Raw genomic sequence first — 88,754 nt, 5'->3', positions numbered from 1 at the left:
GGGCTGGGCCGAGGAGCGCAGCCGAAAGCGGATCAGGGCGAGCGATTGTCTGAGCGCAGCGAGTTCGAGCTCGACCCCGCTTTCGGCGAGCACCGCAGGTTGCCCGTAGCGAAGCGAAGGGACCCAGACCATCGGGTCGCCTTCTCTTTGCTTACTTTCTCTTGGCGAAGCAAGAGAAAGTGAGTCGCCCGCCGGGGCGAGACCCGGCTTGCGCGAAGACCCACGGAGACGCAAGCTTGCACAGGCTTCAACAGGCTCAGCCCGAACGGAGAAGGGCAGCGTCCGGGGCAGACCCACTGGCAAGCCAACAAGATTCAACATAGCGCCAATGCCTCCAGACATTGCCGCTTGTGCACCTCCCCACTGCCAGGCTTGATCTCCAGCCCCGGCAGTCGCAGGCCGTAACGCAAGCCCTGCTTGTCGGCCTGCAGGATCCAGGCGCATAGCCGTGACAACCGTGCTTCGGTGCCCAGCGAGCCGGCTTGCAGAAAATCGAGCCAGAGTTCGTGGCGCTGGGCTTGTTGTGTGTCGCGTACCACCAGGCCATTGCCCTGGTCGTCGGCCTTGGCCGCCTTTTTCCACATGATAAGTTTGAGCGGGTCACCGCGCCGGTAGCCGCGTATGCCGTCGAATTCGCCGGCGCTTTGCCAGCGGGCGGAGGCGTCGGCTCCGCCTGAACGCGGCTCGCCCGGTGGCAGGGGCGGTGCGTGCAGTTCCGGGGCCGGGTAGACCAGCATCTGCGCGGCGGGGCGCCAGATGGTCCAGACGCGAAAAGTGCCGAGCGGAAAGCGTGTTTCCGCCGTCAGCGTGGGCAGGCTGTGCAGGCCGCGGTGTTTGGGGGTGAAGGCTATCTGCACGGTGGCACTGCCCTGCGCCGGCACATCGGTCCAGGCCCAGTGCGGCTGGCCCGGCCCGTCCGGCGAGGCCAGCACGCTGACGCCTATGCCATACCGCACGGAACGCCGGTCGTTCGTGAGTTTGACGTCAAATATGGCCGCAGCCCCCGTGAAATGGGCGGGAGGTGCTATCAAATTCATTGCAAGGCCGCGCAGGGTGCCGTGGCACACGTGCATGCCGGTGACGGCGCTGCCGGCCAGCAAAAAGGTCAGCAGGTAACCCAGGTTGAGCTGGTAGTTGATGGATGCGACCAGCAGCACCATCAGCGTAAGCGCCAGCATCAGCCCGGGCCGCGTCGGCAGGATGTAGACATTGCGCTGGGTCAGCAGCACGCTGTCGGTCAGCGGCAGGCGGCTTTGCCACCAGTGGCGGAAGCGGCCGCGAACAAAGGTGAGGGGATTCAGGGCAGCCGGGTTCATGGTCCGCCATGTGGTTGTTGCAGCGCCATCCAGGCGGGTGCGGGCGTGGATTGCAGACCGGCTCCGCAATGACCAGGCGTTCTCATGGCAGAGGCACAGCCTCGACCATGGCACGCACCTGCTCGACCGCGCCGCGTCCGGCGTCGCTGACCGGAATCAGCCGGTGCGCCACGGTTTGCGGCAGCACCGCCACGATGTCATCCGGCGCCACATAGTCGCGCCCGCTCAGGAAAGCCTGGGCACGCGCGGCACGCACCAGGGCAATGCCGGCGCGCGGGCTCAGGCCCTGCAGGAACCAGCGGCCCGAACGGGTGGCCGCCACCAGGTCCTGCAGGTAATTGAGCAAGGGCTCGGAGGCGTGAACCTGCAGCACCTGCTGCTGCAGCTCCAGCAAATCATGGGGCGTCATCACGGTGACGAGCTTTTCCACCATTTCGCGGCGGTCACCGCCGCCCAGCAGTTCGCGTTCGGCTGCGCGGTCGGGATAACCCAGCGAGATCCGCATGTGGAAGCGGTCCAGCTGCGACTCGGGCAGCGCATAGGTGCCCAGCTGGTCGTGCGGGTTTTGCGTGGCGATCACAAAAAACGGTACCGGCAAGGGCCTTGTTTCTCCCTCGACCGTGACCTGCTTTTCCTCCATGGCTTCCAGCAGGGCACTTTGCGTGCGCGGGCTGGCGCGGTTGATTTCGTCGGCTAGCAGCACCTGGGCAAAAATCGGCCCCGGATGGAAGATGAAGCTTTCCTTCTGGCGTTCGTAGATCGACACCCCCGACAGATCGCTGGGCATCAGGTCGGCGGTGAACTGCACCCGGGAAAACTGCAGCCCGAAGGAGCGAGACAATGCGTGCGCCAGCGTGGTTTTGCCGACGCCGGGCACGTCTTCGATCAGCAAATGGCCACCTGCCAGCAGGCAGGCGACACAGTCCTGGACCTGGGCCGGCTTGCCCACAATGACCGTGTTAAGCTGATTTAAAAGCGTTTGAATTTTTTGTTTCGCGTTCATGCCATCAACCTTACCGCAAAATTTCCGTTATGCCTGCCACTGCCTATTTCACCCATCCGGATTGCCGCAAACATGAAATGGGTCCGGGGCATCCCGAGTGCCCGGAGCGGCTCGACGCCATTGAAGACTGGCTGCTGACGACGGGTGTGGGCGATGCGCTGGACCGGCGCGAGGCGCCGCTGGCGTCGCTGGGCGACCTGGAACTGGGCCACGACCGCATGATGATCGCCGCCATCCGCGGCCTGGGCGACCAGCTTGCCGACGATGTGGAAGCGGGCGGGCCCCGGTATGCCCAGCTGGACCCGGATACCGCGATGAATGTGCATACCTGGAACGCAGTCTTGCGCGGCGCCGGCGCGGTACTTGCCGCCACCGATGCCGTGATGGCCGGCGAAATCGAAAACGCCTTTTGCGCGGTGCGGCCGCCCGGCCACCACGCCTGCCATGACCGGGCCATGGGTTTTTGCTTCTTCAACAATGTGGCCATCGCGGCCAAGTACGCGCTGGAGCGCCACGGCCTGAAACGGGTTGCGATCATCGACTTTGATGTGCACCACGGCAACGGTACGGAAGACATCATTCGCGGCGATGAACGCATCCTGATGGCCAGTTTCTTCCAGCACCCGTTTTACCCGCACAGCGGCACCGAAGGCCGGGCACAGAACATGGTGAACATTCCGGTGCCGGCCTACACCAAGGGCGCCGTCGTGCGCGAGCTGATCGAGTCGCTGTGGATTCCGCGGCTTGAGGAGTTCAGGCCCGAGATGATTTTCATCAGTGCCGGTTTTGACGCGCACCGCGACGATGACCTGGGCCAGCTGGGCCTGGTGGAGCAGGACTATGCGTGGATCACCCAGCGCATCAAGGATGTGGCCAAACGCCACGCCCACGGCCGCATCGTGTCATCGCTCGAAGGCGGCTACAACCTCAGTGCACTGGCCCGCAGCGTGGAAGCGCACATTCGCGTGCTGGCCGATCTGTAAACCTGTCGACGCTCCAGGCTCCGCCATGAATGATGTTTCAGCTCCGGTGCTGCACACCCGCGATGAGCGGGGGGTGAACTGGTTGACCCTGAATCGCCCCGCCGCGTTCAACACCCTGAGTGAAGAGGTGCTGGCCGCGCTGCAGGCTGCACTGGATACCGTAGCGGGCGATCCGCATGCACGCATGGTCGTGCTGGCCGCGCAGGGCAGGGCTTTTTGTGCCGGACACAACCTCAAGGAAATGCGCGCGCAACCCGAACTGGCCTATTACCAGAAGCTGTTTGCGCAATGCACACGCATGATGCTCAGCATCCAGAACCTGCCGGTGCCTGTGCTGGCGCGGGTGCAGGGCCTGGCCACGGCCGCCGGCTGCCAGCTGGTGGCGCAATGCGACCTGGCGGTGGCCAGCACCGAGGCGAGTTTTGGTGTCAACGGCATCGATGTCGGCTTGTTTTGCGCCACGCCCGGCGTGCCGCTGGTGCGCAACATTCCCGCCAAACAGGCCATGGAAATGCTGCTGACCGGCAGTTTTATCAGTGCCGAAGTAGCGCTTGCGCGGGGGCTGGTCAACCGGGTGACGGCACCCGAAGCCCTGGATGCCTGCGTCGAGCAGATGCTGCAGGCCATCCTGGCCAAACCCCGCGAAGCCATAGCCATGGGCAAAGCCCTGTTCTACCAGCAGCGGGAAACCGGCATCGCCGCCGCTTACCAACTGGCGGGCCAGACCATGGCCTGCAACATGGTTCACCCGGTGACCCAGGAGGGGGTGCAGGCCTTCATCGATAAAAGGAAACCCCGATGGCCCGTGCCGTGAGTTCCCGCGCCCCCGCGCCTACCCGCATTGACAGCCTGGAAAACTGGTTTGAGGCGATGGCCCAACCAACGGCCCTGACCGAGCTGGTGGCGCTGATCGGTTGTATCTTGTTGGCCTGGCTTCTGGTGCGCGTGGCCAGCCGTGCGCAACTGGTGAGTGATGGCAACTCGATCCTGTTCGGCCGGCGCCAGGTCGATGGTGTGCTGTTTCCGGTGCTGCTGCTGCTGTTTGCCTACGCCGTCCAGGCCCTGCTGTCGAGGCTGTATCCGATGGCGGTGTTCAAGGTGGCGATTCCGGTGCTGCTGTCCCTGGCGTTGATTCGCCTGGGCGTCAAGGTGCTGCAGGTGGCATTCAAGGACGCACCGCTGGTGCGGGCGCTGGAACGCACATTCTCCTGGCTGGCCTGGATCGCCGTGGTGCTCTGGGTCAGTGGGTTGCTGCCCCTGATCCTGGAGGAACTGGACGGCATCAAGTGGAAGGTGGGCAATGCGACCCTGTCGGTGCGCACCATGCTCGAGGGCGCGGTGACGGCCGGTGTGGTGTTGCTGATCACCCTGTGGATATCCTCGGCGATTGAAACGCGCCTGCTGCGGGCGGCGACGGGCAATGAGCTCTCGCTGCGCAAGGCCGTGAGCAATGCCACCCGCGCGGTGCTGATGTTTGTGGGCCTGCTGATGGCGCTATCGGCGGTGGGCATCGACCTGACCGCGCTGTCGGTGCTGGGCGGGGCGATCGGCGTCGGCATCGGTTTTGGCCTGCAGAAACTGGCCGCCAACTACGTCAGCGGTTTTGTGATGCTGGCCGAACGCAGCGTGCGCATCGGTGACAACGTGCGCGTCGACAACTTCGAGGGCCGCATCACTGACATCAATGCCCGCTACACCGTGGTGCGTGCGACGAACGGCCGCGAGTCCATCGTGCCCAACGAGATGTTCATCAGCAACCGCATTGAAAACCTCTCGCTGGCGGATCCCCGCGTTTTGCAGTCCACCGTGGTGTCGGTGGCCTATGACAGCGATGCTGATCTGGTGATACGCCTGCTGATCGAGGCGGCACTCAAGCAGGACAGGGTGCTGCACGACCCCAGTCCGGGCGTGAACCTGACCAATTTCGGCGCCGACGGCCTGGAATTCACGCTCAATTACTGGATGGCGGACCCGGAGAATGGCCAACAGAACCTGCGCTCGCTCATCAACCTGGCCATCCTCCAGTCCCTGCGCGAGAACGGCATCGAAATTCCCTATCCGCAGCGGGTCATCCATATCCGGCCCCAGGCCGTGCAGGAAAACAGGCCTTCCTGATCTCCCCGCGCCGCCTTACTTCATGAAGGAAGGCAGCCAGAGGCTGAGCGACGGAAAGGCCAGCAAGATTCCGAGGGCCACCACCTGCATGAAGACAAAAGGCCAGGTGCCGCGGAAGATGTTGCCCAGGCCCACTTTGGGCAGCAGGGTGTTCAGCACAAACAGGTTCATGCCCACCGGCGGCGAGATCAGGCCGATCTGGATCACCATGACGATCAGTACGCCGAACCAGACCGGATCGAACCCCAGCGACACCACAACCGGGAAAAACAGCGGGATGGTCAGCAGCACCATGGTGAGCTCTTCCATCACTGTGCCCAGCAGCACGTAAATCATCATCATGGCGGCCACAATCATCACCGGCGACAGCCCCAGGTGGGTAATCCACTCTTTCAGTTCGCCGGGCATGCTGGTGAAGTTCACGAAGTTGGCAAAAATGGTCGCCGCAATCAGCAGCGTGAAGAGCATGGCTGTGGTGCGGGCTGACTCCACCAGCACCTCGAGCGTGGCCTTCACGGTCAGACGGCGCCGCGCCAGGGCGAACAGGAAAGCGCCCGCGGCACCTATGCCCGCGCCTTCGGTGGCGGTGAACACGCCGCCATAGATGCCGCCCAGCACCAGCACCACCAGCAGCAGCACGCCCCAGATGCCGCGCAGGGCCTTCCAGCGTTCGGCCCAGCTCGTTTTTTCGCCGGCCGGTGCATGCTCCGGGTCCATGAAGGTCATGAAGACAACGGCCACCATCAGCAACAGGGCGATCAGGATGCCGGGAATCACGCCGGCCGCAAACAGCTTGCCGATGTTGGTTTCGGTCACGATGCCGTAAATCACCATGATGGTTGACGGCGGAATCATGATGCCCAGCGTGCCGCCCGCTGCAATCACGCCGGTGGAGAGCGAGTCGCTGTAGCCCAGCCGTTTCATCGAGGGGTAGGCGACCTTGCTCATGGTTGCGGCTGTTGCAATCGACGAGCCGCAGATGGCGCCGAAACCGGCGCAGGCCGCAATGGTGGCGTGCGCCAGGCCGCCGCGCAGATGGCCGATGAAGGCGTAGGCCGCATGGAAGAGCTCATGCGCCAGCCCGGCACGCGCGACAAAGTTGCCCATCAGGATGAAGAGCGGAATGACCGACAGCGTGTAGGCGAAGCCGGTTTCATGGACGACTTGCGCCGTGCTGGCCAAGGCGGGGTACCAGCCGCGCGTCAGGCCCATGCCGACGATGCCGACCAGGCCCATGGCAAAAGCCAGCGGCAGGCGCATCAGCGCCAGCACGAAAATGGCGGCAAAACCAAGCAGGGCTTCGGTCACAGCGTGACTCCTTCACCGCTGTCGGTGCCGGAGGCCGGCCGCAATGCCATGCCCAGATGAATCAGCCCGGCCAGGCCGCACATCACGGCCATGCCGTAGATGAACGGCGCTTTCAGGATCTGCAGCTGGGCGGTGGTTTCGCGGGTTTCCAGGTACTGGCCGCCGGTCTGCCACATCAGCCAGGCCAGCGCCAGCAGGACCAGCCCGCACACCAACTGCATCAAGGCGCGCTGCACCTTGCGGATCGACTCGGGCAGGTAGTGGTCCAGCGAGTCGAATACCACATGTTCGCCGCGCAGCGAGACCAGCGGCAAGGCCGCAAAAATAACCACCACCATGAGCAGCTCCGTGAGCTCCAGCGAGCCGGTGATGGAGTTGGAGAGCAGCTTGCGGCCGCCGACGTCAAAAAAAGTCAGCGCCATGATGGCAAACAGGGCAAGGGCGGCCAGCAGGCCGCATACCTTCTCGATCAGTGTGTTCAATCCGTGTGCCTCAATCCATAAAAAAGCGCGGCCCTCATTGTCCATGAGGCCGCGCTACGAGGGCGCTGTGTGCCGGGGGGCTTACTTTTCCTGCTTGGCGATTTCCGCGCGGAACTCAGCCAGCACCTTGGCCGCGTCCTTCAGGCCCTTGGCTTCGGCATCCTTGATCCACTTCTGCTCCAGGGGAGCGGTCTTTGCTTTGACATCCGCTACAAACTTGGCATCTGCCTTGACGATCTGCACGTTGTTGGCCTGCATCAGTGCCATGGCGCGGCGATCGACGCGGTCCCAGCCGCGTCCGAACATGCGCGCGGCCACTTCGCCGGAGATCGCGTCCACAGCTTTCTTTTCGTCGGCGCTGAGCTTGTCGTACTTGCCCTGGTTCATCATGAAGACAAAACTGGTGTTGTACAGGCCGCCGGGGAACACGGTGGCATGTTTGATCAGCTTGTCGATCTTGAAGGATTCGGTGGACTCCGCGGGGAACAGCGTGCCGTCCATGACGCCGCCGGAGAGCAGCTCATACGAATCCGGTGCGGGTTTGAGCGTGACATTCATGCCCAGCGTTTTCGCGATCTCATTGACCATGCCGCCGCCGACGCGCCATTTCAGGCCGCCCAGCTCTTCCACGTTGGTGACAGGCCGCTTGGTGTTGAACACCATGCCGGGGCCGTGGGTAAAGAAAGAAATGACCTTCACGCCCTGGTGTTCGCCCTGGAACTGCGGATTTTTCATGGCCACCTTGTTGAAGGCCACGGAAATCGGCTCGGAGGTGTTGCCCAGGAAAGGCAGCTCGGCCATCTGGGTGTAGAGAAAACGGCCCGGCGTGTAGCCGTGCACAGTGTAGGAAACGTCGGCCAAGCCATTTTTGACCGCATCCAGTGTGCCGGGCGCCGCCGTGACGCCGCGCGGCAGGATGTTGCATTTCATCTTGCCGGCGGTGTTTTTCTCCAGCAGGTCGCACCATTCTTTCTGGGCGGTGCTCAGCGTGTGGCTGGGCGGCAGCCAGCTGGAAACGGTCAGCACAGTCTGGGCGGACGCAAAGCCGCTACAAACAGTGAGCAGGGCGGCGGCAATCGGTTTGATGTTCATAAACACTCCGGGGACGGTCAAAAGCTGACCTGATGGCTTCATTGAGGGCTGAATCAGTGGCGGCAAGCCCCGATTCATTCGGGAATACTGACTTTAAGTCAGCGATGGCAGCCGGTCTGTCCTTACTTACCCCAATTAACCGACCCAACGGTCTGTTAATTAGCCGGCCCAATTGTCGCCCGGGTAACAGTGCATTGGGCCGGCATCCCTAATTCGGGTGCCGCAGGTCTTTATAATAAAAAATAGTACGATCGTTCTTTTTTCGTTTTTGCCGGTGCGGTTTATTCCCGAAAACCTGCTTTGCGGGGAAGGCCGGTAGCCACAGCATAGAATCAAAAGCTTTACGTGAACGTCAACTCAATCAACTCTGGAGCCCTGCAATGAAGGTCTTGGTACCCGTCAAACGCGTTGTGGATTACAACGTCAAAGTCCGCGTCAAATCCGATGGCACCGGTGTCGATATCGCCAACGTCAAAATGAGCATGAACCCGTTTGACGAGATTGCCGTCGAGGAGGCCACGCGGCTGAAGGAAAAGGGTGTCGTGACCGAAGTGATTGCCGTGAGCTGCGGCGTCGCGCAATGCCAGGAAACCCTGCGTACGGCCATGGCCATCGGCGCTGACCGTGCCATCCTGGTGGAAACCGCCGAAGAGCTGCAGCCGCTGGCAGTGGCCAAGCTGCTCAAGGCCCTGGTCGACAAGGAGCAGCCGCAGCTGGTGATCCTGGGCAAGCAGGCGATCGATGACGATTGCAACCAGACCGGTCAGATGCTGGCAGCCCTGCTGGGCTGGCCGCAGGCGACCTTCGCCTCCAAGGTCGATGTGGCCGACGGCAAGGCGGTTGTCATGCGCGAAGTTGACGGCGGCATGGAAACCCTGAGCCTGAGCCTGCCCGCCATCATCACGACCGACCTGCGCCTGAACGAGCCGCGCTACGTGACCCTGCCCAACATCATGAAGGCCAAGAAAAAGCAGCTCGACAACGTCAAGCCCGAAGACCTCGGTGTCGATGTCAAGCCGCGCATCAAGACGCTCAAGGTCAGCGAGCCGCCCAAGCGTAGCGCCGGCATCAAGGTGCCCGACGTCGCCACGCTGGTCGACAAGCTCCGCAACGAAGCCAAGGTAATTTAAGGAATCGACATGACCGCACTTGTTATTGCAGAACACGACAACACCAGCATCCGCCCCGCGACCCTCAATACCGTGACAGCCGCCGCCCAGTGCGGCGGCGAGGTGCATGTGCTGGTGGCAGGCCTGAACGCCGGTGCCGCCGCCCAGGCCGCCAGCCAGATCGCTGGCGTGGCCAAGGTGATCCATGCCGATGCCGCACATTTTGAGCACGGCCTGGCCGAAAACATGGCGGCCCAGGTGATGGCGCTGGCCAGCAGCTATTCGCATATCCTGTTTCCGGCCACCGCCTCCGGCAAGAACATCGCACCGCGCGTCGCAGCCCTGCTCGACGTCGGCCAGATCTCCGACATCACCAAGGTGGATGCGGTAGATACTTTCGAGCGACCCATTTACGCCGGCAACGCGATTGCCATCGTGCAGAGCCTGGATGCAACCAAAGTCATTACTGTGCGCACGACCGGCTTTGATGCAGCGGCGGCCACGGGTGGTTCTGCCGCCGTGGACACCGTGACCGGCGTGGCCGACAGCGGCAAGTCCACTTTTGTCGGCAGCGAAATCGCCAAGAGCGACCGGCCCGAACTGACGGCGGCGAAGATCATCGTCAGCGGTGGCCGCGCGCTGGGCAGTGCCGAGAAGTTCAATGAAGTCATGACGCCGCTGGCCGACAAGCTCGGTGCGGCACTCGGCGCTTCGCGCGCCGCGGTCGATGCCGGTTACGCGCCCAACGACTGGCAGGTCGGCCAGACCGGCAAGATCGTCGCGCCCCAGCTCTACATTGCAGCCGGCATCAGCGGCGCGATCCAGCACTTGGCCGGCATGAAGGACAGCAAGGTGATCGTCGCGATCAACAAGGACCCGGAAGCGCCAATCTTCAGCGTGGCTGACTACGGGCTGGAGGCCGACCTGTTTACTGCTGTGCCTGAACTGGTTGCAGCGCTGTAAGGTTTAGTTCAATAACAAGGGAGGAGAAAAAATGCTTTTTTTTAGCAATAGAAGACTCTTGGGGGCGATGTTTGTTGCCTTGTGTCTGGTGCTATCGGGTTGTGCGAACCTGGACCGAAAGATCACCGGCGTCACCCTCAAGCCTGGAGCCAAACCAGAACCTGTGACTTCGCTGGCGCTTGTTTTCATAAGTCCTGAGTTGAACGGCAAAGACCCGGGATTGGTTCGCGGGTACGCCATGGCTGGCATCCTGAACCCAGCGACGATGAAGCGTACGAGTGATCGTGCTGCTGAATTCCTTACCCTGAACGGCCTGCAGACGCAATACCTTGGTTCTTTTGATAAGAACTACCCGCTGAACAACCTTTTGAAGGATTGGGCGGCCAAAGGGTACAGCACATTGGTGTTTGTTCCGATGGGTTCCTCGATTACTACTCAAAATGGATCGCCTGTCTGGGCTTCAGCCCGGTATCGCGTCACGCTTTATGACCGGCAATTGAAGCCCTCTCTGGAACTGTTTGATGACTACAACGGAAGTGTCTTCACCTCCAATCAGGCCGATACGGTCGCAGCGGGTTGGATGAATGCGCTAATTGCGAACGGATACGCGGTTAAAAAATCGGACAAACTGGTTCAACCGCCATATCGCGATTTTGTGAAGGAAGACCGCGAAGCTAAAGTTCCCGGCAAATAGTTGCAGGCAGCTCGGATCACAATGCCTGGCCTCAATCCTTCGGTGATCTCCAGTAGTCACGCGATCAATCATGGCAAGTATGCAAAGACTATGAGTCATGGGGTTGATTCCATGATGACGTCCTTTTCTTGAGCGTTGCGACACCGATTGGGTAACTAACAAATTTCGGGTGGAAAATTTTCAGTCAGGAGGAAATATGCGGATCTTGAGACTGCTTTGTGTATCAGTTTTGACAATACTTGTAAGCGTTGGCGCGATTGCAGCGACCGTGGGGAAGTTATCCCAATACAAGGTTAGTCCAGAGGTGGGCGACAAGATTGGCTCGTTGGGTATTATTTTCGTGAATCCGGTGGTTGGGGCGAATAGCGATCCGGAGCGAGCTCAGGCGTATATGCTTTCTGGCGTTCAGGATCAGGTCAAGGTATCCAGGGCTGCCGAACGCTACGCTGAATTGTTTACCTTCAATGGTGTACCGACTTTTTTTGTGGGTGCCTTTGACAAGACCCCCGAACTCAGGGCAACGTTGACGCAATCATTGAGCAAATACACCCATGTCCTTTTTTTTGAACCTACCGGCGCTGTTCTCACAACGTTGAGTACGCGTGCTCAGCCGATTGGCTCTGTCAAGTATCGAATGACGTTGCTAAATAGTCAAAGCCGACGCCTTATGGAAATGTCCGATGAGTTTGGTGTCAATTTTGTGAAGTCCATCCTGAGCCCGGATACCCACCTATTTGATATCGCAGCAGCCCGTTGGTACAACACGCTTGCGACAGAGAAACTGGTAGACGTTTTGCCGGAAGATCCGAAACGCCCCCCACCAAAGAGTTATCCAACTGACGGCCAAGAGAGTAAATAAGTCATGACATACAAAGCCCCCCTCAAGGACATGCTGTTTGACATCAAACACCTGGCCAACATCGATGCGGTGGCGCAGATCCCGGGCTTCGAGGAAGCCGGCTTTGACACCGCGCAGGCCGTGCTCGAAGAATGTGCCAAGTTCAACGAGGGCGTGTTGTCTCCGCTGAACTGGGAGGGCGACAAAAACCCGTCGAGCTGGAAAGATGGCGTGGTCACGACGACGCCTGGCTTCAAGGAGGCCTACAAACAATACGCAGAAGGCGGCTGGCAGGGCCTGCAGCATCCGCTGGACTTCGGCGGCCAGGGCCTGCCCAAAACCATAGGCGCGGCCTGCGGCGAAATGCTCAACTCGGCCAACATGAGTTTTGCACTGTGCCCGCTGCTCAGCGACGGCGCGATCGAAGCCCTACTGACGGCCGGCTCGGACGAGCTCAAGGCGGTCTACCTGGAAAAGCTGGTGAGCGGGAAGTGGACCGGCACCATGAACCTGACCGAGCCGCAGGCCGGCTCCGACCTGGCCATGGTGCGCAGCCGGGCCGAGCCGCAGCCCGACGGCACCTACAAGGTCTTCGGCACCAAAATTTTCATCACTTACGGTGAACACGACATGGCCGAAAACATCGTGCACCTGGTGCTGGCACGTGTCACCGGCGCGCCCGAAGGCGTCAAGGGCATCAGCCTGTTCGTCGTGCCCAAGTTCATGGTTGGCAAGGACGGCACGCTGGGTGCGCGCAACGATGTGCACTGCGTGAGCATCGAACACAAGATGGGCATCAAGGCCTCGCCCACCGCTGTTCTCCAATACGGCGACCACGGTGGCGCAGTGGGTTACATCGTCGGCCAGGAAAACCGCGGCCTCGAGTACATGTTCATCATGATGAACTCGGCGCGTTACGCCGTGGGCATGCAGGGCATCGCGATTGCCGAGCGCGCTTACCAGAAGGCTGTTACTTTCGCGAAAGACCGCGTGCAAAGCCGGCCTGTCGATGGTTCCATCGCTGCGAGCGCGCCCATCATCCACCACCCCGACGTCAAGCGCATGCTGATGACCATGCGCGCCTACACCGAAGGCTGCCGTGCGATGGCTTCGGTGGCGGCCGCCGCCTATGACGCGTCGCATCACCACCCCGACGCAGAGGTGCGCAAGCAGAACCAGGCCTTCTACGAATACATGGTGCCTCTCGTCAAGGGCTACAGCACCGAGATGAGCCTCGAAGTCACTTCGCTGGGTGTGCAGGTGCACGGTGGCATGGGCTTCATCGAGGAAACTGGTGCGGCGCAGTATTACCGCGATGCAAAAATCCTGACGATTTACGAAGGCACCACCGCCATCCAGGCCAACGACCTGGTGGGCCGCAAGACCTCGCGTGATGGCGGCCAGACGGCCAAGGGCATTGCGGCGCAGATTGAAACCACCGAGGCCGAACTCGCGAAGCAGGGCGGTGCGGCGGCGAAAACCGTCGCCAAACGACTCAAGGCCGCACGGGAAGCCTTTGTGGATGTGGTCAACTTTGTCGCCGGTAACACCAAGGCGTCGCCCAATGCGGTGTTTGCAGGCAGCGTGCCTTACCTGATGCTCGCCGGCAACGTGGTGGCCGGATGGCAGATGGCGCGTTCACTGCTGGTGGCCGAAGAGCACTTGGCCCGTGGTGAAGACACCGCCTTCATGCAGGCCAAGATCACCACGGCGGTCTTCTACGCTGACCATCTGCTCAGCAAGGTGCCGGGCATGCGCGACAGCATTGTCGAAGGGGCCGACAGCGTGACCGCGCTGGCGCTCGAAGCTTTTTAAATCCGTTCCAGCTTGCTATCAGTTCGATAGCTGTTGTCGCCCGCTTGACAAGGGCCAGGCTCATTTTTCGCCCAGAATATTCCAGAACCACCACGGAGAGACCATGTCCCGACTTCCTGAGCCCCTGAACCGCCTGCCACTGCCCATCATCGGCTCGCCGCTGTTCATCATCAGCAACCCCAAGCTGGTGATTGCCCAGTGCATCGCAGGTGTCGTCGGCGCCATGCCGGCACTCAATGCGCGTCCGGCATCTCAGCTAGACGAATGGCTGGCCGAGATCACCGAGACGCTGGCTGCCTACAACAAGGCCAACCCGGACAAGCCTGCCGCTCCGTTTGCCATCAACCAGATCGTGCACAAGTCCAACGAACGGCTGGAGCACGACATGGAAATGTGCGTGAAGTACAAGGTGCCGATCTACATCACCAGCCTGGGCGCGCGCGAAGACATCAACGCGGCGGCGCACAGCTACGGCGGTGTCGTGCTGCACGACATCATCAACAACAAGTTTGCGCGCAAGGCGATTGAAAAAGGTGCCGACGGCCTGGTGGCCGTGGCCGCCGGTGCGGGCGGCCATGCCGGCGTCAAAAGCCCGTTTGCGCTGATCCAGGAAATCCGCCAGTGGTTTGACGGTCCCCTCGCGTTGTCTGGTGCCATTTCCACCGGCGGCGCCGTGCTGGCCGCGCAAGCCATGGGCGCAGACTTTGCCTACATCGGCTCGGCCTTCATCGCCACCGAAGAGGCGCGCGCCTCGGACGCCTACAAGCAGTCCATTGTCGACAGCAGCAGCGACGACATTGTTTACTCCAGCCTGTTCACCGGTGTGCACGGCAACTACCTCCGGCCTTCCATTGTTGCCGCGGGCATGGACCCCGACAACCTGCCCGACGGCGACCTGAAGACCATGAACTTCGCCAGTGGCGAGGGCAGCAAGTCCAAGGCCTGGAAAGACATCTGGGGCTGCGGCCAGGGCATTGGCGCGGTGACCAAAGTGCAAAGCACCGCCGACTATGTCGCGCAACTCAGGCGCGAGTACCAGGAAGCACGCCAAAAGGTCTGCGCTTAGGCGTTTGAGCTTTTTCCGCTGCATGAAGCCGACAGCCGCTGCCCTGACGCCGTCGGCGCAGCGCCTGCCCGGCATTGATGCCCTGAAGGCCTTGGGCTGCGTGCTGATCGTCTGCCACCATCTGGCTTTTTACGGACCCATGAGCGACGTGGTTCACACCGCTGCCCCGGGGCTGGTGAACTGGCTGTATGACTACGGCCGCATGGCGGTGCAGATTTTCCTGGTGGTGGGCGGCTTTCTCGCCGCTGCGTCACTGGCGCCGCAGGGCCGGAGCGTGGTTCGCGAGCCGCTGCAACTCATCCTGCGCCGCTACCGACGGCTGGCACTGCCGCTGATGGTGGCGGTGGCCATCACCATCGTTGTGGCGGCAAGCGTGCGCCCCTGGTTGCCTCACCCCTCCGTTCCCGATGCACCCGGTTTCTGGCAACTGCTGGCGCATCTGTTTTTGCTGCAGGACCTGCTGGGCCAGGAGGCGCTCTCGGCGGGCATCTGGTACGTGGCGATTGATTTCCAGCTGTTCGTGATCAGCGTGGTGTTTCTCACGCTTTGGCCTGACACGCGGCACCGGTGGGCGGTGCTGGTCCTGGCGGCGGCGTCGCTGCTGGTCTTCAATCGCCGTGCCGGGCTGGACATGACCGGCTTGTATTTCTTCGGGTCCTATGCATTGGGCATGCTGGCCTGGTGGGCCTCGCGCAGTACGCAGCCGTCACGCTGGCTGCTGGCCATGCTCGGGCTGGCCGGGATGGCACTGGCGCTGGATTTTCGCGGGCGTTTGCTGGTGGCGCTGCTGGTGGCGCTGGGCCTTGTCTGGTGGCAGCGCGGTGGCGTGGCCCGGCGCTGGCTACAGGCGCCGTGGCTGCTTGGGCTTGGCCAGATTTCCTATTCGGTCTTCCTGATCCACTTTCCTGTTTGCCTGCTGGTCAATGCGCTGGTGAGTCAGCTGTGGCCAACTCAACTCGCAGCCAACAGCTTCGGGCTGGTTGCTGCTTTCCTGTTGTCCCTGCTGGCTGGTTGGGCCTTGTACCTGAATGTCGAGTCACCCGATGCACCCTGGCGCCGCGTGCGGGCTCCCGCCTTTCTCCGGCCCTGAGCGTTAGGGCGATTTTTCTGGATGGAAATGTGCCTTTCGCCCTTGTTTTACGGGCGATGTTTGCTACTAATCTGGTAGCAATACACTCAACCGGCTAAGCCTCGCGAAGGAAAACCAGTTCGGGCAGCGGCATGTCCGGCTGCTGCTGGCGCGCGTGGGCATGGATCTCTTTCATGCGTGCGCGGCAGCGGTCGAGGTCCTCAACCCGGAAAAGAAACAGCACTTCATCGGGTTTCTCCGCGTTCTGCCAGAGGTGCGCCAGCGTCATGCCCTGTTCGGCGTGTGTGGCCGCGTCCTTGTTGAGCTGGATCCGGATGTTGGCCAGCGGAACACCGCTGAGTTTTGCCAGTACGTGGGCCATGGCTTTCTCCTGAAGTCAGGCCTTCATTATTCAATGTCGCGGCCGGTGCTGCTGGTATTGCGGTATCGTGGTGCAGGCGTATACTGTTTATTCATACAGTATTCGAGAAACCCATGTCCGAGGCCTTCATTCCGTTGCATGCCATCAAGGGCCGCGGCACGGCCACGCGGCTGGCCCACCGCTTTACCAAAGATGTGCGCGATGCGTGGGACGACGGATGGGGGACGCTGGAGGACGCAGCGCTGGATGAAAGGCCGCCCGAGACTGAAGTGACATTCGAGGATGCGCGCAGCGCCATTGCCCGCAACGATTCGCCAGACATCTATTTCGACTACTCGGTCAACCCCTACCGCGGTTGCGAGCATGGCTGTGTGTACTGCTATGCGCGGCCGACCCACAGCTACCTGAACCTTTCGCCCGGGCTGGACTTCGAAACCCGCCTGATCGCCAAGCGCAACATCGTTGAAGCCCTGCGCACCGACCTGGCCAGACGCAGCTACGTTCCCAAGATGATCAACATCGGTTCAGCCACCGACTGTTACCAGCCCATCGAGCGCGAATTGCGCCTGACGCGCGGGGTGATCGAGTTGATGCGGGATGTACGGCATCCGATGGCACTGGTCACCAAGTCCAGCGGTGTGGAGCGCGATCTGGACCTGCTGGCGCCCATGGCCGCGGACAAGCTGGCCGCGGTTTATGTGACCATCACCACGCTGGACGGTGCGGTGGCACGTATGCTCGAGCCGCGCGCCGCGGCACCGCACCGGCGGCTGCGCACGATCCGCACCTTGGCAGAAGCGGGCGTGCCGGTGGGGGTGAGCCTGGCACCGCACATCCCGTTTGTCACCGATGACATGGAGCAGGTGCTCGAAGCTGCGTGGGAGGCGGGCGCGCGTTCGGCCTTCTACCACGTGATCCGCCTGCCCTGGGAAGTGGCGCCGCTGTTCAAACAGTGGCTGGAGCTGCATTACCCGCAGCGCGCGAGCCGCATCATGGCGCGTATCCACGAGATGCGCGGCGGCAAGGACTACGACGCCGATTTCGCCACGCGCATGAAAGGCAGCGGCCTGTGGTCTGACCTGGTGCGCCAGCGGTTTGAGAAGGCTTCGAAGCGGCTGGGTTTCAACCGCGAGCGCATCGAGCTGGATATCAGCCGGTTCCGTCCACCGAGTGCGCCAGGGCAGGGCAGTCTGTTCTGACCGGAAGCTTTGCGGTTTAACGCAGGTAGCTGCGATTGAGCCGCACTTCCAGTTTTGTCTGCAGCGTTTCAAACGATGCGCTCATGGCCCAGTACATGGCCGCCGCCGCCAGGTAGAGCGGAAAAGGCTGGAAGGTGGTGGCGATGACTTCCTTGGTGGCCAGCATCAGCTCACTCACAGCAATCACCGAGACCAGCGAGGTGTCCTTGATCAGGCTGATCAGGCTGTTGGAGAGGCTGGGCACAGCCAGCCGCAGGGCTTGCGGGCCGACGACGTAGCGCAGCGTCTGCGTTTGTGTCAGTCCCAGGCTGCGGGCGGCGTTCCATTGCCCGTGTTCCACGCCGTTGATGGCGCCGCGTATGGTTTCCGACAGGTAGGCTCCGACGTTGAGGCTGAGCCCCAGGATGCCTGCCGTGATCGGGTCGAACTGGATGCCGATGCTGGGCAGGCCGAAGTAGATCACGAAGAGCTGCACCAGCAGCGGGGTGCCGCGCATACAGCTGACATACAGCGCTGCCAATTGCGCAAGGCCAGGCACTTTCGCCAGCCGCGTGATGGCGACCACGGTGCCGATGACCGCGCCAAAAAAAACGGACGTCACGGCCAGCAGCAATGTCCATCCGGCGCCTTTGAGCATCACGGGCAAGGCGTCGCGCAGTAATTCGGTCACACCGGAAAATTCCATGGCAGTCTCCACAAATAAAAACCCCGGCCACAGGCCGGGGTGCTTCAGGCGTCGTTGGCGCTGGTGCCAGTGCGCGCGGCTGAATGAATGGTACTTGGTTCTACTGATTTCTCACCTGGCGATGGGCGGCTTGCTCACGTCGCGGTCAAACCACTTGTTGGAGATTTTGGCAAACGAGCCGTCTGCACGCAGATCGGCGAGCGCCTTGTCGATGGCGGCCTTGAACTTCGGATTGTTCTTGACAAAGGGAATGCCGGATTTTTCCAGCTCGCCGACGGGCGCGCCGGGCTTGAGGGGCAGCTTGGTTTTTTTCACGATGTAGGGGATCAGCAGGCTGTCGTTCAGCGCTGCATCGATGCGGCCCAGGGCCAGATCCTGCAGATACTCCTGCGCACCGGGATAGGTTCTGATATCGATGCCGCCTTCCTTTTTGGCGATGTCGGCAAAGTTGGTGCCCTGGCCCAGGCCAAGTTTTTTGCCTTTGAGGTCGGCCAGTGTCCTGAACTCGCGTTTCTCGTCCTTGCGAACGATCAGCTGCGGACTGGAGACGGTGTAGGGCTCGGAAAAATCAAAGGTTTCCTTGCGCTTGTCGGTGATGCCGACCTGATTGATGACGACATCGTATTTGCCGGCCTGCAAACCGGCGAGGATGGCGCTCCATTCGCTGGTGGTGAACTCGGCCTTGACACCCAGCTTTTGCGCCAGCGCATGGGCAAGCTCCACCTCAAAGCCGGCGAGCTGGTCGTTTTCCTTGTAGTTGAAAGGCGGGTAAGTGCCTTCCAGCGCAACCCTCAAGGTGCCGCGCTGCTTGACGGTGTCCAGCAAGTCAGCGGCGCCAGCAGCGCTGGCCACCAAAGCCAGGGGGAGGAGAAGGGTCGAGGTCAGTAGGTTGCGGATATTCATATTCTCTTATTCGTATAAAAATTAAATCTTGCAAGAAAAATGAATATTAAAACTGCTACCCGGAAATGGCAGGCGAACGCCTGGAAATCCCTGATGCAGATCGGGTAATTGAGCGCACCGGGCGCTGGCAGGATCACTCCGACAACTGCCGGGCGTGGTGGTTCAGGTGGTCGGCCATGAAGGTGGCGATGAAGTAATAACTGTGGTCATAACCCGGGTGCCAGCGCAATTGCAAGGCCTGACCGGCTTGGGCGCAGGCCGCTTCAAACAGCTGCGGATGCAACTGCTCGATCAGGAATTTGTCGGCCAGGCCCTGGTCAACCAGGATGCCGCCCGGATAGGGTGCCGCGTGCAAGCCGCTCATGAGCGCGGTGGCATCGTGCGCCGCCCAGATGGATTCGTCCTTGCCCAGGTAACCGGTGAAAGCCTTGCGGCCCCACGGACACTGGCTGGGCGCGCAGACCGGCGCAAAGGCCGAGACCGACTTGAAGAGACCTGCGTGCCTGAGCGCCAGCGTCAGTGCGCCGTGCCCGCCCATCGAGTGGCCGAAGATGCCGATCCGGCCGGGGTTGAGGGGCAGGGTATGCGTGAGCAGCGGCAACAGCTCGGCGGTGATGTAGCTCTCCATGCGATAGTTCAGCGACCAGGGTGCCCGCGTGGCGTCGAGGTAAAAACTTGCACCGACGCCGAAGTCCCAGCTGTCGGTGTCGCCGGGAAGGTTGGCACCGCGCGGGCTGGTGTCCGGCGCGATCAAGGCCAGGCCGAGGGTGGCGGCCAAGCGCTGGGCACCTGCCTTGGTCATGAAGGTTTCTTCATTGCAGGTCAGGCCCGCCAGGTAAATCAGCGCGGGTACCTTGCCCCCGGCTTCCTCGATCATGGTTTGCGGCGGCAGGAACACCGAAAACTTCATGGGCAGGCCGATGGCCCTGGAGGCGTGCTGGTAAAACCGCTGTACGCCGCCGAAGCAGGCATGTTCGCTGAGGAGTTCGGGCAGGGTGTTCATGGCCAGGGCGTCCTTTCATTCGGCAGAGTTTTTGCCTCAAACCACCAGGCGCTGTTCTACCAGCTCGAGCACGGCGCCGGCAAACACCTGCGGTTTTTCCTGCGGCAGGTTGTGGCCTGCACCGGGCACGATGCGGTGGGAACGGGGGCCTGCGAACTGGCGCGCATGTTGTGCGGCCGGGGCAGGGGGCCGCACGCCGTCGTCGGTGCCGTCGAAGGTGATGCTGGGGACGGTGATGGCCGGTTGTGCGGCCAGCCGCTGCTCGATGCCGGCCAGCGCCGGATCACCGGCCACCAGGCCGAAGCGATGGCGGTAGGAATGGATGACAACGTCCACGAAGTCGGGGTGTTCGAAGGCGGCAGCACTGCGCTCGAAGGTGTCGGCATCGAACTTCCAGGTGGGAGACCACAGCTTCCACAACAGGCCGCACAGCGCGCGCCGGTTCGACGCCAGCCCGGCGCGGCCCCGTTCGCTGTGAAAGTAATACTGGTACCAGAGGCTGCGCTCGTTTTCCGGCGTGTCCGGCACCATGGCCTTGGCGATGTTCTGGATGTTGTAGCTGTTCAGCGAAACCAGGCCCGCGCAGCGCTCGGGCCAGAGGGCCGCAACCACGCAGGCCGCGCGGCCGCCCCAGTCGTAACCTGCCAGCACCGCACGTGGAACTGCCAGCGCATCCATCAGGGCCAGCAGGTCGGCGCCCAGTGCCGCCTGCTCGCCCGAACGCGGCGTGGCATCGTCCAGGAAACGCGTGGCACCGTAGCCGCGCAGGTAAGGCACATAAACGCGGCACCCCTGGGCGGCCAGCAGGGGCGCCACTTCGGCATAGGCATGGATGTCGTAGGGAAAGCCGTGCATCAGGAACACAGGCGGGCCATCGGCCGGCCCGGCTTCGTACAGCGCCACGTCCAGCACGCCGGCGGTGATGTGGCGCAGGGGCTGAAGCAGGTTCATGGTGTGCCGTTCAGTACAGAACCACGCCGCGGATCGACTCGCCGCTTTTCATCAGCTCGAAGCCCTTGTTGATGTCCTCCAGCGGCATGGTGTGCGTGATCAGGTCGTCGATATTGATCTTGCCTTCCATGTACCAGTCCACAATTTTCGGCACGTCGGTGCGGCCGCGTGCGCCGCCGAAGGCCGAGCCTTCCCACTTGCGGCCGGTGACCAGCTGGAAGGGGCGGGTGCTGATCTCGGCGCCGGCCTCGGCCACGCCGATGATGATGCTGCGGCCCCAGCCCTTGTGGGTGCATTCCAGCGCCTGGCGCATCACCTTGGTGTTGCCTATGCATTCGAAGCTGTAGTCAGCGCCGCCGTCGGTCAGCTGCACGATGGCGTCAACCACGTTCTCGGTGTTCTTCGGGTTGATGAAGTGCGTCATGCCGAACTTGCGCGCCATCTCCTGTCGCGCGGGGTTGATGTCCACGCCGATGATCTTGTCGGCGCCCACCATCTTCGCGCCCTGGATCACGTTCAGGCCGATGCCGCCCAGGCCGAAGACGACGACGTTGGCACCGGCCTCGACCTTGGCGGTGAACAGCACCGCGCCTATGCCGGTGGTCACGCCGCAACCGATGTAGCAGACCTTGTCGAAAGGTGCGTCCTCGCGGATCTTGGCCAGCGAGATCTCGGGCGCCACCGTGTAGTTGCTGAAGGTGCTGGTCCCCATGTAGTGGAAGATGGGCTTGCCGTCCAGGCTGAAGCGGCTGGTGGCGTCGGGCATCAGGCCCTTGCCCTGGGTGCCGCGAATCAGCTGGCACAGGTTGGTCTTGCGCGAGAGGCAGAATTTGCACTGGCGGCATTCCGGCGTGTACAGCGGGATGACGTGGTCGCCTTTTTTGAGCGTGGTCACGCCGGGGCCGACGTCAACCACGATGCCCGCACCTTCATGGCCGAGGATGGCCGGGAAGATGCCTTCCGGGTCCGCACCCGACAGCGTGTAGTAGTCGGTGTGGCAGATGCCGGTGGCCTTGATTTCGACCAGTACCTCGCCAAACTTCGGGCCCTGCAGATCGACGGTTTCAATGGTCAGGGCTTGGCCGGATTTCCAGGCGACGGCGGCTTTGGTTTTCATGAGGGCTTGGAGGAAGTTGATTTGGAAATCAGGCTACTTTATCGCGGATGCGGAGGGGGCGCCGTAGAGATGCAGCTTTTGCACCAGCATGAGGCTGAGCACCGTGGCCACAACGCCCACCAGTGCATTGCCCCAGTAGTGCTGGACCAGCCCTTGCGCGTCGCGGCTGATGATGAGGCCGCCGACAAAGGCGGCAGCGCCCATGGCGGCCGATTGCACCGAGGCATTGAGTGCCATGAAGGTGCCGCGCAGTTGCGGGTTGGCGGCGCTGGCTACCAGCGCCATGCCCGGCACCATGCGCCCGTTCATGCCGATAAACAAAGCCGTGGTGACCACCAGAATGCCCCACACGCCGAAACCGGCGCTCTGGCTCAGCAGGAGCATGGGGGCGAGGGCGAGGACTGCCATGTAGCTGAACATCCTGGCCTTGCCCACCGAGTCCGTCAAACGGCCTATGAAACGCGCGGTGACCAGCGTGGCCGCGCCACCGCACAGGTAGAGATACGGCACCTGCTGGACCGTGAAGCCGCCGTTGGCCGTGATGAAAATGGTGATGTAGGGAATGATGGCGAAGCCGCCGAACATCAGCAATGCGGTGAATACGAAAGCCTTCAGGTGGTTGGTGTCCCGCAGAACCTGCACGATGCCGGCGACGGGCGAGCTGCGCTGGTGCTCCAGGTGGCCCGCCAGCGCCGGCAAGGTCAGCCAGGCGCCGAGCGCCAGCACGCCGCAGGTGGCGGCAATGGCAAAAAACGGTGCGTGCCAGCCGAACTGCGCCGCCAGAAACAGGCTGAGCGGAACCCCGGCAACGGACGCCAGGGAGAAGGAAGACATCACGATGCCCATCGCGCGGCCGCGCCGCTCGAAGGGAATCACATCCGCAATGATGGTCTGCGACAGGGCCGCCAGCACGCCGCCGAAGGTGCCGGCGGCCACACGCGCCAGCAGCAGGCTGTCATAGCTGGGTGCCATGCCGCAGGCCAGCGTGGCCAGCGCAAACAGCAGGTACAGCACCAGCAGCAGGTTTTTTCGTCCGAAGCGGTCCACGTAGAGCGATGCGAGCAGGCCTGATGCGCCTGCGGCAAAGGTGTAGGCCGAGACCAGCAGGCCGAACTTCGCGTCGCTGATGTTGAAGATCTGCGTGAACTGCGGACCCAGCGGCATCATGACCATGAAGTCCACGATGTGCGTGAACTGGATGCCGGCCAGCGTGATGAGGAGCCAGAGCTCGCGTTTGGGGGAAAGGGGAGTGGACATCAGGAAAAGCGGGAGAGGGCAGCCCCCGACTTTATCGGAGCGCGACGCCTTGCGCCGCGCCGGTGCGCAACAACCCCGAGGCAGGCTGGGGATGTACGACCGGCAAGGAATGAAATTGGCCTGTAGCCCAGGCGGTACGGGCGCACGCAGCTATCAAGTCGATAGCTTTGTGGCCCTTGCTCCAGGCGCTGGATCAGGCGCTGAAAAAGCCCTTGAGTTTGTCGGTCCAGCTTTCTTCGGTGGGCGAATGTTTGGCGCCGCCTTTTTTCAAGGACTCGTCGAGTTCCTTGAACAGCTTGCGCTGGTGCTCGGTGAGCTTGACCGGCGTTTCCACCGTGATGTGGCAATACAGGTCGCCCGGGTAGCTGGAGCGCACGCCCTTGATGCCCTTGCCGCGCAGGCGGAACTGCTTGCCGGTCTGCGTGCCTTCGGGAATGTCGATGGCGGCCTTGCCGGCCAGCGTGGGCACCTCGATCTCGCCACCCAGCGCCGCCGCGGCCATGCCGATGGGCACCACGCAGTGCAGGTCGTCGCCGTCGCGCTCGAAGATGTCGTGTTTCTTCAGCCGGATCTCGATGTAGAGGTCGCCTGGCGGGCCGCCATTGGTGCCAGGCTCGCCGTTGCCGGTCGAACGGATGCGCATGCCGTCGTCGATGCCGGCCGGAATCTTGACTTCCAGGGTCTTGTTGGTTTTGGTCTTGCCGACGCCATGGCAGGCGACGCAGGGCTCGGGAATCAGCTTGCCGGTGCCCTTGCACTGCGGACAGGTCTGCTGCACGCTGAAAAAGCCCTGGCGCATCTGCACCACGCCATGGCCATGGCAGGTGGTGCAGGTGACTACCTTGGTGCCGGGTTTGGCGCCGGTGCCGTGACAGGTGCTGCAGTTGTCCCAGCTCGGGATGCGGATCTGCGCATCCTTGCCGGTGGCCGCTTCTTCCAGCGTGACTTCCATGGCGTAGCTGAGGTCGCCGCCGCGGTAGACCTGGCGGCCGCCGCGCTGGCCGCCGCGGCCCTGCTGGGCGCCGAATACGTCGCCGAAGATATCGCCGAAAGCCTCGGCAAAACCGCCAAAGCCTTCCGCACCGGGCCCACCGCCGCGGTTCGGGTCCACGCCCGCGTGGCCGTACTGGTCGTAGGCCGCGCGCTTCTGCGCGTCGGACAGCATCTCGTAGGCCTCCTTGGCTTCCTTGAATTTCTCCTCCGACACCTTGCCGTCACCCTGGTTGCGGTCGGGGTGGTGCTTCATCGCCAGCTTGCGATAGGCTTTCTTGATGTCCTCGTCGCTGGCGTTTTTCGGAACACCCAGCGTGTCGTAATAGTCTTTTTTGATGGCCATGGGAATTGCGTGTTCAGTGGGAGGGATTCCTGTGCCCCGGATGCGGCAAAGCGGAATGCGGGGAAAGCCCCCGATTCCGCTTCGCTGCCCGGAGGCTAAACATCAAACAGGGGATCAGCCCTTTTTGACTTCCTTGACTTCGGCGTCCACCACATTGTCGTCGGCGGCCGGTTGGGCTGCCGCCTCTTCGCCGCCGCCTGTGCCACCCGCTTGCGCTGCCTGCGAAGCCTGCATGTCGGCGTACATCTTTTCGCCGAGCTTCTGGCTGGCGTCCATGAGGGCCGCATTTTTCGCGTCGATGGCGTCCTTGCTTTCACCCTTGAGCGCTTCTTCCATGTCCTTGATGGCGGCCTCGATTTTTTCCTTCTCGCCGGCATCCAGCTTGTCGCCGTATTCGGTCAGCGATTTTTTCACGCTGTGCACCATGGCTTCGGCATTGTTCTTGGCCTGCACAAATTCAACACGCTGCTTGTCGTCGGCGGCGTGCAGTTCGGCATCCTTCACCATCTGCTGGATCTCTGCCTCGGACAAACCGGAGTTGGCCTTGATGGTGATCTTGTTTTCCTTGCCGGTGCCCTTGTCCTTGGCGCCCACGTGCAGAATGCCGTTCGCGTCGATGTCGAAGGACACTTCAATTTGCGGCGTGCCGCGGGCGGCAGGCGGAATGCCTTCAAGGTTGAACTCGCCCAACGCCTTGTTGCCGGAGGCCAGCTCGCGCTCGCCCTGGTAGACCTTGATGGTCACGGCCGGCTGGTTGTCTTCAGCGGTCGAGAAAGTCTGCGCAAACTTGGTCGGGATGGTCGTGTTCTTCTTGATCATCTTGGTCATCACGCCACCCATGGTCTCGATGCCCAGGGACAGCGGTGTGACGTCGAGCAGCAGCACGTCGGTACGGTCGCCCGAGAGCACCTGGCCCTGGATCGCGGCGCCAACAGCCACAGCTTCGTCGGGGTTCACGTCCTTGCGCGGGTCCTTGCCGAAGAATTCCTTGACCTTGTCCTGCACCTTGGGCATGCGGGTCTGGCCGCCGACCAGGATCACGTCATGGATGTCGCCGCCGCTGACGCTGGCGTCTTTCATGGCCACGCGGCAGGGCGCAATGGTGCGCTCGACCAGCTCTTCGACCAGCTGCTCCAGCTTGGAGCGGGTCATCTTGATGTTCAGGTGTTTCGGGCCCGAGGCATCGGCCGTGATATAGGGCAGGTTGATGTCGGTCTGCGCGCTGCTCGACAGCTCGATCTTGGCCTTTTCAGCGGCTTCCTTCAGGCGCTGCAGGGCCAGCACGTCCTTGCCCAGGTCCACGCCTTGTTCTTTCTTGAACTCGGCAATAATGAAGTCGATGATGCGCTGATCGAAGTCTTCGCCGCCCAAGAAGGTGTCACCGTTGGTGGAAAGCACTTCGAACTGTTTTTCGCCGTCCACATCGGCAATCTCGATGATGGAGATGTCGAAGGTGCCGCCGCCCAGGTCATAGACCGAGATCTTGCGGTCGCCTTTTTCCTGCTTGTCCATGCCGAAGGCCAGCGCCGCGGCGGTGGGCTCGTTGATGATGCGCTTGACGTCCAGGCCCGCAATGCGGCCGGCGTCTTTCGTGGCCTGGCGCTGTGCGTCGTTGAAGTACGCAGGCACGGTGATCACCGCTTCGGTGACCGGCTCGCCGAGGTAGTCTTCGGCGGTCTTTTTCATCTTGCGCAGGATGTCGGCGCTGACCTGCTGGGGCGACATCTTCTTGCCGTGCACTTCGATCCAGGCGTCGCCGTTGTCGGCCGCCACGATCTTGTAGGGCATCAGGTCGATGTCCTTTTGCACTTCCTTCTCGGTGAACTTGCGGCCGATCAGGCGCTTGACGGCGTACAGCGTGTTCTTGGGGTTGGTCACGGCCTGGCGCTTGGCCGAGGCACCGACCAGCACTTCTCCGTTTTCGAGGTAAGCCACCACCGACGGGGTGGTGCGTGCGCCTTCCGAGTTTTCGATGACGCGGGGAACATTGCCCTCCATCACTGCCACGCAGCTGTTGGTGGTGCCCAAATCGATGCCGATGATTCTGCCCATGATTCACTCCTAGATTTCTTGGTTAAGTTGTTTGAATACGGTATGGCTGTTGATTCAGCCCTTGGCCCCAAGGCCATGTTGATGACTTGTGGATAACTTCGCGTGTTTCAAGTGCGCCTCCATCAATTGCCGAACTTATTTCGGGGCCGCCACCGTGACCAGCGCGGGCCGCAGCACGCGGTCGGCGATCAGGTAGCCTTTTTGCAGCACGCTGACCACGGTGTTGGCTTCCTGGGTGGATTCCGGCGGCAGCGGCACCATGCTGATGGCTTGGTGCTGGTGCGGGTCGAACTTGCTGCCGCTGGCGGGGTTGATCTCGATCACCTTGTTGCGCTCCAGCGCGCTCTTGAGCTGCTTGAGCGTGGCCTCGGTGCCTTCACGGATCTGCGCGGCCGTGGCGTCCGGCTGCAGCAGCCCGGCTTCCAGGCTGTCGGTGACAGGCAGCAGGCTTTCCGCAAAACTTTCGACGGCGAACTTGCGCGCCTTGGCAATTTCATCGTCGGCGCGGCGGCGGGCATTTTCGGCCTCGGCCTTGGCGCGCAGGAAGTTGTCAGCCAGCTCGGTGTTTTTAGCCTGCAGCGCGGCCAGGTCGGCCTGGGCGGCTGCCAGCGCGTCGGCTTCGTTGGCAGCCTGGGCAGCTTCCAGCTCTTCCGGGCTGGGTGCGCCTGTAAGTTCTTGATTTTGTTCGGGTTGGTTGTTGTCGGACATGGTCGGAGACAGGTTGTTCAGAAGGACAAGAGCGCTAGCTGGGGGCGGCAAAGCCCTTTTCAAGACAAGGGAATGGCGCCAGATGTTAGGCAGGCGCCGCACAAGGGCAGGCCGGCATGAGGGCCGCATGCTATGAAATAAATAGCTGCCTGCGCAGGCAGGAAAAGGGCGGGAGGCCGATTTTATGCACAAAAACCGGCGCCGGAAGCGCTGGCCCCAATAAAAAGACAGGCGCAGGGCCTGTCTTTTGGGGGTGGCTGCGCCTTATTTTTTCTTGATGGCGCTGACCTTGGTCTGGCTGGCGGACCACTTGGCGGCAAAGGCCTGCACATCGTTCAGGCGCTTGAGCAGGTCGCTGCCGAGGGCGGTGACGATATAGCCGTCATTGCCGTGACCCATCAGGCCGGCGGCGCGCAGTTCCTTGATGCGGGTGTTCAGGGTGTTGGGCGTGATGCTGCCAATGCTGTCCTGCAGCAGCCGGAAGGTTTGTGGATGGCCGTCTTTGAGTGCCCACAGTACGCGAAGCGCGTAGCGCGATTCAAACAGTTCAAACAGTTGTCCGACGGCGGCATTTTCTTTGGCACTCATGGGGGCATCTCCTGGTCACGTTTTTGTCACAGTTAATCGGTAAGCACGCGCTTGAAGCGAAATATAGCGCAAATTTCTGGCTGCTACTAGTTTTATAGCTACCCGCGCCCGCAGGATGTAGCCTGACAGCCAAAAAGGCTTGAAAAGTTATGCCGGATAGGCTAAGGGGCGCCCGGTCTGCGGCGGCCCCAGGCCTCAGAGGTAAACCTTCTGCAACAGCCTAATCAGGGTTTTCGCCTCACCGGCCGACAGGCGGGACGCGACATCGGCTTCCAGCCCCACCGCCGTGTTTTCGGCCTCGCGCATGAGTTTTTTACCGCTGGCGGTCAGGTGCAGGCCCATGGCCCGGCCGTCGCGCGGATGCGGTTTGCGTGCGATCAACTCGCGTTTCTCCAGGGCATTGACCATGGCCACCAGGTTGGGCGGCTGGATGCCCAACGCCGTGCAGAGTTGGCGCGAGGTGATGCCGGGGTTGTGCGTGATCAGGGACAGCACCGAAAAATCCACGGGACGCAGGGCGTAGGGAGCCATGCGCACCATGAACACTTCGATGACGGCCAGTGCCGCGCGGCGGGCGTTGTAGCCAAGCAGGCCCTCGAGGTAGCTGGTATCGACTTGCTCCACCGTGGCGGTGGCTGTGGTTGCCGGACGGGAAGATCGGGGAAGGTCGCGGGCACTCATGGGCTGTTGGGGCTGTTGGTCAGAGGTTGTGCGGGAAAAAAATATCAGCGCGCCGTGCAGGTAAAACTGGCGGCACTTTCCGTATCGCCACGGCCCGCGTAACGGGGCACCTGTGGATAGGGGCAGAGAAGGCGGCTGCGCGTGGGGCTCCAGTTTGCGGGTACTTCGGGATTGGGCACGGCCGATCCCGGTCCGCGCGCCCGGGCCACCACGGCGTCGGGCGCCTGCCCGCTCTCTACCCAAGCCACCAGCGCATCCACCATGTCCATCTGATCGGTGGCTGGCCCGCCGCGGCTGTGGTTCATACCGGGGACAAGAAACAGGCGGGCGTGGCGATCCGCGGCGGCACCATGAATGCCGCGGAAGGCGTCATGCCAGGCGATAGTGTCGAGGGCTGAAAACACCGGGTCTGCCGTGCCATGGAACACCAGCAACTTGCCGCCGTGGGCAACGAACTGGCGCATGCCGGTATCCGGAGGCGTCATGAAACTCATGGCCGACTCCCGGTAGGCGCCACTGGTGGCCCGGAGTTTGGGAAGGTCGGTTTCGAGGTTGAAGCTCAGGGCGTAGTCAATCAAGGTGTTGCCTTGCCCGGTCATGACGGTGGGTGATGATGGCGGTGTGGTGAAAACGAAGGCCAGCGCAATCGCATCGCGCGGTCCGACGCTGTTGACAAATTTCCAGCTGGCCCAGTCATTGCCGGCGATGCCCGGATCCGCGGGTAGGCCGGCATAGACTGCGGCGCCTGCCTTGTCCTTGGGGCCGGCCAGTACTTTGGCCAACACGGATTTTTGCACCGCACTCAGGCAGGTTCCGCCAACCGGGGCGCCGGACAAGCAGGACGGGATGTCTCGTTCAGCATCAAATGCCGCCTGGCATGCCTGCAGGTCGGCCACGATGCCGTCTGCCACGCCGTCCAGCGCATCGCAGCGCGTGAGGATGCTGCGCGCCACCAGTGCCAAGTCGGCGGGCGGGAAGGCCGTGCGCAGATCAGGCCGGCCGGTGGCGGGGTTGGGGCGCGCGATGGATGCAAACTGCTGGGCGTCCCACACTTGTGCCACCGCTGCCAGGGGCAAACGATAGCCCGGTGTGCTCACCAGGATGCCGTTGTAGTCGCGCGGCAGGCGCGAAGCGGCCACGAAACCGTGGCGTCCGCCATTCGAGGTACCGACCAGGTAGGAGGTGTCAGGCGGCTTGCCGTAGTAGGTTTGAATCAGCGCCTTAGCCATGGGCGTGAGTTGCGCCACGGTGTTGTAGCCATAGTCCAGCCGCGCCTGGGGATCCAGCGCGAAGGTGGCGCCCCCGATGGCCGAGCTGCGGTCAAAGGCATGGCCGGCGTCCGAGCTGATGACGGCGAACCCCTTGAGCAAACCGTTACTGGCCGGACCACCCCCGAGGATGTCGCCATACGCCGGGGTTTGAAAACCATCCAGCCCGCCGTTGGCTTGGTAAAAGAAGCGGCCGTTCCAGGTCGTGGGCAGCCGCATCTCAAAACCGATCGCATAGGGCTTGCCGTCAATCGGACCGGTACGCTCATTCATTGCGCCTTTGATCACGCAGTGCTCGGGCATGGCCTGGGCTATGCCCGGCAACTTGAGCTGGCCGGCTTCCACGCGCTGGGTCGACAGAAGCCGGGTACCGGCAAAGCTGAAACGGGCTGTCAATGCATCACAAGACATGGCCGCGTTGGCACCGCTGGCGGGCCGGACGGGCGTTGTCGGCGCGCTGGCGCAGGCGGCCAGCATCAGAACACCGGCCGACGCAGCTGCGAGCCTTAGTTCGCGGGAGAACGCTGTGAGGTGATGGATGGCGGTTGGCATGATGTCTCCTGAGGTTCAGCCTTGCTTGGGGTCAGATGGGTGCTTCAAAATTCATAGCAAACTTTGTAATAACGACAAAGGGAAATTGCTGTTTTTTCTAAGAGGATCAGGCTTTCTTCCGCGCCGCACCCAGGTAGGTGTCCACCACGCGCGGATCGCTCGCCAGTTCGGCTGCCGGGCCGCTCAATCCAATTTCTCCCATCTCCAGAACGTAGCCGTGGTCGGCGGCTTCCAATGCAGCGCGCGCATTCTGCTCGACCAGCAAGGTGGTGACGCCGGTTTTGCGCAGCGCCTCGATGGTGTGGAAAATTTCCCGCACGATCAGCGGCGCCAGGCCCAGGCTGGGTTCGTCGAGCATCAGCAGCGAAGGCCGCGACATCAGGGCCCGCCCCAGGGCCAGCATCTGTCGTTCACCGCCTGACAGCGTGCCGGCTTCCTGGGCACGGCGCTCCTTCAGGCGCGGGAACAGGTCGAACACTACGTCCATCTGGTCGCGCCAGGCTTTGTTGCGCAACCGCACCTGACGGAAGGCGCCGAGCACGAGGTTGTCTTCCACCGACATGCTGCCGAACAGCTCGCGCTTTTCTGGCACCAGCGCAATGCCCAGCATGACGCGTTCTTCCAGCGGCAAGCCAATGATGGACTGCCCCGCATACTCAATGCTGCCGGTTGCGGGCAGGATGCCCATGAGGGCATTGAGCAAGGTGGACTTGCCAGCGCCATTGGGGCCGATGACGGTGATGATGCTGCCGGCATCGGCCTGCAGGTCGATGCCGCGCAGGACTTCGGCCTTGCCGTAGCCGGCGTGGAGATTTTTGACTTGGAGAAGAGGGGTGCTCATGCTAGTGTTCTGTGCCGAGGTAGGCGGCGCGTACCGCCGGGCTGGCCTGGATCTCTTCAGGTGTGCCTTCGATCAGGCGGGTGCCGAATTCCATGACCACGATGCGGTCGGTGACCTGCATGACCAGGTCCATGTCGTGTTCGACCAGCAGGATGCTCATGCCCTCGGCCTTGAGCTGGCGCAACACATCAATGAGCGCCTGCTTTTCGAGGTAGCGCAAACCGGCGGCGGGTTCGTCGAGCAGCAGCAGGGCCGGGTCGTTGCACAGCGCGCGCGCAATCTCCAGCAGCCGCTGCTGGCCCATGGCCAGGTTGCCGGCCAGCTCATGCAGGTGGTTGCCCATGCCGACGCGGCGCAGCTGCTGCTCGGCCTCGCGCAGCAGGCGCTGTTCTTCCGTGCGGTCCAGCCGCAGCATGGCCGACGGTGCGCCCTTGCTGCCGCGCAGGTGCGCGCCCAGCGCCACGTTTTCGAGCACCGTCATGTCCGCAATCATCTTGACGTGCTGGAAGGTGCGCGAAATGCCGCGTTTGGCAATCTCGCGAGAAGGCAGGCCGCTGATCGGTTCGCCGCGGAAGCTCACGCTGCCGCGCGTCAGCGACAGCACGCCGGTGATCAGGTTGAAAGTGGTGGACTTGCCGGCGCCGTTGGGCCCGATCAGCCCGACGATTTGGCCCGAGGCCACCGAGAAGTTGATGTCGTTGACCGCGACCAGGCCGCCGAACTCCTTGCGGATATTGCTGGCCTGCAGCACGATCTCGCCGGCGGCCGGCTTGGCGCGGTGCGGCAACGGGGCGGCGTCCTGCCAGTCCACCTTGCGCGGTGGCTTGGGAAGCTTGCGGTCCACAAAGGCCCAGATACCGTCCGGCGCGTACTTGAGTGTCAGGACCAGCAACACGCCGAACACGATGATTTCGTAACTGCCGCTGGTGCCGATAAGCCGCGGTAGCAGCACCTGCAACTGGTCGGCCATGAGTTTGGTGATGGCCACGCCGGTGATGGCGCCCCAGACATGGCCCGCGCCGCCGAGCACGGCCATGAACAGGTACTCAATGCCTACATGCACGCCGAAAGGCGAAGGGTTGACCGAGCGCTGGAAGTGCGCGTACAGCCAGCCGGACAGGGAAGCAAACAGCGCCGCAATCAGGAAGATGCCGATCTTGAAGCGCAAGGTGTCTATGCCCATGGACTCGGCCATTTGCGAGCCCGTCTTGAGGGAGCGGATGGCGCGGCCTACGCGTGAATCGAGCAGGTGTATCAGCGCCAGGGTGCCCAGCAGCACCAGGCCCCAGGTCAGCAGCAGGTAAACCCGGCCCTGGCCCAGTTGCCAGCCGAATACCGACAGGCCGGTCACGCCCAGGATGCCGTCGTATTTGCCCAGCGCTTCCAGGTTGCCCATGGTGTAGTACAGCGAGAGCCCCCAGGCCAGCGTGGCCAGCGGCAGGTAATGGCCCGACATGCGCAGCGTGATCCAGCCCAGCACCACGGCGCAGGCCGCAGTCAGGCCCAGGCCGACGAGCAGCGTGACCCAGGGCGAGAGCCCGGCGTTCACCGTCAGGTAGGCACTGGTGTAGGCGCCTATGCCCACAAAGGCCGCCTGCCCGAAGGAGGTCAGGCCGCCAATGCCGGTCAGCAGGATCAGGCCCAGCACGGTCAGGCTGGAGATGCCGATGTAGTTGAGCTGGGTGATCCAGAACTCCGGCACGGGCAAAACACAGACCAGCACCAGCGCGGTGATCAGGGCCCACGGACCCCATTTTCGGATGGCCACCATGTCAGTGCCCGCCCGGCCGCCCGAAGGGCACTGAGTGCCCCTTCAGGGGACAGTGAATGAAGTGAACGTGGGGGAATTTCATTTCAGTGCTCCTCGTCCGAATGGCCGCCCTTGAGCGAGCGCCAGAACAGCACGGGCAGGATCAGCGTGAAGACAATCACTTCCTTGAATGCACTGGCCCAGAAGGAGCCGAAGGCTTCAATGATGCCTACCAGCAGCGCACCCACGGCGGCACCGGGGTAGCTGGCCAGGCCACCAATGACCGCAGCGACGAAACCCTTAAGGCCAATGAGAAAACCGGAGTCATAAAACACCGTGGTGGTGGGACCGATGAGCAGGCCCGAAAGCGCACCTATCAGTGCCGCCATCGCCAGTGTCAGCTGGCCAGCGGTTTGGGACGAAATGCCCATGAGCCGCGCGCCCAGGCGGTTCACCGCGGTGGCGCGCAGTGCCTTGCCGTACAGGGTGCGTTCAAAGAACAGCCACAGCAAAACAATCAGCCCCATGGAGGCTAGTGCAATGATCACGGCCTGGCCGGAGAGGTTCACGGCACCCAGGCTGAAGCGTTCATCCCAGAACGGCGGGTTGCGATACCCTTCGGCGCCGAAGAACAGCAGCCCCAGACCGGTCAGCGCAAAATGCACGCCCACCGACACGATCAGCAGCACCAGCGAACTGGCGTCGGCCAGCGACTGGTAGGCCAGGCGGTACACCAGCGGACCGAAGCAGGTGACGATGCACACCGACAGCAGGGCCTGAACCAGCAATGAAAACTGCTGGGGTGCGGCCCAGAGGGTGATCAGGGCCACCATGGTGGGCAGCACCAGCACTTTGAGCCCGGCCAGCAGCGCTCCTGCAGGCTGCCGGTGACGCTTCCAGGTTTGCCAGGCTTCAGCCAGTGCGGCCAGCCCTGCCAGCAGCAGCAACAGCCAGATGGTTCCCGGTACCTTGCCGGTCTGCAGGATGGCGAGGGTGAGCGCGCCATAGGTCACGAACTCACCCTGGGGAATAAAGATCACCCGGGTGACAGCAAACACCAGGACGGTGGCCAGGCCCAACAGCGCGTAAATGGCGCCATTGGTGAGGCCGTCGACCAGCAGGATGCTGGCAATTGAAAAATCCATAAATAACCTTCAGGGAACCTGTGAGAGGCCTGCGCCGGACAGGCGGGCATCAGGCATCAGCCCGCCCGTCCGGTCGCGTGATGCCGTGCCGGTGGATCAGGGCTGCAGCTTCCAGTCACCGCCCACGATTTTCATGATCACACCCGTGTCGTCGGTATAGCCCGCATGGTTGGTCGCGGTGTAGTTCACCGTGCCGTGGAACAGCGGAATCGGGCCGGCGTTTTCCAGTGCCGCTTTCAGCGCACCGCGGAATTCCTTGGTGCCGGGTTTGGCGGTTTTCAACGCGACAGGAATGATCTTCTGCAGGATCACGGATGCGTCATAGGCATGGCCGGCAAACGGATTGCGGCTGTTGGGGCCGTAGACCTTTTCCCACGCGGTCACGTGAGCCAGCGCAACCTTTTTGCTTGGGTGGTTGGCGGGCAGCTGTTCTGCCACCACGCCTGGGCCGGCGACCACAAACGCACCTTCCACGTCCTTGCCACCGACGCGCATCAGGTCGCGCGAAGCCGCGCCGTGGGTTTGGTAAATCTTCCCTTTGTAGCCGCGCTCGATCAGCGCCTTGTGCGGCATGGCCGCACCGCTGCCGGAGGCGACGATCAGGATGGCGTCGGGGTTGCCGGCCGTCACTTTGAGAGCCTGGCCCGTCACGCTGGTGTCGGTGCGGGCAAAACGCTCTTCGGACACGAACTTCATGTCGGTTCCGGCCATCTTGACCTTCATGTCGCGCAGGAAGAGCTCACCGAAGGCGTCGGCATAACCGAGGAAGCCGACCGTCTTGACGCCGGTTTTCTTCATGTGGGCCACGATGGCGTGGGACATCACCAGGGTGGACTGCGGTGTGTTGTAAGACCAGGGGGCTTTGTTGGTTGAGACATCGATGGGCGCAAAGGTCAGGTGCATGGTGCCGGTTTCCGCAGCTACTGCTGCCACTGCGTTGGCCGTTGGCGTGGCGGCCGATCCGAGGAGGATGTCTACCTTGTCCTCCGTGACCAGGCGGCGGGCATTCTTGGTGGCGTTGGTGGGATCGGTGGCGTCGTCAAGAATGATCACGTTGAGTTTCTCGCCGCCAATGCTCGTGGGCCACATGGCAATCGAGTTCTTGATCGGAATGCCCAGCGCAGAGGTTGGGCCTGTCAACGGCAGGGTGACGCCGATGTTGATGTCGGCCAGGGCGGCGCCAGCCGCCGAACCAGCCAGGGCGATGGCGAGGATGGATTTGGTAAAGGTCATGCTAGGTCTCCGGTTGTAAAAATGGACTGTCAAAAATCACGCGATCACGAAATGTCGCAAGGGAAAGCGGGGAAACGCGGGACGCCTGTTTCAGCGCGGCGCCATGCGCAGCGCGCCGTCCAGACGGATCACCTCGCCATTCAAATGGCTGTTGGTGACGATATGCGCGGCCAGCTGGGCAAATTCTTCGGGTTTTCCCAGGCGTGAAGGAAACGGAATCGAGGCAGCCAGTGATTGCTGCACCGGCTCGGGCAGCTGCTTCATCAGCGGCGTTGAGAACAGGCCGGGCGCGATGGTGCAGACGCGGATGCCGTATTGTGCGAGGTCGCGTGCCATCGGCAGTGTCATGCCGACCAGCCCGCCTTTGGAGGCGCTGTAGGCCTGCTGGCCGACCTGACCATCAAATGCAGCGACCGACGCCGTGAACATCATGACGCCGCGCTCGCCGTCTTCCAGCGGGTCCAGCTTGGTGCAGGCCGCCGCGAACAGGCGGCTGATGTTGTAGCTTCCGATCAGATTCACGTTGATGACTTTGGCAAAGTCTTCCAGCGGCGCAGCGCTGCCGTCCTTGCCGACAATGCGCTTGGCGGTCCCGATGCCGGCAATGTTCATCAGGATGCGCGCCGGGCCGTGAGCCGCGGTGGCCCTGGCGAGCGCCGCCACCACGCTGTCGGTGTTGGTGATGTCGCATGGGCAGGCGATGCCACCTATGTCGGCGGCGACCTTCTCGGCTTGTGCCACGTTGACGTCGAGCACGGCGACCCTGGCGCCCAGGCGGGCCAGTTCGCGCGCGACGGCTTCGCCCAGGCCCGAGGCGCCGCCTGTAACCAATGCTGCGTGTCCCTGGATATTCATGCTTTTGCTTTCGGAAGGATGGTGAAGGGCAGGGTGCCTTCATGCAGGGCGTTGACCAGCGCGTCACGGTGTTTGAGCACGGCACGCTGGTTGATCGAGCCCTTGTCGGTCACTTCGCCTTTGTCGATCGAGGGCGGTTCATGCATCAGGTGCATGCGCGCAATGCGGTTGGCACTGCCGGTGCCGGACCTGGCCAGCTCATCCGCCACTTTCTGGAAGTGCGCCTGAACGGGCGCGCTTTCGAGCACCTGCTGCAGGGGGGCATTCGCGGGCAGCCCGGCCAGCTGGCGGACAGCGGCCGTCGGAAAAATCAGCGCGCCGACTTCCTTCAGGTTGATGCCTGTCAGCACCGCGTCCTGCACATAAGGTGCGCCCGCGGCAATGATCCTGGCGCGCAGCGGCCCCACACTGACAAAAGTACCGGTGGCAAGCTTGAAGTCTTCGGCGATACGGCCGTCGAACTTCAGGCCCTTGTGAATGTCGGCCGGGTCTATCCAGGCAACAGCATCGCCGGTGGCGAAGAATCCCTCTTCGTCAAATGACTCCTGCGTGGCCTCCGGCGCGCGCCAGTAACCCGGCGTGATGTTGGGGCCGCGGTAACGCACTTCGACCTTGCCATCCACAGGCACCAGCTTGAGCTCCAGGCCGGGCGTCGGCACGCCGAGGTCGCCGGCTTTCACGTCGGGGCTGGTGACGAAAATGCCGAAGGGGCCGGATTCGGTCATGCCCAGGCCGGTGCCCATCACAATGCGTTCGCCAATTTCCGCCTCCTGCGTCTGGTGCAGGCTGTCCCAGACCGGCTGGGCCAGTGCGGCACCGGCGTAAAAGAACATCTTCACGCGCGACAGCAGGTTTTTGCGCAGCTGCGCATCAGCTTTCATGGCGTGGGCAATCGCCTCGAAACCGGTGGGTACGTTGAAATACACCGTCGGCGCGATCTCGCGCAGGTTGCGCAGCGTTTCCTCCATCAGCGCGGGCGTTGGTTTGCCGTCGTCGATATACAGCGTGCCGCCGTTGTAGACCGTCATGCCGAAGTTGTGGTTGCCGCCGAACGTGTGGTTCCAGGGCAGCCAGTCGACCAGCACCGGCGGCTCGTCGGCCAGCACCGGCATGGACTGGCGCATCTGCTGCTGGTTGGCGCACCACATGCGCTGCGTGTTGATCACGGCCTTGGGTAGCTTGGTCGAGCCCGAGGTGAACAGGAACTTGACAATCGTGTCGGGCCCGGTGGCCTGCATCGCGGCATCGGCTGCCGCTGTGGCCCCTGTCGCGAGAATTTGCTCAAATGGGGTTACGGCCCGCGTCAATGCTGCGCTGGATGCTCCTGAATGGATAGCGATTTCAACGTCATCAGCAACAGTCGCGGCGATGGCCTTGCCGTAACGCGCGGCGTCGCTGGCAAACACCAGGCCCGGAGTCAGCGTGGTCAACACATGACGCAGCTTGTCGTAGTCCTGGCTCACGATGGAGTAGGCGGGCGATACCGGGCAGAAGGGCACACCGGCGTAGATGCAGCCGAGGGCCAGCAGCGCATGTTCCAGGTCGTTCTCGCTGAGGATGACGACCGGCCGCTCCGCGTTCAGGCCGCGATTCAGCAGCGCCTGCGCGATGTTGCGGGCACTGGCCAGCGCCTGCGCATAACTGATGTGGCGCCACTCACCCGAACTGCCGTCCGCATTTTTGACGCGCCGCGCCATGAAGGTCTGCTCCGGCCGGGTCTGGGCCCAGTGAACCAGCCGGTCGGTGATCCGCAGCGCGTGTTCGCCCAGGGGCTGGTCAGCCTTCAGGTACTGTACGCCGCTGCTGCCTTCGTTCAGCACGACGCGTGTCACGCCGAACGTCAGCGGCCGATAGCCCGTTGGCCGGGGGGAGGTGCTTGTCTCGCTCATGTCTTTTTCAGGTGTGTTGTGTAGTCAGCTTTTCGCGACCTTGTTGGCCTTGCCGTCGAGGAATGCCTTGACGCGTTGCTTGGCTTCCGGCGCACTTTGGGCAATGGCCGCCATCAGGGCTTCCGTCAGGTAGCCCTGGTCGGCCGGTTGCTCGGCGATGCGGGGCAGGGCGTGCATCAGCGCGTAGTTCGTCAGGGGCGCGTTTTGCGCCACACGCACGGCGATCTCCAGGGCCTTGTCAAAGGCCTGGCCTTCGGGCACCAGGTATTGCGCGAAGCCGGCCCGTTCGCCGTCCTGTGCGTTGTAGACGCGGCCGGTCAGCATCATGTCGGTCATGCGCGCAACGCCGATCAGCTTGGGGATGCGCACCGACCCGCCGCCACCGACAAAAATGCCGCGTGAACCTTCCGGCAATGCGTAGAAGGCGGACTCGTCGGCCACCCGGATATGGCAGGCACTGGCCAGTTCCAGCCCGCCGCCGACCACGGCGCCATGCAGCGCGGCAATCACCGGCACCGGGCCGAACTGCACGCGTTCCAGGGCCGCATGCCACATGCGGGAATGGTGCATGCCCTGGCCTGCGTCACGTTCCTGCAGCTCGCCCAGGTCGAGGCCGGCACAGAAGTGCGCGCCCTCGCCGTGGATCACGGCCGCACCGACAGTAGAAGGCAGGTTTTCAAAAATGTCGCGCAGCGCCAGAATCAGCCCGTCATTGAGCGCGTTGCGTTTGGCGCCCCGGCTCAGGCGAATCACGGCGACTTCCTGGAGGTCGCCACGAATGTCGAGCTGGATGTCGGTGGAAGAGGTTTTGTAGGTCATAGTCAGGTTTGCAAAGTGAATGAATTATTGTTATAAATGATAACCAATTCAATTGATTTCCTGGCTTGTTTCATCGGTGTTAACCCTTGGCTGGCGGGGAAATCAAAACCCCAGGAGACAGCATGGACTACAAGAACCTCATTGCCATTGACATCCACACCCACGCCGAAGTGAGTTGCTGGAACCCCTTTGACAACTATGGCGAGGAATACGACCGCGCAGCCGACAAATACTTCAAGAACAGCCGGCGCCCGACCATTGAAGAGACCATTGCCTACTACCGGGAGCGAAAGATCGGGCTGATCATGTTCACGGTGGATGCCGAGACCCAGATGGGCCGGCGCCGCATCCCCAATGAGGAGATTGCCGAAGCGGCGAAGAACAACAGCGACATGATGATGGCTTTCGCCAGCATCGACCCGCACAAGGGAAAAATGGGGGCGCGCGAGGCACGCCGGCTGATCGAAGAGCACGGCGTCAAGGGCTTCAAGTTCCATCCCACAGTGCAGGGCTACCACCCCTACGACAAGATGGCCTGGCCGATTTACGAGGTGATCAACGCCTACAAGCTTCCGGCCATTTTTCACACCGGACACAGCGGCATCGGCAGCGGCATGCGCTGCGGCGGCGGTTTGCGCCTCGAATACTCCAACCCCATGCACCTGGACGACGTCGCCATCGACTTCCCCGACATGCAGATCGTCATGGCCCACCCCAGTTTCCCGTGGCAGGACGAAGCGCTCAGCGTGGCAACCCACAAACCCAATGTCTGGATCGACCTGTCCGGCTGGAGCCCCAAGTACTTTCCCAAGCAGCTCGTGCAGTACGCCAACACGCTGCTGAAAGACCGCATCCTGTTCGGCAGCGACTACCCGCTGATCACGCCCGATCGCTGGATGAAGGATTTTGAGGACGCCGGCTTCAAGCCCGAGGTGATGCCCGGCATCCTCAAGGGCAATGCGATGCGCTTGCTAGGGTTGGGTCAGAGTTAAGACCGCGGCACCGCTGCCCGCCGATCTCATCATCGCGGCAATCAGCTGGTGCACCTGCAGGGCAGAGCGCCCCGAGACTGCCGGCTCCGCATCGCTGCGGATGGCGGTCACAAAATCCTGTAGCACGGCACAGTGGGCATGGTGGTCAAACGCCATCAGGTTCGCGCCCGATCCTGAGGCCTGTTTCTGGCCTGCGTGGATCTTCCGGCCATCCAGCAGTTCTGCGTGGAATTCCCCGGCTTCAAGTGTGGCCGAGCCCTGGGTGAACTGGAGCGCAATACGTTCGGGGAAGCCCGGGTAAGCCGCGGTGGTGGCGTCAATGCTGCCAATGGCCCCGTTCGGGTAGTGCAACGCCGCGGCGACGGTGTCTTCACATTCCATGTGGTGCACCGCGCTGGTGCCCGCCATGGCGCTCACCTGCTCCGGCATGCCGGTCAGGCAGAGCAGCAGATCCAGTGTGTGGATGGCCTGCGTCATCAGCACGCCGCCGCCGTCACGCGCCAGGGTGCCGCGGCCCGGTTCGTCGTAATAGCTTTGCGGGCGCCACCAGCGGATGCTGGCGGAGGCGCCCACCAGACTCCCCATGTCACCGCTGTGCACCAGCTGCGCCAGCGCACGAGCCGCATCGCGCATTCTGTGCTGCAGCATCACGGCCAGCTTGACGCCGCTGTGCTCGCAGATATCCACCATCTGGCGCGCCTTGTCCAGGCTGACCTCCAGCGGCTTTTCCACCAGCACATGCTTGCCGGCGCCTGCCACCCGCCGCACGATCTCCAGGTGCGTGTTGGGGGGCGTCAGCACCAGCACCGCCTGGACTGTCGGGTCGTCCAGAAGGTCTTCCAGGCGTGTGCTGGTTCGCGCACCGGCCGGCAGGTTCAATGCCGCAAGGCGCTCTGCATTGCGGCCTATGACCCAGGCCAGCTCCAGTTCCGCCTGCAGGTCCTGCAGGCTCTGGAAGTGCGGTGCGCTGGCCAGGCCCGCGCCAACCACCGCCACACGCATTTTGGGAACGCGGTCTTTACTCAATTACTCAAGTTTGATGCCGGCCGCCTTGATGACTTGTGCCCATTTCTCGACTTCCGCCTTCTGGAAGGCCGCCACCTGATCCGGGGTCCTGCTGGAAGGCTGCATGCCCAGGCTCTTGAGCCGGTCTTGCATTTCGGTGGTCTGCAGGATCTTCATGATCTCTGCGTGCAGCCGGTCAATGATGGGTTTGGGCACGCCGGCGGGTACAAAAATGCCCTGCCAGGACACCACTTCAAAGTCGGGCACCCCCGACTCCGCAATGGTCGGCACATTCGGCATGGCTTCCAGGCGTTTGGCCGAGCTCACGGCGATGGCGCGCACCTTGCCGCTCTGGATGTGCGGGCCGGCCACCACGGTGGTATCAAACATCATGTCCACCTGGCCGCCAATCACGTCCTGGATCGCCGGGCCGCTGCCCTTGTAAGGTACATGGACGAACTGTGTGCCCGTCTTGAAGCCCAGCAGCTCGAGCGTCATGTGCTGCGATGTGCCGTTGCCGGCCGAGGCCGATGAAACGGTTTTCGGCTTGGCTTTCGCCGCAGCCAGCACGTCCTGCAATGTCTTGTAGGGGCTGTCCGCCTTGACGACGAGTACCAGCGGGTTCGAACCGATGAGCACCACGGGTGAAAAAGACTTGATCGGGTCGTAGCCGAGCTTGGCGTACAGGCTCACATTGATGGCGTGCGAGCTGACCGTGCCGCCCAGCATGGTGTAGCCGTCAGCCGGCGCGCGCGCAGCGAGTTCCGATCCGACACTGCCGCCGGCCCCGCCCTTGTTTTCAATCACGATCGTCGTGCCCAGCGCCGTGCCAAGTTTCTGGCCAATCAGCCGCCCGAGGATGTCGGTCGTGCCGCCGGCCGGGAAAGGCACAACGTAGGTGATGGGCTTGGACGGCCATTTGTCCTGTGCCCAGGCCAGGCTGGTGCCGAGCACGGACGAGAGGGCGGTTGAAGCCAGGGTGGCTTGAAGCAATACGCGGCGTTTCATCATTTGTCTCCTTCTTTGTGGTTGTGAGCGTGTGTGGGGAAGCGTGTGGGGATGAGCGTCAGGCCCGGACCATGCAGGGCATCTTGGGGTTGAACTTCCAGTTGGGAATCAGGTACTGCATGGCCATCGCGTCGTCGCGCGCGCCCAGGCCGTGTTGCAGGTAAAGCTGGTGAGCTTTTTCGACTTCCGCCATGTCCAGTTCCACACCCAGTCCGGGTGTTTTCGGAACGGCCACGCTGCCGCCCACAATCTGCAGCGGTTTTTTCGTCAGGCGCTGGCCGTCCTGCCAGATCCAGTGGGTATCGATGGCGGTGACCTTGCCGGGTGCTGCTGCCGCCACATGCGTGAACATGGCCAGCGACACGTCGAAATGATTGTTCGAATGCGAACCCCAGGTCAGGCCCCAGGTCTGGCACATCTGCGCCACGCGCACCGAGCCCTGCATGGTCCAGAAATGCGGATCTGCCAGCGGGATGTCCACCGATTGAAGCTGTATGGTGTGCGCCATTTCGCGCCAGTCGGTAGCCACCATGTTGGTGGCCGTCATCAGCCCCGTCGCGCGGCGAAACTCCGCCATCACCTCGCGCCCGGAAAAAACACCTTCGGCGCCGCAGGGGTCTTCGGCATAGGCCAGTTCCCGGTGGCGGTCGCGGCACAAGCGCACCGCATCCTTGAGCAGCCAGCCGCCGTTCGGGTCCAGCGTGATACGTGCTTCGGGAAACCGCTCCGACAAGGCCATGATGGCCTCGATTTCTTCCTCGCCGCTCAGCACCCCGCCCTTGAGCTTGAAGTCCTTGAAGCCGTAGCGCTGGTGCGCCGCCTCGGCCAGCCGGACCACGGCCCTGGCGTCCATGGCCCGCTCGTGGCGCAGGCGCAGCCAGTCATCGGCAGCATCCGGTTCGCTCTGGTAGGACAGGCCGGTCTGCTTCCGGTCGGCAACATAAAACAGGTAGCCCAGCATGGCGACCGAGTCGCGCTGCTGGCCATCGCCCAGCAGGGCAGCCACCGGCACGCCGAGGAACTGGCCCAGCAGATCGAGCAGGGCGCTTTCAACCGCGGTCACGGCATGAATGGTGACGCGAAGATCGAAAGTCTGGTTGCCCCGGCCGCCGCTGTCGCGTTCGGCAAAGGCCGTGCGCAGGGTGTTGAGGATCTGGTTCCAGTTGCCAAGGGACTGGCCTTCCACCAGGGCACGCGCGTCTTCCAGCGTGCTGCGGATCTTTTCGCCACCGGGCACCTCACCGACGCCCGTGCGGCCGGCGCTGTCGGTCAGCAGCAGCAGATTGCGGGTGAAGAAGGGGCCGTGCGCGCCGCTCAGATTGAGCAGCATGCCGTCATGGCCGGCCACCGGAATGACTTGCAGACGGGTGATGCGCGGCGTTTGCGAAGCTGCCGGAGAGGGGGGACGAGCGTCAGGCATGGGAAAAGCGGAAAGAGCGAACTTTGCAATTAAAGATCAGTCATCGTACAACATGGCGAGAGGTTTTTCCTTGGGGAATTCCCTGAGCCGTTGCCTGTATTCAGAGGGGCGGAATCACGCCAAAGGCGAAATCAGGGTTTGGCTTCTGGCTCGCCGGTCTGGCCCCGGCGCAGCCGTTCCCGGCTGTTCGACAGGTGGGTGCGCATCGCGGCCCGGGCGGCTTCGGCGTCCTGGCTGCGAATCGCGTTGTAAATGCTTTCGTGCTCGCCGTTGACGCGCTGCAGGTAACTCAGCCGGCCTTCGGGCGCGCTTTGGGGCGTGTTCACGCGGGTGCGCGGAATGATCATGGTGCCCAGGTAGGTCATGAGGTCTTCAAAGTGCCGGTTGCCGGTGGCCCGCGCCACCTCCATGTGAAACTGGAAATCTGGCGGAACAGCATCCGAGTCCGCGTGGATCGAGTCCTGGAATGCCCGCAGCGCATTGGCCATGGCTTCGAGGTTGGCCGTGCTTCGCCTCTGGGCGGCCAGGCCGGCAGCCTCGGTTTCCAGGCTGATGCGCAGTTCCAGCACGGAGATGACATCGGCCACCGTGGCGAAGTCGGCCGCGGCAATCTTGAAGTTGCCGGCGTCGCGGTTCTGGATCACAAAGGTGCCAATGCCGTGCCGTGTCTCCACCATGCCGGAAGCCTGCAACTTGGAAATCGATTCGCGCACCACTGTCCGGCTCACGTCGAAACGGGCCATGATTTCGGCCTCGGTCGGCAGCTTGTCGCCGGGCTGGAGCTGCCCTGCGCGGATGCTGGCAGCCAGGCTCTCGACGATTTCCGTGACCAGGCCGCGGGGCCGGCGCACACGCGGAGTTTCGTCAACAGGAGGGGCCGTTAAATTCGATTCCATCGGGTTTGCTCAGGTAGGGGTTTGCCTCAATGCGGCCAGAAAATGCTTGACAGGGGGCAGTGCCTCATTAAAATTCTTGGTCATCAGACAACATATAACTGATATCTTATTGAATTCAAGCTACTGTAGCAAACCTGAAGCAAAAGTCCAGCGTTTGCCGGCTCCCATTTTCAACCAGAGACAAGCATGACCATCCGGGTTCACGAGAAACTGCTTTTGACCGGCGCCGCCGGCGGCCTGGGCCAGGCATTGCGCGGCCGCCTGAAAGCCAATTGCGCGGTGCTGCGTCTGTCAGACCGTGTGGACATCGGCCAGGCCGGCGAGGCTGAAGAAATCATGCTGGCCGATCTGGCCGATGCCGCTGCGGTAGATGTCATGGTGCAGGGCGTGCAGGCCATTGTTCATCTGGGCGGCGTGTCCGTCGAAGGCCCGTTCGGCCCCATTCTCCAGGCCAACATCCTGGGTTTGTACAACCTGTATGAAGCGGCCCGCAAACACGGCGTGAAGCGGGTGATTTTTGCCAGCTCCAACCATGTCACCGGCTTTTACCGCCAGAGCGAAACCATCACGGCCGATGCGCCGCCGCGGCCTGACGGCCTGTACGGTGTCAGCAAGGCTTTCGGCGAAGACCTGTCGCGTTTTTACTTCGACCGTTATGGCATTGAAACCGCCTGCGTGCGCATTGGCTCCTCTTTCCCTGAGCCCAAAGACCGCCGCATGCTCGCCACCTGGTTGAGCTTCGATGACCTGCACCGCCTGATCACCGCCTGCCTGACCACACCCGTGCTCGGGCACAGCATCGTCTTCGGCATGTCCGACAACGCCGTCACCTGGTGGGACAACAGCCGCGCCCGCCACATCGGTTACGCGCCGCAGGACAGCTCGGACATTTTCCGCGAGGCGGTGTATGCCCGTACCCCGGCGCCCGACCTCAGCGACCCGGCGGTGCAGTTTCAGGGCGGCGGTTTTGTGAAAGCCGGACCCTTTGCCGATTGATGTGATGCGCATGGAAGCCGAACTGCTCGTCGATGGCCGCAACGCCACGGGTGAAAGCCCGGTGTGGCATGGGGGCGAACAGGCGCTGTACTGGGTCGATATTCCGGCCCGCAAACTCTGCCGCTGGCAAGCCGCCACGGGCGCGACCACCAGCTGGCTTGCACCTGAAATGCTGGCCTGTATTGCCCGGAGCGGCAGTGCAGGGGGCTGGATAGCCGGCATGGAAACCGGTGTTTATCAGCTGCAGCCGCAGGCAGACGGCGGGCTTCACAGCGAATTGCTGGCAAAGGTGGATCACAAGCAGCCCGGCATGCGTTTCAACGACGGCCGCTGCGACAGGCAGGGCCGTTTCTGGGCCGGCACCATGGTCATGAACATGGGCCTGGCGTCGCCCGCCGGGGCCCTGTACCGTTATGGCGCCACAGACGGGCTGAAAGAAATGTTGGACGGTTTCATCACCCCCAACGGCCTGGGCTTCAGCCCCGACGGCCGCACCATGTACCTCTCGGACTCGCACCCCTCCATGCAGATGATCTGGGCCTTTGACTACGACACCGCGACGGGAACGCCCTCGCGGCGCCGGCCTTTTGTCGACATGAAACCCTTGCCGGGCCGGCCTGACGGCGCCGCTGTCGATGAAGACGGCTGCTACTGGATTTGCGGCAACGACGCCGGGCTGGTGCACCGCTTCACGCCGGATGGCGTGCTGGACCGTTCGCTCGCCGTGCCCGTCAAAAAACCTGCCATGTGCGCCTTTGGCGGCGCCGGGCTCGACACCCTGTTCGTGACATCGATTCGCCCCGAGGGAATCGACTTGTCTGATCAACCGCTGGCCGGCGGTGTGTTTGCGTTGCGCCCCGGCGTGCGCGGGCTGCCCGAGCCACAGTTTTCCCGCTAGTTATTTACAAACCGGTCCTTCAAGGAGACAACCATGACCTTCCGCAGAAACTTTATCGCCGCAGCTGTTGCAGCTGTCGCATTGTCCACATCGTTCACTGCCTCGGCACAGAACATGGTGCTCAAAGCCACAGATACCCATCCGGCGGGTTATCCCACCGTGGTGGCTGTCGAGAACATGGGCAAGAAACTTGAAGCCGCCACCAATGGCCGCATCAAGATGCAGATGTTCCCTGGTGCGGTGCTGGGCCAGGAAAAGGAAGTGGTCGAGCAGACCCAGATTGGCGCCATCCAGATCGCCCGCATTTCGCTGGGTGTGGTCGGCCCGGTCGCACCTGATGTGGACGTATTCAACATGCCCTTTGTGTTCCGCGACATCACGCACATGCGCAAGGTGATCGACGGCCCGATCGGCGACGAACTGCTGGCCAAGGTCACTGCCAGCCCGGCCCGCCTGGTGGCCCTGGGCTGGATGGACGGCGGCGCGCGCAGCCTGTACACCAAGAAGCTGGTCAAGACCCCGGCCGACCTCAAGGGCGTGAAGGTCCGCATGATGGGCAACCCATTGTTCGTCGACACCATGAACGCCATGGGCGGCAACGGCATCTCCATGGCCTACGGCGAAGTGTTCAGCGCGCTGCAGACCGGCGTGATCGACGGCGCGGAAAACAACCCGCCCAGCATGTTCACCTCCAACCACTACACCACCGGCACCAAGTACTACGCCCAGACCAACCACCTGATCATTCCGGAAATCCTGGTGATGTCCAAAGTCACCTGGGACAAGCTGACGCCCGCCGACCAGACGCTGGTGAAAAAGCTGGGCCGCGAAGCGCAGATGGACCAGCGCGTGCTGTGGGACAAGAGCGTCGAGGAATACTCGGCCAAGCTCAAGGCGGCCGGCGTCGAGTTTGTACCGGTGGACCAGAAACTGTTTTTTGACGCCACCGCTCCGGTTCGCGCCAAGTACGGCGTCAAGTTTGCCGACCTGATGAAACGCATCGACGCAACCAGGTAACGCGATCGCTGTACCTCGCGGAAGCATCGCCAGTGGCGGTGCTTCCGGCCTTCGTCTGTTGCGGAACACCCATGAAACACAACACCCTCCATTTCAATGACTGGCTGTACCTTGCGTGCATCTGGATCTCCGGCATCTCGATCTTCGTGATGTCCCTCATCATTCCCTGGGGCATCTTCACCCGCTATGTGCTGGGAACGGGCTCCCAATGGCCCGAGCCGATTTCCATCCTGCTGATGGTGGTGTTCACCTTCTTCGGTGCAGCCGCCACTTACCGGGCCAATGCGCACATCGCCGTCGCCATGGTGACCGACCGGTTGCCGGCCAGCATGCAGGGCGTGCTGCTTGTGCTGATCGATCTGCTCATGCTGGTCGTTGCCCTGTTCATGGCGTGGTACGGCACCAAGCTGTGCATGGAAACCTGGGGCCAGCACATCGGCGAGATCCCGTGGATGCCTGTGGGCGCCACCTACCTGCCGGTGCCGCTGGGTGGCGCCATCACGGTGTTTTTTGTGCTGGAACGCATGGTGTTCGGCCACCAGGGCGGCCGCGAAGTGGTCACCTTCGATCACGAAAAAATTGAGGGCGGGACACTCTGATGGATGCATTTGTATTGCTGGGGTCTTTCCTCCTGCTGATGGTCCTGGGCATGCCCGTGGCCTATGCGCTCGGCCTGTCGGCCTTGATCGGTGCCTGGTGGATAGACATCCCCTTCGACGCCATCATGATTTCCATCGCCAGCGGGGTGAACAAGTTCTCGCTGCTGGCCATACCGTTTTTTGTGCTGGCCGGCGCCATCATGGCCGAAGGCGGCATGTCGCGACGGCTGGTGGCTTTTGCCAGCGTGCTGGTGGGTTTTGTGCGCGGCGGCCTGTCGCTGGTCAACATCCTGGCGTCCACTTTCTTCGGCGCGATCTCGGGTTCGTCGATGGCTGACACCGCCTCCATAGGCTCCGTGCTGATTCCCGAGATGGAGAAAAAGGGCTACCCGCGCGACTTCGCCACCGCGGTCACCGTCAGTGGTTCGGTGCAGGCCATTCTTATTCCACCCAGCCACAACGCGGTGATCTATTCGTTGGCAGCGGGTGGTTCGGTATCCATTGCCGCGCTGTTCCTGGCAGGTGTCCTGCCTGGCCTGCTGCTGGGACTGACCCTGGCCATCATGTGCCTGTTCATCGCGAAGAAGCGCAACTTTCCCAAGGGTGAAGTGATCCCCATGCGGCAGGCCCTGAAGATCTGCGCAGATGCGCTCTGGGGGCTGATGACCATGGGCATCATCCTGGGCGGCATCCTGACCGGCATCTTCACAGCTACCGAGTCCGCCGCCATTGCCGTGATCTGGGCTTTTTTCGTCACCATGTGCATCTACCGCGACTACAAGTGGCGTGACCTGCCCAAGCTGGTACACCGTACCGTGAAAACACTGGCTATCGTGATGATCCTGATCGGCTTCGCGGCCAGCTTCGGCTACATCATGACGCTGATGCAGATTCCGCAGCAGATCACCGGCATGTTCACCAGCATCTCGGACAACAAGTACGCCGTGCTGATGATGATCAACATCCTGCTGCTGATTCTCGGCACGCTGATGGATATGGCGCCGCTGATCCTGATCATGACGCCCATCCTGCTGCCCATCGTCAAATCCATCGGTGTTGACCCGGTGCATTTCGGCATGATCATGATGGTCAATCTGGGCATGGGCCTGATCACGCCACCTGTGGGCGGCGTGTTGTTCGTGGGCGCAGCGGTGGCCAAGCTCCCCATTGAACGTGTGGTGAAAGCCCTGTATCCATTCTTTGGTGCACTGCTGCTGGTGCTGATGGCGGTGACCTACATTCCGGCCCTCTCGCTCTGGCTGCCAGGGATGCTCCTGAAATGATCCAGGGCGCCATGCAAACTGCCGCAGTCCCCGTATGACAACCACAAGTCCAGCTCCTCTTTACATCCGCATGCACGCGCATGACAACGTGGCCATCGTCGCCAACGACGGCGGCCTGGCGGCCGGTGCCACGTTTGCCGATGGCCTGACCTTGCGCGAGCGTGTTCCGCAAGGCCACAAGGTGGCGCTGGTGGACCTGCCGCAAGGCACGGCGGTGTTGCGCTACAACGTGCCCATCGGTTTTGCCATGAAGGACATTCCGGCCGGAAGCTGGGTGCATGAACGGCTGCTCGAGATGCCGTCCGCGCGCAGCCTGGACAAGCTGCCCATGGCCACCGTGAAGCCGCCGGCGCTGGCACCGCTGGAAGGCTATACCTTCGAGGGCTACCGCAACGCCGACGGTTCCGTGGGCACCCGCAACATCCTGGCCATCACCACCACCGTGCAGTGTGTGGCCGGTGTCGTCGATTTCGCCGTCAAGCGCATCAAGAGCGAACTGTTGCCGCGCTTTCCCAACGTCGATGACGTGGTGGGTCTGGAGCACACCTACGGCTGCGGCGTTGCCATCGACGCGCCCGACGCCATCATCCCGATACGCACGCTGCGCAACATCAGCCTGAACCCCAATTTCGGCGGCGAGGTCATGGTGGTGAGCCTGGGCTGCGAAAAACTGCAGCCCGAGCGCTTGCTGCCACCGGGCACATTTGCGATTGTTGATGAGCGCAGCGTCGCCGATGTAGGCGGCAATGCCGAAGCCGCGCTTGATATCGTCTGCCTGCAGTCGGAGAACCATGTCGGCTTCATGTCGATGATCGACTCCATCATGCAAACCGCCGAGCTTCACCTGGAGCGGCTCAATGCGCGCCGCCGCGAACCCGTGCCCGCCAGCGAGCTGGTGGTGGGTGTGCAGTGCGGCGGCAGCGATGCTTTTTCCGGCGTCACCGCAAACCCGGCGGTGGGATATGCAACCGACCTGCTGGTGCGCGCCGGCGCCACCGTCATGTTTTCCGAAACCACCGAGGTGCGCGATGGCATCGACCAGCTCACTTCGCGTGCCAGCACGCCCGAAGTCGCCGAAGCGATGATCCGCGAGATGGCCTGGTACGACGCCTACCTCAAGAAGGGCCTGGTGGACCGCAGTGCCAACACCACACCCGGCAACAAGAAGGGCGGGCTGTCCAACATTGTCGAAAAAGCCATGGGCTCCATCGTCAAGTCGGGCAGTGCGCCCATCAGCGGCGTGCTGGCACCCGGCGAGAAGGTCCGGCAAAAAGGCCTGATCTATGCCGCCACCCCGGCCAGCGACTTCATCTGCGGCACGCTGCAGCTGGCTGCCGGCATGAACCTGCATGTCTTCACCACCGGCCGCGGCACGCCCTATGGCCTGGCCGAAGTACCGGTGATCAAGGTGGCCACACGCAGCGACCTGGCGCGGCGCTGGCACGACCTGATGGACATCAACGCCGGCCGCATTGCCGACGGCGAAGCCAGCATTTCCGATGTGGGCTGGGAGCTGTTTCATCTGATGCTGGAAGTGGCCAGCGGCCGCAAAAAAACCTGGGCTGAACACTGGAAGCTGCACAACGCGCTGGTGCTGTTCAACCCCGCCCCGATTACCTGACCCCCATTCGTTGACCGGCTCATTCCTTCCTTCTTTACAAGCGACACCCCATGACACAAGCCACACCCTACCAATCTTTTCCCAACAGCTTCAAACGCGACCTGCTGGCACACAAGAAACTGATCGGCTGCTGGTCCTCGCTGTCCAGCGCCATCACCACCGAGGTGCTGGGTGTGGCCGGCTTCGACTGGATCCTGCTCGACGGCGAACATTCGCCCAACGACATGGCCACCTACATCCCTCAGTTGATGGCGCTCAAGGACAGCAAAAGTGCGCCGGTGGTGCGCCCCACCAGCAACAACTCGGTCGAGCTCAAGCGCCTGCTCGATGCCGGCTTCTACAACTTCCTGATTCCTTTTGTCGAAAGCGCGGAGCAGGCAAAAAGCGCGGTGTCCGCCACGCGTTACCCGCCGCAAGGCATACGCGGCGTGTCGGTGTCGCAGCGCAGTAACCGCTACGGCACCGTGCCCGACTATTTCAAGGGCGTCAACGACCAGATCTGCGTGATGGTGCAGATCGAAAGCCGCGCCGGCGCCGCCGCCGCCCGCGAGATTGCCGCGGTCGATGGTGTGGACTGCGTTTTTGTCGGCCCGTCAGACCTGGCCGCAGGTTTCGGCCACCTGGGCAATGCCGGCCACCCGGAGGTGCAGGCAGCCATGGCGTCCATTTTTGCGGACGCCAAGGCCTGCGGCAAACCCATTGGCATCCTCGCGCCAGTGGAAGCCGACGCGCGCCGCTACATGGAAATGGGCGCCACCTTTGTCGGCGTCGGCAGCGACCTCGGCGTGTTCCGCGGCGCCACGCAGGCCCTGCGCGATAAGTACACGAGCTGATTTTTTTTGGCCTGTCATCCCGGACTTGATCCGGGATCCATGCACCCGCCTTCGAGCCGCGCGTGATGGGCCACCGCATTTTTTAACGCACACAGGAGAATTCAAATGAGCAAACTCGGTTTTATCGGTCTGGGCATCATGGGCGCACCAATGGCGGTGCATCTGATCAAGGCCGGCCACGAAGTTTTTCTTTCCACCCGCAGCAAGGTGCCGGCAGATCTGCTGACCGGCAAGGCCGTGGCCTGCAGCTCGTCGCAGGAAGTGGCGGAGAAAGCCGACATCATTTTCATGATGTTGCCCGACACCCCCGATGTGGCCAAGGTGCTGTTCGGCGAGAAGGGCGTGTCTTCCGGTCTCAGCAAGGGCAAGACGGTGGTCGACATGAGTTCCATCTCGCCGATGGACACCAAGGACTACGCCAAGAAGATCAACGCCCTGGGCTGCGATTACCTCGACGCGCCGGTTTCCGGCGGTGAAGTCGGCGCCAAGGCCGCCAGCCTGACCATCATGATCGGCGGCCCCGAAGCGGCCTTCGAGCGCGTCAAGCCGCTGTTCGAGCTGATGGGCAAAAACATCACGCTGGTCGGCGGCAACGGCGACGGCCAGACCTGCAAGGTGGCTAACCAGATCATCGTGGCGCTGAACATTGCCGCCGTGGGTGAAGCCCTGCTGTTTGCCAGCAAGGCCGGTGCCGACCCCGCCAAGGTGCGCCAGGCACTGATGGGCGGCTTTGCTTCCTCGCGCATTCTGGAAGTGCACGGCGAACGCATGATCAAGCGCACTTTCAACCCGGGTTTTCGCATCGGCCTGCACCAGAAAGACCTGAGCCTGGCCCTGGCGGGTGCCCGCACGCTCGGCGTGGCCTTGCCGCAAACCGCCGGTGCCGCCCAGCTCATGCAGGTCTGCAGCGCCAACGGCATGCAGGACCTGGACCACTCGGCGCTGGTACGTGCACTCGAGCTGATGGCCAACCACGAAGTCGCCAAGGCCTGAGCCGCGGCGCACGCTTCCCCCTTCAAACTTCAGGAGACAAGACATGACCCTCAATCGCCGCAAAGTCCTCGCATCGTCCGTGGCCCTGGGACTGGCCGCATCCGGCGTCCAGGCGCAAGCCCAGGCCTGGCCCGCCAAGCCGATCCGCCTCATCGTGCCTTACCCACCGGGCGGCTCGTCCGACATCATTGCCCGCGCCATCAGCCAGCCGCTGTCTGACGCACTCAAGCAGACGGTGATTGTTGAAAACAAGCCCGGCGCGAATGGCAATCTCGGTGCCGACTACGTGTCCAAGTCCGCCCCCGACGGCTACACCTTGCTGCTGTGCGACACCGGCGCGCTGGCCATCAGCCCGTCCGTGTACACCAAGCTCCAGTTCGACCCGAGCAAAGACTTGCGCGGCGTGACCATGCTGGCCTACTCACCGCACCTGCTGGTGGTGCACCCTTCGGTGCCCGCCAACAACCTCAAGGAACTGGTGGCGCTGTCGCAAACGAAGCAGCTCAACTTCGCCGTCACTGCCATGGGCAGCGCACCGCACCTGGCCGGCGTGGCTGTGGAACGCGCCAGCAAAGCCAAGTGGCAGTACATCCCCTACAAGGGCGGCTCGCAGGCCATCACCGACACCGTGGGCGGCCAAACCCAGGTGCTGATGAACGGCATGCTGGCCACGCTGCCTTTTGTGCAGAACGGCCAGCTCAAGATTCTTGGCGTCTCCAAGGCCACGCGCATGCCGCTGATCGGCAACGTGCCCACCTTGCAGGAGCAGGGCATCACCGGTTTCGAGTCCGGTACCTGGCAGGGCATTCTGGTGGCGAAGAACACGCCAGCGGCCGTGGTGGCGCGGCTCAACACCGAACTCATCAAGGTCATCCGCAGCCCCGAGATCCGCGCCCGGCTCAGCGGGCAGGGCGCCGAAGTGGCGACCATGTCGCCCACCGAGCAGGACAACTTCTTCGAGCAAGAGCGCAAGCGCTGGGCCGCGGTGGTGGCGCAAGCCGGCATCAAGCTGGACTGATAACCAGCTGCTGATGTCAGGAACTGGCAATGTCGGACTGAGGGAGATAGCCCATTGGCCGTATGTTTGATGAATTTGCATTTCATACGGCCAATTTGGGACGGCGGTATTCCATTTATTCGTCAAATGTTTGCAATCGACGAATAAATGGAACAACAGACGATTCCGGTGGTTTGAGCTCTGCAGCACTTTCACTGTTGAATTAATAGCTGCTCGTTCCCGTGGAATAAGGGCTAGAGGCCGATTTGGCTCTATAAAATGGGCACAACAGCTGTAAAGGCCCCGTTTGGGGCCTTTCTCTTTTCAGGCCCGGCGCCGCCTTGACGGCCAACGCTTCAATGTTCCATTTATTCGTCGAATATTTGCATTCGACGAATAAATGGAACATACTGCACGACCATGCACACCGATACCCACACCCAACGCATACTTGATCTGGCTCGCCAGAAGGGCATGCTGCGTCCTAGTGATCTGCAAGACGTCGGCGCTGCGCGCGTGGGACTGACCCGGCTCACGGCCAATGGCCAGCTTGAAAGGGTGGGCCGAGGCCTTTACCGACTGCCGGGAAGCAACGCGTCGGAGCACGAAACCCTCGTCACGATTGCTGCCAAGGTGCCACAGGCGGTGTTTTGCCTGCTCACGGCTCTGCAGTTTCATGGGCTCACCACCCAGCTGCCTCGCCAAGTGTGGATCGCCATGCCACGCGGTAGCCATGCACCCCGGATCGACTACCCGCCCGTGAATATGGTCCAGTTCACCGGCGAGGCCTATTCAGAGGGCATTGAAGTGTTTGAGCGTGACCAGGTTCCACTGCGGGTGTACGGCGTGGCAAAAACCGTGGCCGACTGCTTCAAACACCGCAACAAAATTGGTCTGGACGTGGCGCTCGAGGCACTGCGGGATGCACGGTCGCAGCAAAAAGCGTCAGCCGACGCGCTCTGGCATTTTGCAAAGATCTGCCGCGTGGCCAATGTGATGCGGCCTTACCTCGAGGCTGTCGAATGACCCAGCGCGCGAGTGAGAACCTGGCCGCATCTGTGCGTGCGCGCCTGCTGAACCGGGCAAAGGCTGAACAGTCAGATTTCAATGGCATGTTGGTGCGTTACGCACTGGAGCGTTTGCTTTACCGCTTGAGCCAGTCCAGCCACGCCGAGCGCTTTCTTCTCAAAGGCGCCATGCTGTTCGCGCTCTGGTATGACATGCCGCACCGGCCAACGCGCGACGTTGACCTGCTGGGCTTTGGTGCCAGCGATCTTGCGTCCATCACTCAAACCTTCCGCGATATCGCATCGGTTGCCGTCGAAGACGGTATCCGGTTTGACCCTGCCAGCGTCACGGCGCAGGAGATTCGAAAAGAGGCCGGTTACGCCGGTGTTCGGGTTTTCATTTCCGGCGAGCTAGCGGGCGCACGGGTGAAGACGCAGGTTGACATTGGTTTTGGTGATGCCGTGACGCCCGGACCGGTGGCCGCAACGTATCCGGTGCTGCTTGACGACTTTCCGGCCCCGATGCTGCAGACCTACCCGGTCTACACCGTCATTGCTGAAAAACTTCACGCCATCGCCTTGCTGGGTATGACCAATAGTCGGCTGAAGGACTATCTGGACCTGTCGGTGTTGATGGAGCGCGAGACGCTGGACAAGGACATTCTGACTGCGGCCATTGCTGCCACCTTCAAGCGTCGCACCATGCTGGTTCCTGTCGCACTGCCCATCGGCCTCAGCGACGAATTTGCCAACGACGCATCCCGCCAGGCGCTCTGGCGGGCCTTCCTGAACAAGAACCAGTTAAAGCCCGTGCCACTGCAAGAGCTGGTGACCTCGTTGCGAGTCAAATTACAACCTGCTTTGCGACAAGCGGCTTTGATGGTTTGAGTTTGAATGCAGGTTGTTGCTCCTGATTCAGGAGCTACTCGCGCCCGTGGAATAAGGGCTGGAGGCCGATTTGGCTCCATAAAATCGGCAAAACAGCTGCAAAGGCCCCATCCGGGGCCTTTTTCTTTTCAGGCCCTGCGCCGCCGCATCCCGTACTCCACCGCCTCAAACAGCGCTTCACTCAGCAGCGCCAGCAAGGTGGCGGGCAGGGCGCCGGCCAGCAGCAGCTGGCCATCGTTGAGCGCCAAGCCGGTGACGATGCGCTCGCCGTAGCCGCCCGCGCCTATGAAGGCGGCAATCGTCGCGGTGCCAATCGCAATCGAAGTGGCCGTGCGCACGCCGGCAACAATGGTGGGCAGTGCCAGCGGCAGCTCGATATGGCGCATGCGCTGGCCTGCCGTCATGCCCAGTGCCTGGCCGGCCACGCGCAGGCCTTGCGACACCTCGCCCAGCCCCGCCACCGTGTTGCGCATGATGGGCAGCAGCGAATAAAGCATCAACGCAATCAGCGCCGGCACCGTGCCGATCACGCCCATCAGCGAGATCAGCATCGCCAGCAGCGCCAGTGACGGCACGGTTTGCAGCAGGCCGGTGGCGCCCAGCACCACAGCGCGCAGCCGCGGGTGCGGAAACACCAGCACCGCCAGCGGAATGCCGATCAGCGCCGCCAGCCCGACTGAAATCAATGTCAGCGCCAGGTGCTGGCGTGTCAGCCGCGCCAGGTCGGGCCCGAAGAGCTTGGCCCAGAAGCCGCGCTGTGCCGGGTCAGCCGCGGCGGCGGCCGTGCCGCCTGCGGCCTTGCCGGCCAGATGGTCGCGCGCAATCACGTCAAACGCCACGCCCTGCAGTTCGGCCCGCGCGTTCATCGCAATCATCGCGTTCTCGTCGATGCTGCCTTGCAGCTTCTGCAGCGCCGCCCAGGCCTGGGGAAAGCGTGTCGGCACGTCCAACCGGTAGAGCAGCACCGAGTCATAGCGCGGAAAGTAGGCCTTGTCATCCGCCAGCACGCGCAGGCCCAGGTGTTTGATCTTGGCGTCGGTGGTGTAGATGTCGATCACGTCCACCTGCTTCTGCGCAATCGCGTCATACGCCAGGCCGTGGTCCAGCGCGGTGGGCACCTGCGTGGCGCCGTAACGCTGCGCCAAGCCGCGCCAGCCATCGGCTCGGCCAATGAATTCGTTGGACAGGCCGAGCTTGAGCTCCGCATGTTTTGCCAGGTCGCTTAGCGATTTGATGCCCAGCCGCTGCGCATTGTCTTCCCGCATGGCCAGCGCGTAGCCATCGTTAAACCCCAGCGGCACCGCCACGCCCAGGCCCAGCGGCGCCAGTGCTGTGTTCATGGCCTCCAGCGTCATCGGCGCGGGGTTTTTGAGAATCTCCAGGCTGATGGTGCCCACGTATTCGGGGTAAAGGTCAATGCTGCCCGAGCGCAGCGCCTCGTAAACAATGGCCGTGTTGCCCAGGCCCTGCAGCACCGAAGGCGGCGTGGGCGTGTGCGCCGCCGCCGTCTGCGCCAGCACCTGCGCCAGGATGTAGGACTCGGTGAAACGCTTGGAGCCTATGCGCAGCGTGTCGTTGGGTGCGTTGGCGGCAAGGGCGATGCTGCTGCCCACCAGCAGCGCGAAGGCCAGCAGCCTTCGCAGCCACGGGGCCGGTTGCGCATCGACAAAAGGGTGAAGTTGGCTCTGCATGCCCGCAGTATCGCCGCCTCTGCAGATCAATGCCAGCAGCTCCCGTGCGCTACTTATTTAATAGCTGCTCGCGCCCGACCAATAAGGGCTAGCAGCTGTTTTGACTGCAAGAATTTGCTCGCAGCGGCGTCAGTTGTGCCTCAGGCACTCTGGCCGTGCGCCGCCAGGTGGTCCGCCAGCAACTGCGCCGATGGCGACAAACCCTGCGCATCGCGGTAGCAGATGATGAAGCGGCGCTGCGCCCAGGATTCGGCCATGGGCACCATCTGCAGGCCGTAGGCTTCTGCGTAGATTTGGGCCACTTCACGCGGCACCAGGCTGATGGCCAGGCCGGCGCGCACCACGCGCAGGGCGGCTTCGAAGTTGGAGACGATCACGCGGCAGCGCATGTCGCGCCCCAGCCGTCCTGCGGCGCGCTGCAGCATCACTTGCACGGCGCTGGCCACCGGCATGCTCACGTGTTCGTAGTCCAGCGTTTCCTCGAAGCGCAGGCCTTTGCGTTTGGCCAGCGGGTGCTTGTTGGGCACCACCATGCACAGGTGGTCGCTGCGGTAGGGGCGTGACTGCAGCGTGCCCAGGTCCACCGCGTCCCAGCAGATGCCCAGTGAGGCCGTGCCGTCGCGCACGCCGCGCACCACGTCCGGGCTGACGCGTTCTTCCATGTCGACCTGGATGTTGGCGTGCGCCGGCAGTTGCAGGAAAGAGGCCACGTCATCGGCCAGCCACTCGGCCATGGCCGACGCCGAGGCGAGTATGCGCACCTGCCCGCGCACGCCGGCTGCATAGGCTTCCATGTCGCGCTCTATGCGCGCCGCGCTGGCCAGCATGGCGCGCGCGTGCTCCAGCAAGGTTTGCCCGGCGGCGGTGGGTGCCACGCCGTGGCGCTTGCGCGTGAGGATAGGTGTGCCCACGGTTTGCTCCAGCTGCGCCAGCCGCTTGCTGATGGCCGAGCCGACGATGCTGGCCTTTTCACCGGCGCGCGCGATGTTGCCGGTCTCGCAGACGATGACAAACAGGCGCAGGGTGGTGAGGTCCAGGTCGTGCAATGTGATGTTCCTTGACGGAACGATATGCGTTCCAAAATTGACAAGAAGTTTCTATCTGGAAATTTTAGACTGCACCCAAGGCCCTATGCAATGGCCCAGATGGAGACAAACCTTGCCTGAATCGACTTCCGCACGCGCCGCCTTGCCGCGCAGCGCCATCATTCGTGAAATGGGCCTGCGCGACGGCCTGCAAAGCATTGCCCACGTGATGCCCACCGCGCAAAAGCTCGAATGGCTGCGCGGTGCCCACGCGGCCGGCCAGCGCGAAATCGAGGTCGGCTCCTTTGTGCCGGCGCGCCTGCTGCCGCAGCTGGCCGACACGGCCGAGGTGGTGGCCTTTGCCAAAACCCTGCCGGGGCTGGCGGTCTCGGTGCTGGTGCCCAACCTCCGGGGCGCCGAGCGCGCCATGGATGTGGAGGCCGACCTGATGCTGGTGCCGCTGTCGGCCAGCCACGCGCACAGCCTGGCCAACCTGTGCAAGACGCCCGACGAAGTGGTGGCCGACATTGCCCGCATTCGCGCGGCGCGTGATGCCGCGGGTTCTTCCACCTTGATTGAAGTCGGCATGAGCACCGCCTTTGGCTGCACGCTGCAGGGCAGGGTGGAGCCGGCCGAAGTGCTGCGCCTGCTCAAGGCCGTGCTCGACACTGGTGTAGACCGCGTGAGCCTGGCCGATACCGTGGGGTATGCCGACCCGGCCATGGTGCAGGAGCTGTTTGCACTCACGCTGCCTGTGGCCGGCGACAAGCTCAACTGCGGGCACTTTCACGACACGCGCGGCCTGGGCCTGGCCAATGTGTATGCCGCGCTGCAAATGGGCATCACGCGTTTCGACGCCTGCCTGGGCGGCATAGGCGGCTGCCCGCACGCGCCCGGCGCCAGCGGCAACGTGGCCACCGAAGACCTGGCCTGGATGCTGGCCAGCATGGGCATCAACACCGGGCAGGACTTCGACCAGCTGATCGCGCTGCGCAAAAAACTCGCCGGCTGGCTCAGCACGGAAACCCTGCACGGCACGCTGTGGCGCGCCGGTTTGCCCAAGACGATGAAGACTGCAGACGCTGCAGTCGCCGCGGCCTGAATTCAGAAGACATGAGTTCCGGATCAAGCCCGGGATGACACCCCAAACCCCCAACCGGATCCCTGATGACAAGCACTGCCAGCACCGTACCGCAACCCCTCACCGGCCTGCGCGTCATCGAGTTCACCCACATGGTCATGGGGCCGACCTGCGGCATGGTGCTGGCCGACATGGGGGCCGAGGTCATCAAGATCGAACCCATCGATGGCGACCGCACGCGCCGCCTGCTGGGCGCCGGCGCCGGCTTTTTCCCCATGTTCAACCGCAACAAGAAAAGCATAGGCATCGACCTGCACAGTGCAGCCGGCGCCGCGCTGGCGCGCAAGCTCTGCGCCACGGCCGACGTGGTGGCCGAAAACTTCAAGCCCGGCACCATGGCCAAGTACGGCCTGGACTACGCCGCGCTGAGCCAGGTGAACCCGCGCCTGATCTACGTCAGCCACAAGGGCTTTTTGCCCGGCCCCTACGACCACCGCACCGCACTCGACGAAGTGGTGCAGATGATGGGCGGCCTGGCCTACATGACGGGACGGCCCGGCGACCCGCTGCGCGCAGGCACCAGCGTCAACGACATCATGGGCGGCCTCTTCGGCGCCATTGGTGCGCTGGGTGCGCTCATACAGCGCGGCATCACCGGCAAGGGCATGGAGGTGCAGTCGGCGCTGTACGAGAACAATGTTTTCCTCATGGGCCAGCACATGCTGCAGTTCGCCATGACGGGCAAACACCCCGCGCCCATGCCTGCACGCGACAACCCCTGGGCCGTGTACGACGTGTTCACCGTGAAAGACGGCGAGCAGATCTTCCTGGCCGCGGTGAGCGACGCGCAGTGGCTGACCTTCTGCGACGCGCTCGGTTTTGCCGACCTGAAGGCCGAGCCCGAGCTCGCCACCAACAACCTGCGCGTGGCCCAGCGCCCGCGGCTGCTCAAAACCATTGCAGAGCGCATTGCGCAGCGCTCTGCCGCCGAGCTGTCGGCCCTCATGGAAAAAGCCGGCCTGCCGTTTGCGCCCATCCGCAAACCCGAAGACCTGCTGGACGACGAACACCTGCTGGCTACCGGCGGCCTGGTCGATGTGCGCCTGCCCGACGGCCCCAAGGCCGGCGAGAGCGTCAAGACCACGCTGTTCCCCATCACTATGGGCGGCGGGCGCCTGGGTGTGCGCCTGCACCCGCCACGCCTGGGCGAACACACGCGCGAGTTGCTGGAAGGCCTGGGCCTGGCTGGCGCTGAAATTGACGAGCTGAGGGCGCAGGCTGTGGTGGCCTGAGCCGTCGTTCAAGAGTGAGACCGTGAGAGAGTGAATTGCAAAACCAAAGAAGGAGACAAATGATGATGATGAAAACCGCAGAACAACACATGCTGTCACGCCGCCATGCCCTGGCTGCGCTGGGCGGCCTGGGCCTGGGCGCCGCCGGTTTGTCGATGGGTGGCGCGGCGCATGCCCAGTCCGACAAGGTGGTGCGTTTCATCCTGCCCATCAGCGCGGGCTCGGGTGTGGACACCATTGTTCGTGCCTCCAGCGCGGCCGTGTCCAAAGCGCTGGGCCAGACGGTCGTCATTGAAAACCAGCCCGGCGCCGGCGGCCTGGTGGGCACCTCGGCCATGATCAAGTCGCCACCCGACGGCCAGACGCTGAGCGTGGTGTCGAACAACCACGTCATCTACCCCGCGGTGCTGAAGTCCGTGCCGTTCGATCCCGTCAACGACATCACCCCGATTGCCGTGATAGGCGCCACGCCCCTGGTGCTGGTGGTCAACCCCAGGCTGCCGGTGAAAGACCTCAAGGAGTTCATTGCCCTGCTCAAGTCCAGCCCGGGCAAGTACAACTATGCGTCGTCGGGCAACGGCACCATCCTGCATCTGGCGGCCGAGATCTTCAAGGATTTGTCGCGAACGTTCTCCACACACATTCCCTACCGCGGCTTCGGCCCGATGATGCAGGACATCGTCGGCGGCCAGGTCGACTGGGGTGTGGGCGCGCTGCCCGCGGTGGCGGGCCAGGTGAAGACGGGCAACCTGCGCGCCCTGTGTGTGGCGTCGCTGGCGCGCAGCCCGGCCGCGCCCGACATTCCCACATCGGCCGAGGCCGGCTTGCCCTTCTATGTGGTGGAAGGCTGGTTTGCAGCCGTGGGCCCCAAAGGCATGAGCGCAGAGAACGTCAGCCGCATCCACGCCGCTTTCTCCACGGCGTTTGCCACGCCCGAAGTCAAGGAGGCCATGGCCAAGCAGGGCAACATCATCAAGGTGGCCACGCCGGAAGCGTCGAAAGAGTTCTTCGCCAGTGAGCTCAAGCGTTACGCCAGGGTGGTCAAGAGTGCGGGCGTGATGCCGCAGTAGGCTGCGGGCCTTCCTGAGCCTGAAGGCTCAGGCCGTGCGGATCACCGAGATGTGCTCCGTCCCGCTCTCCGGCAGCCACACCTCGCCGGCGCGGCCCAGAATCTGCCGCACATTCGTGCTTTCGCGTGGCATCGGGTAACGCTCGAACTTTTCGGTGCGCGCATCGAAGCTGAGGACGGCGTTGCTGCCCCATTCGGCCAGCCACACCGTGTCGCGCTCATCCACATACACCGCGTAGGCTTTGGGGCTGTCGCCGGGCAGCTTCCAGGTGCGCCAGGTCTTGGCCTGCGGGTCGTGCATGGAAACATTGCCGCTGTTCCACTCGCTCACCCAGATGCGGCCCTTGCTGTCGCTCCACACGCGGCGCGCGCCCTGCTTGGGCGTGGGCGGCTCCACCACGGTGGATTCACCGGTGCGCCTGTCGATGTGTGCAATGAACGAGCCCGCCAGCGAACACCACCACACCTCGCCGGCCGGCGTGGTGCAAATGCCGTAAGGCCCGCGGCCGCGCGGCGCCTGCTTCACGGAAACCTCGCCCGTCTTCACCGCCACCTTGCCCACGTAGCCGCTCTGGCCGGTAAACCACAAATCGCCCGCGCCGTCGAAGGCGCAGGTGTTGAGGTTGGCGTAAGGCGTGCCCGCGGGCAGGGGGAAGGCCTGCACCTTCTGGTCGGGCCAGCTCACGCGCACGATGGCGTTCTGCCCGCCGTCAGTCACCCATGCCGCCTTGTCCGGCCCCTGAATCACGCCATGCGGCGAAGAGCCCGAGCCGAGGGCAATCAACTCCGTGCGGCCGGTCTTGGGCTCAAACCAGCCCAGGTGGCCGGTGGCCTGCGCCGTGAACCACACGCCGCCATCCGGCGCAGGCGCCAAGTCATGAATGCCGGTGCGCCGCGAGGTGGCCAGCTTCCACGACTGCATCTTGCCCGGCTGCGCCAGCGCGGGAGAGGTGAGGGTGCCGGTAAGCGCCGTTGCGCCCAGGGCGCCGAGCATGTTGCGTCGGTTAAGTAAAACCATGGGAACCTCCTGTGGGGTGGGAGCTTTGTTATTCTTATACAAAGTGGAAGGGCGTGCCTGACAGATGCAATGGAAATGACCACCGTAGTCAACGCGGTCGGCAACATAGGGATAACGCACCATTGGCTCAAGGAACAAAATCGATCCTATGAAAAACACTCGTGTCATGCAGATTCTTGGTTACGGTCCGCCCAGCGTCCTTGTGCCTGGTCATATGGCTATGCCCGCACTCGCACCCGGTGAAGTGCGTATCCAGACCATCGCGGCCGCTGTCAATCACACAGACTTGAAAATTCGGGCAGGACTCTGGCCGATAAGAAAGGTGCATCCGTTTCCCTATGTTCCCGGCGTTGAGGTTGTCGGCCGGATAAGCGACATCGGGTCGTCGGTTTCTAACTGGTCTGTAGGCCAAACCGTCATTACCCTGATGCAGGGCCTGGGTGGCGTCAGCGCGAAACGTCCAGGAGGCTATGCGAATTTTGTGACTGTCGATGCCGACGCGCTCGCGCTGGTCCCGGACACGGTTGATCCGTTGGCGATGGCTTCGTTGGGCCTTGGCGCGGTCACCGCATTCGAAGGAATCCGGCGCATGGGACCTGTGGACGGCCGCCGGGTACTTGTCACGGGCGCCGCGGGTGGCGTGGGCTCTGCCGCAGTATCCATTGCAAGGGCTCTGGGCGCATCGGTGACGGGCGTTGTGGCGCGACCTGCGCAAGCGCAGTATGTACGCGACCTCGGAGCGGATGAGGTGATCGTGCTCGAGCGCGACAGCCCACCTTCGCTGGCCGCCGCCAGTGTTGACGCTGTGCTGGACTGCGTTGGGGGACCGCTGTTCAACGCGTGTGTCCAGGCACTGCGCGAGCGCGGGACGCTGGTATTGGTCGGTGCGGTCGGTGGTGGTGATGTCTCGCTTGACGCCTGGCAACTGATTCGGCCGGTGACCTTGACTGGCTATTCCACTGAAACGCTTGAAGGAAAAGATCTTCGAGTGGCAATGGCGCGAATTTCAGATTGGCTGCGTACGCAGTCGATCCGCGTTCCTGATTACCAGGTGTTTCCAATGCAGAGCGCCGCAGAAGCGCATCTGCTGCTGGAGCGTGGGGGCATAAGCGGACGAGTGCTGTTGGTGCCCTAAGCTGCCAGCCAGAAATACTCGGATATCACCACCCCAGACCGAGGCGGGTGAGGGCGGTGATCTGCTCATTATTTGATAGCTGCTTACGCCCATCCGATAAGGACGAATGGCCGATTTGACTCTAAAGAACTCGTCAAAGGGCCGTTTTTCCGCCCCTCAGTCATCCCCGGCCCCGCATGTCATCCCGGACACAGATCCGGGATCCATGTCCCCGACCCGCATCCATGCCTCCGCCCGTTCGGGCTGAGCCTGTCGAAGGGTCCCCGCCTTGTCATCCCGGACTGGAGGAGCTTGCCCCGGGCTGTTAATCCGATATCTCCGCTCGACAACCTAAGTAAACGTGACAAGCTTGGGGCGATGCCGCGCTCCAATTTCTCACGCTCCAGTCGTTTCCGCCATTTAGGCATCAGCCGCAGGTCGTTCATTACCCTTCAACCAGAGAAGGCTCATGGAGGCGATGGGGAGCACCAGCAAAGTCGCATAACCGGGTATGGCGTTCGTGAATGCTGTGTTCGTCCGCAAGATGACCGAAAACAGATACACAAACAGATATGAAACCGGAGGGAACAGGTTCAGCAGGTGCAGCAGTGCGAGCAGGAAAATAGGAATTGAAAGACTCCCAGGGATCCGAGAGCCAGCATAGAGGTGATAAACAGACGCAAAGCTTAGAGCGGCCATGAGGAGGTTCAGTCCGGCAGGGATAGTCAGACCTGTGTGTCCGATCCATCGGATACCACCAACCATATTGCCTAAGAAAAAGAACGCGGCGAGCCAACCAGCGCCTATTGACGCCCATGCAATTGCAGGGAAGTGTTTCATGTCGCCCGCCCGTCAAATTTGCTATAGACCGCAGAGCCGCCGAAGAACATCGCATTGCATTCCATCCCTAAACTCCCCGTTGTTATGTAGAGCTTAGTTATAGCAGCGCAAAGAGACTTCCCGCAACTATGTGACAGTCTGAGTGGGCTCCGGCAAAACGTGACGAGCGAAGGCGAGCATAAGTCGTTGATGAAAAAGGGTTTTATCCCCCTGTCATCCCGGACCTGATCCGGGATCCATGCCGCTGCTCCCGCGTCCTGTGGCAGACTGCCTTTCGCCGCCTCAACAAACCAGAACCAGCCATGACCATCCAGCTCTATGCCTTCGACACCCCCAACGGCCGCAAGATCAGCGTCGCCCTGGAAGAAATGGGCCTGCCCTACGAGGTACACGTGGTGGACATCACCAAGGGCGAGCAGACCGCGCCCGGTTTCCTGAAGATCAGCCCCAACAACAAGATCCCCGCCATCGTTGACCCTGACGGCCCGGGCGGCCAGCCCATCAGCGTCTTCGAGTCCGGCGCCATTCTGTATTACCTGGGCGAAAAGACCGGCAAGTTCTGGCCGCAAGACCTGCAGGCGCGCGTGCCCGTCATGGAGTGGCTGATGTTCCAGATGGGCGGCTTCGGCCCCATGCCGGGCCAGGTGCACCACTTCGCCGCGCTGGAGAACGAAGCCGACCGCCGCTACGGCCTGGAGCGCTTCATGGCTGAAACAAAACGCCTCTACGGCGTGATGGACCGCCGCCTGGCCGACCACGCTTTCTTTGCAGGCGAAGAAATCTCAATAGCCGACTTCGCCATCGTCGGCTGGGTCTGGCGGCATGAGCGGCACAAGGTTGATCTGGCGGATTTTCCGAATGTGCAGCGGTGGTATCGGGGGATGATGGGGCGGGAGGGGGTGGAGCGGGGGTTTGGGGTGGCGTTGAAGCGGACTTCCTGAAGTCCCGTGGGCCCGTCCCGGGACATTGGCAAGAGGGGGTGGAAATCCTGGTAGATCCGCGCAAATCTAGTGTCCATGCGACTTTGAGGCTGATTTCGAATCCACGCTACAGTACTGACTCATTTGCTCATTGGAGTGAGCCATTCTTGGGAATGGCCTTGGAGCATGAACGAGCGCCTGCATGAAATTTACCTGCAAGATGACTGCAAGCTACGAGTTCCCACGAACAACTCTCCACAAGCTAGCCCAAAAAAATCCGACCCGGCAGTTGAGTCCCACCGAAAAGAGACGCAATGACGCCACATAGGCAAAAAGTCCCATGAATGCAGTAGAGATAGAAGCCGCCATATCAGATTTGGCCCTTCAACCTTTCGACGCAGCGGAGTTTCCGTTCGCCTTCCTAGCCGCTTTCGGCAATAAGGACACCACCCTCAAACGCCTGCGTACCGGCAATAACAACGCTTCGGATGTGTCCAGTGGCGTGCTGTTGCGCAACAACATCCACATCGCAGTGTGCCAACCGGGCGAAAAAGGCACCGTGGGCGACACCCTCAATGCATTGCGCGCCAGCCCGGCCACCATCAAAGCAAAGGCCAAGTTCATCCTGGCTACCGATGGGCAAACCCTTGAAGCGGAGGAACTGACCGGTGGCGAAACCGTCACCTGCGCGTATGCAGACTTTCCCAACCATTTCGGGTTTTTTCTGCCGCTAGCGGGTATCTCCACTATCAAGGAGATCAAGGACAACCCCATCGATGTTCGCGCTACCGGGCGGCTGAACAAGCTGTATGTTGAGCTGCTGAGCAATAATCCCGACTGGGCCACGGCCGAGCGCCGCGCTGACATGAACCACTTCATGGCCCGGCTGGTGTTTTGTTTTTTTGCGGAAGATACCGACATCTTCAATGGTGAGGGTCTGTTTACCCAGACCGTAAACCAGTACAGCGAGCCGGGCGGTGCGAACACCCATGCCGTGATGGGTGACATCTTTCGCGCTATGAACACCAAGCTCGTTGAGCGCGCCAGCGCCAAACCACGTCTGCCGGGTTGGGCTGACCAGTTCCCCTATGTCAACGGTGGCCTCTTCTCTGGAGGCACCGACGTCCCGCGCTTTACCCGCATGGCGCGTACTTACCTATTGCACGCAGGCAGCTTGCGCTGGCGCGAGATCAACCCCGACATTTTCGGCAGCATGATCCAAGCCGTGGCTGATGATGAAGAGCGCGGCGCGCTGGGTATGCACTACACCAGCGTGCCCAACATCCTGAAGGTGTTGAACCCTCTATTTCTAGATGACCTGCGTACGCAGCTTGAAGCCGCAGGCGACAACAAGGCGAAGCTGCTAAACCTGCGTAAACGCATGGCCCGCATCCGCGTGTTCGATCCGGCTTGCGGCTCCGGAAATTTCCTGGTTATCGCCTACAAACAGATGCGCGAGATCGAGGCTGAAGTCAACCAGCGTCGGGGAGAAGTACATCTGGGCAGCGAGATACCGCTGACTAACTTCAGAGGCATTGAGCTGCGTGACTTTCCCGCGGAGATTGCGCGCCTGGCGCTCATCATTGCCGAGTTTCAGTGCGATGTTCTGTATCGCGGGCAGAAGGATGCGCTGGCGGAGTTTCTACCTTTGGATGCGCAGAACTGGATCGTTTGCGGCAATGCGTTGCGGCTGGATTGGTTGAGCGTCTGCCCGCCCACCGGCACAGGTGTGAGATTGGTGGCGGACGATTTATTTGGTACGCCGCTGAATCAGACGGAGATCGATTTCGAGAACGAAGGCGGGGAGACTTATCTCTGCGGCAATCCGCCGTATGTAGGCTCCACAGTGAAGCCACCGAAAGGCGCAAGTAAGGAAGTGAAAGAGCGTCTTAAAAGAGAGGCCGAAAATCGAAAAGCTGATTTGGAGGTGCTTTTTTCGAAGAAAACAAATAGCTGGAAATCGCTAGATTACGTGTCGGGTTGGTTTATGCAATTTTCCCGATATGCACACACAACGCAATCGGCTTGTGCCTTCGTAAGTACTAATTCCGTCATGCAGGGTGAACAGGTGGCTCGTCTGTGGCCATTAATTCTCGGAGAATCACTACGAATCAATTTTGCCTTCACTTCTTTCAAGTGGGCGAATTTGGCTGCTAAGAATGCGGCCGTGACGGTTGTAATAGTCGGACTTTCTGGAAAGGCTGCCGGAAAGGTTACCTTGTACGAAGATGCCGGCATTGAAGGGATCAAGCGTCGTGATGTGGATAACATCAATGCCTATCTCGTTCCTTATTACGACGTCTATGTGGAAGCAAGGTCGGGAGTGATGTCCGGCATAAAGGAAATGACCAACGGTAGTAAGCCCGCCGATGGTGGTCATCTCATTCTTTCCTCGGAAGAGGCGCGAGAATTAAAACAACAAGACCCGCGTACAACCCCATACGTTCGACCATTTATCGGCACAGAGGACACGATTCACGGTGATCTTAGATATTGTCTATGGATCCATGCACTGGATGCAGAAAAAGCGATGTCATTGCCACTGATTAAAGAACGCACTGATGGGGTAATCCACATGCGCTCTGAAAGTTCGAAGGAATTAACCAAAGAAGGCGTCGCTAGTCCATATGCTTTTCAGCAAATCAGACAAAGAGACAACCAAAGTGTAATTTTGGTGCCGCGTCATTCATCTGAACGACGCGACTACTTACCTATTTCCTATTTTCAGGCTGGCGCTATTGTTGCAGACGGTGCATTTGGCGTATTCAATGCAGAACTGTGGACCTTGGCATTGTTAGTGTCAAAACTGCACCTCGTCTGGATTGCTACGGTTTGCGGAAAGATCAAAACTGACTATCGGTACTCCAATAGCCGCCATGAATATCACCCAGCAAGCCAAGCTGGCATTGGCCCAGGCCGATGCGAACGGTGCGGGCGCTGCGCAAGGGAGTACCGCCTTGATCGATGGGGTGCGCAAGTTCGTGAATGTGCGTGACCTAGACATCGATCTGATTGACAGCATTAACCCCTTCGATGCCGCCTATGCGGTGCTGGCGAAAGCGATGGACGAAAAGTCATTGCGCCAAGTACAGACCAGTATTGCCGCCAAGAAGGTGAGTATTCCCGAAGAGGAAGCTCGTGAGCTATCTAAGCGCGCCTTGCAGTTCAAGAATGATCGCGGTCGACTGCCGGACATCAACTCTGCCGATGCGTGGGAAAAGCGTTTGGCCGAGGCTGCCCGCTTGCGCGTCATCTACGCCAACGGTACTGAGAGTAATCTGCTGCGCCGGTCGCTACAACGGGCGCTTTACAAAGACGAGACCGGACGCCGCATGACCGATCCGGATTTGGGGCCACTGTTTGGCGATGCGGCGGAGCCTGACGACATTGAATCCGGAACCATCTATGTGCTGCGCAGCCTCTCCAATCATCCCTTTGTCGCCGAGCACCGCGAGCTGATTCATAAGATCGGCGTGACCGGAGGTAAGGTAGAGAGCCGGATCGCGGCTGCGGACAAAGATGCTACCTATCTCTTGGCAGACGTGGAGGTGATTGCCACCTACAAGCTCCACAACCTAAGCCGCATTAGGCTGGAGAACATTTTCCATCGCTTGTTCGGTGCGGCACAGTTGGATTTGACGATTGAAGACCGATTCGGCAATCCGGTCAAACCGAGGGAGTGGTTCCTGGTCCCGCTCCATGTAATTGACGAAGCGGTTGCGCGAATTCGGGATGGGTCTATTACCGATATGGTTTACGACCCGGAGACCGCGCGTCTAAACCGGCGGTGAGCAAGTCTTAGTCATACGTCCGATGACCGAGCCCGGAGCCATTCACGGCCGTTAGAAGCAGCCGGCTCAGAAGAGCCTAACCCACCAGGGGCGCAAACGCATGCCCAGTTCGGTGGTGTAGCTAACGGTGGCGCTGCGCAGCCACATCCCGGAGCCAGCCCAGGGTTTCCTGTTCGAGCTGGTCTTCGGTTGTTATTGTTGTCTTTTCGTTCAACCGGCCAACTGTGCAATGTAGGCAGTGTAGCTGTAGCTGCGGTTTTTCTTCTGCCCGGTCAGCTCGGTGACGATGCCCAGATCTTCCAGTACCTTGACCGCCGCGGTGGCAGTGGGGAAGCTGGTGGCCAGCTTTTGGCGCACCTGGTCGATGGTGAAGCGCGGCATCATCGGCAGCATTTCAAACAAGCGGTAGCTGCTGGGCCCGGCTTTGGGCGAGGCCAGCAAACTGCGGCGGTCGGTAGCCAGCAGCGTGGCAATCGCCACAATGTTGCGCTCGGCATCGTGGGCTGCCGTGGCCACGCCCTCCAGGAAAAATGCCACCCAGCCCTCCCAGTCGCCTTCGGTGCGCACGCTGGATAGGCGGCGGTAATACTCGGCCTGGTGCTGCTTCAGGTAGCCGCTGAGGTACATCAAGGGCTCGGGCAACAAGCCCCAATGCTCCAGCAGCGCGGCAATCAGCAGGCGCCCAATACGGCCATTGCCGTCCAGGAACGGGTGAATCGTCTCAAACTGCAGGTGGACGAGTGCTGTTTTCACCAGCGGCGGCAAGGGCTGCGAGCCGTTGTCACTGTCGTGGATGAAGTGCTCCAGGTCTGCCAGCAAGGCGGGCACCCGCTCCGGCGGTGGCGGTACAAACACCGCATTGCCGGGCCGTGTGCCGCCAATCCAGTTTTGCGAGCGGCGCAACTCGCCCGGTTGCTTGCCGTTGCCGCGGGCGCCGTCCAGCAGCAGCCGGTGGGCATCGCACAGCAAACGCACGCTCAAGGGCAGGCCAGCCGCATCACGCAGTTGCGACTGCACCAGCCGGAAGGCACGCAGGTAGTTGGTGACTTCTTCCACGTCGTCGGTGTTGCTGACGGCAAAACCCGCTTCTTCGTCAAACAAATCTGCCAGCGTGGCCTGGGTGCCTTCAATCTGCGAGGTCAGCAGCGCCTCTTTGCGGATGGCGCTGTAGAGCAGCCAGTCCACCGACGGCACCAGCCCGGCAACACCCGACAACCGGGCCAGCGCCAACTCGGCCGCACGGTTGGCCTCCATAAAGGACTCGGGCGCCAGCGCCGGCCCGGATGGTGGCAGCCCGTGCGGCACAAACGCCTGCACGGACTCGCCCGAGGTAATAGAGGTGACGTAGGTGCCGGTGCTGCGCATGGTGTGAAAGAAGTCTTTAATTTGACAGAGTCACATTAAATCAATCTTTAATACGAAGCGCAAGTATGAAAACAGGTTTGAACAGAGGCTTGGATGACCTGGAACCCGGGGGTGGCGATATCTACCACGTCAAATTGGCTTGTAGCCTTTGTGGGGTGTGCGCAAACAGCTATTAAAAACATAGTAACCGCCGCCGATGAGTTTCAAAACTTGATATCACAATCTGTGACATCAAGATGGGGCGGGCGTCGCAAACTCCCTTTGGCCTTCACCGAGCAGGGCGGATCCATGGCTTTTTAACGTCAACTTGTCAGTGACAAGCAAATCAGATACATTCTGTATTCGCAATTCAAGAATATAGAATTAAATGCAATTAAAACCTCAAGATTTCGTGGTGGCCCTGAAGCTGGTGGCTTGGGGCGACCAGCGCTGGACGTATGCGCAGCTGGCCCAGGAGCTGGGTTTAAGTGCGTCTGAGGCGCACGCCTGCATCAAGCGCGGCTTGCAGGCGGGGCTGCTGGTGCAAAACTACGACGCGCTTGCGCCAGAGGTGGCTGCGCTAGCGGCGCAAGAGCCCGCCGCCATTTACCGAGTGGCGCGGCGCAAGCGGGTCAGCCGCGAAGACGCTCCTGCCGACAACCCGGTGCGCCCGCACGCGCGCCAGTTGGCCGAGTTTGCGCTGCACGGTGCCAAATATGCCTTCGCGGCCGACAAAACGCCTTCGGCCATTGGCGTGCCCACAAGCCATAGCGCTCCGGCATTTGCAGGTGTGTTCGCGCCGGGGTCTGAAGATTACGTGTGGCCGCACCCCAATGGCACCATGCGCGGAGTCGGCATAGAACCCTTGCACCCCAGCGTGCCTTTTGCTGCCATGCGGGACGCCAGCTTGTATGAAATGCTGGCCCTGTTTGACGCCTTGCGGGTAGGGCGCGCGCGTGAGCGCGGCATGGCCGTGGAGCGGCTGCAGGCGCTGATTGACCCGTCTGCGCCCAAGCCACCGAAAAGGCCTGCGCGTGGCTAATCCCAATCTTGGTTTGTTGGTGGGTATGGCCCGGGCATTGGGCCCGTTGTGCGAGCGTGTGGTGTTTGTGGGTGGATGTGCCACTGGTCTTTTACTGCCTGTACCTGGCCTGCTGGACGTACGGCCTACGGAAGATGTCGACGGCATTGTGGAAGTGGCCACGCTGGCGGGCTATCACGCGTTGGCCGACGAATTGCAGCAGCAGGGCTTCAGGCAAACGATGGAAGACAACACGCCACCGTTTCGCTGGTTCTGGCAGCGCATGCAGCTAGACCTTGTGCCACTGGACGAAAAGGTGCTTGGCTTTGCCAACCGCTGGTATCGCGCAGGGTTTGATGCTGCAGTGCAAACCGAGGTGGCGCCGGGGCTGGTGCTGCGTCATTTGTCTGCGCCGTACTTTTTGGCAACCAAGTTTGAGGCGTTTTATGACAGGGGCAGCAATGATGTCTACACCAGCCACGACCTGGAAGACATTCTCACCGTGATTGAAGGACGTGCAGATTTGGTGCAAGAGCTGTCAACGGCTTCAGCGGATGTGCGCGAGCATGTGATGGACTGCGTCGCCAAACTGCTGGTCAGCCCGGATTTCAACAACGCGCTGGCGGGCTTGCTCAGTCAACCCGACAGGGAGCCGTTGGTGCGCGCCCGGCTGCAACAATTTACGGTGCGGGCCAAGTTGGCTGGACTTGGCCTTACGGATACCGATGTGGCAGACGCTGTAGCTTGGGCACGGAAGGTGCCCTAAGGTATTGTCCATATGCTACTAAAACAATAGCTGCTTGCCCAAAGCCTCTGCTGGTGGGAGCCCGATTCGACTATTAAAAAGCCGCTGGTGTCCATCAGCGGCTTTTCTCTATCTGGTGTCTGGCGAGCCAATCAAGCCGAACCCCAAACCTCCTGCGCCGTCTCGATCACCAGCCGCAGCTTGGCGCGCTGTGCTTCCACCGCAATGTCGTTGCCGTGCACGGTGCTGCTGAAGCCGCATTGCGGTGACAGCGCCAGCTGCTCCAGCGGGGCGTACTTGGCGGCTTGTTCGATGCGGTTTTTCAGCTCGTCCTTGTCTTCCAGGGTGCCGAACTTGGTGGTGACCAGGCCCAACACCACGGTTTTGCCCTTGGGCAGGAAACGCAGGGGTTTGAAGTCACCGCTGCGGATGTCGTCGTACTCCATGAAGTAGGCGTCCAGGTTCATCTCTTTCAGCAGCGCCTCGGCCACGGGTTCGTAGTTGCCGCTGGCGGCGTGGGTACTTTTGAAATTGCCGCGGCACAGGTGCATGGCCAGCAGCATGCCGGGCGGCTTCTGCGCAACCACCAGGTTGATGAACTTGGCGTAGCGGTGCGGCAGCTCGTTGGGGTCGTCACCGCGCTGGCGGGCGGCTTCGCGCATTTTTTCGTCGCACAGGTAGGCCAGGTTGGTGTCGTCCATCTGCACATAGGTGCAGCCGGCGGCGGCCAGGCTGCGCAGCTCGTCGCCGTAGGCATTGGCCACGTCCTGGTAGAACTCAGGGTCGAGCTCGGGGTAGTGCTGCTTGCTGATGCCGGCGCGGCCGCCGCGGAAGTGCAGCATGGTCGGCGAGGGGATCGTCACCTTGGGCGTGTTGCCCTTGCTCACCTGGCTCTTGAGGTACTGGAAGTCGGCGAGCTGGATGTCTTTGACGTGGCGCACCTTGTCGATCACGCGCATCACCGGCGGGGCCAGCTCCTGCGTGCCATCGGGGCGAATCACGGTGACCGGGATGTCGGTTTTCACGCCGCCGATCTGCTCGAGGAAGTCAATGTGGAAATAGGTGCGGCGGAACTCGCCGTCGGTGATGCTTTTCAGGCCCACGTCTTCCTGGAACTTGACGATCTCGGTGATGGCCTTGTCTTCCACCTTGCGCAGCTGCTCGGGCGTGATCTCGCCCTTGGCTTTCTGTTCGCGCGCTTCCAGCAGGTACTTGGGGCGCAGAAAACTGCCAACGTGGTCGTAGCGGGCGGGCAGGTGAGGGGTGGGGGTGCTCATGAAGGTCTCCTGGGAAATTTCTTGACGACGAAGCTGCCATGTTAAAGCATGAATTTCACCCCTCTATGAATACATAAACCCGACAAAATCGCTCCAAATAGCCATTTTCAGTTGATTTTCAGGGTTTTATGTATACAGTACGTATTCATGAAAGCTGAAAACCCCTCTTTTCCCCTGAACGCCTGGTACGCCGCTGCCTATGACGTGGAGGTGGGCCGCAAGCTGCTGGCGCGCACCATCTGCAAGCAGAAGCTGGTGATGTTCCGCAAGCTGGACGGCAGCGTGGCCGCGCTGGAAGACGCCTGCTGGCATCGGCTGCTGCCGCTCTCCATGGGCTCGCTTGATGGCGACGAAGTCACCTGCGGTTACCACGGCCTGGTGTACAACGCGCAGGGCCGCTGCACCCACATGCCGAGCCAGGAAACGCTGAACCCTTCCGCCTGCGTGCGCAGCTTCCCGGTGCTGGAAAAACACCGCTTCATCTGGGTCTGGCCCGGCGACCCGGCCAAGGCCGATCCGGCGCTGGTGCCCGACATGCACTGGAACGACGACCCGGCCTGGGCTGGCGACGGCAAGCTGATCACCGTGCAGTGCGACTACCGCCTGGTGGTCGACAACCTGATGGACTTGACGCACGAGACCTTTGTGCACGGCTCCAGCATCGGCCAGCGCGCCGTGGCCGAGGCACCGTTTGTGGCCACCCATGGCGACCGCAGCGCCACCGTGACGCGCTGGATGGAAAACATCGATGCACCGCCGTTCTGGGCCGGGCAGATCGAACATGCGCGCGGCTACAAGGGCAAGGTGGACCGCTGGCAGATCATCCGTTTTGAGGCGCCATGCACGGTCAATATCGACGTGGGTGTGGCCGAAACCGGCACCGGCGCGCCGCCCAAAGACGGCCAGCCGGGCGACCGCAGCAAGGGCGTCAATGGTTTTGTGCTGAACACGGTGACACCCGAGACCGACGGCAGCTGCCACTATTTCTGGGCCTTTGCGCGCAACTACTGCCTGGGTGAGCAGGCGTTGACGCACAAGCTGCGCGAAGGCGTGGCCGGCATCTTCCGCGAAGACGAACATGTGCTGGAGGCGCAGCAGATCGCGATGAACGAACACCCCGACCACCAGTTCTACAACCTCAACATCGACGCCGGCTCCATGTGGGCGCGCAAGCTGATCGACAAGATGATTGCGCGCGAGAAGCCCGCCAACACCGTGATTCCCATCCGGCAGGCGGCCTGAACCATGGCAAGCACTATCAAAAAGCTAGCTATTGGCGCAGACGTGGCGGGGGGTGATGGCCAAAATGGCATTGAAAGTGCGCAGGTCAGGGCGCTGCTGAAGCTGCGCGAGCTGATTCTTTCGGGCGAGCTCCCGGGCGGCACGCGTATTGCCGAGCTGGCGATTGTCGAGCGCCTCGGCGTTTCGCGCACACCCATACGCGCGGCGCTGATGCGGCTGGAGCAAGAGGGCCTGCTGGAAGCGCTGCCCAACGGCGGCTACGCGGTGAAGATGTTTTCCGAGCGCGACATTGCCGACGCCATCGAGCTGCGCGGCACGCTGGAAGGCCTGCTGGTGCGGCTGGCGGCAGAGCGCGGCGCACCGGCGGTGGTGCTGGCCGAAGCCAAGGAATGCCTGCGCCAGGTCGATGCCGTGCTGGCCGACCCGGCGCTGACTGATGAGGCGTTTTCTGCGTATGTGGACTTCAACGAACGTTTTCATGCGCTGCTGTACGAAATGGCCGACAGCCCCGTCACCGTGCGCCAGCTCGAGCGGGTGGTGAGCCTGCCGTTTGCATCGGCCTCGGCCTTTGTGGTGGTGCAGTCCAACTCGCCGCAGGCGCGCGACATGCTGGTGGTGGCGCAAGACCAGCACTGGCAGGTGCTGGACGCCATCGAGCGCGGGGAGGGCACACGCGCCGAAGCGCTGATGCGCGAACACTCGCGCCTGGCGCAGCGCAACCTGCGCCACGCGCTGTCGGGCCATGCAGGCTCGCACATGCCTGAATCGATGCGGGCTATGAAACTCATTCGCCGCCGCTAGATGCCAACAATCAACGAATCATGAAAAGCAACCAGACCTTGTACCCGGCCACGGTGGTGGCCCTGCGTGACCTGACCCCCACGGTGCGCGAGTTTGAAATCCAACCGGTAGAAGGCGTTGCCGCACCGTGGGAAGCCGGCGCGCACCTGCAGGTGCAACTGCTGGTGGATGGCCAGGTGCAGACGCGCTGTTATTCGCTGGTGGGCCTGCCTGACGGCGCCAGCTACCGCATTGCGGTCAAGCGCATGGACGACGGCCGCGGCGGCTCGCGGGCCATGTGGCAGTTGGCCGTGGGGGACAGGCTGCAGGTCAGCGAGCCGCAAAACCATTTCCCGCTGGACCTGTCGGCGCCGCACTACCTGCTGGTGGCCGGCGGCATCGGCATCACGCCGCTGGTGATGATGGTGCAACAGCTGCAGGCCCACGCGCTGAAAACCGGCGCCACCTTGCGCATGCTGTACGGCGTGCGCACGCAGGACGAGCTGGCGTTTTTGCCGCTGCTGCGCGAAACCCTGGGCGATGCGCTGCAGACCTTTGTCAGCGAGCGCGGGGAAGTGATGAACCTGGCCGCTGAAATTGCCGCCTTGCCGGGTGATGCGCAGCTGTACACCTGCGGACCGGTGCCCATGCTGGAAGCCCTGCGAAAAGCCTGGAGCGATGCCGGGCGCCCGGCGGCCGGCCTGCGGTTTGAAACCTTCGGCAGCAGCGGGCGTTTTGCGGCGCAGGCCTTCCGGGTGCAGGTGCCGCGCCACCATGTCGACATCATGGTGCCGGCCGGCAGCACGCTGCTTGACGCGCTGGAAAACGCGGGGGTGGAAACCCTGTCGGACTGCCGCCGCGGCGAATGCGGGCTGTGCGCCATGGACGTGTTGGCGCTGGAAGGCGAGGCCGACCACCGCGATGTTTTCCTGAGCGAACACGAAAAGCAGCAGTGCAGCCGCATCTGCGCCTGTGTGTCGCGCGTGGTGGGCTCGGTGACGCTGGATTCGGCTTACCGTTCGGACTGAGCTGATGCAGCCCTCCGGCCAGTTGCCCCGTCAATAACGGAGCTTGCCGTCGCTTCCGATCACCGCGATGTCCACAAAATTGCTGCCGATATTGCTTTTGGAAAAATCGACACGAAAGCCGCCGAAATCGATCTCGCCCATGGTCCTGAGGGTTTTCGCCAACCCCGCAGCAGTGGGCTCTTTTTCGGTGTTGCGCTTCAATGCTTCGGCGACCGTGCGCGCTGAAAGGTAACCCTCCAGATGGAAGGACGTGTACTGTTTGAGCTGGGGGAACGAGCCTTTCATCGCAGCCTCGAAATCGCGGTGAATCGGCAGGGTGCGGCCATTCGGGTTGGGGTAGGTCTGCGCAATGCCAACACCGCGCGCGCCTTCAGGGCCCGCGAGCTTGACGATCAGCCCCGAAGGCACATAAGACAGCACAAAAATCGATTGCGAGACGCCGGCTTTTCGCAAGGCCGCCACACCCTCGGCCATGAAACGCGGCGCCCCCAGGATCAGCACACCTTGGCCGCCCAGGGCGACGATTTGCTGGCTCGCAGTCGCCAGCGCGGGGGCGTCGGGGGCTGACTTCACGCCCTTGAGTTCCAGTCCGGCGGAGCGGCCGGCTGCCTCCTGTGCCACGGCCATGCCGGAGGTGCCAATGGGCAGATCCTGGTACAGCACCGACAGCCGCGTCATGCCGATGGTGCGCGAATGGGTGACCATTTTCTCGATTTGCTGCTTGTCGCCCGCACGGATGTGAAAGAGTTTGGGGTGGCCGGGCGCCCGGAAGCTTTCCGCGCCTGGAATGGCATTCATCACAAGCACGTCGGCGTTGTCGAGGAGCTTGTCGTCGAGCATGCGTTTGAGCGCGTTGGAACCTATGGGCGAAAGCAGGACCAAGGGCTTTTTCTCAAGTGCCTTTTTGAACTGTTCGACAAAACCATCGGCCGAATAGCGGTCGTCGGCCTCGAAAAAACTGATCTTGCGCCCCCGGATACCCTGCTTGTTGGCTTCGTTGACATAGGCCTTGATGCCCTGGTTGATCTCGGGTGCGTCGGGCACCGGAAGCACCGTGAATGGGCCGATCTGGCCCAGCACGATCTCTTGCGCGTTCACCGCTGGTATCACGGCCAGCGCGGTGAGTATGAACGCGGTGCGTATGGCGAGACGTTTTACTGTTGCGTTTGTCATCGTGCCTCCTGGTTGTAAGTCAATGTGTTTAGTTTAAGGAGATACCTCGGGCGCTGATATATTAAAAATGCATAGCTGTTAGACCGTCTCCGGGCGTTCCAATGGCGGTTTGGCAAGGTGACAATCCGCAATGACCCCATGGGGAAAGCGCCACCGCAGCAGTACCCTCATACCTCAACACCAGAACTGGAGACTGAAAATGAACAAAAGAAACCTTTTCAAAACCGCCGTGGCGGTTGCTGCCTTGTGCGCTGCCGGCGCCGGTTTTGCACAGCAGGTCACGCTTCGCCTGCACCAGATGCTGCCGCAGCAGGCCACCATTCCGGCGAAGGCTTTGATCCCCTGGGCGCAGAAGGTGGAGAAGGACTCCGGCGGGAAAATCAAGGTGCAGCTGTTTCATGCCATGCAGCTTGGCGGCACGCCGCCCCAGCTGTTCGACCAGGCCCGTGACGGCGTGGTGGACCTGACCTGGACCGTGCTGGGTTACACGCCGGGCCGCTTCAACAAGTCGGAAGTGTTCGAGCTGCCCTTCATGAGTGGCAACGCCGAGCAGTCGTCGCGCGCGTTTCAGGAATACGTCGAGAAATTCGCCGCCGATGAGTTCAAGGACGTCAAGCTGATTGCCGTGCACACGCATGGCCCGGGGCTCTTCCACACGAAGACGCCGGTGACGGGGCTTGAAAGCCTGCGCGGCATGAAGATCCGCGGCGGCTCGCGCGTGATCAGCAACATGCTGGCCAAGCTGGGCGCCACACCCGTGGGCATGCCCGTGCCGGCCGTGACCGACGCGCTGTCCAAGGGCGTGATCGATGGCACCACCATTCCCTGGGAAGTGACGCCTGCGCTGAAGGTCAGCGAGCTGGTCAGGAACCACACCACCTTTGCCGGCAAGGAAGGCCTTTACACGCAGACCTTTGCGTTCTCGATGAACAAGGCGGCCTACGAGAAATTGCCGCCCGACCTGAAGAAGGTGATTGACGCCAACTCCGGCATCGAAACCGCGGCCATGTTCGGCCGTGCGATGGACGAAGGTGACAAGGTGGGCCGTGCCATCGCTGAAAAAGCGGGCAATAACATCGTTGCGCTGGACATCGCCGAGACACAGCGCTGGCGCCGTACGGCCTCCACGGTGGAGACCGACTGGGTTGCCGAAATGAAGGGCAAGAACATCGACGGTGCCAAGCTGGCTTCCGAAGCCCGCTCGCTGATCGCCAAGTACCAACGATAATTGGCGCGCGCAGGCCGTTCGCGGCCTGCCGGTTTTTTGCCCACAAACGCTGCTCCTGTTTCGCTGCAAAGGCGAAGGGTGCGGCTTACTCTTACATGGTGATGAATTGAAGCTGCTTTCCCTGTTGGCCAGAGCCTGCGCGGTCCTGGCGGGTGTCATCCTGACCGTTATCACGCTGATCACCTGCGTCAGCCTGATCGGACGCAACACCGTCGGCACGACGCTGGTCGGCGACTATGAACTGACCGCCGCCGCCGCCGGTGCCGCCGTGGCGCTGTTCCTGCCCTGGTGCCAGCTGCGCCGTGAAAACATCATCGTGGACTTTTTCACCTCGCGCCTGTCCGCCGCAGCCAATAGCGGGCTGGACCGCTTTGGCAGCGCGCTGATGGGCGTGGTGATGCTGTTGCTGGCGTGGCGCACCACGGTGGGTGGCATGAATGCCTTCAGCTCCAACTCCACCACCATGATGCTGGGATTCCCCGAGTGGATCATCTACGTACTCATGGTGCCCCCGATTGTCCTGACTGGGGTGATTGCCCTGGCTCAGACCGTGTATGGCGATTTTTCGGAGCAGGGCCAATGAGTTCCTTGATGTTGGCGGGCCTTATTTTTGCCTGCATGCTGGTGTTGATGGCGATTCGCGTGCCGATCGCCATTTCCATGTTTGTCGCCGGTGTTTTCGGCTACCTGTACCAGGTCGGCCTGGCGCCGTTCCTGAACAACCTCAATGGCCTGACCTACGCCCGGTTTGCGAGTTACGACCTGTCGGTGATTCCGCTGTTCATCCTGATGGGCAACTTCGCCACACAGGGCGGTATTTCCAAGGCCCTGTTCCAGTTTGCGAGCGTGGTGATGGCGGGTTTTCGCGGCGGCCTGGCCATGGCGGCCGTGATGGCCAGCGCGGCCTTCGGCGCCATCTGCGGCTCGTCCATCGCCACGGCGGCCACCATCACCTCGGTGGCCTTGCCCGAGATGAGGCGCCACGGGTATTCGGGGCGTCTTGCCACCGGCACGCTGGCGGCAGGCGGTACGCTGGGCATCCTGATTCCGCCGTCCGTCCCCCTGGTGATCTACGCCATCCTGACCGAGCAGAACATTGCCAAGTTGTTTGCAGCGGCCACCGTCCCCGGCATCATTGCCATGTGCGGGTACATGATTGCCATCGCCGTTTATGTGCGCCTGTTCCCCGGTCATGCGCCCGAGCATGACGACGACCGTCCGCGCATGACGCTGGCCGGTGTGATGGCCGTGGCGCCCATCGCCGTCATCTTCACCATCGTGTTCGGCGGCATCTACGGCGGGCTGTTCACGCCCACCGAAGGCGCAGGCGTGGGAGCGGCGGCCACGTTCGTCGCGGCCCTTCTGCGGCGCGAGCTGACGCTCGAGAAAATCAAGCTGTGTTTTTATTCCACGGCGGGCGCCAGCGCGATGATCTTCATGATCTTCATCGGCGCCGACATGATGAACACCGCCCTGGCGCTGACCCAGGTGCCGGCGCAGCTGGCCACCGTCATCCAGGGCTGGAACGTGGCGCCGGTGATGGTGGTGTCGGGCATTTTGCTGTTCTACGTGGTGCTGGGCGCGGTGATGGACGAGTTGTCCATGATCCTGCTGACCATCCCGATCTTCTTTCCGGTGGTGATGGGGCTGGACTTCGGCATGCCCAAGGAATCCGTGGCCATCTGGTTCGGCATCATGGTGCTGATGACGGTGGGCTTCGGCCTGCTGGCGCCGCCGGTGGGCCTCAATGTCTATGTGGTCAACGGCATGGCCAAGGGCGTGCCCATCTCCGAGAGCTACAAGGGCGTGATGCCCTTCCTGGTCAGCGACGTGCTGCGTACCATCCTGCTGCTCGCGTTTCCGCCCATCTCGCTGTGGCTGGTCAGGTTCGTGGGGTAGTGCGCGCAGGCACTGCACAGCTCCTGAGGTGCTATTGAATCAGTAGCTGACTACGCCCGGCTGGCATGGGCTGGGGCCACTTTTAATTCATTGTTTCCTGTCAAACCGGCCGCACCTGTCATACAGGTTTGTTCTGGCTGCCAGATGGCGGGGTGGCTTCCGGTCACGTGCTGCATGGGCCAAAATGCCCAATATCAACGACACGCAACACGGCAGACACCCACATGACTGTTCATCGCTTTGCCTCCGGCCTTCTGGCCTCCCTGCTGCTGGTTTCGCTGGCCGCGGCACAAACCTTCCCGAGCAAACCCGTCAGGATCGTGGTGCCTTTCGGCGCTGGCGGCGTGGCCGACCTGACGGCACGCACGGTGGCGCAGAAGCTGGGTGAGTCGCTCGGCCAGCCGGTGGTGATCGAGAACAAGCCCGGTGCCGGCGGCGTGGTGGCCGGCGACACGGTGGCCAAGGCCGAGCCTGATGGCCACACCCTGCTGCTGATGTCCAACGGCACGGCGGTCAGCGCAGGCCTGTTCAAGTCGCTGCCGTTCGACACGCTGCGCGATTTCGCGCCGGTCTCTACCCTGGGTTTCTTTGACATTGCCATCGTCACGCCGGCCGACTCGAAGTTCAAGACCCTGGGCGAGCTGCTGGCCTTTGCCAAGGCCAACCCGGGCAAGCTCAATGTCGGCACCATCAACATCGGCAGCACGCAAAACCTGACGGCCGAGCTGTTCAAGACCAGCTCGGGTGCCGACATGCAGATCGTCCCGTTCAACGGCACGCCGGCAGTCATCACGGCCTTGCGCGGCGGGCAGATTGATGCTGCGGTGGAAATCCTCGGGCCGGTACTGCCGCAGATCAAGGCCAATGCGCTGCGCGCACTGGCTGTCACCGGCGAGAAGCGCGCCGCCGTGCTGCCCGAGGTGCCGACGGCCAGGGAAAGCGGCCTGCCCACCTTTGTGGCCTCCAGCTGGAACGCGCTGGCCGCGCCGGCCAAAACCTCCAAAGACGTGATCGCCCGGCTGAACAAGGAGATCATCGCCGCGGTCAATTCGCCGGATGTTCGCAAGAAGCTGCAGGACCTGAACGTCGAAGCACGCTCCAGCTCGCCGGAGCAGGCAGCCGCATTGCTGGCCAGCGAAACCAGGCGCTGGGGTGAGGTGATCACCCGCGCCAGAATACCGACACAGTAGGAATGCAACAGGCCGGGGCCTGGCGTGGCGCCGGGCCGGCCGCAGGAGAAAATTCATGAAGTTTGAACACATGGGCATGGTGGGTTACGGCGAGGTTGGCAAGATTTTTACCGCCGGCCTCAAGGACAGGTTTTCAGGTAGCAGCGCCTGGGACCTCAAGTTCGAAGCACCCGCGCTGCGTGAAGCGCAGCTGGCGCATGCAGCGCAGGCAGGCGTTGCAGCGTGTACCTCCATGGCCGAGCTGTGCGGGCGTTCCGACCTGGTGGTCTCGGCCGTCACTGCGTCGAACACGCTGGCGGTGGCGCAGGCGGCAGCGCCGCATATCCGGCGCGGCGCGGTGTTCCTGGACCTCAATTCCGCATCGCCCGGCACCAAGCAGCAGGCAGCGGCCCTGATCGATGCCGCGGGTGCGCATTATGTCGAAGCGGGCGTGATGACCTCGGTGCCGCCTTACGGCATCCGGGTGCCGATGTTGCTGGGTGGTGCACGTGCGGCCGAACTGGCCGCGGTGCTTGCGGCCTGGGGCATGGATGCAAAAGCGGTCAGCGAAAAGCTGGGCGTGGCCAGCGCCATCAAGATGTGCCGCAGCGTGATGATCAAGGGCCTGGAGGCGCTGGTGATCGAGAGCTACACCACTGCGCGTGCCTACGGCGTGGAAGCGCATGTGCTGCCGACGCTGGCCGAAACCTTCCCCAGCATTGACTGGGAAAAGCAGGGCGCCTATTTCTTCAGCCGCGTGGTGCAGCACGGCCAGCGCCGGGCCGAGGAGATGCGCGAGGCGGCCAACACCGTGCGTGAAGCCGGGCCGGGGTTCGACCCCTTCATGGCTTCAGCCATTGCCGACAAACAGCAATGGGTGGCCGACCAGGCCCGGGAGGGTGTCTTCAAAGACATTGGCAAGGATGCCCGCTGGCAGGACTACGCGGACCGCCTGCTGGCCGCCGTCCCGAAAAAAACCTAATCAGTCTTGACCCGGCCCGACTGGATCACGGGTTTCCATCTGGCGATTTCACTGGCGATGTGTTTGCCGAAGGCCTCGGGCGTGGTGGGCGTGGCGACCGCACCTTCGTTGTTCAGCCGCGTTTTGAGTTCCGCCGAGTTCAGCGACAGGTTGATCTGTGCATTGAGCCTGGCAACAATCTCGCGCGGTGTGCCGGCCGGAGCCACCACGCCATACCACTGGTCGGCCTCGAAATCCCTGTAGCCCGCCTCTGCCACCGTGGGCAGATCGGGCAGGGCCGGAAGGCGCTGCGGTGAGGAAACGGCAATCGCGCGCAACTGGCCGTTTTTGATCGGGCCCAGCACGGCAGGTGCGCCGGTGAACAGCACCTGGATCTGCCCGCCGATCAGGTCGTTGACTGCGGGGGCGGTACCCCGGTATGGAATGTGCAGCAGCGAAGTGCCGGTCTGCAGCTTGAAATACTCGGTGGCCAGGTTGGCCGCGCTGCCGTTGCCGCCGGAGCCGTAGTTGAGCTGGCCGGGACGCGACTTCGCCAGCGCCACCAGCTCTTTCACCGAGCGCGCTGCCACCTGCGGGTTCACCACCAGCACATTGGGCACACGCGCCACCCAGGCCACGGGTGCAAAACTTTTGAGCGGGTCATAAGGCAGGGCCGGGTAGAGCGAGGGGTTGACTGCCAGCGTGCCGATGTGGCCCATGAGCAGGGTGTAGCCGTCCGGCGCGGCTTTGGCCACCTTGTCGGCGCCCAGGCTGCCGCCCGCGCCGGGCACGTTGTCGATGACAACCGCCTGGCCCCAGGCCCTGGTCAGCTCCTGGCCGATGGCGCGCGCGAGGATGTCCGTGCTGCCGCCGGGCGTGAAGGGAACAACGAGGCGGATGGGTTTGGTGGGGTAGCTTGCACCGGCAGTAGCGGGGGCTTGTGCCGTGGCGGCGCCTGCAGCCAGCAGGGTTGCGGCGAGAAACAGGCGGCTTGTCAGGGGTGTCAAAGGTCTGCTCCGGAAATGAGGGTGACTGGCCATGCTCAGAGGTAGGGCTTGAGGGCTTCGACCACCACCGCCTTGACGACGTCGATGGCCATTTTTTGCGTGTCGGTGCTGGCGCGGCGTGCAGAGCGCACCAGCATCAGCTCGCTCATGATGCGTGGGGAGCGGATGCTGCGCAGGCTGAATTGGGCCGTGTCTTCGACGTTGCTCAGCGTGTAGCTGGGCAGCACGGCGTGGCCCATGCCCTCCCTGACCAGGCTCAGGATGGCGTTCAGGCCGTCCACCTCCAGCGAGATTTGCGGCTTGCAGCCGATGGTGATCATTTCGCCTTCGATCAGGATGCGGAAGGCATTCGGCCGGCTGGGCAGGATGAGGGGAAGGGTGGCGACTTCGGCGAGGCTGATGGGCTGGCGCTTGCCCGTGCTGCCTTTTTTGACGGGCGCCTTGATGCTGCCCTTGCGTGAAATCAGCACCAGCTCTTCCGAGTGCAGTGTGATGGTTTCCAGCTCGGGTGAACGTTCGGAGTTGTAGAGCACGGCCATGTCGAGGTTGCCCACGCGCAAACCTTCCTGCATCAGCATCGAAAAACCTTCGGTCAGCGTCAGTTGCGCGTGCGGCAGTTGCTGCCTGAAGGCCTGGGTCAGCGGCACCGTGATGAGTTTGGACAGGCTGGGCGGCAGGCCGATGGACACCCGGCCCGCCAGGCCGCCGCGCACTGCGCCCAGCTCTTCGCGAGCGACTTCCACCTGGTGCAGGATGCCGCGCCCGTGCTTGAGCAGCAGCTTGCCGGCTTCCGTGGGAATGGCGCCGCGTCCGGTGCGCGTCAGCAGGTTTTGCCGCAGCTCGACTTCGAGCAGCCGGATCTGGCGGCTCAGGGCCGGCTGGGCAATGTCGAGCGCGATGGAGGCGCGCGTGAAGCTGCCCAGTTCGGCCACGCGCACGAAGTACTCGAGTTGCTTGAGATCCATGGCCGTCTTTTTGAATAACCTTTGGCTTATTATGCCCAAATGTTATACCTGCTAGTCCGGGCCATGCCTTTCCACCGGGCGCGGAACGACCCAGAATCCCTTCATGCAAAGCGCCATTCCCTCCATCAAGGGCATCTCCTCCATGGCCACCCGCCAGGTGCTGGCCGAGCTGGTGGCCGGGTTCCAGCAGCAGTCGGCTTGCGCAGTCACCATGGAGGCCGTGGGCGGCGTCGATGCCGCGAAACGTGTGCAGGCCGGTGAAGCCTTCGATGTGGTGGTGCTGGCCTCCGACGCAATCGACAAGCTCATCGCTGCCGGCCACCTGCAGGCGGGCAGCAAGGTCGACCTGGTCCGCTCCGGCGTCGCCGCCTGCGTGCGTGCCGGCGCGGCGCTGCCCGACATCGGTTCGGAAGACGCGGTGAAACGCGCCGTGATGGCCGCAGATAGCATCAGCTATTCCACCGGGCCCAGCGGCGTGGCGCTGGCCAGGCTGTTCGAGCGCTGGGGCATTGCCACAGACATACAGGGCCGCATGGTGCAGGCCCCGCCGGGTGTGCCCGTCGGCGCACTGGTGGCGCGCGGCGAGGTCGAGCTGGGCTTCCAGCAACTGAGCGAGCTGCTGCACGTGGAAGGCATCACCGTGGTCGGCCCGCTGCCGCCAGCGATCCAGATCATCACCACCTTTTCCGCCGGCGTTCATGCCAGCGTGGCGGCCGGTTCGCAGCAGGCGGAGCGGGTGCATGCCATGTTGGACTACATGCGCTCGCCACAAGCCGCCGAAGCGAAACAGCGCCAGGGCATGGAACCGGCCTGAACACATCACGAACACAGGAGAAAGCATGAGCCTCATCATTGACTGCCACGGTCACTACACCACGGCACCCAAGGCGCTGGAGAACTGGCGCAACCAGCAGATCGCGGGCATCAAGGACGCGTCCGTCATGCCCAAAGCGGCCGATCTCAAGATCAGCGACGACGAGCTGCGCGAGAGCATTGAGACCAACCAGCTCAGGCTGATGAAAGAGCGCGGCAGCGACATCACGCTGTTCTCGCCGCGCGCCAGTTTCATGGCCCACCATATCGGCGACTTCAATGTCTCCAGCACCTGGGCGGCCATTTGCAACGAACTGTGCTTCCGCGTGAGCCAGCTTTTCCCCGACCACTTCGTGCCCGTGGCCATGCTGCCGCAGTCACCGGGTGTCGATCCGAAAACCTGCATTCCCGAGCTGGAAAAGTGCGTCAAGGAATACGGCAATGTTGGTATCAACCTGAACCCCGATCCTTCGGGCGGCCACTGGACTTCGCCGCCGCTGACCGACAAGCTCTGGTACCCCATCTACGAAAAGATGGTCGAGTACGACCTGCCGGCCATGATCCATGTCTCGACGTCCTGCAACCCGGCCTTTCATACCACCGGCGCGCATTACCTGAACGCCGACACCACGGCTTTCATGCAGCTGATTCAGGGCGATTTGTTCAAGGACTTTCCGACCTTGCGCTTTTTGATTCCGCACGGCGGCGGCGCCGTGCCTTATCACTGGGGGCGCTTCCGCGGTCTCGCGCAGGAGATGAAGCGTCCGCTGCTCAAGGACCACCTGCTCAACAACGTGTTTTTCGACACCTGCGTCTACCACCAGCCAGGCATCAACCTGCTGAACACCGTGATCCCGGTGAAAAACGTGCTGTTTGCGTCCGAGATGATTGGCGCGGTGCGCGGCATCGACCCGGAAAGCGGCCACTACTACGACGACACCAAGCGCTACATCGAGGCTTCCACGATCCTGAGCGCGGACGACAAGCACCAGATCTATGAAGCCAACACGCGCCGCGTGTTCCCGCGCCTTGACGCGCTGCTCAAAAAACAGGGGAAATGAACATGTTCGAACTCGGCGTTGTTTACCGCAACATCACAAGGGCCGACCGCGCTGCGGCCGACCGCATGGCGCAATACGGCTCGGCCACCGTGCACGAAGCCATGGGCCGTGTGGGCCTGATGAAACCTTATATGCGGCCCATCTATCCCGGGGCGCAGGTGTCCGGCACGGCCGTTACTGTGCTGCTGCAGCCCGGCGACAACTGGATGATGCACGTGGCGGCCGAGCAGATCCAGCCCGGTGACATCGTGGTGGCGGCCTGCACCGCCGACAACACCGACGGTTTCTTCGGCGACCTGCTGGCCACCAGTTTCATGGCGCGTGGCGCGCGCGGCCTCATCATCGACGGCGGCTGCCGCGACGTGAAGACGCTGCAGGAGATGGGCTTCCCGGTGTGGAGCCGCGCCATCAGTTCCAAGGGCACGGTCAAGGCCACGCTGGGCTCGGTCAACATTCCGGTGGTTTGCGCGGGCATGAGCGTCAACCCGGGCGACGTGATCGTCGCCGATGACGACGGCGTGGTGGTGGTACCGGCCGCGCTGGCGGCGAAGACTGCCGACGCCGCTGCCGCGCGTGAAGCCAACGAAGGGGAGAAGCGCGCCAAGCTGGCCTCCGGCATTTTGGGCCTGGACATGTACAGCATGCGCGAACCGCTGGCCAAGGCCGGGCTCAAATATATTGACTGACGAGCCCATCATGGAAAAAACTGCAACTGGCGACTTCATCAAAACTCCCGGTTGGCTCGACTGGTATGCCGGTCCCAGCAAACCGCGCTTCAAACTGCCGGCTGGCGCGGTGGACGCACACTGCCATGTGTTCGGACCCGGTGCGCAATTTCCCTACGCGCCCGAGCGCAAGTACACGCCATGCGATGCTTCCAAAGACCAGCTGTTCGCACTGCGCGACCACCTGGGCTTTGATAAAAACGTGATCGTGCAGGCTACCTGCCACGGCAGCGACAACCGCGCGCTGGTCGATGCCCTCCGGCACTCGAACAACAAGGCGCGCGGCGTGGCCACGGTCAAGCGCGATGTGTCCGACGCCGAACTGCAGGACATGCATGCTGCCGGCGTGCGCGGTACACGCTTTAATTTTGTCAAGCGCCTGGCCGACTTCACGCCGCGCGAAGTGCTGCTTGAAATTGCCAACCGCATTGCGCCGCTGGGCTGGCATGTGGTGGTGTATTTCGAGGCGCAGGACCTGCCCGAGCTGTACGATTTCTTCACTGCCCTGCCAACTACCGTGGTGGTAGATCACATGGGCCGGCCCGATGTCAGCAAGCCGGTGGACGGCCCCGAGTTCGCGCTGTTTGTGAAGATGATGCGTGAGCATGACAACATCTGGAGCAAGGTCAGCTGCCCCGAGCGACTCAGCGTGAGCGGCCCGCCGGCTCTGAACGGCGAGCAAAACGCTTACCGCGATGTGGTGCCCTTTGCCCGGCACCTGGTCGAAACATTTTCCGACCGCGTGTTGTGGGGCACCGACTGGCCGCACCCCAACCTCAAAGACCACATGCCCGACGATGGCCTGCTCGTGGATTACATTCCCCACATCGCCACCACGCCTGCGTTGCAGAAGAAACTGCTGGTGGACAACCCGACCCGGCTTTACTGGGGAGACTGATCATGTCACTCGAAAAACCTTACCTTGACGTTCCCGGCACCACCATTTTTGATGCCG

The 88,754-nt window shown here is 62.3% G+C and carries 81 protein-coding genes and 2 pseudogenes (1 of these 83 cut by a window edge); 45 read left to right on the top strand and 38 right to left on the bottom strand.

Annotated elements, in window-relative coordinates:
- Positions 1 to 314: 314 nt before the first annotated feature.
- Positions 315 to 1,316: a DUF58 domain-containing protein gene (locus WA904_RS07430; RefSeq protein WP_425196486.1), complete on the bottom strand. Its 1,002-nt coding sequence runs from the start codon at positions 1,314 to 1,316 to the stop codon at positions 315 to 317.
- An 82-nt stretch (positions 1,317 to 1,398) separates the two neighbouring features.
- On the bottom strand, positions 1,399 to 2,319 hold the full coding sequence (locus WA904_RS07425) for an AAA family ATPase (RefSeq protein WP_425196485.1): 921 nt from the start codon (positions 2,317 to 2,319) through the stop codon (positions 1,399 to 1,401).
- 29 nt (positions 2,320 to 2,348) lie between these two features.
- Here WA904_RS07425 and WA904_RS07420 point away from each other — a divergent pair, with 29 nt between their 5' ends.
- The 3 genes from WA904_RS07420 to WA904_RS07410 are packed head-to-tail and all read left to right on the top strand — an operon-like array spanning position 2,349 to position 5,417.
- Positions 2,349 to 3,302, top strand: coding sequence for a histone deacetylase family protein (locus WA904_RS07420; protein ID WP_425196484.1), 954 nt, complete (start codon positions 2,349 to 2,351; stop codon positions 3,300 to 3,302).
- A gap of 25 nt (positions 3,303 to 3,327) precedes the next feature.
- Positions 3,328 to 4,116 (top strand): enoyl-CoA hydratase, encoded by a 789-nt coding sequence (locus tag WA904_RS07415; protein WP_425196483.1) that lies wholly within the window; start codon positions 3,328 to 3,330, stop codon positions 4,114 to 4,116.
- Positions 4,101 to 5,417, top strand: a complete 1,317-nt coding sequence (locus tag WA904_RS07410; RefSeq protein WP_425196482.1) for a mechanosensitive ion channel family protein — start codon at positions 4,101 to 4,103, stop codon at positions 5,415 to 5,417. The genes WA904_RS07415 and WA904_RS07410 overlap by 16 nt, the downstream gene beginning before the upstream one ends.
- A gap of 15 nt (positions 5,418 to 5,432) precedes the next feature.
- Here WA904_RS07410 and WA904_RS07405 read toward each other — a convergent pair whose 3' ends face one another.
- The 3 genes from WA904_RS07405 to WA904_RS07395 all read right to left on the bottom strand — a co-directional run bounded on the left by WA904_RS07405 (position 5,433) and on the right by WA904_RS07395 (position 8,299).
- Positions 5,433 to 6,725, bottom strand: coding sequence for a TRAP transporter large permease (locus WA904_RS07405; RefSeq protein ID WP_425196481.1), 1,293 nt, complete (start codon positions 6,723 to 6,725; stop codon positions 5,433 to 5,435).
- Entirely contained in the window at positions 6,722 to 7,207 is a 486-nt protein-coding gene (locus tag WA904_RS07400) for a TRAP transporter small permease (RefSeq protein ID WP_425196480.1), read from the bottom strand. The genes WA904_RS07405 and WA904_RS07400 overlap by 4 nt, the downstream gene beginning before the upstream one ends.
- A gap of 81 nt (positions 7,208 to 7,288) precedes the next feature.
- Positions 7,289 to 8,299: a TRAP transporter substrate-binding protein gene (locus WA904_RS07395; RefSeq protein ID WP_425196479.1), complete on the bottom strand. Its 1,011-nt coding sequence runs from the start codon at positions 8,297 to 8,299 to the stop codon at positions 7,289 to 7,291.
- Between the two features lie 380 nt (positions 8,300 to 8,679).
- Here WA904_RS07395 and WA904_RS07390 point away from each other — a divergent pair, with 380 nt between their 5' ends.
- The 7 genes from WA904_RS07390 (at position 8,680) to WA904_RS07360 (ending at position 15,874) form a co-directional block, all read left to right on the top strand.
- A complete protein-coding gene (locus tag WA904_RS07390) occupies positions 8,680 to 9,429 on the top strand; it encodes an electron transfer flavoprotein subunit beta/FixA family protein (protein WP_293592422.1) in 750 nt (249 codons plus the stop codon).
- Positions 9,430 to 9,438: 9 nt separating this feature from the next.
- Entirely contained in the window at positions 9,439 to 10,371 is a 933-nt protein-coding gene (locus WA904_RS07385; protein ID WP_425196478.1) for an electron transfer flavoprotein subunit alpha/FixB family protein, read from the top strand.
- A 31-nt stretch (positions 10,372 to 10,402) separates the two neighbouring features.
- Positions 10,403 to 11,065: a hypothetical protein gene (locus tag WA904_RS07380; RefSeq protein WP_425196477.1), complete on the top strand. Its 663-nt coding sequence runs from the start codon at positions 10,403 to 10,405 to the stop codon at positions 11,063 to 11,065.
- Positions 11,066 to 11,369: 304 nt separating this feature from the next.
- Complete coding sequence (locus WA904_RS07375; protein WP_425196476.1) at positions 11,370 to 11,924, top strand: hypothetical protein; 555 nt, start codon at positions 11,370 to 11,372, stop codon at positions 11,922 to 11,924.
- A gap of 3 nt (positions 11,925 to 11,927) precedes the next feature.
- A complete protein-coding gene (locus tag WA904_RS07370; protein WP_425196475.1) occupies positions 11,928 to 13,718 on the top strand; it encodes an acyl-CoA dehydrogenase in 1,791 nt (596 codons plus the stop codon).
- A 103-nt stretch (positions 13,719 to 13,821) separates the two neighbouring features.
- On the top strand, positions 13,822 to 14,784 hold the full coding sequence (locus WA904_RS07365) for an NAD(P)H-dependent flavin oxidoreductase (protein ID WP_425196474.1): 963 nt from the start codon (positions 13,822 to 13,824) through the stop codon (positions 14,782 to 14,784).
- Between the two features lie 22 nt (positions 14,785 to 14,806).
- Positions 14,807 to 15,874 (top strand): acyltransferase family protein, encoded by a 1,068-nt coding sequence (locus WA904_RS07360; protein WP_425196473.1) that lies wholly within the window; start codon positions 14,807 to 14,809, stop codon positions 15,872 to 15,874.
- A gap of 94 nt (positions 15,875 to 15,968) precedes the next feature.
- Here WA904_RS07360 and WA904_RS07355 read toward each other — a convergent pair whose 3' ends face one another.
- Positions 15,969 to 16,235 (bottom strand): hypothetical protein, encoded by a 267-nt coding sequence (locus tag WA904_RS07355; RefSeq protein ID WP_425196472.1) that lies wholly within the window; start codon positions 16,233 to 16,235, stop codon positions 15,969 to 15,971.
- A gap of 113 nt (positions 16,236 to 16,348) precedes the next feature.
- On the opposite strand from WA904_RS07355, the gene WA904_RS07350 reads away from it, so the two are divergent.
- Positions 16,349 to 17,434 carry a PA0069 family radical SAM protein gene (locus WA904_RS07350; protein ID WP_425196471.1) on the top strand — a complete coding sequence of 362 codons (1,086 nt, stop codon included), beginning with the start codon at positions 16,349 to 16,351 and terminating at the stop codon, positions 17,432 to 17,434.
- 16 nt (positions 17,435 to 17,450) lie between these two features.
- Here WA904_RS07350 and WA904_RS07345 read toward each other — a convergent pair whose 3' ends face one another.
- The 19 genes from WA904_RS07345 to WA904_RS07255 all read right to left on the bottom strand — a co-directional run bounded on the left by WA904_RS07345 (position 17,451) and on the right by WA904_RS07255 (position 39,067).
- The gene (locus WA904_RS07345) at positions 17,451 to 18,119 is read right to left on the bottom strand and encodes an amino acid ABC transporter permease (RefSeq protein ID WP_425196470.1); all 669 of its coding nucleotides are present in this window, start codon (positions 18,117 to 18,119) and stop codon (positions 17,451 to 17,453) included.
- A 111-nt stretch (positions 18,120 to 18,230) separates the two neighbouring features.
- Positions 18,231 to 19,022 (bottom strand): transporter substrate-binding domain-containing protein, encoded by a 792-nt coding sequence (locus tag WA904_RS07340; protein WP_425196469.1) that lies wholly within the window; start codon positions 19,020 to 19,022, stop codon positions 18,231 to 18,233.
- A 133-nt stretch (positions 19,023 to 19,155) separates the two neighbouring features.
- Entirely contained in the window at positions 19,156 to 20,025 is an 870-nt protein-coding gene (gene fghA, locus WA904_RS07335) for an S-formylglutathione hydrolase (RefSeq protein WP_425196468.1), read from the bottom strand.
- Positions 20,026 to 20,061: 36 nt separating this feature from the next.
- Positions 20,062 to 20,976, bottom strand: coding sequence for an alpha/beta fold hydrolase (locus WA904_RS07330; protein WP_425196467.1), 915 nt, complete (start codon positions 20,974 to 20,976; stop codon positions 20,062 to 20,064).
- 10 nt (positions 20,977 to 20,986) lie between these two features.
- Complete coding sequence (locus tag WA904_RS07325) at positions 20,987 to 22,093, bottom strand: S-(hydroxymethyl)glutathione dehydrogenase/class III alcohol dehydrogenase (protein WP_425196466.1); 1,107 nt, start codon at positions 22,091 to 22,093, stop codon at positions 20,987 to 20,989.
- A gap of 33 nt (positions 22,094 to 22,126) precedes the next feature.
- Positions 22,127 to 23,350, bottom strand: a complete 1,224-nt coding sequence (locus WA904_RS07320; protein WP_425196465.1) for an MFS transporter — start codon at positions 23,348 to 23,350, stop codon at positions 22,127 to 22,129.
- A gap of 193 nt (positions 23,351 to 23,543) precedes the next feature.
- Complete coding sequence (gene dnaJ, locus WA904_RS07315; RefSeq protein ID WP_425196464.1) at positions 23,544 to 24,686, bottom strand: molecular chaperone DnaJ; 1,143 nt, start codon at positions 24,684 to 24,686, stop codon at positions 23,544 to 23,546.
- Positions 24,687 to 24,800: 114 nt separating this feature from the next.
- Positions 24,801 to 26,738: a molecular chaperone DnaK gene (gene dnaK, locus WA904_RS07310; RefSeq protein ID WP_425196463.1), complete on the bottom strand. Its 1,938-nt coding sequence runs from the start codon at positions 26,736 to 26,738 to the stop codon at positions 24,801 to 24,803.
- A 135-nt stretch (positions 26,739 to 26,873) separates the two neighbouring features.
- Positions 26,874 to 27,446: a nucleotide exchange factor GrpE gene (gene grpE / locus WA904_RS07305; protein WP_425196462.1), complete on the bottom strand. Its 573-nt coding sequence runs from the start codon at positions 27,444 to 27,446 to the stop codon at positions 26,874 to 26,876.
- A 264-nt stretch (positions 27,447 to 27,710) separates the two neighbouring features.
- On the bottom strand, positions 27,711 to 28,034 hold the full coding sequence (locus WA904_RS07300; RefSeq protein ID WP_425196461.1) for a winged helix-turn-helix transcriptional regulator: 324 nt from the start codon (positions 28,032 to 28,034) through the stop codon (positions 27,711 to 27,713).
- A 195-nt stretch (positions 28,035 to 28,229) separates the two neighbouring features.
- The gene (locus WA904_RS07295; RefSeq protein WP_425196460.1) at positions 28,230 to 28,715 is read right to left on the bottom strand and encodes a MarR family winged helix-turn-helix transcriptional regulator; all 486 of its coding nucleotides are present in this window, start codon (positions 28,713 to 28,715) and stop codon (positions 28,230 to 28,232) included.
- Positions 28,716 to 28,759: 44 nt separating this feature from the next.
- Entirely contained in the window at positions 28,760 to 30,535 is a 1,776-nt protein-coding gene (locus WA904_RS07290; RefSeq protein WP_425196459.1) for a tannase/feruloyl esterase family alpha/beta hydrolase, read from the bottom strand.
- 106 nt (positions 30,536 to 30,641) lie between these two features.
- Entirely contained in the window at positions 30,642 to 31,376 is a 735-nt protein-coding gene (locus WA904_RS07285; RefSeq protein ID WP_425196458.1) for an ABC transporter ATP-binding protein, read from the bottom strand.
- 1 nt (position 31,377) lies between these two features.
- Positions 31,378 to 33,147: an ATP-binding cassette domain-containing protein gene (locus WA904_RS07280; protein WP_425196457.1), complete on the bottom strand. Its 1,770-nt coding sequence runs from the start codon at positions 33,145 to 33,147 to the stop codon at positions 31,378 to 31,380.
- A gap of 83 nt (positions 33,148 to 33,230) precedes the next feature.
- A complete protein-coding gene (locus WA904_RS07275; protein ID WP_425196456.1) occupies positions 33,231 to 34,271 on the bottom strand; it encodes a branched-chain amino acid ABC transporter permease in 1,041 nt (346 codons plus the stop codon).
- 96 nt (positions 34,272 to 34,367) lie between these two features.
- A complete protein-coding gene (locus tag WA904_RS07270) occupies positions 34,368 to 35,504 on the bottom strand; it encodes an ABC transporter substrate-binding protein (RefSeq protein ID WP_425196455.1) in 1,137 nt (378 codons plus the stop codon).
- Positions 35,505 to 35,594: 90 nt separating this feature from the next.
- Complete coding sequence (locus WA904_RS07265; protein WP_425196454.1) at positions 35,595 to 36,359, bottom strand: SDR family NAD(P)-dependent oxidoreductase; 765 nt, start codon at positions 36,357 to 36,359, stop codon at positions 35,595 to 35,597.
- The gene (locus tag WA904_RS07260; protein ID WP_425196453.1) at positions 36,356 to 38,248 is read right to left on the bottom strand and encodes a feruloyl-CoA synthase; all 1,893 of its coding nucleotides are present in this window, start codon (positions 38,246 to 38,248) and stop codon (positions 36,356 to 36,358) included. The genes WA904_RS07265 and WA904_RS07260 overlap by 4 nt, the downstream gene beginning before the upstream one ends.
- 24 nt (positions 38,249 to 38,272) lie before the next feature.
- Positions 38,273 to 39,067, bottom strand: a complete 795-nt coding sequence (locus WA904_RS07255; protein WP_425196452.1) for a crotonase/enoyl-CoA hydratase family protein — start codon at positions 39,065 to 39,067, stop codon at positions 38,273 to 38,275.
- 122 nt (positions 39,068 to 39,189) lie between these two features.
- Between WA904_RS07255 and WA904_RS07250 the strand changes: the two genes are divergently transcribed.
- Positions 39,190 to 40,059, top strand: a complete 870-nt coding sequence (locus WA904_RS07250) for an amidohydrolase family protein (protein ID WP_425196451.1) — start codon at positions 39,190 to 39,192, stop codon at positions 40,057 to 40,059.
- Here WA904_RS07250 and WA904_RS07245 read toward each other — a convergent pair.
- The 4 genes from WA904_RS07245 to WA904_RS07230 form a co-directional block, all read right to left on the bottom strand.
- Complete coding sequence (locus WA904_RS07245; RefSeq protein ID WP_425196450.1) at positions 40,039 to 41,085, bottom strand: Gfo/Idh/MocA family protein; 1,047 nt, start codon at positions 41,083 to 41,085, stop codon at positions 40,039 to 40,041. The two genes, WA904_RS07250 and WA904_RS07245, sit on opposite strands and share 21 nt — an antisense overlap.
- The gene (locus WA904_RS07240; protein WP_425196449.1) at positions 41,086 to 42,072 is read right to left on the bottom strand and encodes a Bug family tripartite tricarboxylate transporter substrate binding protein; all 987 of its coding nucleotides are present in this window, start codon (positions 42,070 to 42,072) and stop codon (positions 41,086 to 41,088) included.
- A gap of 58 nt (positions 42,073 to 42,130) precedes the next feature.
- A complete protein-coding gene (gudD, locus tag WA904_RS07235) occupies positions 42,131 to 43,492 on the bottom strand; it encodes a glucarate dehydratase (protein ID WP_425196448.1) in 1,362 nt (453 codons plus the stop codon).
- Between the two features lie 131 nt (positions 43,493 to 43,623).
- Positions 43,624 to 44,388 (bottom strand): FadR/GntR family transcriptional regulator, encoded by a 765-nt coding sequence (locus WA904_RS07230; RefSeq protein ID WP_425196447.1) that lies wholly within the window; start codon positions 44,386 to 44,388, stop codon positions 43,624 to 43,626.
- A 186-nt stretch (positions 44,389 to 44,574) separates the two neighbouring features.
- Between WA904_RS07230 and WA904_RS07225 the strand changes: the two genes are divergently transcribed.
- The 11 genes from WA904_RS07225 to WA904_RS07175 all read left to right on the top strand — a co-directional run bounded on the left by WA904_RS07225 (position 44,575) and on the right by WA904_RS07175 (position 55,520).
- Positions 44,575 to 45,384 carry an NAD-dependent epimerase/dehydratase family protein gene (locus WA904_RS07225; protein WP_425196446.1) on the top strand — a complete coding sequence of 270 codons (810 nt, stop codon included), beginning with the start codon at positions 44,575 to 44,577 and terminating at the stop codon, positions 45,382 to 45,384.
- A gap of 10 nt (positions 45,385 to 45,394) precedes the next feature.
- A complete protein-coding gene (locus tag WA904_RS07220) occupies positions 45,395 to 46,282 on the top strand; it encodes an SMP-30/gluconolactonase/LRE family protein (RefSeq protein WP_425196445.1) in 888 nt (295 codons plus the stop codon).
- Positions 46,283 to 46,315: 33 nt separating this feature from the next.
- On the top strand, positions 46,316 to 47,299 hold the full coding sequence (locus WA904_RS07215) for a TRAP transporter substrate-binding protein (RefSeq protein ID WP_425196444.1): 984 nt from the start codon (positions 46,316 to 46,318) through the stop codon (positions 47,297 to 47,299).
- A gap of 71 nt (positions 47,300 to 47,370) precedes the next feature.
- The gene (locus WA904_RS07210; protein ID WP_425196443.1) at positions 47,371 to 47,898 is read left to right on the top strand and encodes a TRAP transporter small permease; all 528 of its coding nucleotides are present in this window, start codon (positions 47,371 to 47,373) and stop codon (positions 47,896 to 47,898) included.
- A complete protein-coding gene (locus WA904_RS07205; RefSeq protein ID WP_425196442.1) occupies positions 47,898 to 49,181 on the top strand; it encodes a TRAP transporter large permease in 1,284 nt (427 codons plus the stop codon). Before WA904_RS07210 ends, WA904_RS07205 begins: the two co-directional genes overlap by 1 nt.
- A gap of 34 nt (positions 49,182 to 49,215) precedes the next feature.
- On the top strand, positions 49,216 to 50,802 hold the full coding sequence (garD, locus tag WA904_RS07200; RefSeq protein ID WP_425196441.1) for a galactarate dehydratase: 1,587 nt from the start codon (positions 49,216 to 49,218) through the stop codon (positions 50,800 to 50,802).
- Positions 50,803 to 50,852: 50 nt separating this feature from the next.
- On the top strand, positions 50,853 to 51,635 hold the full coding sequence (gene garL / locus WA904_RS07195) for a 2-dehydro-3-deoxyglucarate aldolase (protein ID WP_425196440.1): 783 nt from the start codon (positions 50,853 to 50,855) through the stop codon (positions 51,633 to 51,635).
- Between the two features lie 99 nt (positions 51,636 to 51,734).
- Positions 51,735 to 52,628 (top strand): 2-hydroxy-3-oxopropionate reductase, encoded by an 894-nt coding sequence (gene glxR / locus WA904_RS07190; RefSeq protein WP_425196491.1) that lies wholly within the window; start codon positions 51,735 to 51,737, stop codon positions 52,626 to 52,628.
- A gap of 43 nt (positions 52,629 to 52,671) precedes the next feature.
- Positions 52,672 to 53,646, top strand: coding sequence for a Bug family tripartite tricarboxylate transporter substrate binding protein (locus tag WA904_RS07185; RefSeq protein ID WP_425196439.1), 975 nt, complete (start codon positions 52,672 to 52,674; stop codon positions 53,644 to 53,646).
- A gap of 399 nt (positions 53,647 to 54,045) precedes the next feature.
- Positions 54,046 to 54,651, top strand: a complete 606-nt coding sequence (locus tag WA904_RS07180) for a type IV toxin-antitoxin system AbiEi family antitoxin domain-containing protein (protein ID WP_425196438.1) — start codon at positions 54,046 to 54,048, stop codon at positions 54,649 to 54,651.
- Positions 54,648 to 55,520 (top strand): nucleotidyl transferase AbiEii/AbiGii toxin family protein, encoded by an 873-nt coding sequence (locus tag WA904_RS07175; RefSeq protein WP_425196437.1) that lies wholly within the window; start codon positions 54,648 to 54,650, stop codon positions 55,518 to 55,520. Before WA904_RS07180 ends, WA904_RS07175 begins: the two co-directional genes overlap by 4 nt.
- A gap of 128 nt (positions 55,521 to 55,648) precedes the next feature.
- Here WA904_RS07175 and WA904_RS07170 read toward each other — a convergent pair whose 3' ends face one another.
- On the bottom strand, positions 55,649 to 57,211 hold the full coding sequence (locus tag WA904_RS07170) for a glycine betaine ABC transporter substrate-binding protein (protein ID WP_425196436.1): 1,563 nt from the start codon (positions 57,209 to 57,211) through the stop codon (positions 55,649 to 55,651).
- 140 nt (positions 57,212 to 57,351) lie between these two features.
- The gene (locus WA904_RS07165; protein ID WP_425196435.1) at positions 57,352 to 58,257 is read right to left on the bottom strand and encodes a LysR family transcriptional regulator; all 906 of its coding nucleotides are present in this window, start codon (positions 58,255 to 58,257) and stop codon (positions 57,352 to 57,354) included.
- A gap of 85 nt (positions 58,258 to 58,342) precedes the next feature.
- On the opposite strand from WA904_RS07165, the gene WA904_RS07160 reads away from it, so the two are divergent.
- From WA904_RS07160 to WA904_RS07150, 3 genes are all read left to right on the top strand, one after another.
- On the top strand, positions 58,343 to 59,338 hold the full coding sequence (locus tag WA904_RS07160; RefSeq protein ID WP_425196434.1) for a hydroxymethylglutaryl-CoA lyase: 996 nt from the start codon (positions 58,343 to 58,345) through the stop codon (positions 59,336 to 59,338).
- Between the two features lie 65 nt (positions 59,339 to 59,403).
- The gene (locus tag WA904_RS07155) at positions 59,404 to 60,609 is read left to right on the top strand and encodes a CaiB/BaiF CoA transferase family protein (RefSeq protein ID WP_425196433.1); all 1,206 of its coding nucleotides are present in this window, start codon (positions 59,404 to 59,406) and stop codon (positions 60,607 to 60,609) included.
- Between the two features lie 65 nt (positions 60,610 to 60,674).
- The gene (locus WA904_RS07150) at positions 60,675 to 61,679 is read left to right on the top strand and encodes a Bug family tripartite tricarboxylate transporter substrate binding protein (RefSeq protein ID WP_425196490.1); all 1,005 of its coding nucleotides are present in this window, start codon (positions 60,675 to 60,677) and stop codon (positions 61,677 to 61,679) included.
- Between the two features lie 27 nt (positions 61,680 to 61,706).
- On the opposite strand, the gene WA904_RS07145 is transcribed toward WA904_RS07150, so the two are convergent.
- Entirely contained in the window at positions 61,707 to 62,696 is a 990-nt protein-coding gene (locus tag WA904_RS07145; protein ID WP_425196432.1) for a virginiamycin B lyase family protein, read from the bottom strand.
- Between the two features lie 148 nt (positions 62,697 to 62,844).
- Between WA904_RS07145 and WA904_RS07140 the strand changes: the two genes are divergently transcribed.
- Positions 62,845 to 63,831 carry a quinone oxidoreductase family protein gene (locus WA904_RS07140; protein WP_425196431.1) on the top strand — a complete coding sequence of 329 codons (987 nt, stop codon included), beginning with the start codon at positions 62,845 to 62,847 and terminating at the stop codon, positions 63,829 to 63,831.
- 399 nt (positions 63,832 to 64,230) lie between these two features.
- Here WA904_RS07140 and WA904_RS07135 read toward each other — a convergent pair whose 3' ends face one another.
- Positions 64,231 to 64,650, bottom strand: coding sequence for a hypothetical protein (locus WA904_RS07135; RefSeq protein ID WP_425196430.1), 420 nt, complete (start codon positions 64,648 to 64,650; stop codon positions 64,231 to 64,233).
- 302 nt (positions 64,651 to 64,952) lie between these two features.
- Between WA904_RS07135 and WA904_RS07130 the strand changes: the two genes are divergently transcribed.
- From WA904_RS07130 to WA904_RS07120, 3 genes and pseudogenes are all read left to right on the top strand, one after another.
- Positions 64,953 to 65,591: a glutathione S-transferase family protein gene (locus WA904_RS07130; RefSeq protein WP_425196429.1), complete on the top strand. Its 639-nt coding sequence runs from the start codon at positions 64,953 to 64,955 to the stop codon at positions 65,589 to 65,591.
- Positions 65,592 to 65,910: 319 nt separating this feature from the next.
- A pseudogene (locus WA904_RS07125) lies at positions 65,911 to 68,442 on the top strand (class I SAM-dependent DNA methyltransferase); the annotation flags it as partial.
- A gap of 367 nt (positions 68,443 to 68,809) precedes the next feature.
- Positions 68,810 to 69,361, top strand: a pseudogene (locus WA904_RS07120) (GIY-YIG nuclease family protein); the annotation flags it as partial.
- Positions 69,362 to 69,571: 210 nt separating this feature from the next.
- Here WA904_RS07120 and WA904_RS07115 read toward each other — a convergent pair.
- A complete protein-coding gene (locus WA904_RS07115) occupies positions 69,572 to 70,726 on the bottom strand; it encodes a Fic family protein (protein ID WP_425196428.1) in 1,155 nt (384 codons plus the stop codon).
- 367 nt (positions 70,727 to 71,093) lie between these two features.
- Here WA904_RS07115 and WA904_RS07110 point away from each other — a divergent pair, with 367 nt between their 5' ends.
- Positions 71,094 to 71,747 (top strand): hypothetical protein, encoded by a 654-nt coding sequence (locus WA904_RS07110; RefSeq protein ID WP_425196427.1) that lies wholly within the window; start codon positions 71,094 to 71,096, stop codon positions 71,745 to 71,747.
- Positions 71,740 to 72,492: a hypothetical protein gene (locus WA904_RS07105; RefSeq protein WP_425196426.1), complete on the top strand. Its 753-nt coding sequence runs from the start codon at positions 71,740 to 71,742 to the stop codon at positions 72,490 to 72,492. Before WA904_RS07110 ends, WA904_RS07105 begins: the two co-directional genes overlap by 8 nt.
- A gap of 131 nt (positions 72,493 to 72,623) precedes the next feature.
- Here WA904_RS07105 and WA904_RS07100 read toward each other — a convergent pair whose 3' ends face one another.
- Entirely contained in the window at positions 72,624 to 73,748 is a 1,125-nt protein-coding gene (locus WA904_RS07100; protein WP_425196425.1) for a 5-methyltetrahydropteroyltriglutamate--homocysteine S-methyltransferase, read from the bottom strand.
- 147 nt (positions 73,749 to 73,895) lie between these two features.
- Here WA904_RS07100 and WA904_RS07095 point away from each other — a divergent pair, with 147 nt between their 5' ends.
- From WA904_RS07095 to WA904_RS07085, 3 genes are read left to right on the top strand one after another with little or no spacing between them, the layout of a single operon-like run.
- Positions 73,896 to 74,990 (top strand): Rieske 2Fe-2S domain-containing protein, encoded by a 1,095-nt coding sequence (locus WA904_RS07095; protein ID WP_425196424.1) that lies wholly within the window; start codon positions 73,896 to 73,898, stop codon positions 74,988 to 74,990.
- Positions 74,991 to 74,993: 3 nt separating this feature from the next.
- The gene (locus WA904_RS07090; protein WP_425196423.1) at positions 74,994 to 75,791 is read left to right on the top strand and encodes a GntR family transcriptional regulator; all 798 of its coding nucleotides are present in this window, start codon (positions 74,994 to 74,996) and stop codon (positions 75,789 to 75,791) included.
- Positions 75,792 to 75,811: 20 nt separating this feature from the next.
- Entirely contained in the window at positions 75,812 to 76,798 is a 987-nt protein-coding gene (locus WA904_RS07085) for a PDR/VanB family oxidoreductase (protein WP_425196422.1), read from the top strand.
- Positions 76,799 to 76,828: 30 nt separating this feature from the next.
- On the opposite strand, the gene WA904_RS07080 is transcribed toward WA904_RS07085, so the two are convergent.
- Positions 76,829 to 77,971 (bottom strand): ABC transporter substrate-binding protein, encoded by a 1,143-nt coding sequence (locus WA904_RS07080; protein WP_425196421.1) that lies wholly within the window; start codon positions 77,969 to 77,971, stop codon positions 76,829 to 76,831.
- A gap of 199 nt (positions 77,972 to 78,170) precedes the next feature.
- Between WA904_RS07080 and WA904_RS07075 the strand changes: the two genes are divergently transcribed.
- The 5 genes from WA904_RS07075 to WA904_RS07055 all read left to right on the top strand — a co-directional run bounded on the left by WA904_RS07075 (position 78,171) and on the right by WA904_RS07055 (position 83,249).
- A complete protein-coding gene (locus WA904_RS07075) occupies positions 78,171 to 79,199 on the top strand; it encodes a TRAP transporter substrate-binding protein (RefSeq protein ID WP_425196420.1) in 1,029 nt (342 codons plus the stop codon).
- Positions 79,200 to 79,305: 106 nt separating this feature from the next.
- Entirely contained in the window at positions 79,306 to 79,782 is a 477-nt protein-coding gene (locus WA904_RS07070; protein ID WP_425196419.1) for a TRAP transporter small permease, read from the top strand.
- The gene (locus WA904_RS07065; protein ID WP_425196418.1) at positions 79,779 to 81,098 is read left to right on the top strand and encodes a TRAP transporter large permease; all 1,320 of its coding nucleotides are present in this window, start codon (positions 79,779 to 79,781) and stop codon (positions 81,096 to 81,098) included. Before WA904_RS07070 ends, WA904_RS07065 begins: the two co-directional genes overlap by 4 nt.
- A gap of 224 nt (positions 81,099 to 81,322) precedes the next feature.
- Positions 81,323 to 82,288, top strand: a complete 966-nt coding sequence (locus tag WA904_RS07060; protein ID WP_425196417.1) for a Bug family tripartite tricarboxylate transporter substrate binding protein — start codon at positions 81,323 to 81,325, stop codon at positions 82,286 to 82,288.
- 55 nt (positions 82,289 to 82,343) lie between these two features.
- On the top strand, positions 82,344 to 83,249 hold the full coding sequence (locus WA904_RS07055) for a DUF1932 domain-containing protein (protein ID WP_425196416.1): 906 nt from the start codon (positions 82,344 to 82,346) through the stop codon (positions 83,247 to 83,249).
- Here WA904_RS07055 and WA904_RS07050 read toward each other — a convergent pair.
- A complete protein-coding gene (locus WA904_RS07050) occupies positions 83,246 to 84,268 on the bottom strand; it encodes a Bug family tripartite tricarboxylate transporter substrate binding protein (protein ID WP_425196415.1) in 1,023 nt (340 codons plus the stop codon). The genes WA904_RS07055 and WA904_RS07050 overlap by 4 nt on opposite strands.
- A 2-nt stretch (positions 84,269 to 84,270) precedes the next feature.
- Positions 84,271 to 85,200 carry a LysR substrate-binding domain-containing protein gene (locus WA904_RS07045; RefSeq protein ID WP_425196414.1) on the bottom strand — a complete coding sequence of 310 codons (930 nt, stop codon included), beginning with the start codon at positions 85,198 to 85,200 and terminating at the stop codon, positions 84,271 to 84,273.
- A gap of 103 nt (positions 85,201 to 85,303) precedes the next feature.
- Between WA904_RS07045 and WA904_RS07040 the strand changes: the two genes are divergently transcribed.
- The 5 genes in view from WA904_RS07040 to ligA are tightly spaced (at most 25 nt apart) and all read left to right on the top strand, a layout consistent with a single transcriptional unit that may run on beyond the window.
- A complete protein-coding gene (locus WA904_RS07040; protein WP_425196413.1) occupies positions 85,304 to 86,014 on the top strand; it encodes a substrate-binding domain-containing protein in 711 nt (236 codons plus the stop codon).
- 25 nt (positions 86,015 to 86,039) lie between these two features.
- The gene (locus WA904_RS07035; RefSeq protein WP_425196412.1) at positions 86,040 to 87,074 is read left to right on the top strand and encodes an amidohydrolase family protein; all 1,035 of its coding nucleotides are present in this window, start codon (positions 86,040 to 86,042) and stop codon (positions 87,072 to 87,074) included.
- Positions 87,075 to 87,076: 2 nt separating this feature from the next.
- On the top strand, positions 87,077 to 87,760 hold the full coding sequence (gene ligK / locus WA904_RS07030; RefSeq protein WP_425196411.1) for a 4-carboxy-4-hydroxy-2-oxoadipate aldolase/oxaloacetate decarboxylase: 684 nt from the start codon (positions 87,077 to 87,079) through the stop codon (positions 87,758 to 87,760).
- Positions 87,761 to 87,770: 10 nt separating this feature from the next.
- Entirely contained in the window at positions 87,771 to 88,697 is a 927-nt protein-coding gene (locus WA904_RS07025) for an amidohydrolase family protein (RefSeq protein ID WP_425196410.1), read from the top strand.
- A 2-nt stretch (positions 88,698 to 88,699) separates the two neighbouring features.
- A protein-coding gene (gene ligA, locus WA904_RS07020; RefSeq protein WP_425196409.1) for a protocatechuate 4,5-dioxygenase subunit alpha crosses the window boundary here: on the top strand, positions 88,700 to 88,754 show its start. The gene runs 389 nt beyond the window's last position; 55 of the gene's 444 nt are visible here — the first part of the coding sequence; its start codon is at positions 88,700 to 88,702; the stop codon falls past the right edge of the window.

This window comes from Polaromonas sp. (assembly GCF_049790275.1).
GTDB lineage: Bacteria > Pseudomonadota > Gammaproteobacteria > Burkholderiales > Burkholderiaceae_C > Polaromonas.
Note: the sequence above shows the minus strand (reverse complement) of the source record. Positions and strands in the feature narration are given on the sequence as shown.

Excerpts from the sequence above, each read along its gene's own strand:
- WA904_RS07410 (WP_425196482.1), top strand. The coding sequence starts at position 4,101 with ATGGCCCGTGCCGTGAGTTCCCGCGCCCCCGCGCCTACCCGCATTGAC.
- WA904_RS07090 (WP_425196423.1), top strand. The coding sequence starts at position 74,994 with ATGGCAAGCACTATCAAAAAGCTAGCTATTGGCGCAGACGTGGCGGGG.
- WA904_RS07340 (WP_425196469.1), bottom strand. The coding sequence starts at position 19,022 with ATGAATATCCGCAACCTACTGACCTCGACCCTTCTCCTCCCCCTGGCT.
- WA904_RS07115 (WP_425196428.1), bottom strand. The coding sequence starts at position 70,726 with ATGCGCAGCACCGGCACCTACGTCACCTCTATTACCTCGGGCGAGTCC.
- WA904_RS07060 (WP_425196417.1), top strand. The coding sequence starts at position 81,323 with ATGACTGTTCATCGCTTTGCCTCCGGCCTTCTGGCCTCCCTGCTGCTG.
- WA904_RS07085 (WP_425196422.1), top strand. The coding sequence starts at position 75,812 with ATGAAAAGCAACCAGACCTTGTACCCGGCCACGGTGGTGGCCCTGCGT.
- WA904_RS07270 (WP_425196455.1), bottom strand. The coding sequence starts at position 35,504 with ATGACCTTTACCAAATCCATCCTCGCCATCGCCCTGGCTGGTTCGGCG.
- fghA (WP_425196468.1), bottom strand. The coding sequence starts at position 20,025 with ATGAACACCCTGCCCGAACTCCTCAGCGAACATGCCTGCTTCGGCGGC.
- WA904_RS07170 (WP_425196436.1), bottom strand. The coding sequence starts at position 57,211 with ATGCAGAGCCAACTTCACCCTTTTGTCGATGCGCAACCGGCCCCGTGG.
- WA904_RS07345 (WP_425196470.1), bottom strand. The coding sequence starts at position 18,119 with ATGGAATTTTCCGGTGTGACCGAATTACTGCGCGACGCCTTGCCCGTG.
- WA904_RS07355 (WP_425196472.1), bottom strand. The coding sequence starts at position 16,235 with ATGGCCCACGTACTGGCAAAACTCAGCGGTGTTCCGCTGGCCAACATC.
- WA904_RS07025 (WP_425196410.1), top strand. The coding sequence starts at position 87,771 with ATGGAAAAAACTGCAACTGGCGACTTCATCAAAACTCCCGGTTGGCTC.
- WA904_RS07215 (WP_425196444.1), top strand. The coding sequence starts at position 46,316 with ATGACCTTCCGCAGAAACTTTATCGCCGCAGCTGTTGCAGCTGTCGCA.
- WA904_RS07075 (WP_425196420.1), top strand. The coding sequence starts at position 78,171 with ATGAACAAAAGAAACCTTTTCAAAACCGCCGTGGCGGTTGCTGCCTTG.
- WA904_RS07230 (WP_425196447.1), bottom strand. The coding sequence starts at position 44,388 with ATGGAATCGAATTTAACGGCCCCTCCTGTTGACGAAACTCCGCGTGTG.
- WA904_RS07275 (WP_425196456.1), bottom strand. The coding sequence starts at position 34,271 with ATGGATTTTTCAATTGCCAGCATCCTGCTGGTCGACGGCCTCACCAAT.
- WA904_RS07130 (WP_425196429.1), top strand. The coding sequence starts at position 64,953 with ATGACCATCCAGCTCTATGCCTTCGACACCCCCAACGGCCGCAAGATC.
- WA904_RS07080 (WP_425196421.1), bottom strand. The coding sequence starts at position 77,971 with ATGACAAACGCAACAGTAAAACGTCTCGCCATACGCACCGCGTTCATA.
- WA904_RS07100 (WP_425196425.1), bottom strand. The coding sequence starts at position 73,748 with ATGAGCACCCCCACCCCTCACCTGCCCGCCCGCTACGACCACGTTGGC.
- ligK (WP_425196411.1), top strand. The coding sequence starts at position 87,077 with ATGTTCGAACTCGGCGTTGTTTACCGCAACATCACAAGGGCCGACCGC.
- WA904_RS07385 (WP_425196478.1), top strand. The coding sequence starts at position 9,439 with ATGACCGCACTTGTTATTGCAGAACACGACAACACCAGCATCCGCCCC.
- WA904_RS07330 (WP_425196467.1), bottom strand. The coding sequence starts at position 20,976 with ATGAACCTGCTTCAGCCCCTGCGCCACATCACCGCCGGCGTGCTGGAC.
- WA904_RS07350 (WP_425196471.1), top strand. The coding sequence starts at position 16,349 with ATGTCCGAGGCCTTCATTCCGTTGCATGCCATCAAGGGCCGCGGCACG.
- WA904_RS07155 (WP_425196433.1), top strand. The coding sequence starts at position 59,404 with ATGACAAGCACTGCCAGCACCGTACCGCAACCCCTCACCGGCCTGCGC.
- WA904_RS07325 (WP_425196466.1), bottom strand. The coding sequence starts at position 22,093 with ATGAAAACCAAAGCCGCCGTCGCCTGGAAATCCGGCCAAGCCCTGACC.
- WA904_RS07290 (WP_425196459.1), bottom strand. The coding sequence starts at position 30,535 with ATGCCAACCGCCATCCATCACCTCACAGCGTTCTCCCGCGAACTAAGG.
- WA904_RS07370 (WP_425196475.1), top strand. The coding sequence starts at position 11,928 with ATGACATACAAAGCCCCCCTCAAGGACATGCTGTTTGACATCAAACAC.
- WA904_RS07145 (WP_425196432.1), bottom strand. The coding sequence starts at position 62,696 with ATGGTTTTACTTAACCGACGCAACATGCTCGGCGCCCTGGGCGCAACG.
- dnaJ (WP_425196464.1), bottom strand. The coding sequence starts at position 24,686 with ATGGCCATCAAAAAAGACTATTACGACACGCTGGGTGTTCCGAAAAAC.
- garL (WP_425196440.1), top strand. The coding sequence starts at position 50,853 with ATGACACAAGCCACACCCTACCAATCTTTTCCCAACAGCTTCAAACGC.
- WA904_RS07420 (WP_425196484.1), top strand. The coding sequence starts at position 2,349 with ATGCCTGCCACTGCCTATTTCACCCATCCGGATTGCCGCAAACATGAA.
- WA904_RS07295 (WP_425196460.1), bottom strand. The coding sequence starts at position 28,715 with ATGAGTGCCCGCGACCTTCCCCGATCTTCCCGTCCGGCAACCACAGCC.
- WA904_RS07425 (WP_425196485.1), bottom strand. The coding sequence starts at position 2,319 with ATGAACGCGAAACAAAAAATTCAAACGCTTTTAAATCAGCTTAACACG.
- WA904_RS07220 (WP_425196445.1), top strand. The coding sequence starts at position 45,395 with ATGGAAGCCGAACTGCTCGTCGATGGCCGCAACGCCACGGGTGAAAGC.
- dnaK (WP_425196463.1), bottom strand. The coding sequence starts at position 26,738 with ATGGGCAGAATCATCGGCATCGATTTGGGCACCACCAACAGCTGCGTG.
- WA904_RS07175 (WP_425196437.1), top strand. The coding sequence starts at position 54,648 with ATGACCCAGCGCGCGAGTGAGAACCTGGCCGCATCTGTGCGTGCGCGC.
- WA904_RS07265 (WP_425196454.1), bottom strand. The coding sequence starts at position 36,359 with ATGAATATCCAGGGACACGCAGCATTGGTTACAGGCGGCGCCTCGGGC.
- WA904_RS07040 (WP_425196413.1), top strand. The coding sequence starts at position 85,304 with ATGCAAAGCGCCATTCCCTCCATCAAGGGCATCTCCTCCATGGCCACC.
- WA904_RS07185 (WP_425196439.1), top strand. The coding sequence starts at position 52,672 with ATGACCCTCAATCGCCGCAAAGTCCTCGCATCGTCCGTGGCCCTGGGA.
- WA904_RS07430 (WP_425196486.1), bottom strand. The coding sequence starts at position 1,316 with ATGAACCCGGCTGCCCTGAATCCCCTCACCTTTGTTCGCGGCCGCTTC.
- WA904_RS07360 (WP_425196473.1), top strand. The coding sequence starts at position 14,807 with ATGAAGCCGACAGCCGCTGCCCTGACGCCGTCGGCGCAGCGCCTGCCC.
- WA904_RS07065 (WP_425196418.1), top strand. The coding sequence starts at position 79,779 with ATGAGTTCCTTGATGTTGGCGGGCCTTATTTTTGCCTGCATGCTGGTG.
- WA904_RS07055 (WP_425196416.1), top strand. The coding sequence starts at position 82,344 with ATGAAGTTTGAACACATGGGCATGGTGGGTTACGGCGAGGTTGGCAAG.
- WA904_RS07415 (WP_425196483.1), top strand. The coding sequence starts at position 3,328 with ATGAATGATGTTTCAGCTCCGGTGCTGCACACCCGCGATGAGCGGGGG.
- WA904_RS07150 (WP_425196490.1), top strand. The coding sequence starts at position 60,675 with ATGATGAAAACCGCAGAACAACACATGCTGTCACGCCGCCATGCCCTG.
- WA904_RS07210 (WP_425196443.1), top strand. The coding sequence starts at position 47,371 with ATGAAACACAACACCCTCCATTTCAATGACTGGCTGTACCTTGCGTGC.
- garD (WP_425196441.1), top strand. The coding sequence starts at position 49,216 with ATGACAACCACAAGTCCAGCTCCTCTTTACATCCGCATGCACGCGCAT.
- WA904_RS07160 (WP_425196434.1), top strand. The coding sequence starts at position 58,343 with ATGCAATGGCCCAGATGGAGACAAACCTTGCCTGAATCGACTTCCGCA.
- WA904_RS07365 (WP_425196474.1), top strand. The coding sequence starts at position 13,822 with ATGTCCCGACTTCCTGAGCCCCTGAACCGCCTGCCACTGCCCATCATC.
- WA904_RS07050 (WP_425196415.1), bottom strand. The coding sequence starts at position 84,268 with ATGGCCAGTCACCCTCATTTCCGGAGCAGACCTTTGACACCCCTGACA.
- WA904_RS07285 (WP_425196458.1), bottom strand. The coding sequence starts at position 31,376 with ATGAGCACCCCTCTTCTCCAAGTCAAAAATCTCCACGCCGGCTACGGC.
- WA904_RS07320 (WP_425196465.1), bottom strand. The coding sequence starts at position 23,350 with ATGTCCACTCCCCTTTCCCCCAAACGCGAGCTCTGGCTCCTCATCACG.
- WA904_RS07045 (WP_425196414.1), bottom strand. The coding sequence starts at position 85,200 with ATGGATCTCAAGCAACTCGAGTACTTCGTGCGCGTGGCCGAACTGGGC.
- gudD (WP_425196448.1), bottom strand. The coding sequence starts at position 43,492 with ATGCCTGACGCTCGTCCCCCCTCTCCGGCAGCTTCGCAAACGCCGCGC.
- grpE (WP_425196462.1), bottom strand. The coding sequence starts at position 27,446 with ATGTCCGACAACAACCAACCCGAACAAAATCAAGAACTTACAGGCGCA.
- WA904_RS07280 (WP_425196457.1), bottom strand. The coding sequence starts at position 33,147 with ATGGTGGCCATCCGAAAATGGGGTCCGTGGGCCCTGATCACCGCGCTG.
- WA904_RS07390 (WP_293592422.1), top strand. The coding sequence starts at position 8,680 with ATGAAGGTCTTGGTACCCGTCAAACGCGTTGTGGATTACAACGTCAAA.
- WA904_RS07250 (WP_425196451.1), top strand. The coding sequence starts at position 39,190 with ATGGACTACAAGAACCTCATTGCCATTGACATCCACACCCACGCCGAA.
- WA904_RS07395 (WP_425196479.1), bottom strand. The coding sequence starts at position 8,299 with ATGAACATCAAACCGATTGCCGCCGCCCTGCTCACTGTTTGTAGCGGC.
- WA904_RS07300 (WP_425196461.1), bottom strand. The coding sequence starts at position 28,034 with ATGAGTGCCAAAGAAAATGCCGCCGTCGGACAACTGTTTGAACTGTTT.
- WA904_RS07035 (WP_425196412.1), top strand. The coding sequence starts at position 86,040 with ATGAGCCTCATCATTGACTGCCACGGTCACTACACCACGGCACCCAAG.
- WA904_RS07135 (WP_425196430.1), bottom strand. The coding sequence starts at position 64,650 with ATGAAACACTTCCCTGCAATTGCATGGGCGTCAATAGGCGCTGGTTGG.
- WA904_RS07205 (WP_425196442.1), top strand. The coding sequence starts at position 47,898 with ATGGATGCATTTGTATTGCTGGGGTCTTTCCTCCTGCTGATGGTCCTG.
- WA904_RS07260 (WP_425196453.1), bottom strand. The coding sequence starts at position 38,248 with ATGAGCGAGACAAGCACCTCCCCCCGGCCAACGGGCTATCGGCCGCTG.
- WA904_RS07110 (WP_425196427.1), top strand. The coding sequence starts at position 71,094 with ATGCAATTAAAACCTCAAGATTTCGTGGTGGCCCTGAAGCTGGTGGCT.
- WA904_RS07255 (WP_425196452.1), bottom strand. The coding sequence starts at position 39,067 with ATGACCTACAAAACCTCTTCCACCGACATCCAGCTCGACATTCGTGGC.
- WA904_RS07380 (WP_425196477.1), top strand. The coding sequence starts at position 10,403 with ATGCTTTTTTTTAGCAATAGAAGACTCTTGGGGGCGATGTTTGTTGCC.
- WA904_RS07180 (WP_425196438.1), top strand. The coding sequence starts at position 54,046 with ATGCACACCGATACCCACACCCAACGCATACTTGATCTGGCTCGCCAG.
- WA904_RS07140 (WP_425196431.1), top strand. The coding sequence starts at position 62,845 with ATGAAAAACACTCGTGTCATGCAGATTCTTGGTTACGGTCCGCCCAGC.
- WA904_RS07225 (WP_425196446.1), top strand. The coding sequence starts at position 44,575 with ATGACCATCCGGGTTCACGAGAAACTGCTTTTGACCGGCGCCGCCGGC.
- WA904_RS07240 (WP_425196449.1), bottom strand. The coding sequence starts at position 42,072 with ATGAAACGCCGCGTATTGCTTCAAGCCACCCTGGCTTCAACCGCCCTC.
- WA904_RS07095 (WP_425196424.1), top strand. The coding sequence starts at position 73,896 with ATGAAAGCTGAAAACCCCTCTTTTCCCCTGAACGCCTGGTACGCCGCT.